This window comes from Spongiactinospora sp. 9N601 (assembly GCF_044326295.1).
Lineage (GTDB): Bacteria > Actinomycetota > Actinomycetes > Streptosporangiales > Streptosporangiaceae > Spongiactinospora > Spongiactinospora gelatinilytica.
The window spans coordinates 1-113,911 of record NZ_JBIRBB010000013.1; the positions used below are offsets into that span (position 1 = coordinate 1).

104 protein-coding genes, 1 tRNA gene and 3 pseudogenes (1 of these 108 cut by a window edge) are annotated in these 113,911 nt (G+C 70.7%); 65 read left to right on the forward strand and 43 right to left on the reverse strand.

What is annotated here, in order from left to right; genetic code table 11:
• Positions 1-355: 355 nt before the first annotated feature.
• From ACH34R_RS28555 to ACH34R_RS28610, 12 genes are all read left to right on the forward strand, one after another.
• On the forward strand, positions 356-1,501 hold the full coding sequence (locus tag ACH34R_RS28555) for a hypothetical protein (RefSeq protein WP_397564622.1): 1,146 nt from the start codon (positions 356-358) through the stop codon (positions 1,499-1,501).
• Positions 1,502-1,567: 66 nt separating this feature from the next.
• Positions 1,568-2,845: a phosphopyruvate hydratase gene (gene eno, locus ACH34R_RS28560; RefSeq protein WP_397564623.1), complete on the forward strand. Its 1,278-nt coding sequence runs from the start codon at positions 1,568-1,570 to the stop codon at positions 2,843-2,845.
• Positions 2,846-2,920: 75 nt separating this feature from the next.
• Positions 2,921-3,307 (forward strand): septum formation initiator family protein, encoded by a 387-nt coding sequence (locus ACH34R_RS28565; protein WP_397564624.1) that lies wholly within the window; start codon positions 2,921-2,923, stop codon positions 3,305-3,307.
• Between the two features lie 34 nt (positions 3,308-3,341).
• Positions 3,342-3,872, forward strand: coding sequence for a DUF501 domain-containing protein (locus ACH34R_RS28570; protein ID WP_397564625.1), 531 nt, complete (start codon positions 3,342-3,344; stop codon positions 3,870-3,872).
• A complete protein-coding gene (locus ACH34R_RS28575) occupies positions 3,869-4,786 on the forward strand; it encodes an exopolyphosphatase (protein WP_397564626.1) in 918 nt (305 codons plus the stop codon). Before ACH34R_RS28570 ends, ACH34R_RS28575 begins: the two co-directional genes overlap by 4 nt.
• Before the next feature lie 168 nt (positions 4,787-4,954).
• Entirely contained in the window at positions 4,955-6,340 is a 1,386-nt protein-coding gene (locus tag ACH34R_RS28580; RefSeq protein ID WP_397564627.1) for a hypothetical protein, read from the forward strand.
• An 87-nt stretch (positions 6,341-6,427) separates the two neighbouring features.
• A complete protein-coding gene (locus ACH34R_RS28585; protein WP_397564628.1) occupies positions 6,428-7,237 on the forward strand; it encodes a uracil-DNA glycosylase in 810 nt (269 codons plus the stop codon).
• 100 nt (positions 7,238-7,337) lie between these two features.
• Complete coding sequence (locus ACH34R_RS28590) at positions 7,338-8,666, forward strand: NAD(P)/FAD-dependent oxidoreductase (protein WP_397564629.1); 1,329 nt, start codon at positions 7,338-7,340, stop codon at positions 8,664-8,666.
• Positions 8,667-9,212: 546 nt separating this feature from the next.
• Positions 9,213-9,285: transfer RNA gene (locus ACH34R_RS28595), tRNA-Leu, on the forward strand.
• Positions 9,286-9,833: 548 nt separating this feature from the next.
• Positions 9,834-10,616, forward strand: coding sequence for a Bax inhibitor-1/YccA family protein (locus tag ACH34R_RS28600; RefSeq protein WP_397564630.1), 783 nt, complete (start codon positions 9,834-9,836; stop codon positions 10,614-10,616).
• 204 nt (positions 10,617-10,820) lie between these two features.
• Positions 10,821-11,045: a DUF4287 domain-containing protein gene (locus ACH34R_RS28605; RefSeq protein ID WP_111168973.1), complete on the forward strand. Its 225-nt coding sequence runs from the start codon at positions 10,821-10,823 to the stop codon at positions 11,043-11,045.
• Positions 11,046-11,130: 85 nt separating this feature from the next.
• The gene (locus tag ACH34R_RS28610) at positions 11,131-11,541 is read left to right on the forward strand and encodes a PPOX class F420-dependent oxidoreductase (protein WP_397564631.1); all 411 of its coding nucleotides are present in this window, start codon (positions 11,131-11,133) and stop codon (positions 11,539-11,541) included.
• Positions 11,542-11,543: 2 nt separating this feature from the next.
• On the opposite strand, the gene ACH34R_RS28615 is transcribed toward ACH34R_RS28610, so the two are convergent.
• From ACH34R_RS28615 to ACH34R_RS28630, 4 genes are all read right to left on the reverse strand, one after another.
• Positions 11,544-13,793 carry a polysaccharide lyase 8 family protein gene (locus ACH34R_RS28615; protein WP_397564632.1) on the reverse strand — a complete coding sequence of 750 codons (2,250 nt, stop codon included), beginning with the start codon at positions 13,791-13,793 and terminating at the stop codon, positions 11,544-11,546.
• Between the two features lie 15 nt (positions 13,794-13,808).
• Complete coding sequence (locus ACH34R_RS28620; RefSeq protein WP_397564633.1) at positions 13,809-15,026, reverse strand: acetyl-CoA C-acetyltransferase; 1,218 nt, start codon at positions 15,024-15,026, stop codon at positions 13,809-13,811.
• A gap of 117 nt (positions 15,027-15,143) precedes the next feature.
• Positions 15,144-16,511 carry a hypothetical protein gene (locus ACH34R_RS28625; RefSeq protein WP_397564634.1) on the reverse strand — a complete coding sequence of 456 codons (1,368 nt, stop codon included), beginning with the start codon at positions 16,509-16,511 and terminating at the stop codon, positions 15,144-15,146.
• 50 nt (positions 16,512-16,561) lie between these two features.
• On the reverse strand, positions 16,562-17,545 hold the full coding sequence (locus tag ACH34R_RS28630; RefSeq protein WP_397564635.1) for an SGNH/GDSL hydrolase family protein: 984 nt from the start codon (positions 17,543-17,545) through the stop codon (positions 16,562-16,564).
• 160 nt (positions 17,546-17,705) lie between these two features.
• Here ACH34R_RS28630 and ACH34R_RS28635 point away from each other — a divergent pair, with 160 nt between their 5' ends.
• Complete coding sequence (locus ACH34R_RS28635) at positions 17,706-19,076, forward strand: cystathionine beta-synthase (RefSeq protein ID WP_397564636.1); 1,371 nt, start codon at positions 17,706-17,708, stop codon at positions 19,074-19,076.
• On the opposite strand, the gene ACH34R_RS28640 is transcribed toward ACH34R_RS28635, so the two are convergent.
• Positions 19,073-20,233: a sensor histidine kinase gene (locus tag ACH34R_RS28640; RefSeq protein WP_397564637.1), complete on the reverse strand. Its 1,161-nt coding sequence runs from the start codon at positions 20,231-20,233 to the stop codon at positions 19,073-19,075. The genes ACH34R_RS28635 and ACH34R_RS28640 overlap by 4 nt on opposite strands.
• A gap of 214 nt (positions 20,234-20,447) precedes the next feature.
• On the opposite strand from ACH34R_RS28640, the gene ACH34R_RS28645 reads away from it, so the two are divergent.
• Together ACH34R_RS28645 and ACH34R_RS28650 are read left to right on the forward strand one after the other, a co-directional pair.
• Positions 20,448-21,080 carry an NYN domain-containing protein gene (locus tag ACH34R_RS28645; protein WP_397564638.1) on the forward strand — a complete coding sequence of 211 codons (633 nt, stop codon included), beginning with the start codon at positions 20,448-20,450 and terminating at the stop codon, positions 21,078-21,080.
• Positions 21,081-21,116: 36 nt separating this feature from the next.
• Entirely contained in the window at positions 21,117-22,253 is a 1,137-nt protein-coding gene (locus tag ACH34R_RS28650) for a cystathionine gamma-synthase (protein ID WP_397564639.1), read from the forward strand.
• A gap of 7 nt (positions 22,254-22,260) precedes the next feature.
• Here ACH34R_RS28650 and ACH34R_RS28655 read toward each other — a convergent pair whose 3' ends face one another.
• Positions 22,261-22,689 carry a hypothetical protein gene (locus ACH34R_RS28655; protein WP_397564640.1) on the reverse strand — a complete coding sequence of 143 codons (429 nt, stop codon included), beginning with the start codon at positions 22,687-22,689 and terminating at the stop codon, positions 22,261-22,263.
• A 46-nt stretch (positions 22,690-22,735) separates the two neighbouring features.
• The gene (locus ACH34R_RS28660) at positions 22,736-22,879 is read right to left on the reverse strand and encodes a hypothetical protein (protein ID WP_397564641.1); all 144 of its coding nucleotides are present in this window, start codon (positions 22,877-22,879) and stop codon (positions 22,736-22,738) included.
• A gap of 258 nt (positions 22,880-23,137) precedes the next feature.
• Here ACH34R_RS28660 and ACH34R_RS28665 point away from each other — a divergent pair, with 258 nt between their 5' ends.
• Positions 23,138-23,575, forward strand: a complete 438-nt coding sequence (locus ACH34R_RS28665; RefSeq protein ID WP_397564642.1) for a DUF6292 family protein — start codon at positions 23,138-23,140, stop codon at positions 23,573-23,575.
• Between the two features lie 4 nt (positions 23,576-23,579).
• Here ACH34R_RS28665 and ACH34R_RS28670 read toward each other — a convergent pair whose 3' ends face one another.
• Positions 23,580-25,526, reverse strand: a complete 1,947-nt coding sequence (locus tag ACH34R_RS28670) for a hypothetical protein (RefSeq protein ID WP_397564643.1) — start codon at positions 25,524-25,526, stop codon at positions 23,580-23,582.
• 43 nt (positions 25,527-25,569) lie between these two features.
• Complete coding sequence (locus tag ACH34R_RS28675) at positions 25,570-26,979, reverse strand: sigma 54-interacting transcriptional regulator (protein ID WP_397564644.1); 1,410 nt, start codon at positions 26,977-26,979, stop codon at positions 25,570-25,572.
• Positions 26,980-27,168: 189 nt separating this feature from the next.
• On the opposite strand from ACH34R_RS28675, the gene ACH34R_RS28680 reads away from it, so the two are divergent.
• A complete protein-coding gene (locus ACH34R_RS28680; protein WP_397564645.1) occupies positions 27,169-28,362 on the forward strand; it encodes an FIST N-terminal domain-containing protein in 1,194 nt (397 codons plus the stop codon).
• A 635-nt stretch (positions 28,363-28,997) separates the two neighbouring features.
• Here ACH34R_RS28680 and ACH34R_RS28685 read toward each other — a convergent pair.
• On the reverse strand, positions 28,998-29,468 hold the full coding sequence (locus ACH34R_RS28685) for an NUDIX domain-containing protein (protein WP_397564646.1): 471 nt from the start codon (positions 29,466-29,468) through the stop codon (positions 28,998-29,000).
• Positions 29,469-29,471: 3 nt separating this feature from the next.
• Complete coding sequence (locus ACH34R_RS28690; RefSeq protein WP_397564647.1) at positions 29,472-29,951, reverse strand: DUF5919 domain-containing protein; 480 nt, start codon at positions 29,949-29,951, stop codon at positions 29,472-29,474.
• 609 nt (positions 29,952-30,560) lie between these two features.
• On the opposite strand from ACH34R_RS28690, the gene ACH34R_RS28695 reads away from it, so the two are divergent.
• Positions 30,561-31,145 carry a hypothetical protein gene (locus ACH34R_RS28695; RefSeq protein WP_397564648.1) on the forward strand — a complete coding sequence of 195 codons (585 nt, stop codon included), beginning with the start codon at positions 30,561-30,563 and terminating at the stop codon, positions 31,143-31,145.
• A gap of 70 nt (positions 31,146-31,215) precedes the next feature.
• Here the strand turns inward: ACH34R_RS28695 and ACH34R_RS28700 are convergent, their stop codons facing one another.
• Both ACH34R_RS28700 and ACH34R_RS28705 read right to left on the reverse strand, forming a co-directional pair.
• The gene (locus ACH34R_RS28700) at positions 31,216-31,797 is read right to left on the reverse strand and encodes a hypothetical protein (protein WP_397564649.1); all 582 of its coding nucleotides are present in this window, start codon (positions 31,795-31,797) and stop codon (positions 31,216-31,218) included.
• Entirely contained in the window at positions 31,794-32,378 is a 585-nt protein-coding gene (locus ACH34R_RS28705) for an RNA polymerase sigma factor (protein WP_397564650.1), read from the reverse strand. The genes ACH34R_RS28700 and ACH34R_RS28705 overlap by 4 nt, the downstream gene beginning before the upstream one ends.
• A 130-nt stretch (positions 32,379-32,508) precedes the next feature.
• On the opposite strand from ACH34R_RS28705, the gene ACH34R_RS28710 reads away from it, so the two are divergent.
• Together ACH34R_RS28710 and ilvA are read left to right on the forward strand one after the other, a co-directional pair.
• Positions 32,509-32,652 (forward strand): hypothetical protein, encoded by a 144-nt coding sequence (locus tag ACH34R_RS28710; protein ID WP_397564651.1) that lies wholly within the window; start codon positions 32,509-32,511, stop codon positions 32,650-32,652.
• Positions 32,653-32,965: 313 nt separating this feature from the next.
• Positions 32,966-34,180 (forward strand): threonine ammonia-lyase, encoded by a 1,215-nt coding sequence (gene ilvA, locus ACH34R_RS28715; protein WP_397564652.1) that lies wholly within the window; start codon positions 32,966-32,968, stop codon positions 34,178-34,180.
• A 23-nt stretch (positions 34,181-34,203) separates the two neighbouring features.
• Here ilvA and ACH34R_RS28720 read toward each other — a convergent pair whose 3' ends face one another.
• Both ACH34R_RS28720 and hppD read right to left on the reverse strand, forming a co-directional pair.
• On the reverse strand, positions 34,204-35,646 hold the full coding sequence (locus ACH34R_RS28720; RefSeq protein ID WP_397564653.1) for a M1 family metallopeptidase: 1,443 nt from the start codon (positions 35,644-35,646) through the stop codon (positions 34,204-34,206).
• A gap of 99 nt (positions 35,647-35,745) precedes the next feature.
• Positions 35,746-36,846: a 4-hydroxyphenylpyruvate dioxygenase gene (hppD, locus tag ACH34R_RS28725; protein ID WP_397564654.1), complete on the reverse strand. Its 1,101-nt coding sequence runs from the start codon at positions 36,844-36,846 to the stop codon at positions 35,746-35,748.
• 104 nt (positions 36,847-36,950) lie between these two features.
• Between hppD and ACH34R_RS28730 the strand changes: the two genes are divergently transcribed.
• Both ACH34R_RS28730 and ACH34R_RS28735 read left to right on the forward strand, forming a co-directional pair.
• Positions 36,951-37,436 carry an Lrp/AsnC family transcriptional regulator gene (locus tag ACH34R_RS28730; protein ID WP_111171591.1) on the forward strand — a complete coding sequence of 162 codons (486 nt, stop codon included), beginning with the start codon at positions 36,951-36,953 and terminating at the stop codon, positions 37,434-37,436.
• A 125-nt stretch (positions 37,437-37,561) separates the two neighbouring features.
• A complete protein-coding gene (locus ACH34R_RS28735) occupies positions 37,562-39,679 on the forward strand; it encodes a transglycosylase domain-containing protein (RefSeq protein ID WP_397564655.1) in 2,118 nt (705 codons plus the stop codon).
• Here the strand turns inward: ACH34R_RS28735 and ACH34R_RS28740 are convergent.
• Complete coding sequence (locus ACH34R_RS28740; protein ID WP_397564656.1) at positions 39,676-40,239, reverse strand: TetR/AcrR family transcriptional regulator; 564 nt, start codon at positions 40,237-40,239, stop codon at positions 39,676-39,678. The two genes, ACH34R_RS28735 and ACH34R_RS28740, sit on opposite strands and share 4 nt — an antisense overlap.
• A gap of 94 nt (positions 40,240-40,333) precedes the next feature.
• Here ACH34R_RS28740 and ACH34R_RS28745 point away from each other — a divergent pair, with 94 nt between their 5' ends.
• Together ACH34R_RS28745 and ACH34R_RS28750 are read left to right on the forward strand one after the other, a co-directional pair.
• The gene (locus ACH34R_RS28745) at positions 40,334-42,274 is read left to right on the forward strand and encodes a fumarylacetoacetate hydrolase family protein (RefSeq protein ID WP_397564657.1); all 1,941 of its coding nucleotides are present in this window, start codon (positions 40,334-40,336) and stop codon (positions 42,272-42,274) included.
• 13 nt (positions 42,275-42,287) lie between these two features.
• Positions 42,288-42,875: a DUF2867 domain-containing protein gene (locus ACH34R_RS28750; RefSeq protein WP_397564658.1), complete on the forward strand. Its 588-nt coding sequence runs from the start codon at positions 42,288-42,290 to the stop codon at positions 42,873-42,875.
• 3 nt (positions 42,876-42,878) lie between these two features.
• On the opposite strand, the pseudogene ACH34R_RS28755 reads toward ACH34R_RS28750, so the two are convergent.
• Positions 42,879-44,857: pseudogene (locus tag ACH34R_RS28755) on the reverse strand (thioredoxin domain-containing protein).
• Positions 44,858-44,979: 122 nt separating this feature from the next.
• Here ACH34R_RS28755 and ACH34R_RS28760 point away from each other — a divergent pair.
• Positions 44,980-46,128, forward strand: a complete 1,149-nt coding sequence (locus ACH34R_RS28760; protein ID WP_397564659.1) for a hypothetical protein — start codon at positions 44,980-44,982, stop codon at positions 46,126-46,128.
• Between the two features lie 7 nt (positions 46,129-46,135).
• Here ACH34R_RS28760 and ACH34R_RS28765 read toward each other — a convergent pair whose 3' ends face one another.
• The 3 genes from ACH34R_RS28765 to mca are packed head-to-tail and all read right to left on the reverse strand — an operon-like array spanning position 46,136 to position 47,690.
• Positions 46,136-46,459 carry a GNAT family N-acetyltransferase gene (locus ACH34R_RS28765; RefSeq protein ID WP_397564660.1) on the reverse strand — a complete coding sequence of 108 codons (324 nt, stop codon included), beginning with the start codon at positions 46,457-46,459 and terminating at the stop codon, positions 46,136-46,138.
• A gap of 52 nt (positions 46,460-46,511) precedes the next feature.
• Positions 46,512-46,715 carry a hypothetical protein gene (locus ACH34R_RS28770; protein WP_397564661.1) on the reverse strand — a complete coding sequence of 68 codons (204 nt, stop codon included), beginning with the start codon at positions 46,713-46,715 and terminating at the stop codon, positions 46,512-46,514.
• A gap of 48 nt (positions 46,716-46,763) precedes the next feature.
• Positions 46,764-47,690 (reverse strand): mycothiol conjugate amidase Mca, encoded by a 927-nt coding sequence (mca, locus tag ACH34R_RS28775; RefSeq protein WP_397564662.1) that lies wholly within the window; start codon positions 47,688-47,690, stop codon positions 46,764-46,766.
• 159 nt (positions 47,691-47,849) lie between these two features.
• Here mca and ACH34R_RS28780 point away from each other — a divergent pair, with 159 nt between their 5' ends.
• The 4 genes from ACH34R_RS28780 (at position 47,850) to ACH34R_RS28795 (ending at position 53,927) form a co-directional block, all read left to right on the forward strand.
• Positions 47,850-48,287 carry a DUF4307 domain-containing protein gene (locus ACH34R_RS28780; RefSeq protein ID WP_397564663.1) on the forward strand — a complete coding sequence of 146 codons (438 nt, stop codon included), beginning with the start codon at positions 47,850-47,852 and terminating at the stop codon, positions 48,285-48,287.
• 112 nt (positions 48,288-48,399) lie between these two features.
• Positions 48,400-48,900 (forward strand): transcription elongation factor GreA, encoded by a 501-nt coding sequence (gene greA, locus ACH34R_RS28785; protein ID WP_233508331.1) that lies wholly within the window; start codon positions 48,400-48,402, stop codon positions 48,898-48,900.
• Between the two features lie 358 nt (positions 48,901-49,258).
• A complete protein-coding gene (locus tag ACH34R_RS28790) occupies positions 49,259-50,539 on the forward strand; it encodes a C40 family peptidase (protein ID WP_397564664.1) in 1,281 nt (426 codons plus the stop codon).
• Between the two features lie 1,678 nt (positions 50,540-52,217).
• Entirely contained in the window at positions 52,218-53,927 is a 1,710-nt protein-coding gene (locus tag ACH34R_RS28795; RefSeq protein ID WP_397564665.1) for an aminotransferase class V-fold PLP-dependent enzyme, read from the forward strand.
• Between the two features lie 358 nt (positions 53,928-54,285).
• Here ACH34R_RS28795 and ACH34R_RS28800 read toward each other — a convergent pair whose 3' ends face one another.
• Positions 54,286-54,699 (reverse strand): hypothetical protein, encoded by a 414-nt coding sequence (locus ACH34R_RS28800; protein ID WP_397564666.1) that lies wholly within the window; start codon positions 54,697-54,699, stop codon positions 54,286-54,288.
• A gap of 272 nt (positions 54,700-54,971) precedes the next feature.
• Here ACH34R_RS28800 and ACH34R_RS28805 point away from each other — a divergent pair, with 272 nt between their 5' ends.
• Positions 54,972-55,601: a cadmium resistance transporter gene (locus ACH34R_RS28805; protein ID WP_397564667.1), complete on the forward strand. Its 630-nt coding sequence runs from the start codon at positions 54,972-54,974 to the stop codon at positions 55,599-55,601.
• A 163-nt stretch (positions 55,602-55,764) separates the two neighbouring features.
• The gene (locus ACH34R_RS28810; RefSeq protein ID WP_397564668.1) at positions 55,765-56,142 is read left to right on the forward strand and encodes a hypothetical protein; all 378 of its coding nucleotides are present in this window, start codon (positions 55,765-55,767) and stop codon (positions 56,140-56,142) included.
• Positions 56,143-56,302: 160 nt separating this feature from the next.
• Here the strand turns inward: ACH34R_RS28810 and ACH34R_RS28815 are convergent, their stop codons facing one another.
• Positions 56,303-57,613: a hypothetical protein gene (locus ACH34R_RS28815; protein ID WP_397564669.1), complete on the reverse strand. Its 1,311-nt coding sequence runs from the start codon at positions 57,611-57,613 to the stop codon at positions 56,303-56,305.
• Positions 57,614-57,673: 60 nt separating this feature from the next.
• Between ACH34R_RS28815 and ACH34R_RS28820 the strand changes: the two genes are divergently transcribed.
• Positions 57,674-58,252, forward strand: coding sequence for a helix-turn-helix domain-containing protein (locus ACH34R_RS28820; protein ID WP_397564670.1), 579 nt, complete (start codon positions 57,674-57,676; stop codon positions 58,250-58,252).
• 267 nt (positions 58,253-58,519) lie between these two features.
• Entirely contained in the window at positions 58,520-59,167 is a 648-nt protein-coding gene (locus ACH34R_RS28825; protein WP_397564671.1) for a DUF6461 domain-containing protein, read from the forward strand.
• 71 nt (positions 59,168-59,238) lie between these two features.
• Here ACH34R_RS28825 and ACH34R_RS28830 read toward each other — a convergent pair whose 3' ends face one another.
• Positions 59,239-59,958, reverse strand: coding sequence for a DUF3238 domain-containing protein (locus ACH34R_RS28830; protein ID WP_397564672.1), 720 nt, complete (start codon positions 59,956-59,958; stop codon positions 59,239-59,241).
• Positions 59,959-60,575: 617 nt separating this feature from the next.
• Between ACH34R_RS28830 and ACH34R_RS28835 the strand changes: the two genes are divergently transcribed.
• Entirely contained in the window at positions 60,576-63,473 is a 2,898-nt protein-coding gene (locus ACH34R_RS28835; protein WP_397564673.1) for a BTAD domain-containing putative transcriptional regulator, read from the forward strand.
• Between the two features lie 324 nt (positions 63,474-63,797).
• Positions 63,798-64,667: a TIGR03619 family F420-dependent LLM class oxidoreductase gene (locus ACH34R_RS28840; protein ID WP_397564674.1), complete on the forward strand. Its 870-nt coding sequence runs from the start codon at positions 63,798-63,800 to the stop codon at positions 64,665-64,667.
• A gap of 36 nt (positions 64,668-64,703) precedes the next feature.
• On the opposite strand, the gene ACH34R_RS28845 is transcribed toward ACH34R_RS28840, so the two are convergent.
• Positions 64,704-65,447: a carbon-nitrogen hydrolase family protein gene (locus tag ACH34R_RS28845; RefSeq protein ID WP_397564675.1), complete on the reverse strand. Its 744-nt coding sequence runs from the start codon at positions 65,445-65,447 to the stop codon at positions 64,704-64,706.
• A gap of 183 nt (positions 65,448-65,630) precedes the next feature.
• Here ACH34R_RS28845 and ACH34R_RS28850 point away from each other — a divergent pair, with 183 nt between their 5' ends.
• The 4 genes from ACH34R_RS28850 (at position 65,631) to ACH34R_RS28865 (ending at position 68,574) form a co-directional block, all read left to right on the forward strand.
• The gene (locus tag ACH34R_RS28850; protein WP_397564676.1) at positions 65,631-65,960 is read left to right on the forward strand and encodes a PadR family transcriptional regulator; all 330 of its coding nucleotides are present in this window, start codon (positions 65,631-65,633) and stop codon (positions 65,958-65,960) included.
• A gap of 67 nt (positions 65,961-66,027) precedes the next feature.
• Positions 66,028-66,228: a hypothetical protein gene (locus ACH34R_RS28855; protein WP_397564677.1), complete on the forward strand. Its 201-nt coding sequence runs from the start codon at positions 66,028-66,030 to the stop codon at positions 66,226-66,228.
• A gap of 248 nt (positions 66,229-66,476) precedes the next feature.
• On the forward strand, positions 66,477-67,706 hold the full coding sequence (locus ACH34R_RS28860) for a serine hydrolase domain-containing protein (RefSeq protein ID WP_397564678.1): 1,230 nt from the start codon (positions 66,477-66,479) through the stop codon (positions 67,704-67,706).
• A 253-nt stretch (positions 67,707-67,959) separates the two neighbouring features.
• The gene (locus tag ACH34R_RS28865) at positions 67,960-68,574 is read left to right on the forward strand and encodes a transglutaminase domain-containing protein (RefSeq protein WP_397564679.1); all 615 of its coding nucleotides are present in this window, start codon (positions 67,960-67,962) and stop codon (positions 68,572-68,574) included.
• Between the two features lie 15 nt (positions 68,575-68,589).
• Here the strand turns inward: ACH34R_RS28865 and ACH34R_RS28870 are convergent, their stop codons facing one another.
• Together ACH34R_RS28870 and ACH34R_RS28875 are read right to left on the reverse strand one after the other, a co-directional pair.
• Positions 68,590-68,805 carry a DUF397 domain-containing protein gene (locus ACH34R_RS28870; RefSeq protein WP_397564680.1) on the reverse strand — a complete coding sequence of 72 codons (216 nt, stop codon included), beginning with the start codon at positions 68,803-68,805 and terminating at the stop codon, positions 68,590-68,592.
• 25 nt (positions 68,806-68,830) lie between these two features.
• Positions 68,831-69,691 carry a helix-turn-helix domain-containing protein gene (locus tag ACH34R_RS28875; RefSeq protein WP_397564681.1) on the reverse strand — a complete coding sequence of 287 codons (861 nt, stop codon included), beginning with the start codon at positions 69,689-69,691 and terminating at the stop codon, positions 68,831-68,833.
• Positions 69,692-69,950: 259 nt separating this feature from the next.
• Between ACH34R_RS28875 and ACH34R_RS28880 the strand changes: the two genes are divergently transcribed.
• The 16 genes from ACH34R_RS28880 (at position 69,951) to ACH34R_RS28955 (ending at position 87,361) form a co-directional block, all read left to right on the forward strand.
• The gene (locus tag ACH34R_RS28880; protein ID WP_397564682.1) at positions 69,951-70,370 is read left to right on the forward strand and encodes an ATP-binding protein; all 420 of its coding nucleotides are present in this window, start codon (positions 69,951-69,953) and stop codon (positions 70,368-70,370) included.
• A 198-nt stretch (positions 70,371-70,568) separates the two neighbouring features.
• The gene (locus tag ACH34R_RS28885) at positions 70,569-70,964 is read left to right on the forward strand and encodes a hypothetical protein (RefSeq protein ID WP_397564683.1); all 396 of its coding nucleotides are present in this window, start codon (positions 70,569-70,571) and stop codon (positions 70,962-70,964) included.
• Between the two features lie 741 nt (positions 70,965-71,705).
• Positions 71,706-72,641 (forward strand): transporter substrate-binding domain-containing protein, encoded by a 936-nt coding sequence (locus ACH34R_RS28890; protein WP_397564684.1) that lies wholly within the window; start codon positions 71,706-71,708, stop codon positions 72,639-72,641.
• A complete protein-coding gene (locus tag ACH34R_RS28895; protein WP_397564685.1) occupies positions 72,638-73,426 on the forward strand; it encodes an amino acid ABC transporter permease in 789 nt (262 codons plus the stop codon). Before ACH34R_RS28890 ends, ACH34R_RS28895 begins: the two co-directional genes overlap by 4 nt.
• Complete coding sequence (locus ACH34R_RS28900) at positions 73,423-74,187, forward strand: amino acid ABC transporter ATP-binding protein (protein WP_397564686.1); 765 nt, start codon at positions 73,423-73,425, stop codon at positions 74,185-74,187. The genes ACH34R_RS28895 and ACH34R_RS28900 overlap by 4 nt, the downstream gene beginning before the upstream one ends.
• Positions 74,188-74,224: 37 nt before the next feature.
• Positions 74,225-75,808 carry a 5-guanidino-2-oxopentanoate decarboxylase gene (locus ACH34R_RS28905; protein WP_397564687.1) on the forward strand — a complete coding sequence of 528 codons (1,584 nt, stop codon included), beginning with the start codon at positions 74,225-74,227 and terminating at the stop codon, positions 75,806-75,808.
• Positions 75,805-77,250 carry an aldehyde dehydrogenase family protein gene (locus ACH34R_RS28910; RefSeq protein ID WP_397564688.1) on the forward strand — a complete coding sequence of 482 codons (1,446 nt, stop codon included), beginning with the start codon at positions 75,805-75,807 and terminating at the stop codon, positions 77,248-77,250. Before ACH34R_RS28905 ends, ACH34R_RS28910 begins: the two co-directional genes overlap by 4 nt.
• Positions 77,251-77,254: 4 nt before the next feature.
• Positions 77,255-78,457 (forward strand): amidohydrolase family protein, encoded by a 1,203-nt coding sequence (locus ACH34R_RS28915; protein WP_397564689.1) that lies wholly within the window; start codon positions 77,255-77,257, stop codon positions 78,455-78,457.
• Positions 78,458-78,461: 4 nt separating this feature from the next.
• Positions 78,462-79,136 (forward strand): GntR family transcriptional regulator, encoded by a 675-nt coding sequence (locus ACH34R_RS28920; protein WP_397564690.1) that lies wholly within the window; start codon positions 78,462-78,464, stop codon positions 79,134-79,136.
• The gene (locus ACH34R_RS28925) at positions 79,133-80,662 is read left to right on the forward strand and encodes an amidohydrolase (protein ID WP_397564691.1); all 1,530 of its coding nucleotides are present in this window, start codon (positions 79,133-79,135) and stop codon (positions 80,660-80,662) included. The genes ACH34R_RS28920 and ACH34R_RS28925 overlap by 4 nt, the downstream gene beginning before the upstream one ends.
• A gap of 9 nt (positions 80,663-80,671) precedes the next feature.
• Entirely contained in the window at positions 80,672-81,052 is a 381-nt protein-coding gene (locus tag ACH34R_RS28930; RefSeq protein WP_397564692.1) for a RidA family protein, read from the forward strand.
• 73 nt (positions 81,053-81,125) lie between these two features.
• Positions 81,126-81,653 (forward strand): hypothetical protein, encoded by a 528-nt coding sequence (locus tag ACH34R_RS28935; protein ID WP_397564693.1) that lies wholly within the window; start codon positions 81,126-81,128, stop codon positions 81,651-81,653.
• Between the two features lie 407 nt (positions 81,654-82,060).
• On the forward strand, positions 82,061-83,854 hold the full coding sequence (locus ACH34R_RS28940; RefSeq protein ID WP_397564694.1) for a phosphoenolpyruvate carboxykinase (GTP): 1,794 nt from the start codon (positions 82,061-82,063) through the stop codon (positions 83,852-83,854).
• A gap of 124 nt (positions 83,855-83,978) precedes the next feature.
• On the forward strand, positions 83,979-84,851 hold the full coding sequence (locus ACH34R_RS28945; RefSeq protein ID WP_397564695.1) for a TIGR04222 domain-containing membrane protein: 873 nt from the start codon (positions 83,979-83,981) through the stop codon (positions 84,849-84,851).
• 158 nt (positions 84,852-85,009) lie between these two features.
• Complete coding sequence (locus ACH34R_RS28950; protein ID WP_111171153.1) at positions 85,010-85,771, forward strand: isoprenyl transferase; 762 nt, start codon at positions 85,010-85,012, stop codon at positions 85,769-85,771.
• A gap of 321 nt (positions 85,772-86,092) precedes the next feature.
• On the forward strand, positions 86,093-87,361 hold the full coding sequence (locus ACH34R_RS28955) for a PhoH family protein (protein WP_199537370.1): 1,269 nt from the start codon (positions 86,093-86,095) through the stop codon (positions 87,359-87,361).
• Between the two features lie 16 nt (positions 87,362-87,377).
• On the opposite strand, the gene ACH34R_RS28960 is transcribed toward ACH34R_RS28955, so the two are convergent.
• Genes ACH34R_RS28960 through ACH34R_RS28970 form a run of 3 tightly spaced genes read right to left on the reverse strand, consistent with a single transcriptional unit; the run spans position 87,378 to position 90,063 of the window.
• Positions 87,378-87,923 (reverse strand): hypothetical protein, encoded by a 546-nt coding sequence (locus ACH34R_RS28960; RefSeq protein WP_397564696.1) that lies wholly within the window; start codon positions 87,921-87,923, stop codon positions 87,378-87,380.
• Between the two features lie 14 nt (positions 87,924-87,937).
• Complete coding sequence (locus ACH34R_RS28965; protein ID WP_397564697.1) at positions 87,938-89,392, reverse strand: sensor histidine kinase; 1,455 nt, start codon at positions 89,390-89,392, stop codon at positions 87,938-87,940.
• The gene (locus ACH34R_RS28970; protein WP_397564698.1) at positions 89,389-90,063 is read right to left on the reverse strand and encodes a response regulator; all 675 of its coding nucleotides are present in this window, start codon (positions 90,061-90,063) and stop codon (positions 89,389-89,391) included. The genes ACH34R_RS28965 and ACH34R_RS28970 overlap by 4 nt, the downstream gene beginning before the upstream one ends.
• A gap of 331 nt (positions 90,064-90,394) precedes the next feature.
• On the opposite strand from ACH34R_RS28970, the gene ACH34R_RS28975 reads away from it, so the two are divergent.
• Entirely contained in the window at positions 90,395-91,183 is a 789-nt protein-coding gene (locus tag ACH34R_RS28975; RefSeq protein ID WP_397564699.1) for a lytic transglycosylase domain-containing protein, read from the forward strand.
• A gap of 119 nt (positions 91,184-91,302) precedes the next feature.
• Positions 91,303-93,267: a glycosyltransferase family 2 protein gene (locus ACH34R_RS28980; protein ID WP_397564700.1), complete on the forward strand. Its 1,965-nt coding sequence runs from the start codon at positions 91,303-91,305 to the stop codon at positions 93,265-93,267.
• A 159-nt stretch (positions 93,268-93,426) separates the two neighbouring features.
• Here ACH34R_RS28980 and ACH34R_RS28985 read toward each other — a convergent pair whose 3' ends face one another.
• Positions 93,427-93,885, reverse strand: coding sequence for a peptidase inhibitor family I36 protein (locus ACH34R_RS28985; protein ID WP_397564701.1), 459 nt, complete (start codon positions 93,883-93,885; stop codon positions 93,427-93,429).
• A 285-nt stretch (positions 93,886-94,170) separates the two neighbouring features.
• Here ACH34R_RS28985 and ACH34R_RS28990 point away from each other — a divergent pair, with 285 nt between their 5' ends.
• The 3 genes and pseudogenes from ACH34R_RS28990 (at position 94,171) to ACH34R_RS29000 (ending at position 94,738) form a co-directional block, all read left to right on the forward strand.
• Positions 94,171-94,452, forward strand: a complete 282-nt coding sequence (locus ACH34R_RS28990) for a hypothetical protein (RefSeq protein ID WP_397564702.1) — start codon at positions 94,171-94,173, stop codon at positions 94,450-94,452.
• A gap of 35 nt (positions 94,453-94,487) precedes the next feature.
• A pseudogene (locus ACH34R_RS28995) lies at positions 94,488-94,553 on the forward strand (hypothetical protein); the annotation flags it as partial.
• Between the two features lie 35 nt (positions 94,554-94,588).
• Positions 94,589-94,738 carry a hypothetical protein gene (locus tag ACH34R_RS29000; protein ID WP_397564898.1) on the forward strand — a complete coding sequence of 50 codons (150 nt, stop codon included), beginning with the start codon at positions 94,589-94,591 and terminating at the stop codon, positions 94,736-94,738.
• A 48-nt stretch (positions 94,739-94,786) separates the two neighbouring features.
• Here the strand turns inward: ACH34R_RS29000 and ACH34R_RS29005 are convergent, their stop codons facing one another.
• From ACH34R_RS29005 to ACH34R_RS29025, 5 genes are all read right to left on the reverse strand, one after another.
• Positions 94,787-96,187, reverse strand: coding sequence for a class II fumarate hydratase (locus tag ACH34R_RS29005; protein WP_397564703.1), 1,401 nt, complete (start codon positions 96,185-96,187; stop codon positions 94,787-94,789).
• 42 nt (positions 96,188-96,229) lie between these two features.
• The gene (locus tag ACH34R_RS29010) at positions 96,230-98,116 is read right to left on the reverse strand and encodes a protein kinase (protein ID WP_397564704.1); all 1,887 of its coding nucleotides are present in this window, start codon (positions 98,114-98,116) and stop codon (positions 96,230-96,232) included.
• A gap of 35 nt (positions 98,117-98,151) precedes the next feature.
• Positions 98,152-99,315: a serine/threonine-protein kinase gene (locus ACH34R_RS29015; RefSeq protein WP_397564705.1), complete on the reverse strand. Its 1,164-nt coding sequence runs from the start codon at positions 99,313-99,315 to the stop codon at positions 98,152-98,154.
• Between the two features lie 328 nt (positions 99,316-99,643).
• A complete protein-coding gene (locus ACH34R_RS29020) occupies positions 99,644-100,753 on the reverse strand; it encodes a winged helix DNA-binding domain-containing protein (RefSeq protein WP_397564706.1) in 1,110 nt (369 codons plus the stop codon).
• A gap of 160 nt (positions 100,754-100,913) precedes the next feature.
• Complete coding sequence (locus ACH34R_RS29025) at positions 100,914-101,798, reverse strand: LysR family transcriptional regulator (protein WP_397564707.1); 885 nt, start codon at positions 101,796-101,798, stop codon at positions 100,914-100,916.
• A gap of 72 nt (positions 101,799-101,870) precedes the next feature.
• Between ACH34R_RS29025 and ACH34R_RS29030 the strand changes: the two genes are divergently transcribed.
• Positions 101,871-102,605, forward strand: a complete 735-nt coding sequence (locus ACH34R_RS29030) for an SDR family oxidoreductase (protein WP_397564708.1) — start codon at positions 101,871-101,873, stop codon at positions 102,603-102,605.
• Between the two features lie 112 nt (positions 102,606-102,717).
• Here the strand turns inward: ACH34R_RS29030 and ACH34R_RS29035 are convergent, their stop codons facing one another.
• Together ACH34R_RS29035 and ACH34R_RS29040 are read right to left on the reverse strand one after the other, a co-directional pair.
• Positions 102,718-104,391: a fumarate hydratase gene (locus ACH34R_RS29035; protein WP_397564709.1), complete on the reverse strand. Its 1,674-nt coding sequence runs from the start codon at positions 104,389-104,391 to the stop codon at positions 102,718-102,720.
• Positions 104,392-104,491: 100 nt separating this feature from the next.
• A complete protein-coding gene (locus tag ACH34R_RS29040) occupies positions 104,492-105,373 on the reverse strand; it encodes a DMT family transporter (RefSeq protein ID WP_397564710.1) in 882 nt (293 codons plus the stop codon).
• A gap of 83 nt (positions 105,374-105,456) precedes the next feature.
• On the opposite strand from ACH34R_RS29040, the gene ACH34R_RS29045 reads away from it, so the two are divergent.
• Positions 105,457-106,842: a PLP-dependent aminotransferase family protein gene (locus ACH34R_RS29045; RefSeq protein ID WP_397564711.1), complete on the forward strand. Its 1,386-nt coding sequence runs from the start codon at positions 105,457-105,459 to the stop codon at positions 106,840-106,842.
• 114 nt (positions 106,843-106,956) lie between these two features.
• Positions 106,957-107,817, forward strand: a complete 861-nt coding sequence (locus ACH34R_RS29050) for a TIM barrel protein (RefSeq protein ID WP_397564712.1) — start codon at positions 106,957-106,959, stop codon at positions 107,815-107,817.
• Between the two features lie 6 nt (positions 107,818-107,823).
• On the opposite strand, the gene ACH34R_RS29055 is transcribed toward ACH34R_RS29050, so the two are convergent.
• The 4 genes from ACH34R_RS29055 to ACH34R_RS29070 all read right to left on the reverse strand — a co-directional run bounded on the left by ACH34R_RS29055 (position 107,824) and on the right by ACH34R_RS29070 (position 111,034).
• Complete coding sequence (locus tag ACH34R_RS29055; protein ID WP_397564713.1) at positions 107,824-108,549, reverse strand: TetR/AcrR family transcriptional regulator; 726 nt, start codon at positions 108,547-108,549, stop codon at positions 107,824-107,826.
• 52 nt (positions 108,550-108,601) lie between these two features.
• Positions 108,602-109,807 carry an FAD-dependent monooxygenase gene (locus ACH34R_RS29060; RefSeq protein WP_397564714.1) on the reverse strand — a complete coding sequence of 402 codons (1,206 nt, stop codon included), beginning with the start codon at positions 109,805-109,807 and terminating at the stop codon, positions 108,602-108,604.
• A gap of 125 nt (positions 109,808-109,932) precedes the next feature.
• Positions 109,933-110,238 (reverse strand): hypothetical protein, encoded by a 306-nt coding sequence (locus ACH34R_RS29065; protein WP_397564715.1) that lies wholly within the window; start codon positions 110,236-110,238, stop codon positions 109,933-109,935.
• Positions 110,239-110,374: 136 nt separating this feature from the next.
• Complete coding sequence (locus ACH34R_RS29070; RefSeq protein WP_397564716.1) at positions 110,375-111,034, reverse strand: TetR family transcriptional regulator; 660 nt, start codon at positions 111,032-111,034, stop codon at positions 110,375-110,377.
• A gap of 71 nt (positions 111,035-111,105) precedes the next feature.
• Between ACH34R_RS29070 and ACH34R_RS29075 the strand changes: the two genes are divergently transcribed.
• Entirely contained in the window at positions 111,106-111,498 is a 393-nt protein-coding gene (locus ACH34R_RS29075) for a nuclear transport factor 2 family protein (RefSeq protein ID WP_397564717.1), read from the forward strand.
• Between the two features lie 9 nt (positions 111,499-111,507).
• The gene (locus ACH34R_RS29080) at positions 111,508-112,377 is read left to right on the forward strand and encodes a TIGR03560 family F420-dependent LLM class oxidoreductase (RefSeq protein ID WP_397564718.1); all 870 of its coding nucleotides are present in this window, start codon (positions 111,508-111,510) and stop codon (positions 112,375-112,377) included.
• Between the two features lie 119 nt (positions 112,378-112,496).
• Here ACH34R_RS29080 and ACH34R_RS29085 read toward each other — a convergent pair.
• Positions 112,497-112,640 (reverse strand): annotated as a pseudogene (locus ACH34R_RS29085) (AAA family ATPase); the annotation flags it as partial.
• A gap of 28 nt (positions 112,641-112,668) precedes the next feature.
• On the reverse strand, positions 112,669-113,911 hold the 3' portion of the coding sequence (locus ACH34R_RS29090) for a helix-turn-helix domain-containing protein (protein ID WP_397564719.1). It continues 131 nt past the right edge of the window; 1,243 of the gene's 1,374 nt are visible here — the last part of the coding sequence; its start codon lies beyond the right edge, outside the window; it ends in the stop codon at positions 112,669-112,671.

The window sequence follows — 113,911 nt, forward strand, 5'->3', positions numbered from 1 at the left end:
GGGCTCCGCCTCCGGCCCCGGCTCCGGCCCAGGATCTGCCTTGGGCCCCGGTTCCGCCCCGGGGGTAGACCCCACCCCCGGCCCGGGGTTCGCCTCCGGCTCTGGCTCCGCCCGGGGCCCCGCCTCCGGTCCGGGGTTCGCCTCCGGCTCTGGCTTCGCCCGGGGCTCCGCCTCCGGTCCGGGGTTCGCCTCCGGCTCTGGCTTCGCCCGGGGCTCCGCCTCCGGTCCGGGGTTCGCCTCCGCCCAAGGCTTCGCCCCGGGCTCCGCCTCCGGCCACGGCCCCCGCTCTGCCTGGGGTCCCGCCCCTACCTCCGCCTCTGCCTCTGGCCCCACCTCCGTACCGGCACTGACGTCCGTGGGGGGTCGGCGTGCCGGTGTGGGCGGGCGGCGGGCGTGGATCGCGGCGGTTGCGGCGGTCGGCGCGCTGGCGGTCGCGGCGGTGGTCGTGGTGCCTCGCCTGTCGGCGGGCGGTACCGACGGCGGTACGCGGGCAGCCGCGACGAACGCGGCGTCCACGCACACCCCCGCCCCCACGCCCACCGGCCCCCTCGCCGCGGGCCCCCGCTTCGGCCGGCCGAGCACGGTCTACACCCGCCACTCCGACGAGGTGACCACACTGGCCACCGCCCGCCTACAGGGCCGCGACGTCACCGTCAGCTCCGACCGCAACGGCCGGATCCAGGTCTGGGACCTCAAGACCAGCGCCCCGATGGGCCGTCAGTTCCTCGTCGGCGCGGAGGTCTTCGGCGAGATCGAGGTGATCGACCTGAACGGCCGCCCCACCGGCGTGCTCGGCGGCTACGACGACGCCGTCCACGTATGGGACCTGGCCACCGGCGAGCCGGTCAGCGTCTTTCGCGGGCACACCAGCGATGTCACCTCGGTCGCCATCACCCACCTGTCCGGCAAGCCGATCGTGGTGTCCGCCGGCCCCGGCGGCACCCGCCTGTCGGACCCGGTCACCGGCCGGCAGATCGGCGGCGTGATGCTCGGCCACAACGGCGGCGTCCTGTCGGTGACCGTCGCCGAACTGCGCGGCCGGCAGGTCATCGTCACCTCCGGCGCCGAGCGGGACGGCCGGATCATGGTCTGGGACGCGGCGACCCAGCGGCGGATCGGCCCCGCCTTCCGCAGGCCCGGCAGCCAGAAACTGGTCGCCAGTGTGGTGGCGGGACGCCCGGTGGTCGCGATGGAGAACGAACAAACGATCACCGTGCTGGACCTGGAGACGGGAAAGCCGCTCTACAAGCCGCTGCGCGGCCACGAGGCCCCGGTGTCAGGGCTCGCGGCGGCCACGCTCGGCGGGCATCCGGTGCTGCTGTCGTCGAGCTGGGACATGTCCGTGCGGGTCTGGGACCTGGCCAAGGGCACCCCGCTGGGCCGTCCGATGCACGAGGCGGAGGAGTGGGTGCTCGACGTCGCCGCGGGCCGGGTGGACGGCAGGCTCGTCGCGGTGGCGGCCATCCAGGACGGCACGGTCCGGACGTGGTGGCTCGAATAGAACCACGCCGAGCGTGTCGATAGGCTGCTCACCGCCAACCCGTACTTCCGAACCAAGGAGCGCTTCGTGGCTGCCATCGAGGCCGTTAACGCTCGCGAGATCCTCGACTCCCGGGGCAACCCCACGGTAGAGGTCGAGGTCCTGCTGGACGACTACAGCACCGGCCGCGCGGCGGTGCCGAGCGGTGCCTCCACCGGCCAGTTCGAGGCCGTGGAGCTACGCGACGGCGACGAGCGCTACGGCGGCAAGGGCGTGGAGAAGGCGGTGCTCGGCGTCACCGACGAGATCGCCCCCGAGATCGCCGAGCTGGACGCCGTGGACCAGCGTCTGGTCGACCAGACGATGATCGACCTGGACGGCACCGACAACAAGTCCAGGCTGGGCGCCAACGCGATCCTGGGCGTCTCGCTCGCCGTGGCCAAGGCCGCCGCCGACAGCGCCGACCTGGAGCTGTACCGCTACCTCGGCGGCCCGAACGCGCACCTGCTGCCGGTCCCGATGATGAACATCCTGAACGGCGGAGCGCACGCCGACACCAACGTGGACATCCAGGAGTTCATGATCGCGCCCATCGGCGCGAGCACGTTCTCCGAGGCCGTGCGCTGGGGCGCGGAGGTCTACCACACGCTGAAGGCCGTACTGAAGGAGAAGGGCTACGCGACCGGGCTGGGCGACGAGGGCGGCTTCGCCCCCAACCTGCCCTCCAACCGCGACGCGCTCGACCTGATCATGGTCGCCATCGAGCGGGCCGGCTACACCCCCGGCGAGGACATCGCGCTGGCCCTGGACGTGGCGGCCACCGAGTTCCACTCCGGCGGCACCTACACCATCGACGGCAAGGGCCTGACCGCCGACGAGCTGATCGCCTTCTACGCCGACCTGGTCGCCTCCTACCCGCTGGTCTCCATCGAAGACCCGCTGGACGAGGAGGACTGGGCGGGCTGGAAGTCCATCACCGACTCGCTGGGCGCGCGGGTCCAGTTGGTCGGCGACGACCTGTTCGTCACCAACCCCGAGCGGCTGGCCAGGGGCATCGCCGAGGGCGCGGCCAACGCGCTGCTGGTCAAGGTCAACCAGATCGGCACCCTCACCGAGACCCTCGACGCGGTCGAGCTGGCCCACCGCAGCGGCTACCGCTGCATGATGAGCCACCGGTCCGGCGAGACCGAGGACGTCACGATCGCCGACCTGGCGGTGGCCACCAACTGCGGCCAGATCAAGACCGGCGCGCCGGCCCGCTCCGACCGGGTGGCCAAATACAACCAGTTGCTGCGCATTGAAGAACATCTGGGAGATTCCGCCCGCTACGCGGGTCGCGCCGCCTTCCCGCGTTTCACTCGCTAGCGTTGGGGGCGGCGGTCCGGTCTGGGCACGGGCCGCCGCACCCCAGGCGGGGGCCGAGCGCAGGGAGGGCAGTGCATGAGCAGGCGGCCGCAACTGACCGGGCGGGCCGCGGTGCTCGCGGTGGTGGTGTGCGCGATCGCGATGAGCCTGGCCTACCCGGTCAGGGAGTTCATCGCGCAGCGCCGCCAGATCGCCGAGTTGCAGCAGCAGCAGGCCAAGGAACTTGACGCGCTGGGCAAGCTGCGCGAGCGCGGCAAGCAACTGCAAGATCCCGACTACACCATGCGGCAGGCCAGGGAGCGGCTGTTCTACTGCGAGCCGGGCCAGAAGTGCTTCGTGGTGATGGACCGCGGCAAGGCGCCCGCCGCCCGCAAGCCGGGGCGCGCCCCCAAGCCCAAGGCACCGTGGTACGAGTCGCTGTGGAAGTCGGTCGAACTGGCCGACCACGGCGTCTCCCGGTGACCTGCCCTCAGCTTTCTGCACTGGAGGACGGCCGATGGCCGATCGAGACGACGACCTCGGCGCGGCGGAAGACGTGGTCGAGCGCCAGCTCGGCCGCAGACCGCGGGGGATGCGCGGGGTGGCGCACCGATGCCCCTGCGGGCTGCCCGACGTGGTGGAGACCGCGCCGCGGCTGGCCGACGGCTCGCCGTTCCCCACGCTGTACTACCTCACCTGCCCGCGTGCGGCCTCGGCGATCGGCACGCTGGAGTCCTCGGGGCTGATGCGCCGGATGCAGCAGCGGCTGGCCGAGGACCCGGACCTGGCCGCCGCCTACACCGCCGCGCACGACGACTACATCGCCCGCCGCGACGCCGCGGCCGAGCGCGACGGCCTCGCGCCGCTGCCGCGCGGCACGCAGAGCGCGGGTGGCATGCCGGACCGGGTGAAGTGCCTGCACGCCCTGGTCGCGCACGAGCTGGCCGTACCGGGGGCCAACCCGCTCGGCCGCGAGGCCCTTGACCTGCTGCCGAAGTGGTGGGCGGACGGTCCGTGCGTACCGCCCGAACCAGAGGAGGCTTCATGACCCGCGTGGCCGCCGTGGACTGCGGCACCAACTCGGTGCGGCTGCTGGTCGCCGACGTCTCCGGCGACTCGCTGACCGAGATCGAGCGCCTGATGGAGATCGTCCGCCTGGGCGAGGGCGTGGACCGCACCGGCCGGCTGGCCCCCGAGGCGCTGGCCCGTACGTTCGCCGCGATGCGCGGCTACGCCAAGCTGATCGCCCGGCACGGGGCCACCGAGGTGCGCGTGGTGGCCACCAGCGCCACCCGCGACGCCGAGAACCGCGACGAGTTCCGGCACGGCGTGCGCGAGATCTTCGGCGTCGATCCCGAGGTGGTCACCGGGGCCGAGGAGGCGGCGCTGTCCTTCGCCGGCGCCACCAAAGACCTGACCGGCCACCCGGGGCCGTTCCTGGTGGTCGACATCGGCGGCGGCTCGACGGAGTTCGTCGTCGGCCCCTCGCCCACGGGCGCGCTGTCGGTGGACATCGGGTGCGTACGCCTGACCGAACGGCACCTGAAGGGCGGCGACCCGCCGTCCGCCGAGGCCGTGCGGGCGGTCACCGCCGACATCGACCGGGCGCTGGACCGGGTCCAGGCCGAGGTGCCGGTCCGCGCGGCGCGCACGCTGGTGGGCCTGGCCGGCTCGGTCACAACGGTCGCCGGAATCGCGCTGGGGCTTCCTTTCTATGACCCCGAGCGGATTCATCATTCATTCATCGCCGGCCGTGACGTGCACGAAGTCACTCTCCGTCTCCTGGAAAGCACCCATCAAGAACGTGCGGAGTTGCCGGTGATGCATCCGGGCCGGGTCGATGTCATCGGCGCGGGCGCGCTCATCTTGGACCGGATCGTCACCCGTTTCGGATTCGCTGATGTGGTGGTCAGCGAGCATGACATTCTCGACGGTATCGCCTGGTCACTGGCCGGAGTGTGACCCTCTGTAGACGGCCGACGCTTTTAGTGGTAGTTGAGCGGTTATCGCGTTTGTGGTTAAGTTGAGAGGCTTTATCGAAGCTTTGCCGTGGGGCCCGGCACAGCTCCGTGTCGGGGCGGCAACCGTTTCGCGAAGCACTCTTTTCTTATCCGAACGGAGCATGCCCTCATGAAGTCCACCGGTTTAGTCCGCCGGCTCGCCGCGCTCGGCGCGGGCGTGGCCATGGCGGCGACCATGGCCACCGGGGTGCTCGCCTCTCCGGCGACCGCCTCTTCCAGCAAGTCATCCGCCAAGCCGAAGGTCTCGGCGACCACTCCCAAGGCATCCCCCAAGCACTACGAGGGGGAGTGTCCGGTCGAGATCACCTTCTCGGCCAAGGTGAAGGTCAAGGCGGTCAAGAAGAAGACCACCGTCGTGTACCGCTGGCTGCACGGCGACGGCTCCAAGAGCAAGATCAAGTCCTACCGCCTCACGGGCAAGGGCACCAAGCACCTCACGCTGAAGGAGCAGGCCACCTTCAAGCGCGACACCAAGGGCTGGCAGCGGCTCCAGGTGCTGTCGCCGCGCAAGGTGACCACGGCCAAGGGCTACTTCAGCGTTGACTGCGAGGGCCGCCCGCCGGTCCACCACGACCCGCAGTACGTGCGGACGTACGTGAACGTCGAGCCGGACCGCTACGTCGGCGAGTGCACGCCGTACACCCGGATCGGCGCGAAGGGCGTCATCACGGTCGGCCGCCCCGCGTGGGTGCGCTACCGCTGGGTCCAGAACGGCCACGTCGTGGACTACGGCAAGACCAAGGTCTACGACAGCAAGCGGGTCTACCACTCCTTCAAGGCCCGTGACACCCACCGCGGTTACGTGGCGCTGGAAGTCCTGTCGCCCGAGTACTCCAAGGCCAAGGACCACTACAGCGTCCGCTGCGTGGACGAGCGGCCCGAGCCGCGCGTCAGCGCGCGGGTCAGCGGCCCGTCCGACTACGCGGGCACCTGCCCCGTGGCCCGTACCTTCAACGGCAGCATCAGCGTCAACACCGGCCGTACCGCCGTCGAGTACCGCTGGGCCGGTCCCGGCTACCGCGGCCCCGTGCAGCGGGCGTACTTCCGGCACGCGGGCAGCGAGTCGGTGAACCACACGGTGCAGGTCGGCGAGAGCGACAAGGTACACCGCTGGATCGAGATCCTCGGCCCCGGTGACGAGCGCTCCAACACCGCCTCCGCGCGGGTGCGCTGCGCCTCCGAGCCTGACGCGAAGGCCTGGATCGTGAGCCTGTCCAACACCGCCGACAAGACCACCTGCAACGATGAGACCGGCCCGTCGGTCAAGCACGTGGCCAAGGTCCGCGTCACCGGCGCGACCACCCTGTCCTACCGCTGGGAGGTCAACGGCTCGGCGTCCACCGAGATCGAGCGTTCGGTGAAGGGTCCCGGTGTCGAGTCCCTGGCCTGGGGCAGCGGCCCCGACAAGGGCGACACCACCAAGGGCACGGTGCGGCTCGTCCTCACCGCCCCGAACGGTGACACCGCGAGCGAGACCTTCAGCCACACCTGCTGACACCTGTCGGCGCGGCTGAACGAACGACCAGGGCGCGGCACCCCCTCGGGGGCGCCGCGCCCTGCGTTTGCTGGCACGATCGTCTGCATGAGTTCCGTTCCGCCGGGCAGCGGCTGGCCAGAAGACCCCGCCACCGCCGCGACGCCGGTCGCCCACGACCCCGACGACGTCGTCGCGCTGGCCGCGGGCGGCGACACCCCCGCCGAGCTGGCCGCGCGGCAGTCGGTGTGCCGGGCGTGCCCGCGGCTGGTCGCCTGGCGGGAGGAGGTCGCCGACGTCAGGCGGCGGGCGTTCGCGGGGGAGACCTACTGGGGGCGTCCGGTGCCCGGCTGGGGCGATGACGAGCCGCGGGTGCTCATCGTGGGGCTGGCCCCCGCGGCGCACGGCGGCAACCGCACGGGCCGGATCTTCACCGGCGACCGCAGCGGCGACTGGCTGTTCGCCTCTCTGCACCGTACGGGCCTGGCGGCCATCCCGACCAGCGTCCGCGCCGGGGACGGCCAGCGCCTGATCGGGGCCAGGGTGATGGCGGCGGTCCGCTGCGCCCCGCCCGCCAACAAGCCGACTCCGCAGGAGCGGGCCACCTGCTTCCCGTGGCTGGCCAGGGAGCTTGAGCTGGTCGCGCCGGGCGCCAGGGTCGTGGTGACGCTCGGCGGGTTCGCGTGGCAGGCGGCGTGGCCGGCGTTGCGCCAGGCGGGGTTCGCGCTGCCGCGCTCGCGTCCGCCGTTCGGCCACGGGACCGAGGTCGAGATCGCCTACCGGGACGCCCCGGTACGCCTGATCGGGTGCTACCACCCCAGCCAGCAGAACACCTTCACCGGCAGGGTCACCGAGCGGATGCTCGACGACGTCTTCGCCCGTGCCGCGGCCCTGGCCGGTCTCGCGACGGGAGAGTGACGAACGTCGCAACCCCCCGGTTGGCATCGGCGAACGAGCCGGGCGTAAGCTTGTGAATGCATTCACAAAGTAGGGCCAGTGCGAGAGGTGGGCACCCAAGGTGAACCACGACCCGAAGCACATCCTGATCATCGGCGGCGGCTACGTCGGCCTCTACACCGCGCTGCGGCTGCAGCGCAGGCTGCGCGGGTCACTGCGGAACGGCAGCGTGCGCATCACGCTGGTCGACCCGCAGTCCTACATGACCTACCAGCCGTTCCTGCCGGAGGCGGCGGCCGGCAACCTCTCCCCGCGCCACGTGGTGGCCCCGCTGCGCCGGGTGCTGCCCAAGGTCCGCATCCTCAACGGCAGGATCACCAAGCTGAACCACGGCGGCCGTACCGCGACGTTCGAGCCCGACGAGGGCGCGGCCCGCGAGATCGGCTACGACATCGTGGTGATGGCGGCGGGCTCGATCTCGCGCACGCTGCCGATCCCCGGCCTGACCGACATCGGCATCGGCTTCAAGACCATCGGCGAGGCCATCGGCCTGCGCAACCGGGTCCTGAGCCAGCTCGACGTGGCCGAGTCCACCGAGGACGAGGAGATCCGCCGCAAGGCGCTGACCTTCGTCGTGGTCGGCGCGGGCTTCGCCGGCGTGGAGGCGCTGGCCGAGCTGGAGGACATGGCCAAGGACTCCACGCGCTACTACCGCAACATCGCCCCTGAGGACCTGCGGTGGGTGCTCGTCGAGGCCACCGACCGGGTGCTGCCCGAGGTCGGCCCGGAGATGGGCCGCTGGACGCTCGGCGAACTGCGCGGCCGGGGCATCGACGTACGGCTCGGTACCCGCCTGGAGTCGTGCGTGAACGGTCATGTGGTGCTCTCCGACGGCGACACCTTCGAGGCCGACACCCTGGTCTGGACGGCCGGCGTCAAGCCCAGCCCGGTCGTCAACGCCACCGACCTGCCGATCGACGAGCGCGGGCGAGTCAAGGCCACCACCAGGCTCACCGTGGCCGGCCACCCGGACGCCTTCACCGCCGGCGACATCGCGGGCGTGCCCGACGTGACCAACCCTGGGCAGTACTGCGCGCCCAACGCCCAGCACGCGGTGCGCCAGGCCAAGGTGCTGGCCGACAACATCGTGCGCAGGCTGCGCGGTGAGGAACTGCTGGAGTACCGGCACAAGTACGTCGGCTCGGTCGCCGGGCTCGGCCTGCACGAAGGCGTGGCCAACGTCTACGGCATCAAACTCCGCGGACTGCCCGCGTGGTTCATGCACCGCACGTATCATTTGTCCCGGGTACCTACCCTGAACAGGAAGGTCCGCGTCGTCGTGGAGTGGACTCTCGCGCTGTTCTTCAAGCGGGAGACCATCTCCCTGGGCGAGATCCATCGCCCGCGCGATGAGTTCCGCGCCGCGGTCGCCGCTGACCGCCGTCGCTGAACGGGATATCATTCCGCACGCCGTGCCCCACGTCCCGAGGGGCGTGGGCGGCGTGTGAGGGGAGAAGATGGTGGGGCTGTCGCCGACGAGCGCGCTCGCGCCCTGCCGTACGGCGAGCCGCCCCTTCTCCCTTCCCTTCGTTGCCTCTGCCATCGCCGCCGGGTGTCGGCATGTTCGGCCTTTGACCGGAATCCGAGGAAAGTTCTGGATGTCCAAGGCCGGACACTCTCGGTACACCATGGGCGGCGTTCGGGTCACCCTTTACGGACCGCCGCAACTGGTCACCATTCATGCCCGTGACCGCGGCCCGTGCCACATTCCGCACCGGGGGCGCCGGCCGTGCGCCCTGATGCGCGCCGATCGGCCCGCTACCTGCGACGCCTTACACCGCAGCGCGGACATCTGCCACTAAACCGCGCCAAGGGGTCTCCACTTGACCCCTGGTGGCTTTAGACTTCGTCCGTAATCGGCGTTACGTCATCTCCTGTGACCCCTGATGCGAAACTGTGCTCCTCTTATGAGTGGTCCATTACGTATGATTGCGGCGCCCCCGTAGCCCAATGGCAGAGGCAAACCCCTTAAAAGGGTTGTAGTGCGGGTTCGAGTCCCGCCGGGGGCACCTCTGCTGAAGCGTCTAAGAATCGACGCTCACGTGCGCATTCGTACTAAGACGCGAGGTTGAGTCACCTTCGCCCACCTCGTTTGGACACCGCCGGGATACCGCCGCTCGTAGCGCAACGTACGCTCCTCGTCGCGGAAATAGATCGGCCCAGGTAAACCGAATGTGTTTCTGTCGGTCGCGGCGTCGCGTTGCGGGTTCTTCATCAATTCGTCTCCGCGCCGACCTCGCCCCGTTGTAATCGGACACGACCCTGGAAGGGGCGGCCAGGGACCGCAGTGACGGCGGTGACGTAAGTGGCAGAACCGGCGTCATGGGTCACACCGCTCGACCGCTTGGAAACTTCCCGCTCGGGCCGGGAACCACCGGCCCCCGCGGAACGTTGACCAGAGCGCCCCGGTCCGACGTGCCGGGGACCGCGTCGCGGCGTCCGACGTCCGCGGGGGGTTCCACCAGGTCCACAAGTGAAGACAAAATCGCTCGATAGGGCTCTGTGATGCGTGATCTACTACCCTGATCGCGTAGCCGGCCGCAGCGTGGAGGAAGCGATGGAGAGCAAGAACCCGATCTTCAGTCGGCAACGGCAGGCGGGGCAGTCATGGGGCGGCCCGACGCCGAGCCCCGAACAACTCCAGGGCATGTACGACGCCCCGGCATACGCTCCGCCGGCGCAGCGCCCGATGACGATCGACGACGTCGTGGTGCGCGGGTTCATGACCCTCGGCACGCTCGTCGTGACCGGTGCCGCGGCATGGGTGCTCAACGTGCCGCTCGGCATCGCGATCGCCTGTGCGCTGGTCGGCGTGGTGCTCGCGCTGATCGCGTCGTTCAAGCAGAGCACCAACCCGGCGCTGATCCTCGGCTACGCCGTCTTCTACGGCGTCTTCGTGGGGGCGCTGAGCCACACCTACGAGATGTTCTTCAACGGCATCGTGCTGCAGGCGGTGCTCGGCACGGCCTTCGCGTTCGGCGCGGTGCTCGCGGTCCACTCGCTCAAGATCATCCGGGTCACGCCCAAGCTGGTCCGGTTCGTCAGCGCCGCCGCCATCGCCGCGCTCGGCCTGATGCTGGTCAACCTGATCGTGGGCTTCTTCAACGACGGTGGCATCGGCATCCGCACCGACAGCCCGCTCGGCTGGGTCTTCAGCATCGCGATGATCCTGCTCGGCTGCTTCTTCCTGCTGCTCGACTTCGACTCGATCGAGCAGGCCATCCGGATGGGCGCGCCGGAGAAGTTCGCCTGGCAGGCGGCGTTCGGGCTCACCCTGAGCCTGGTGTGGATCTACCTGGAGGTGCTCCGCTTCGTCAGCTACTTCTCCTCCAGCGATTGATCGCCGGCCGGGCGCCGAATGGCCGCTCGGGCAGGAGATTCAGGAGGAATGACCCCGCTTCGGCGGGGTCTTCCGTTTTGTGGGGGCCGGAAGGCGGCACGGAAATGATCTACGGTCCTTCAGCGAACAGATGTGACTCCGGTCTTGCCATTTGCGCGCCCATGTTGCAGGGTCGAGCAAAGGAGCTCATCCGTGGAGGTGCCCATGTCGCTGAACCACTCACCGGAGATGCAGAACAAGCTGATCGCCAGGGTCGCTACGATCACCGGGCGCGAACTCCCAGAGTGGTTCCAAGCCATCGACAACGGCCCGGCTTTCCTGCGCTGCGAGGAGCGCGCGAACTGGCTCGCCGACGAGCACGGGCTGTCCCACGGCTATGCCGCCGCGATCGTGCGCGAGCACGAGCGGCACCGCCGTCACCGCATGTAGTCGTCTTTCGATGCCCGCGCCCCGCGTTCGGCGCGGGCGTCGTTTCGAGCGGCCCCCGGCGCCAGGGTTGGGCCATGATGGGGCCATGGATCTCGACAGCGCACGCGCGTTCGTGCGTGACAACAACAGAGCAGTCCTGCTGACCAGGCACGCCGACGGCCGGCCGCAGATGTCGCCCGTCACGGTGGGCGTGGACGACGAAGGACGCCTCGTCATCAGCAGCAGGGAGACCGCGGTCAAGGTGCGCAACCTGCGCCGCGATCCGAAAGCGGTGCTGTGCGTGTTCACCGACAGGTTCTTCGGCGAGTGGATCCAGGTCGAGGGCACCGCGGACTTCCTGACGCTTCCCGAGGCGATGGACGAGCTGGTCGCCTACTACCGGCGGATATCCGGCGAGCACCCCGACTGGGACGACTACCGCGCCGCCATGGTGCGCGACCGCCGGCTGCTCATCCGGATCGAACCCACCAAGGCCGGCCCCGACGTTCACGGCTGAGGTCACAGCCGGACGGTGACCGTGTGCGAGGCCCCTTCCTCGTCGGCCAGCCGGCCGAAACCGAGGGTGAGCCGCGCGCCGGTCCCGGCCCGCTCCAGCAGGTGGTGGCCGCGCAGCACCCGCCGTACCGGCCGGTCCCAGGTCACCGTCAGCCCGTCGAGCGCGCGGCGCGGATCGGCCACCGTCACGGTGGCCGTGCCGTCGCCGCGCTCGCGGACCAGCACGGCGCAGGGCGCGGACGCGGCCAGCGGCCCCGCCGAGCCCTCCCGCCAGAAGTTCACCGCGGTCAGGCCCAGCGCGGGCACCTGGACGCCCTGCCGCCCGGCGGTGTTGGAAAGCACCCGCGCCCAGCCGGGGTCGGCCGCGCGGGCCCGGGTCGCGGCCCGGCTCGCGCCCGGCATCAGCAGGTAGACATAGCCCGCGCCCTCCGGGTCGGTGCCGTGGTCCAGCCACAGCGTCACGTAATCCCTGGTCACCGTCTCGGCGGTGCGGGCGGCGCGCAAGGTGCGCAGGACGGGCCCGCCGGGCAGCACGTAACCGCCGTGCCCGGCCAAGTGCGCCCAGCCGCGCTCGACCGTCAGCGGCGCGGTGGTGCGGCGGTTGTCCACGATGGTCTCCACCGGCACGCCGTCGCTCGCGGTGATGCCCGCGCCCAGGCAGACGATCGCGTCGTCCAGGAACACCCACGTCTTGAACGCCTCAAGCGTGCTCTCCAGCCCGTTGAGGTGCTGGCCGACGGTCGCGTACTCCCCGTCGGTGGCACCGCCGACCCAGCGGCCCGGCGGGCAGGTGTCGCCCCACGAGCCGCCCGCGCCGTCGGGCAGCCGCAGCGTGGACACCGTCGTGCCGGGCAGGCGGTAGGGGTCGGCGGTGGCCCAGAAGGCGTCGGAGTAGTGGTCGCCGTGGCCCTCGGCCCACCAGTAGAGCATCCCCGAGCCGGTGTGCCAGCCGCGCAGGTTCTCGCCGTTGCCGTATTCGTAGTGGCCGACCCGGTGGGAGGCCATGCTGAGCGCCGCGCACCACCCCGGCCGCCGGTGTACGGCACGCGCGCTCATCGTCATCAGCCGGTGCCCGGCCGGCTCGGCGGCGGCCGGGATCGACTCATCGTCCAGGATCGCCGCGAGCCGGGCGTGGAAGGCCAGGTCACTGCGCTCGGCGGCGGGCAGCATGGGCTGCACGGTGTCGCGTACGGCCCAGCCCTTGACCATCGCCTGCCAGCGCGAACGCTCGGCCGCCGGCGCCGACTCGGCGAGCTGCAAGATCGCGGCGGCGATCTCCCGGCCCTTGCGGTGGTCGCCGAACGCCTGCCTGGCGATCGACCGCCCACGCACCAGGTCCATCACGAACCCGTCGTGGACGAAGGGCGCGAAGGACCGCTCCACCGCGTCGAACACCCGCCGGTCGGCGACCTGCCACGGGGAGCCGCGCAGCACCGAGAACAGCGTGGCCAGACCGGTCAGCAGCGTCACGCCGTACGCGCCCTGGTAGGGAATGGTGGTGTGCTGGATGAACGAGCCGTCCCGGTAGAACCCGTCGCCCTGCGACACCAGCGGGAAGACCGGGGCCAGCGCGGCGGCGGCCAGCGCCGCCTTGCCGTGGTCGTCGTCCAGCATCGCGCGCAGCAGCATCACCGTGCACAGATCGACCCGGTTGGCGGCGGTGCTGGTGCCGGTGTAGGAACCGAGCACGCTTTCCGGGACGAACCGATCCACCGCGTCGCGCAACCCGGCCCGCTGCCGCGCGGTCAGGTGCGGGCCGATCAGCAGAGCCGCGTCGAGCAGCGCCCGGGGCACGCCGATCCGCCAGTGCCACCAGTTGCCGACCTCGTCGGCGTCGGCGGAGTAGACCCGGGCGCGGTAGTGGTCGATCCCGGCGGCGACCGCCGCGGCCAGTGCCGCGTCACCGGTCAGGCCGGTGCCCGGCAGCACGTGGGCGCGGGCCATCGCCCGCAGCCGCGTCGGCGTGGCGACGAACGACGGGAACGCCTGGTCGGGCCAGAGCCACCCGTCGGCGGGGGCCATCGTGTCGCGGTACCCCGCCGCCTGCGCGCCGAGCCGGGCCAGCCTGGTCCGGTACGGCTCGGCCGCCGGATCGAACGCCACCCCCGCCGTCACCGCGAGCCAGCGGCGGCGTAGCGCGACGAACGAGGTGTCCGGGGCGTGCGCGGGCGGCGCCGGGAACAGCGCCCCCAGCGCGCCGGCCGCGCCGAGCGCGCCGAACCGGAGCAACAACCGCCTGGGATGGCCGCGCACCCCAGGATCATCCCACTAGGACAGCCGCTCCAGGATCATCGCCATGCCCTGGCCGCCGCCCACGCACATCGTCTCCAGGCCGATCGTCTTGTCGTGGAAGCGCAGGCCGCTGATCAGGGTCGAGGTGATCCGGGCCCCGGTCATGCCGAACGGGTGGCCCACCGCGATGGCCCCGCCGTTGACGTTGAGCCGGTCGAGGTCGATCCCCAGCTCCCGGTAGGACGGGATGACCTGCGCCGCGAACGCCTCGTTGAGCTCCACCAGATCGACGTCGTCGATCGCCATCCCGGCCTTGGCCAGCGCCTTGCGGGAGGCTTCGACCGGGCCCAGGCCCATGATCTCCGGCGACAGCCCGGTCAGGCCGGTGGAGACGATCCTGGCCAGCGGGGTGATGCCCAGTTCGGCCGCCTTGGTGTCGCTCATCACGACCACCGCCGCCGCGCCGTCGTTCAGCGGGCAGCAGTTGCCCGCCGTCACCGTGCCGTCCGGGCGGAAGGACGGCTTGAGCGTGGCCACCTTCTCGTACGTCGTGCCGGGCCGCGGCCCGTCGTCCTTGCTCACGACCTCGCCGGAGGGCAGCGTCGCCGGGGTGATGTCGCTCTCCCAGAACCCGTTCGCCAGCGCCTTCTCGGCGAGGTTCTGGGAGCGGACGCCGAACTCGTCCTGCTCCTCGCGGGTGATGCCCTTGAGCTGGGCGACGTTCTCCGCGGTCTGCCCCATGGCGATGTAGATGTCCGGCACCTGGTCGTCCTCGCGCGGGTCGGACCAGGTCAGCCCGCCCTGCGCGAACTTGGCGGTACGCGCGCTCGCCTCCTCGAAGACCGGGTTGTGGGTGTCCGGCAGCGAGTCGGAGTTGCCCTTGGTGAACCGTGACACGCACTCCACGCCCGCCGAGACGAACACGTCGCCCTCGCCGGCCTTGATGGCGTGGAAGGCCATCCGGGTGGTCTGGAGCGAGGAGGCGCAGTAGCGGGTCAGCGTGGTGCCGGGCACGCCGTCCAGGCCCAGCAGGGTGCTCACCACCCTCGCCATGTTGAACCCCTGCTCGCCGCCGGGCAGCCCGCAGCCGAGCAGCAGGTCGTCGATCTGGGCCGGGTCCAGCTCCGGGACCTTGGCCAGGGCGGCCGTGACCATCTGCGCGGTGAGGTCGTCCGGGCGGATGCCGGTGAGCGATCCCTTGAAGGCGCGGCCGATGGGCGAGCGTGCGGTGGCGACGATGACTGCCTCGGGCATGGGGCTCTCCTGGTGTGGTTCGGCGCTCTGATCCGGAGATTACCTCGCAAGTCCGTGGTCGTCCCGGCCGGGGGGCCGGTGAACAGAACTTTGTACTGCGGGGCTCGGATGGCGCGCTCAGCCGTACATTCCGGGGGCGGACACCGCGCCGTCCTTGATGCCGTGCAGCGCGCCGCGCTCGTCGCGCCACAGCCGCCAGCCGTCCTGGCTGCCGGTGAACCACGGCGGCGGCGCGGCCTGGCCCTCCGCGCGTTTGCCGGTGCCGAGGTCGTACTCGCACAGGGCGGCCACGGAGTAGAACCCCGGCGGCTGGCCCTTGATCGGCAGCGGCTTGGGGTCGGTCACGCAGAACGACCAGGCGCGCTGCTTCTCCTGCTTGGCGGCGCGGCCGGTGGCCAGCTCGTAGGCGGCGCCCTGCGCGCCGTGCTTGAGGAAGCCGATGCGGTCCATTCGCGGCGGGAAGGCCAGCCACCAGCCCGACCCGGGGGCGTCGCCCACGCCGACCTGGCCGAGCACCCGCCCGGTCGCCGGATCGAGCCGGGCGAAACCGCCGTAGCGGCCCTGGTCGTCCACCGGGCGCACGATCGGGGCGAAGCCGGGGTTGCCGCTCGGATAGACGCGTACGACGCTGGGGCGCATCCAGTTGATCGAGCCGTCCTCCAGCCGGACGGAGAAGAGGCCGAAGGCGGAGACCTTCCGCTTGCGCGAGTCAGGGTAGGGGGCGATATATCCGACCAGGTCGTCTTGTGCGGCCCCGAAGGCCCATCCGCCCGACATGTCCACTCCCTCGCCCAGCGCCCGCTCCACCGGCTGCTGCCAGATGACCTTCCTGGACTTCAGGTCGTAGCTCTCCAGCACCGGATGGCGGGCCAGCCGCAGCAGCACCACCCGCGTGGCGTCGGACCACTCCACCTCCGCGATGCCCGGCAGCTTCCACAGGGTCCTGCCGGTCGCCGGGTCGAGCATCACCGTGCGCGCCCCGGCCGTCGCGGTGTGCTCGGTCAGGCACAGGTACGGGCCGCAGCTCTGCGGCCCGAACGACGAGTGGACCGGGCGGCTCCAGCGCGGGCCGCCGGTGCGCGCGTCGCGCGCCACCAGCGTGGCGTGCCACCTGCCCTTCTTGGCGGCCGGGTCCAGCGACGCCACCACCGTCTCGCCCTTGCCGGTGGTGACGGCGGCGGGCGGGGCCACGCCCATGCCGGGCAGCCGGCCCGCCATCGTGGCCGGGGCCGTCCACAGCCGCCGCCCGGTGGCGAGTTCGGCGGTGAAGGTCTCCATGCCGCCGTCGGGCCGCAACGCGGTGGCGGCCAGCACCCCTCCTGCGGTGACGATCCGGCTCACCGCGTTGACCTGGCCGTTGGACCAGGTGGGGGCGGCCTGGGTGGCGGCGTCGCTGCCGGTGCAGCCGGCGAGGGCCAGCACGCCCGCGAGCGCGGCGGCGGGTCCCCTGCGACGGTGGGCGGGGCGGGGGCGGATCACGGGCATTCACTCCTAGAGGCGGGGAGTGACGGCCCTGGGGCGGAGTGTGAGCGAGGTCAGGCATCGTCGGGCAGGGCGGTCGCCCGTCTGCGAAGAAACCTGACCCGCCGTCGCTGTGGCGCGGCCGTACGGCCGGCGACGTCGGTACCGGTGACCTCGGTGCCTGACTCCTCCGCGGCCAGGGCCGCCGCAAGGTAGATCGACTTCGATCTCGCGCCACGCTCGGGCTCGGGCTCGGGCCAGAGCCCCAGCGCGGTGCATACAGACGGTAGCACCGCGTAAGCAGCCTGTTGGTAACCTCTGGCAGATGGGTGATATCGATCGGGTCCGAACATCTCGCGGGGGTTTGTCGCGAATTCCGGTCCCAGCAGGTCCGCGAACGCCACCGTACGCCCGCCCGCCTCGACCACCGCGACCGTCTGCGCGGCGGCCAGCTCCCGGCACCAGCGCCGGGTGATCCAGCGCAGCGGCTGCGCGATCGGCCGGACCGTGCCCAGGTCCGGGCAGGTCCCGACGACCACCTCTGCCCCCGCGCCGGTCAGCCGCCGCACCGCCTTGCTCAGATGTGCCACGGCCTGCGCGGGCCGGGTCTGGGTGGTGACGTCGTTGGCCCCGATGAAGATGACCGCGATGTCGGGGCGCGTCGCGATGGCCTGGTCCACCTGCCCGTCGAGGTGGACGGACTCGGCTCCGGACATACCGGCCACCGTCAGTCGTACCGGGCGCTCGGCCACCGCGGCCAGGCCGTTCGCCAAGATCGCGCCCGGGGTCTCCGCCGGGTCGTCCAGCCCGAGCCCCACCGAGGTCGAGTCGCCCAGCATGACCAGGCCGATCGGCTCCCCTGGACCCTCGCCGTAGATCCCGTCGGCGGGCGGGCCCTCCTCGGCCACCGGCCGCCCTACCAGCCTGCGCGCCAGCAGCCCCTCGGCCACCAGCAGGCCGTAGGTGACCGCCCCCACCGCGGTCAGCCCGCCCCCGCCGAACGCCGCCGCCGTCGCGATCCGCCGCGCCGCCCGCGCGACCCCCGGAGTCCAGATCACGCCGCCCCCTCGTACCGATGACCACATACGTACTGGTCTTTCTCGGTTCTTCCTCGGAGAACGGCAAGGAGACGCGCCTCGATCATCCTTCTTTTCGTGCTGGTCACGGTAGCTTTGGGAAGGAGACAAGCGCTTTCGTGGGCAAAGGTGGTTTCGAGCGGTGCGCGTACATGACTCGCTGATCGAACTGATGGGGGACACCCCCCTCGTCCGGCTGCACAACGTGGCGGCCGGAGTGCCCACGCAGGTGCTGGCCAAGGTGGAGTACTTCAACCCGGGCGGTTCGGTCAAGGACCGCATCGCGCTGCGCATGGTCGAGGCGGCCGAGCGCTCTGGAGCGCTCCGGCCCGGCGGCACGATCGTGGAGCCCACCTCGGGCAACACCGGTGTCGGGCTGGCCATCGTCGCGCAGCGCAAGGGCTACCGCTGCCTGTTCGTGGTGCCCGACAAGGTGGCCCAGGACAAGGTCGCGGTACTGCGCGCCTACGGCGCCGAGGTGGTGGTCTGCCCGACCGCCGTCTCCCCCGACCACCCCGACTCCTACTACTCCGTCTCCGACCGCCTGGCCCGCGAGACGCCGAACGCCTGGAAGCCCGACCAGTACTCCAACCCGGAGAATCCGGCCAGCCACTACCACTCGACCGGGCCGGAGATCTGGGAACAGACCGAGGGCCGGATCACCCACTTCGTGGCCGGCATCGGCACCGGCGGCACGATCAGCGGCGCGGGCAGCTACCTCAAGGACGTCTCCGGCGGCCGGGTCAAGGTCATCGGGGCCGACCCCGAGGGATCGGTCTACTCCGGCGGGTCCGGCCGCCCGTACCTGGTGGAGGGCGTCGGCGAGGACATCTGGCCGGCCACCTACGACACCGGCGTGTGCGACGAGGTGATCGCGGTCGCGGACCGCGACTCCTTCGGCATGACCAGGCGGCTGGCCCGCGAGGAGGCCCTGCTGGTCGGCGGCTCGTGCGGGATGGCCGTGGTCGCGGCGCTGCGGGTGGCCGCCGCCGGAGGCCCGGACGACGTGGTCGTGGTGCTCCTGCCGGACGGCGGGCGCGGCTACCTGTCCAAGATCTTCAATGACGACTGGATGGCCGACTACGGCTTCCTTTCCACCTCGGCCGGCGAAGGCGCGGTCCGCGACGTGCTGAGCCGCAAGTCCGGGCAACTGCCGCAGTTCGTGCACACCCACCCGCACGAGTCGGTGGGCACGGCGATCGAGATCATGCGCGAGTACGGGGTGTCACAGCTTCCGGTGATGAAGGAGGAGCCGCCGGTCATGGCGGCCGAGGTGGTCGGCTCCATCGTGGAGCGCGAGCTGCTGGACGCCCTCTACCACGGCCGGGTACACGCCTCCGACCCGCTCGCCGGGCACATGTCCGCGCCGCTGCCGATGATCGGCGCGGGCGAGCCGGTCTCCATCGCGGTGGCCGCCCTGGAGAAGGCCGACGCGGCCGTGGTCCTCGACGACGGCAAGCCGGTCGGCATGCTCACCCGCCAGGACATCCTGACCTTCCTCACCAATCACTAGGCCGCCGCGGCGGGGAGCTGGGCGATGACCTCCCAGGCCCCGTCGGGCGCGCGGCCGGCGAACAGCCGGCCGCCCAGCGCCTCGACCCGCTCGCCCATGCCCACCAGCCCGAACCCGCCGCCCAGCCGCAGCGTGCGGGCCTCGCCGGGCGGGCTCTCGTTGCGCACCCGCATCCACAGCCAGCCCTGCACCAGGCGCAGGTCGATCTCCACCCAGCCGGCGTGCGGCGCATGCCGCCTGACGTTGGTCAGCGACTCCTGGAGCACCCGGTGGAGGGTCGTCCACGTCTCCTGCGGCAGCACGGCCTCGCTCACCCCGCGCCCCACCTCGAAGACCGCCTTCGTCCGGCCGCCGATGTTGAAGCGTTCCACCAGGACGCGTAGGTCGGCGAGCGCCACGCCCGGCGTCCGGGAGGCGTCGTCCTGTGCCCGCAGCACGCTGACCAGGCGGCGCATCGAGGTCAGTGCGTCGGCCCCGGCGGTGGCGATGGCGTCCAGGGCGGGCACGACCGCCTCCGGCTTCTGCTCGGCGACCGTGCGGGCGGCCTGGGCCTGCACGACGATGCCGGTGATGTGGTGCGCGACCAGGTCGTGCAGTTCCCTGGCGAGTTCGAGGCGCTCGGCCCGCCGTACGGCGTGCGTGGCCTGCTCCCGGCGGTCGCGCTGGAACCGCAGATAGGCCCCGGTGCCCGCGGCGAACGACCAGGCCATCAGGCTGAGCAGGCCGATGGCCAGCGCCGCGACCTCCTCCGACCGGGTGCCCGACGCGACCACCAGCACGATCATGGACCCGAGCGCCAGCAGCACGGCCCGGCCGATCGGCTCCACCCAGCGCAACGCCCCGACCGTCAGGAACAGGATCGCCCACCCCTCGGCCATGCCGATGTACTGCTCCGAGCCCACCGGCCCGAGGGCGCCGATCAGGATCGACGACAGCAGCGACAGCCCCAGCAGCGCCGCCAGCGACTGCATCCGCCACCGGGCCCGCGTCAGCACCGCGACGAACCCGGCCACCCCGCACACGAACGGCAACAGCGCGACCGGGCGTTGGGCGAGCGCCATCCCGAGATCGCCGATGAGCAGCAGGCACATCCAGCCGATCAACGCGATCCGGCCGAGCCTCCTGCCCCAGTAGACGAGCCGATTGGTGTCACCCACGGCATCGAGCCTAAGGGGGCCCGCCACCGGCCCGTATCAGCCGTTCGGCCGAATGGCGTGTGCGTAAAGTAGCCACTCGATCGCGCATTGTGAGTTACGATCGGGATGCGGTTCGAACAAAGGCTCGAAAAAAGAGACGGCCCTCAAAAGAGGGCCGTCGGGCCAAGGACGTCAATCCCTGACCGGGATGACTTCAGAATAGGTCAGGTCCCCCATGAAGCACAACCAGAATCCCAAGTCAGAGGCGGTTGCCGCCTACATTGACGGGTTCAATCTCTATCACGGCATTCGTCCATATGGCCGTCGCCATCTGTGGCTCGACCTGGAGGCGATGACGCGCCGGCTGCTCCGGCCGCACCAGCGGCTCGCCTCTGTTCGCTACTTCACCGCGCCGATCAGAAACGACCCGGCCGCACAGACTCGGCAGAACGCCTACCTGGGCGCGTTGCAGGCGCACACTTCCGTGGAGATCGTGCTCGGCCGGTTCCAGGAGCGGCATCGGCAGTGCCGTGCCTGTGGTGCGACCTGGCGCACCTATGAGGAGAAGGAATCCGATGTCGCCATCGCCCTGGCGATGATCGAAGACGCGGTGCAGGGAGGCTATGACAAGATTCTGCTCGTGTCCGGGGACAGCGATTTCTGCGCGGCCATCCGTGCGGTCCGCCGGGTGAATCCGGCGGTGGGAGTGATCGTCGTCTTTCCTCCGGGCAGACGTTCGGACGTGCTGGGGCGCGCCGCGCACGGGCGGTTCTTCCTGGGCATCGACACCATCAGAAAGTCCCAGCTACCACCATTGGTTCCCGGACCTGCCGGGCTGACCTATACGCGGCCGAAGAGCTGGAGTTGACCGTTGTGCGGCGGGGCGGGAGGGTACGGTGGCCGCATGGGCAATGGATTCGAGACGCTGGCCATCCACGCTGGTCAAGAGCCTGACCCGGCCACGGGTGCGGTCGTGCCGCCGATTTACGCCACCTCCACCTACAAGCAGGACGGCGTCGGCGGCCTGCGTTCGGGATATGAGTACAGCAGGTCGGCCAACCCCACGCGGGCCGCGCTGGAGGAGTGCATCGCGGCGCTGGAGGGCGGCGTGCGCGGGCTGGCGTTCGCGTCCGGGCTGGCCGCGGAGGACACGCTGCTGCGCGCGGTGTGCCGGCCGGGCGATCACGTACTGATCCCGCACGACGCCTACGGCGGCACGTTCCGGCTGTTCGCCAAGGTGCTCGACGGGTGGGGGCTGGCGTTCGACCCGGTGCCGCTTTCCGACGTGGCGGCCGTGCGGGCGGCGGTCACCCCGAAGACCAAGGTCATCTGGGTGGAGACCCCGACCAACCCGCTGCTGAGCGTCGCCGACATCGCCGCGCTGGCCGAGGTGGCGCACGAGGCCGGGGCGCTGCTGGTGGTGGACAACACGTTCGCCTCGCCCTACCTTCAGCAGCCGCTCGCGCTCGGGGCCGACGTGGTGGTCCACTCGACCACGAAGTACGTCGGCGGGCACTCCGACGTGGTGGGCGGCGCGCTGGTGGTCGCCGACCGGGAGCTGGGCGAGAAGCTGACCTACCACCAGAACGCGATGGGCGCGGTGGCCGGGCCGTTCGACGCCTGGCTGACGCTGCGCGGCATCAAGACGCTGGCCGTGCGCATGGAACGGCACTGCGACAACGCCGAGCGGGTGGTCGAGCTGCTGACCGCGCACCCCAAGGTGACCCGCGTGCTCTACCCGGGCCTGCCCGGACACCCCGGCCACGAGATCGCCGCCAAGCAGATGCGGCGGTTCGGCGGCATGGTGTCCTTCCAGGTCGCGGGGGGTGAGGAGGAGGCCGTGCGGATCTGCGGCCGGACCCGCCTGTTCACCCTCGGTGAGTCGCTGGGTGGCGTCGAGTCGCTGATCGAGCACCCGGGCCGGATGACGCACGCCTCGGTCGCCGGGTCGCCGCTGGAGGTGCCGGGCGACCTGGTCCGGCTGTCCGTGGGCATCGAGTCGATCGACGACCTGCTGGCCGACCTCACCCGGGCTTTCTAACAGCGTTTCAGAACCACACCATCAGCACCAGGATCACCAGGAACAGCAGGGCGACGATGCCGGCCAGGGCGGCGACCCTGCCGGACTGCACCTTGGCGTCGTCGGCCGGGCTCTCGCTCGACAGCACCTGGATCGCGGTGCTCTGGTCACGGTCGATGATGACCAGCAGCACCGCGGCCACGATGAAGAGCGTCATGGAGATCGAGAGGTACGGCTTGCCGAGCGTGCCACCGCCCATCGTCACGCCCAGGATCAGCCCGAACAGGAAGACCCCCAGCGCCAGCACGCCGAAGACGCGGGTGCTGCGGTGGAGATAGCGCAGGACGTTGACGTCCTTTGCGCGGATGTAACGCGGTGTGGCGCTCGTCACCGCGACCACCGGACCGATCGCGAAGATCGCGAAGGCGATGTGCAACCAAAGCAGCAGCGTACCCATAGGCCAGAAGACTAGCCTCCCGGTGATCGCACCGGGAGGTTCGTCCTCACCCCGCCGGCGGCGCGTCGCGGCCTTCCGCGGTGACGACCTCGTCTCCCGCCTCCGGGCGGCAGCGGGAGAGGGCGCCGAGACAGAACTCATAGGCCACGCACGCGACGACCATCAACACGATCAGTACGACGGCGATCATTCCGCTCACCCCTTTCCGACTCGCCGGGCCCCCTGCCGGGGACGTCGCCCGCACCGATGTCACGACTCGCGGCCGGACAATTCGCCGCGTTCCAGAGCCGGGCGTGACTCCAGAAGAGGTCGTGTCTCGGATGCGTCGATTACCGCCCCCCGCTCACCCCTTGCTGAGTAGGATTCCCTACGGGCTCGGCCCCTGGCGGACGCGGGCGGGCCACACTTGGGTCACCTTTCCGATGGTTACTTAGGTCACTTTTCCCCGATGGTTCCGCCATGGCACAAGGAGGTGCCGCTCGTGGCGGTCAGGCATGTGGAGCCGTACACCGACGAGTGGCGGCGGCAGCCCGGCTTCTATCTCAGGCGCGTCGTCGAGGCGCTCGGCGACGCGGTGGACGACTGGTGGGAGGCGGACCCGAGCGGCGGCGGGCCGCGCGCGGCGACGCTCCGGCTCACCGACGGCACGCGGTTGCAGTGGGACGAAGAGAGCGGCTGGCGGCATCTGCGCCCCGGCGAGCCGGTCGCCCGCTACCTGTGCGGGGGCGTGCTGCCCCGGCCCGAGCGGGTCCCGGGCGCGCTGGCCGACGCGCGGGCGGGCGGCGGCGGGAGTACGGCGTGGCGGCCCTGCTACCGCTCCCACCACCATCAGCGCGACGGCTTCGACCTCGCGCTCGCCGACTACGCCACCCTGCAGAACGCCTGAGCGGCTAGCGCCGGGCGCGCCTGCTGCGCAGGAAGTCGCTGACGACGTACTCCCCGAGCCGGTCGGCGCTCGCCGAGAACACCCGCCCGCCGTTGCGCCGGGCGACCTCGTCCACGAACTCCTTCAGGCGTTCGTCGGCGGCCAGCATGAACACGTTGAGCGTGGCCCTGCGCCGGGTCATCTTGTCCACCTCGGCCAGGGTCAGCTCCAGCGTCTCGGCCGACGGCGGCCACTCGAACGCGTAGCGCCCGTTGCGCCGGAGGTGCGCGGTCGGCTCGCCGTCGGTGACCACCAGCACCACCGGCTCGAAGTCGGGGTGCCGGTCCAGGTGGCGGCCCGCGATCAGCAGCGCGTGGTGCAGGTTGGTGCCCTGGACCATGTCCCATTCCAGCCCGGCCAGCTCGTCGGGCTGGAGCACCCTGGCGTAGTTGGAGAACCCGACGATCTGCACCGCGTCCTGGGGGAACTTGGACGCGACCAGCGCCTGTAGGGCCAGCGCGGTCTGTTTGGCCGCCGCCCAGGTGCCGCGCAGCGCCATCGAGTAGGACAGGTCCACCAGCAGGCAGACGGCCGCCGCGCTGCGGCGTTCGGTCTCGGTGACCTCGAAGTCGTCGACGGTCAGCCGCACCGGGGAGCCCCCGCCCCGCCGTACGCCGTTGACCACGGTGCGGACCACGTCGAGCGGCTGCTCGTCGCCGAAATGCCAGGCGCGCGATGAGCCGGTCGGCTCGCCCGCCGCGCCCGCGTCGCGCTGGTCGTGGTCGCCGCGGCGGCCCGCGTCGAGCGAGGAGAAGACCCGGCGCAGCGCCGTCTCGCCCAGCCGGCGCACCGCCTTGGGGGTGAGTTCCAGCTTGCCGCGCTGGCGGCGCAGGTAGCCCTGCTGCTCCAGCTCGCGTTCGATCCGGCGCAGGGCCGCGAGGTCGTCCACCGCGGAACGGCCGAGCGCTCGCCGGATCGCCGCCTCGTCGATGTCGTCGAGCCGGGCCCCGGGGTAGTCCTGGCGGAGCGCGGCTTCGAGCCGGCTCAGGTCGGCCAGCTCGGTCAGCGCGCTGACCGCGTCGCCCATGCCCATCGGGTCCTCCCCGGAGAACCGCTCCGGGGTGTTCCACGGCAGGTCGGGACGGCGGGCGTAGAGGGCGTCGCCGAGCCTGCGCATCTCTTCGGCGAGCCCGGCCGACTCCAGCGTCTGGCTGATCAGCGCGGCCAGCTCCTCGCGCTGCTGCGGGGTCATCGAGGCCAGCATCCGCTGCGCCGCGGCGGCCCGGCGGGCCAGCGTGTCGACCAGTTCCTCCAGGTTGCGGGGGCGCTCGGGGAACATGTCCCCGAACTCCTCCATGAACCGGTCGTAATCAGCCTGGGTGTGCTCGCCGCGGGCGTCGCGGTCCAGCATGTCGTTCAGTGCCGACATCATCCGCCGGACGCGTTCCATGGCCTGCGGGTCGGGGTCGGCCAGCGCGTCCCGCATGCCCGCGAAGCGGCTGTCCAGCACCTCGCGGCGGAGCAGGTCGCGCAGCTCGTCGTACGTCTGCCGGGCCGCCGCCGAACGCCACTGGTAGTCGCGCAGCGCCTGGATGGCGCTCGCGGTGTCGTCGGGCAGCGCGTCCAGCTCGGCCTCGCGCATCCGGGCCTCGTCGGCCGGGTCGGGGAACAGCTCCGCCCGCTCCTGGCCGATCGCCTTGTCCAGCAGCGCCCTGGCGCGTTCCAGGGTGCCGTCCAGCCGGCCGCTCTCGCGGAGTTCGTTTCTGCGCCGCCGTACCTCGCGCAGCAGGTCGTCGAGCCCGCGCCGGTCGGGCGCGCCCGGCAGCCCGCGCTTCAGCAGGTCGCGCAGCGCGTGCAGGGGCGTGGAACCGGACAGGATCGCGTCGCCCATCTCGTCGAGCGCGGCCCGCACGTCATACGGCGGCGCCAGTGGGTCCGGCCCGTCGTTGTACTGCCCATACCGGTAGTTCATCCCATGCCCCCTGAAGGTCGGCTGATCCCTCTGCAGGACGGCGTCAGGTGCGGTAGATCGCGTTGCCCTCGGTGACGTCCTTGGACAGGCGGCGCATCAGGAAGAGCCCTTCGAGCGCGAACTCCAGCGCAGCCGCGGCGTGTCCCGGGGACTCCTCGCCCTCGCCCATGCCCAGCTTGGACATGATCTTGGCCAGGCCCTCCACCGGCCCGATCCGGCGCAGCAGCTCGCCCGCCTGGATCAGCTCGCCGGACTCCACCTGCGCGCCGTCGTCGAACTTCGCCAGCAGCGCGCTGAGGTCCATGCCGCCCAGAGTGCCGCGGAAGGTCTCCGCGGTGGCCCTGCGCAGCAGGTGGGTCAGCACGTCGGTCTCCCGGCCCTCCTCGCTGACCTCGAACTCGACCTTCCCGCGCAGCGTGTGGACGACCGAGGGCAGGTCGCACACGCGGGTGACCGCGTGCTCCTCGCCGGTCAGCGCCGCCCGTCGTACGGCGGAGGCGGCGGCGGACTCGGCCGCGGCGATGGAGAACCGGGCCGACACCCCCGAACGCGAATCGACCGCGGTGGACTCGCGGACCAGCCGGGTGAACCGGGCGATCACCTCGACCAGGTGGTCGGGCAGCTCGGCGTCCAGCTCGGACCAGCCGAGCGTGGCCTCCTGGCGGATCAGCCGCAGCTCGGTGTCGAGGTCGAGCGGATAGTGGGTGCGGACCTCCGCGCCGAAGCGGTCCTTCAGCGGGGTGATGATGCGCCCGCGGTTGGTGTAGTCCTCGGGGTTGGCGCTCGCGATGAGCAGGATGTCGAGCGGCAGCCGCAGGTTGTACCCGCGGACCTGGATGTCGCGCTCCTCCAGCACGTTGAGCAGCGAGACCTGGATGCGCTCGGCCAGGTCGGGCAGCTCGTTGACGGAGAACACGCCGCGGTTGCTGCGCGGCACCAGCCCGTAGTGGACCGTCTCCGGGTCGCCGAGGGTGCGGCCCTCGGCGATCTTGATCGGGTCGACGTCGCCGATGAGGTCGCCGACCGAGGTGTCGGGGGTGGCGAGCTTCTCGCCGTAGCGCTCGTCCCGGTGCTTCCAGGCGATGGGCAGATCCTCACCCGCCTCCGCGGCCAGCCTGCGGCAGCGCACGCACGACGGCGCGTAGGGATGGTCGTTGATCTCGCACCCGGCGACGATCGGGGTCCACTCGTCGAGCAGGCCGGTCACGGTACGGATCAGGCGGGTCTTGCCCTGGCCGCGCTCGCCCAGCAGGACCAGGTCGTGCCCGGCCAGCAGGGCGCGCTCCAGATGCGGCAGCACCGTGTCGTCGAAGCCGACGATGCCGGGGAACCGATCCTCGCCGGCCCGCAGCCGGGCCAGGAGGTTCGCACGGATCTCCGCCTTCACCGTGCGGTGAATATGGCCGCTCTGGCGCAGCTCACGCAGAGTGTGGAGCTCTGGGTTTTGATGCACGGGTTCGAGACTACGTCCCTGGAGGGGGGTGCGGCAGCCCGATCGGCCTACTTGGTGCGGCCACACCCCCGCTGAGCGGGGGTTTGAGCATCGATATGGGGATTGGCACGCGTGCTTGTCGATTCAGTGGGGAGAATCGGGCCAAGGGGACAGTTCCTGTCATTGCCGGTAGTTGAGGAGGCGAGTCCGGTGGCACTGCTGACGAGCCGCTTCGCCGACGGCCTCGCTGTCGGGCCCGACCTGGAGGAGGCCGCGGAGGCGGCGATTGGCCAGGCTCTGTCCGGCCTGAGCGCGCCGGCCGAGCTCGTCTGCTTCTTCATCTGCGGCGAGGAGCCGGAGGACGTCGCCAGGGCCGGGCACCGCGCCATGCGGATGGCCCCCGGCGCGCACGTCATCGGGTGCAGCGCCACCGGCGTGATCGGCGACGCCAGGGGCGTGGAGCTGAACCCCGCGGTGAGCGCCTGGGCCGCGACCCTCGACGGGGCGCGGGTCACGCCGTTCGCGCTGGAGACGCTGCGGACGGACGACAAGTTCGTGGTGGTCGGCCTGCCCGAACGCGTCCACGACGACCGGGTGGCGGTCATCCTGGCCGACCCGTACAGCTTCCCGACGGACGCGTTCGTCGAACGCTCCGGCGAAGTACTCGGCGACCTGCCGCTGATCGGCGGGCTGGCCAACGGGATGCGGGGGCGGGGGTCGGTACGGCTGTTCGCCGACGGCGAGGTGTACGACGAGGGGGCCATCGGGATCATCCTCGGCGGGCCGATCGCGGTGAGCACCGTCGTCAGCCAGGGCTGCCGGCCCATCGGCCCGACCATGGTCGTCACCCGCGCGGAGGACAACCTGCTGCTCGAACTGGCCGGGCAGCCCGCGCTGGGGCGGCTGGAGGACATCGTCAGCGGGCTGGAGGAGGACGAACGCGAACTCGTCGCCTCCGGGCTGCAGATCGGCGTGGCCATGGACGAGTACGCCGAACGGCACGAGCGGGGGGACTTCCTGATCCGGGGCGTGCTGGGCATCGACCCGGAACGCGAGGCGGTGGCCATCGGCGACGTGCTCGACATCGGCCGGACCGTGCGCTTCCAGGTCCGCGACGCGCGTACGGCGGACGAGGACCTGTACGAACTGCTGGACGCGCACCGGCAGGAGCACGGGAGCGTGGACGGGGCGCTGCTGTTCTCGTGCAACGGGCGGGGGTCGTCGATGTTCGGCAGCGCCGACCATGATCCCATCGCGGTCCGCGACACGCTGGGGCCGATCGGCGTGGCGGGCTTCTTCGCGGCGGGCGAGGTGGGGCCGGTGAGCGGCCAGAACCACGTCCACGGCTTCACGGCCTCCCTCCTGGTCTTCTCCACCCCCGGCGACCCCGCCTACGACCTCTGACCCCCTGCCCTTCGCCCGCCGGGCTTGCCTTACAAGGCCCCCGCCGCCCAATGGCCTTCGCTTCGCTCAGCCATATTTCCTAGGTCGGGCTTCGCCCGACGCCGCGCTCTCGCGCGATGGACCTCGCTGACGCTCCGCCTGCTTCTTCCAGGGCCGGGCTTCGCCCGTCGTACGGCGGGGCCCGGTAGACGCCGCCCCGCCGTGCTCGGTTGCGCCCTGTCCCCGGCGTTTCGCATGTGCCCTGGTCGCCCGCCGTACCGAGCACCGCCTGAAAAGGGCCCTTCCCAGGCCACCGCGCCGTCTTGTGCTGTCTCGCCGTTACCCACCCGCCGCCCCCACCGCCCCTCCGGGGCGATGCCCCCCGCCTCCGGCGACCCCACCGCGCTCCGCGCGCCCAATGGCCTTCGCTTCGCTCAGCCGTGTTCCCTCGGCCGGGCTTCGCCCGACCTCCGCGCTCCCGCGCAACGGCCCTCGCATTCGCTCGGACGCTTTCCCCATGCCGGGCTCCGCCCGGCGTACGGCAAGGCCCGGTAAACGCCGCCCCGCCGTGCTCGCTCCAGCTCTTGCGCCCGGCATTTCGCGCGTGTCGTGGTACCGCGCCGTCCCAGCACCCGCTACTACACGGCCCGTCACGATCAGCCGATGTACGGCTGGTCCCTGCTTTCCACGAAGTGCCTGAGCCTCAACCGCTGCGTCGGGTGCATCGGCAACGCGTCAAGCTCCGCGCCCGATACCCACCGAAGCTCCGTGGACTCGCCGCTGATTGTCATTTCCCCGCCCACGATCCTGCCGGTGAGGCAGACATTGAACTGCCGCCGTACTTCACCGTCGCTGTAGGCGATGATGTGTCGGGCATCGGTGTAGAGGCCGACCATGCCCGAGATCTCCACGTCATAGCCGGTCTCCTCCTTCACCTCCCTCCGACCGGCCTCGGGTACAGACTCTGTGAGGTCCATGCCGCCCCCGGGCAGGGCCCACAGGCCATTGTCTGTCCGCCGTTGCAGCAACACGCGCCCCTGCTCGTCCGTGATGGCCACAGAGACGCCCACGACAAGACTGTTCGGCTGAGGCGCGTCCGGATCGCCGTAGTACTCGGTGCGTGTCACAGGTCAGGTGCTCCTCACGGGCCGGGACTGCTCCCACACGGTCTCGAAGCTTTCAGCGTAGACATCGAAGAGGCCGCCATCGCCGACGCGGCGAAGATGGTAGAGGGGAGCGCCGTAAGCGTTCATTCCGAACACGTGGGCGTTCACGATCATCTGATCGTCGCCAATGAACAACGAGTTGTACAGCGTGGTTTCGTGGAGGTGTATCTCGGCGCCGGAGGAATCCGCTAAAGGCAGATAGTGCATGAGTGCCACGCGACAACGGGTTTCGATGCCGTGACCGTACTTCTCCTCGCGGCCTCTGGCGGCTATCACCGGTGATTTCGGGTCGCCGAGAAGGATTCGAACCCGGCAACCTTCCCCTCGTTTGCTTGCGAGTAGCTCGTTGAAATCGGGCCATGTTTCGTGGAGGAACACGGCAGCATAGGCAAGAATGCCGATGCGCTCCTGCGCCCGCTCGAACAGCGTACGCCACAGTTCCAAGGGTGCAGCGGCCCGCGTGGGAAAGGCCGAGACCAGTCCCTGTTTCCGTATTGCCGCTTTCGTCCGTGCTCGATCGCGGGCCACAGGTAGACCAGGTCTTCACGCAGTACGATCGCCGCTCTGCGCGCGATCGACGGATGGGGTGTCCGGCCGGTGCTCACCCAACGTTCGGCCGTCTTCGGGTCGACGCCGACAGCCTCTGCCAACTGATGAGCACTAAGGCCCGCGGCGGCTAACGCGGAACGTAACCGCTCGTTCGCTGCCATGGGACGTTTATACCGTCCAGAGACGTCCTCTGGGGCGTCCCAAGTGAAGTTTTGTCGTCCCTTTCCACCGATGAGGCTGGGACGTATGCCGGATGAGGAACACGTCCCTGACCTTCCATGGGTCGCGAATTCCACCACAAGGGGTTCGGAGCCCGCGCTATACGACAAAAGCCATAAGTCGGGAGAGGGCATGGAAGATGACACTCCAGGCTGCCGGATCCCTTTTGCTGACGGTCAAGAACGCGGCTCGCACGCTACGGCTGGCAGAGGTCTCCAAGTGGCCTCCCAAGCACGCTCAGCCGGGCACACCAGGGACGCGGCCACACCGCTGCGTGTTCCGTATGTGATCGCCTGGTCCGGCGAAGCCGTCGAGCACCGCCTGTTGTTCGCCGAGCGGCACCTCTCCAGGGACATCCGGCTCGCCTACCCCGATCCAAGGCCGGACGATTGGGCGTGCGGGATACTCCGCGCCCGCTCTCGCCAGGACCGTCGAGGTCAACCGCTGTGGCGGATGCTGAATGTCAGACGTCAATGGCTGGCCATGCTGGGCGGCCTGTGCCAGGTCTGTGGGATGACCGGCAGAGATCCACTGACAGGACGCGTGTGGTGGGTGATCACCGAGACCGCGTTCCGCGCGATGAGTCGAGACAGCGGTCTCACCAACGCCCCACCGACCTGCCTGGCCTGCATTCCCGAGTCGCTGGCCCACTGTCCCCGGCTTCGAAAATCCTCGGCGGTCTACACCGTCACCAGAGCCGAACCGGTAGGAGTCCTGGCGGACACCTTCACCCCTGGTCCGGAAGGCACCGCCATTCACACCGGTCACAATGTCTACGTCGGATTCGACGAATTCGCTATGCATACGAGCTGTCTCGCCCTCCAACTGGTCGTCCGGCTGGAGGGCATGCGCCGAGAACCGATCTCTTGAGGCGCCGACTCGCCGCGTCACGCGAAGTACGTGACGGGCCCTCGATGCCACGATAGTGGTGATCAGTGGTTCAGTGGTTCAGTGGGGCGCCTGGGGTGTCGATGAGGGTGCAGGCTGCCACGGGGCCCTCGGCGACTCTGGCCCAGATACCGGCGACCCGTACGCCGTCCTCCTCATCGGAGACGCTGAACTCCAGCACGCCCGTCTGCCCCTGCCTGATCACCTTCGGGTCGATGACGAACGAGGTCTCGTGCCCCTGGGGCGGCGGGAACACCGACAGTGCCGCCTCCTCCTTGCTCAGGAAGTGAGCCGCGCGGGGTTCCGGGCCGCACTTCTTGCCCCTTGGGACGTAGTCGACCACCACGTTCGCGCCCAGGGCCCGCAGGTCGGCCTGGAGCCGGTCGGGGTCCTTGGCCTCGTTGATGGTGATGTCGATCAGGCCGCCGGGCAGTTCGGTCACCGCGTGGGCGGGGGTACCGATCATCAGCGGCACGGCCACGGCCACGGCGGCCACAAAGGCCCCCAGCGGGGCGAGCAGCTTGAAGCGGGGCCGCACAGTGGCGCGCGGCGTCTTGGCGATCTCGGTCATCACGAACTCCTTGAGCAGTCGGTGATGGCCCGCGGGAAGATCGCGGTCGGCCGGCATGTTCATCGCATCTCCTCCTTGGCAGGGCCTCGGTCACCTACTACCTGTCGGGACGCGGGTGGCGGTTCCCCGGGAAAGCCGGCGAGCTTCTTGCGGGCCCTGGACAGCCGGGACCTGACCGTGCCCACCGGAATGCCCAGCGCCTCCGCCGCCTCCGCGTAGCCGAGCCCGGACCAGACGCACAGCGCGAAGACGTCCTGCTCCTGCTTGCGCAGCCGGCCGTACGCCTGCCTGACGGCCGCCAGCCGTTCGGCGTCGTCGATGCGCCCGATCACCTCCTCGGCGAAGTCGGGTACGCGTTCACCCCTGGGGAGGCGGGCCAGCGCGTCGTCGTGCCGCCGGGCCGCCCTCCGGGTGTTGCGCGCGACGTTGGTCGCGATGCCGAGCAGCCAGGGGCGCAGCGATCCCCCCTCGGGGTCGATCCTGGTTCTCAGCCGCCAGCCCTCCAGGAACGTCAGCGCCGTGACGTCCTCGGCCTCGCTCCAGTCGGCGGTCAGGCGGTAGGCGTGGTTGTAGACGGCCTTGGCGTACTCGTCGAAGAGTCGCGCGAAGGCCGCCTGATCCCCATCACGGATCCGGGCACGCATCGACATGTCCACACTTCGGTACTGTCCGCTCCGACCGCAAGGTTCCCGACCCGCCGGTGGGGAGGCGGGATTCGCCCGCGACCCAGGTGTAGAAGCGGTCCCGGGGCAGGGGCGCCTGCCGGCCGAGCCGATGACCGGCCACCTCCAGGCCGGCATGGCGCGCACTCGCCGCCACCAGGCCGAGGAGCCGCCCGGCGGCATCGAGGCGACCATGCGCGTCCCGGTGTGGGCGGCCATCGAGAACCACCTCGACGACCCCGGCTCCTGCGTGTGATGATCGAGCACGCCCCGCGCACCCCGGAGCCGGTCCAGAGGGTCCAGGAGTACCACAACGAGGACGTCGCCTACGCGCGGGCCCTTCCTGCGCGGGCACCTGGAGGTCCGGGTCGGCGACGTCGATCTCGCCGCCCGGATCATCGTCACCACGATCGAGCTGGTCGTCCACCTGATCACCGCGGCGCACGGCTCGGCCGAGCAGCCCATCGACCCGGCCCGCTTCGAGGACGAACCGGTCGCGATGTTCACCCGCTACCTGACGGCCGCCCCGCCCGCCGTGGCCCCCGTCAGCGACATGGGACACTGACGGTATGACCGACCCGCAGGTGACGTATGACGACGTTGTCGCCGCCAGGGAGTTGCTGGCCGATGTCGTGGTGGAGACACCGGTGTTGCACTCGCGCATCCTGTCCGAGGCGGTCGGGGGCCCGGTCCACCTGAAGTGTGAGAACCTCCAGCGGGCCGGGTCGTTCAAGGTGCGCGGGGCGTATGTGCGGATCGCGCGGCTGACCGACGAGGAGAAGGCCAGGGGAGTGGTCGCGGCCAGCGCCGGCAACCACGCCCAGGGGGTGGCGCTCGGGGCCGGGCTGGTCGGGGCCAAGTCCACCGTCTACATGCCCGAGGGCGCGCCGCTGCCCAAGGTGGCCGCCACCCGCGCCTACGGGGCCGACGTCGTGTTCGCCGGGCAGACCGTCGATGTGGCGCTGGAGGCGGCCAGGGAGCACGCGGAGCAGACCGGCGCGGTGTTCATCCACCCTTTCGACCACCCCGACGTGGTGGCCGGGCAGGGCACCATCGGGCTGGAGATCATCGAGCAACTGCCCGAGGTCGGCACGATCGTGGTGCCGGTCGGCGGCGGGGGGCTGGCCGCCGGGATGGCGCTGGCGGTCAAGTCGCTGCGGCCCGGGGTGCGGATCGTGGGGGTGCAGGCCGAGCGGGCCGCCGCGTTCCCGGCCTCGCTGGCCGCCGGGCGGCCGGTGATGGTCGAGCCCTCGCCCACGGTGGCCGACGGGATCGCCGTCGGCCGGCCCGGTGACCTGCCCTTCGAGCTGATCCATTACCTGGTGGACAGCGTGGTGACGGTCACCGAGGAGGAGCTGTCCCAGGCGCTGGTGCTGATGCTGGAACGCGGCAAGCTGGTCGTCGAGCCCGCCGGCGTGGCCGGGGTGGCGGCGCTGCTGGCCCGGCCGCACGCCTTCGAGCCGCCCGTGGTCGCCCTGCTGTCCGGCGGCAACATCGACCCGCTGCTGCTGGCCAAGGTACTCCGGCACGGCCTGGCCGCCGCCGGCCGGTACCTGGCCTTCCGGATCCGCCTGGCCGACCGTCCGGGCGCGCTGGCCACCCTGCTGGGCAGGCTGGCCGAGCTCGGCGCCAACGTGCTCGACGTGGTACACGAGCGGGTCGGCGTGCGTCTGCACCTGGACGAGGTCGAGGTGCTGCTGCAACTGGAGACCAAGGGCCCGGGCCACTGCGAGGAGGTACTGGGCGCGCTGCGCCGGGACGGCTACAAGCTGATCTTCGGCTGAGTCACCAACGAGTCACCAATGCGTCACCAACTGGCAGGCCGCTGCGGGGTGAACAGCCACGCCTGGAACAGCCCGTCGAGCTGCTTGCCCGACCGCTCCTCCGCCATCGCGATGAACTCGTCGGTGGTCACCGCGCCGTACTTGTACCGTGCGGTGTAGGCGCGCAGCAGGTCGAAGAACGTCTTGTCGCCGATCCGCTGCCGCAGCGCGTGCAGCGTCATCCCGCCGCGCGTGTAGACCGAGTTGTTGAACAGGTCGTCCGGCCTGGCCTTGCCCGGAGGGTACTCCCACATCGGGCTCTCCAGGCTGCCGTAGTGGCGCTGGAAGATCTGCTCGGCGGTCTCCTCGCCCTTGTGCTCCGACCACAGCCACTCGGCGTAGGTGGCGAACCCCTCGTTCAGCCACAGCTCCTGCCAGCGCTTGATGCTCAGGCTGTTGCCGAACCACTGGTGGGCCAGCTCGTGCGCGATGATCCCCTCGTCGGGGTCGAACCCCCCGTACATCGGCTTGGTCTGGTTCTCCAGCGCGTAACCGGCCGCGTAGTCGTCCACGACGCCGCCCGTCGAACCGAACGGATAGGGCCCGAACACCGTGCTCCAGTAGTCGGTGATCTTCCCGGAGAGCGTGTAGAGGTCGTTCAGGGCGGAGGCGTACTTGGGGTCGGCGGCGGCCAGGTTGGGCAGGCCCGCCGCGGTACGGCCCTCGCGTAGCTGGAACTTGCCCAGCGTCATCGTGGCCAGGTAGGTGACCATCGGGTGCCGCTCCCGCCACACGAACGTGGTCTTGCCGCCGGACTCCCGCGGCCGGCCCGCCATCTCGCCGTTGGCCAGCGCGGTCACGCCCTTGGGCACGGTGATCTCGAAGTCGAAGGTGGCCTTGTCGGCCGGGTGGTCGTTGGCCGGGAACCACGTCTTCGCGCCGTTGGGCTGGCAGGTCACGAACGCGCCGTCGGCGGTCGGGATGAACCCGTAGACGCCCAGGTTGTCGGCGTCGCGGATCGGCTCGGGCCGCCCGCCGTACGCCACCCGGACCGCGAACGGCCGGCCCGCCGCCAGCGTCTGCGCGGGGGTGACGGTCAGCTCGTGGCCCTCCCTGCTGAAGGCCGCGGGCGCGCCGTCCACCTTGATCGTGCGCACGTCGAGCCCGGTCAGGTCGAGGTTGAACCGCGAGAGGTCCTGGAGGGCCGTGGCGTCGATGGACGCCACGGCGTCCAGCCGCTTGGCGGCGGGCTCGTAGCCGAGCTTCAGCCGGTAGTGCCGGACGTCGTAGCCGCCGTTGCCGTCCTTGGGGAAGTCGGGGTCGCCGATGCCGGCCGCCCCCGCCGTGCCCGGGGCGGTCGACGCCGGCTTGGAACTCGGCCCCGCCCCGCCGTCCCCGCTTTCGCCGCTGGAGGCCGTGCAGGCGGTGGAGGCGATCAGGCTGATAATCGTCGTGGACGCCAGAGCGAGCCGGCCGATGTCGCGCATGGACCTCTTTTCCCGGGTGCCGATGGCCCGGGGAGGAGCCCCGGGCCGTTGAGTGGCAGCCTACGGGAGGTGCGCCGATGGCTCGCAGTGACGCGCCCGTCACAGATTGCCGCGCAGCTCCTGCTCGCGCTCGATGGCCTCGAACAGGGCCTTGAAGTTGCCCTTGCCGAACCCGCTCGACCCGTGCCGCTCGATCAGCTCGAAGAAGACCGTGGGACGGTCCTGGACCGGCTTGGTGAAGATCTGGAGCAGGTAGCCGTCCTCGTCGCGGTCGACCAGGATGCGGCGCTCGCGCAGTTCCTCGACGGGCACGCGGACCTCGCCGATGCGGGCGCGCAGCTCGGGGTCCTCGTAGTAGGAGTCGGGGGTGTCCAGGAACTCGACGCCGGCGGCCCGCATGTGGTCCACCGCCGCCAGGATGTCGCCGGTGGTCAGCGCGATGTGCTGGACCCCGGGCCCGCCGTAGAACTCCAGGTACTCGTCGATCTGCGACTTGCGCTTGGAGACCGCGGGCTCGTTCAGCGGGAACTTGACCTTCCTGGTGCCGTCCGCGACGACCTTGGACATCAGCGCCGAGTAGTCGGTGGCGATGTCGTCGCCGATGAACTCCGCCATGTTGGTGAAGCCCATGACGCGGTGGTAGAACTCGACCCATTCGTCCATCCGGCCGAGTTCGACGTTGCCGACGCAGTGGTCGACCGCCTCGAAGTACGGCTCGGCGCGCGGGGCGACGATGGGCTCGGCGGCGACGTAGCCCGGCAGGTACGGGCCGCTGTACTCGGCGCGGCCGACCAGGGTGTGGCGGGTGTCGCCGTAGGTCGCGATGGCCGCGAGGGTCACCTTCCCATGCTCGTCGGAGATCGTGTACGGCTCCACCAGGCCGGTCGCGCCCTTGGAGACCGCGTGCCGGTAGGCGGCCTCGACGTCGGGCACGTCCAGGGCGAGGTCGATCACTCCGTCGCCGTGCTCGGCGACGTGCTTGGCCAGGTCGGTGCCCGCGCGTACCGGAGCGCGCAGCTCGAAGCGGGCGGTGCCCGAGGTCAGCACGTAGGCGGTCTCGTCCCTGCTGCCGTTCTCAGGTCCCCGGTACGCCTCTAGGCGCATCCCGAAAGCGGTCGAGTAGTAGTGGGCGGCCTGCTTCGCGTTGCCGACGGCGAAGACGACGGAGTCCATGCCGTTCACGGGAAAGTTGTCGCTCATAGCAGCCACTGTCGATTTCACTGGCCTGGTTGCGCAACACTTACTTGAATCAGTGGACAATGTGCTCAATATACGGCACATGACGGCAAGGAACGCTGTGCACCATGACGATCGACGCACTCGACGCGAGGATCATCGCCCTGTTCGCCGCCGAGCCGAAACTGGGCGTGCTGGAGTGCTCCCGGCGGCTCGGAGTGGCCCGGGGGACGGTCCAGGCCCGGCTGGACCGGATGGCCGCCCGCGGGGTCATCACCGGCTTCGGCCCGGAGGTCAGCCCGGCGGCGCTCGGCTATGTGGTGACCGCCTTCGTGACGCTCCAGATCCGGCAGATCGGCGGGCGCGCCTCGGTGGCCGACCGGCTGGCGGCGATCCCCGAAGTGCTCGAAGCGCACACCATCACCGGCAGCGGCGACATGCTGTGCCGGGTGGTGGCGCGCGGCAACGCCGACCTGCAACGCGTCATCGACCTCATCGTGGAGGTGGGCGGCGTGGTCCGGACCTCCTCGGTGATCGCGCTTGACACCCCGATTCCGCACCGGGTGATGCCGTTGGTGACCGATGCCCCCCGGCATGGCGCCACGGGGACGTAAAGTCATGGGGTAAGGCACGGGCATTGTTATAGATCATTTACCCTCGGACGCTTGCGATGGTGGTCGGGGGGCCGCCGCGCAGGGGGATTCGGGGGTCGCGCATGCGGGAGGCTGGGGAGAAAGGGATGCGGAAACGGCGTGTTCTGCGGTCCGCGCTCATCGCGCTGGGCGCGGGCATCGGGGCGGCGGTCGTGCTGTTCGCCGTGGCCTGGGCGTTGACGCCGATCCCTGAGGCGGCCCAGAAGCAGGCCGTGGCGCAGGGCTCGGTGATCTACTACAGAGACGGCAAGACCGTCCTGGCCAAGCAGGGCGTCAACCGCAAGACCGTCAAGCTGGAACGGGTGCCCAAGCACGTGCGCGACGCGGTGATCGCCGCCGAGAACCGCTCCTTCTACCAGGACACCGGCGTCTCGCTGCGCGGCACCGCGCGGGCGATCTGGTCCACCGTCACCGGCAAGCAGGTGCAGGGCGGGTCCACGATCACCCAGCAGATGGTCCGCAACTACTACAGCGGCCTGGACCAGGAGCGCTCGATCGGGCGCAAGTTCAAAGAGATCATGGTCGCGCTCAAGGTGGACCAGTCGAAGTCCAAGGACTGGGTGCTCCAGCAGTACCTCAACACGATCTACTTCGGCCGGGGCGCGTGGGGCGTCCAGGCCGCCGCCCAGGCGTACTTCGGCAAGGACGTCGACAAGCTGTCCATCGCCCAGGGCGCCTACCTGGCCGCGGTCATCCAGCAGCCCACCCGGTTCGCCGCCCCCAAGGGCGAGGCGCTGACCGAGGTGACCGGCCGCTGGCGGTGGGTGCTGGGCGCGATGGCGCAGATGCGCGCGATCACCCCCGAGCAGGCCGCCGCGCAGCGCTTCCCGAAGCTCGCCGCGACCAGGAGCACGCTGACCCCCAAGGGCCAGGACAACTACATGCTCGTCCAGGTGCGCGCCGAGCTGGCCCGGCGCGGCTACGACGACGAGGACATCAACCAGGCCGGGCTGAAGGTCACCACGACGTTCGACAAGGGCCTGATGGCCGCCGCGGAGAAGGCCGTCACCTCCACGCTGCCCGACTCGCTGCCCAAGAAGATCCGCACCGGCCTGGCCGCAGTCGATCCGGCGACCGGCGAGGTCCTGGCCTTCTACGGCGGCCGGTACAAGACCTCCCAGCAGTACGACAACGCCTTTTCGGCCAAGGTCCAGGCCGGGTCCACGTTCAAGCCGTACGCGCTGGCCGCCGCCCTGGAGAACGGCTACGGGCTGGAGACCCGGGTCAACGGCAACTCGCCCATGACGGTCGCCTCCCGCCCGGTGGAGAATTCCGGCGGCACCTCCTACGGCATGGTCAACCTGGTCACCGCGACCCGAAACTCGATCAACACCGCGTTCGTCGACCTGGGCGAGAAGGTCGGCCTGGACAAGATCGCCGAGGTGGCCAAGGCGTCCGGGCTGCCCGCCGCGCAGATCGACCCGCACAGGTCCGCGGCCACGTTCCCGATCGGCGTGGCCTCGCTCAGCGCCGTGCAGCAGGCGTCCGGTTTCGGCACCTTCGCCGCGAACGGCATGCACCAGGAGGCCCACGTCATCCGCTCGGTGACCGACGCCGACGGCAAGACCACCGAGGTCGTGCCCACCGCGCGGCGCGCGTTCTCCGAGCAGGCCGCCGCCGACGCCACCTACGCGATGACCCAAGTCGTCGAGGGCGGCACCGGCAGCGCGGCACGGCTTTGGGACCGCCCGGTCGCCGGCAAGACCGGCACCGCCGACAAGTCGATCGCCGCCTGGTTCGCGGGGTTCACCCCGCAGCTCTCCACCACGGTCAACATGTTCCGCGACGACAACAAGCCGCTGGTCGTCCCCGGGTACGGCGAGCTTTACGGCGGCGCGCTGCCGGCCCGGGTCTGGCGGGCGTTCATGTCGGAGGCGATGGAGGGCCAGCCGGTCAAGGAGTTCCCCGAGCCGTCCAACCGCGGTTACGTCGAGGACTACGACGACGAGGACGAGCCGTACTGGGACGAGGGCGAGTCCGACGACGACTACCCCCGGCGGCCGGAGCCGACCGACCCCCTGCCGACCGAGCCGGGCACCCCCGAGCCGACCGTGGACCCGACGGAGCAGCCCACCGAGCCGCCCACCAGCGAGGAACCGCCCGGCCCCGAGGAGACCCGCCGCCCAGAGCCGCCCTCACCCGACGAGATCCCCACCGACGGCCCGGCCCCGCCCGACCGCGGCGACCGCGGCGACCGCTTCTAGCCGTCCGCGGGCAGCAGGGCGCGGATGGTGGTGTGGACGGCGTCGAGGTCCACCGCCTCGGGAGCGACCCGCCACTGCGCGTGCAGGCCGATGACGGCCCCCACCAGCAGGGCCGTGAACCCCTCGGGGGTGGCGCCCGGCGGGAGCGCCACCGCCGGTATGCGCGCCCGCACCGCCTGCCTGAGCGCCGCGTGCAGCCGCGCGTAGTGCGCACGGATCGGTGAGTCGGCTTCCACCGCCTCGGCGAGCAGCGTGATGAACAGGCGCGTGCGGGGCCGCCGGATGAAGTCGGCGACCTGGTCGAGCAGATCGCCCGGACGCCCGGCCGCGGCGGGGGCGAACGTGGCCAGCACGGTGTCGAGCTGATCGTCGAGCACCGCTTCCAGCAGGCCCAGTTTGTTGCCGAAGTGCCAGGGGATCGACCCGCGGCTGATGCCTGCCTTGTCGGCGATGTCGATGAAGCTCGTCTGCCGGTATCCCTTCTCGGCGAACAGCTCGGCGGCGGCCGTCACCAGCAGCCGGCGGCTCTCCTCGCTCCTTTGGTCCCTTCGCGTGGCCATGCGACCCATCAAACCAGGTATGCCAATCAGCAGAGCATGTGCTATCCGATATAACCTGTGTTGATCAGCATAGTGCCGAAGCAAGGGGGTTCTCATGCGCTGGGCGACCTATGCCACGGACGCCGGAGACCGCGCCGGAGTGGTCAAGGACGACCGAATCCATCCCGCCGATCCGGGCGCGGGCCTGGCCGAGCTGATCGGCCGGGGCGCGGAGGCGCTGCGGGCGGCGGGCGAGGCGGCGCTGGCGTCGGACGCGCAGGCGGTTCCGCTGGCCGGGGCGGTACTGCGCGCGCCGATCCCACGCCCGCCCTCGGTCCGCGACTGCCTGTGTTTCCTGGACCACATGCGCAACGTCCAGCAGGCCACCGGCCGGCCGCGCACGCTCGACGACGCCTGGTACCGGATCCCCGCCTTCTACTTCGCCTCCCCCTCGACGCTCACCGGCCCGTACGACGAGGTGACGATCTCGCCCGGCAGCGCCTGGTTCGACTTCGAGCTGGAGATCGCCGCGGTCATCGGACCGGGTGGCCGGGACCTCACGCCGGAGGAGGCCGAAGAGCGCATCATCGGCTATACGATCTTCAACGACTGGTCGGCGCGGGACCTGCAACTGCGCGAGATGCCGCTGGCGATCGGCCAGGCCAAGGGCAAGGACGGCGCGAGCACCCTCGGCCCCTTCCTGGTGACCCCCGACGAGCTGGAGCCCTTCCGCCGCGACGGAAGGCTCGCGCTGCGCGCCGAGGCCACCGTCAACGGCACGATCATCGGCTCGGGCCGCACCGACGCCATGGACTGGAGCTTCGGCGAGGTCATCTCCTACGCCTCGCGCGGCGTGGACCTGATGCCCGGCGACGTGTTCGGGTCGGGCACCGTGCCCGGCTGCTGCCTGATCGAGCACGTGTCCCTCACCGACATGGCGGCCTTCCCCGGCTGGCTGCGGGACGGCGACGTCGTCGAGCTGACCGTGGAGGGGCTGGGACACACCCGGCAGACCGTACGCGGGTCCGCCGCGCCGTACCCGCTGGCCCCGCGCCACGACCCGGACAAGCGCCCGCCGCGCCCGCGCGTCAACCGGGCCCCGGCCAAGCTCCCCTACACGCGCGGCCTGCACGAGGTCGGCGCGGGCGTGTGGGCCTGGCTGCTGCCCGACGGCGGCTTCGGCTGGAGCAACGCCGGGCTGGTCGCGGGCCAGGGCGCCGCCCTGCTGGTCGACACCCTGTTCGACCTGCCACTGACCGCCGAGATGCTCGACGCCATGGGCGAGATCACCGCCCGGCACCCGCTCACGCACGCCGTCCTCACCCACGCCGACGGCGACCACACCCACGGCACCCAGTTGCTGGACGAGCACGTCCGGATCATCGCCGCCGAGGCCACCCGCGCGGAGATGCGGCACGGCATGCCACCGGAGATGCTGACAGCCGCCCAGGTCATGGACCTCGGCCCGGCGACCCGCTACGTCCGCGAGCGCTTCGCCCCCTTCGACTTCGGCGGCATCCGGCCGCGGCTGCCCGACCTGACCTACGACAGGGAGCTGACCCTGGACGTCGGCGGTCGCGAGGTGCGCGTACTGAACCTCGGCCCCGCCCACACCGCCGCCGACTCCGTCGTACACGTGCCCGACGCGGACGTGCTGTTCGCGGGCGACCTGCTGTTCGCCGGCTGCACCCCGATCGTGTGGAGCGGCCCCATCGCCGGCTGGATCGCCGCCTGCGACGCGATGATCGCCACCGGCGCGGGCACGATCGTCCCCGGCCACGGCCCGGTGACCGACCCCGACGGGATCCGCGCCGTACGCGGCTACCTCACCCACGTGACCGAGCAGGCCGACGCCGCCCACGCCCGCGGCCTGTCCTTCCCCGAGGCGATCGAGGCGGTGAACCTGGGGGAGTACGCCACCTGGCTGGACGCCGAGCGGATCGTGGTCAACCTGCACCGCCGCTACCGCGAACTCGACCCCGCCACCACCCCCGAACCGGACCGGATGACGCTGATGGCCATGATGGCCGCGGCGGCCGAGAAGGGGCTCTCATGAAGAAGGGGCTCTCATGAAACTGCCGAAGACCGCGCACACCGCCCTCCCGTGGCGCATCCACGAGATCACCCGCGACTTCACGGTGGAGGACGTGTGGTCGTTCCGCACGCCCGGAGCCGGACCTGACGACTTCCCGGCGATGCTCGCGGCGATGCGGGCCGGCGGGGCGCTCGCGAAGCAGCCCCCGCTGTCGCGGGCGCTGTTCGCCGTCCGGTGGAAACTCGGCGCCCTCCTCGGCTGGGACGACCCGGCAGAGGGCGTCGGCACGCGGGTCGGCTCGTTACGCGACCGCCTGCCCGCCGACATCCGCGACGCGCCCCGCGGCCCGGACAACGCGAACATGCCGCTCAAAGCGGTCTACGAACTCCACACCGAGGCCACCCGCGAACTGGCGAACAAGACCGTGCACACCGTGATGCACCTCGGCTGGGCCCGGGGCGCGAACGGTGACCACGAACTTCGGATGGCCGTCCTCGTCAAGCCCAACGGGTGGTTCGGCCGCCTCTACATGGCCGCCATCGCGCCCTTCAGGTATCTCGTCGTCTACCCGGCCCTGACCCGGAAATGGGAAGCGGCCTGGCGCGACCGCTCCCTTCGGTGAAGGTCAGGCGTGCAGCTCGGATTTGAGGGCGGCGACGGTGGTGACCGGCATGCGGCAGGTGAACCGGCGGCAGACGTAGGCGGCGGCCTGGCCGTTGACCAGGCCCCGGCCCGCGAGCAGCGGCACCTCGGCCCGCCCGTCGCCCGGGCCACGGGCGACCACCAGGCCCGGCACGTCGGCCAGCAGCGCCGCGCGGTGCAGCGCGGCGGCCGACGGGTCGTCACCGGCGCCCACGATCGCCACCTCCACCGGCCCGGCCAGCGCGGCCCGCGCCACGGCCAGCCCCCAGCCCGCGAACCGCGCGTGCTCCCGGGCCAGCACCGACACCGTGCCCAGGGCGGCCTCGGCGGCCTCCCGGTGGCGCGTTTCGCCGGTGAGCGCGGCGTAGGACAGCAGTGCCCCCGCCGCGGCGAACTGGCCGGACGGCGCGGCGTTGTCGGTCGGGTCCTGCGGGCGCTGGAAGAGGCGTTCGGCGTCGTCGGCGGTGTCGAAGAACCCGCCCTCGCCGTCGGCGAACCGGTCGAGCACCGCGTCCAGCAGCTCGCCCGCCCGCCGGAACCAGCGCGTCTCGCCGGTGACCGAGTACAGCGCGAGCAGCCCTTCGGCCACGTCGGCGTAGTCTTCGAGCACCCCGGCGTGGTCGGACGGCCGCCCGTCGCGCGAGGTGCGCACCAGCCGTCCGCCGTCGGCGTGCACGTCGTTGAGCAGGGCCGCCGCCCGCCGCGCGGCCTCGATCAGGTCGGGCCGCTCGAACGCGGCCCCGGTCTCGGCGAGGGCGGCCACCGCCAGGCCGTTCCAGGCGGCGACCACCTTGTCGTCGCGGCCCGGCCGGACCCGCCCGGCGCGCGCGGCCAGCAGGCGCTCGCGTACGCCCGCCAGGCGCTCGGCGTCGCCCGGCTCATCGAGCAGTTGGAGCACCGACGCGCCGTGCTCGAACGTGCCGGCCTCGGTGACCTCGAACACCGACGCCGCCCAGGCGCCGTCGTCGTCGCCGAGGACCTTCCGCAACTCGGCCGGGGTCCAGACGTAGAACTTGCCCTCCACGCCCTCACTGTCGGCGTCGAGCGCGGAGGCGAAGCCGCCCTCCGGCGTGCGCATCTCGCGCAACAGCCACTCGGCGGTCTCCAGCGCCACCCGGCGGGCCAGCGGCGACCCGCCGGCGCGCCACCAGTGCGTGTAGACGCGCAGCAGCAGCGCGTTGTCGTAAAGCATCTTCTCGAAGTGCGGGACCACCCACGCCGCATCGACGCTGTAGCGGGCGAAGCCACCGCCGAGCTGGTCATAGATGCCGCCCCTGGCCATCGCGTCGAGCGTGGCCGAGGCCATCTCCACCGCGTCGGCCGACCCCTCGCGCAGCAGGAACTCCAGCACCATCGACGGCGGGAACTTCGGCGCCCCGCCGAACCCGCCGTTCGCCGCGTCGAAGGACCTGGCCAGCCCCCGCACGGCGGCGGTCAGCGTCTCCGCGGTCGGCACCGGCCCACCCGGCAGCGCGGCCCGCCGGTTCAGGACCTCCACGACCTGGGCCCCCTGCCCGACCACCGCGTCACGGTCGCCCTTCCAGGCGTTGGCCACCCCGGTCAGCAGCCGCTGGAACTGCGCCCTGGGGAAGTACGTGCCGGTGTAGAAGGGATGCCCGTCGGGGGTGGCGAACACCGTCATCGGCCACCCGCCCTGCCCGGTCATCGCCTGCGTGGCCGCCATGTAAACGGCGTCCACGTCGGGACGCTCCTCCCGGTCGACCTTCACGTTGACGAAATGCTCGTTCATCAGCGCGGCGGTCGCGTCGTCCTCGAAGGACTCATGAGCCATCACGTGACACCAGATAACCAGTGGCATGATGAATATCCCACTGAGATCAACAGTGGCACATCACGCCTACTCGCTTCCCGCATCGCCTCCTCTCCCCAAGGCCACCAATCCACAGGGTTGGCGGCATGCTGGAGGAGGTAGGGAGAGGTCTCACTACCGAGCCTGTTCACAAGACCACACTCTCACACGAGCGCCGCGGGTTTCCCAGGGCCACGGGACACCGGACGCCGGGGCCGGGCTCAACGACCGTGGGGGCTGTCGTGGGGGCCGGGCAGGCGTAGGCTCAGGTTGTGTGGATCTCGAATTCGTCTGCACGCACGCGGGACGGCCGGCTTCGGCGCTGACCCGCAGGGATGTGGCGCGTGCGCTGCTCGCCGTACCTTCTGGGGTGGCGCTCGTCGCGCTGCCCGAACTCCGCCGCGCCCTGATAGGCGCGAGCAACCCGCTGTCCGCGACGTTCTGGGACTCGGCCAAGGCCACGCTCGGCGCGATCGAGTCGGGGGCGGCGACCGTGGGCGACGTCCAGCACTGGCTGGAGGCGACCGGCACCGAACCGATACTGCTGACCCGCTCGTTCTACGTCTGGCCCGAAGAGGACGAGCGCGGCGAGACCACCGGCGAGATGTACGACCTGCTCGTCGCCCACCTGGAGGAACGGGTGGTGGCCGGCGAGATCGACCCCGACGCGCTGGCCGCCGAGGACCCGGCCGCCCGCCTCGCCTACGAGGACCTCCAGGAGCGCTGGCTGGTCGCGCCGCTGCCCGGTGACGGCCGGGTGCCCCTGGAGGCGCTCACCGACGAGCAGGAGAAGGAACTGGAGGAGGCCTGGGACGAGGAGGAGGCCTACGCGCTCAGCGAACTCCGCCGGGTCGTGGGCGAGCTGCCCGAGCCGCCGCTGCCCGAGCGGGAGCTGCACACCGCCGCCGCGCGGCTGCGCGAGATGCTGACCGACGCCGGCTACCCCGGGAGCGTGCTGCGGGCCTGCGCCGGGTTCGAGGGCGCGGCGCTGCCGGACGACGACACCGACCTGTGGCTCGCCGTCGCCGCGGGCGTGTCCGGGCCGATCTCCGACCTGCCGGAGGAGGACGACACCCTGGAGGAGTTCGTCGATCTCGACGGCGACGTGTCGCACGAGGACTCGGTGCTGGCCGCGCTGTGCGCGATCCACCACGCCGACTGGCTGGCCGCGGTGACCGCGCTGGCCAGGCGGGGGCCCGGGGTGCTGGCCTCGGCCGAGCGGATCGCCCGGCTGATCGCCGAGTCCGACGACGTGGAGGCGGACGTCGACCCCGACGACGTCGAGGCGACCGAGATGCTGTTCATGTCGGTGACCCCGCTGTGGGCCGAGCTGGGCATCATCGACCGCGACCAGGTGCTGACACCGCTCGGCTGGTGGGGCCTGCCCAAGGCGCTCGAACGCGCCTGGAACTCCGGCGAGTGACCCTGGGTCAGTCGCCCGGCGGCCTGCCCACGGCCTCGCGGTAGTCGTCCGCCACGAGGTCCAGGTATTCGGGGTGGCGCCGGATGTACTCGGCGATGAACGGGCACACCGGGACCACCGACAGACCGGCGTCGCGGCCCGCGTCAAGGGCCGCGGCGGCGAGCCTGCCGCCCAGGCCGCGCCCGCCGTACGCGTCGTCGACCTCGGTGTGCGGCAGCACGAGCCGGTCGGCGCGCAGCCGGTAGTCGGCGAAGCCGGCCTGCTCGCCGTCCACGAAGACCTCGAAGCGGGAGGCCTCCTGGTTGTCGACGACGCGGATCTCCTCGGCCATCAGCGGCCTCCGCCGAGGTGTGGCATCGGCGGACTCCCCGGGGCCCCGGGCATCAGTGGGCTCCGTTGGGCTTGGGCTCACCGTTGGCCGGGCGCCGCTCGGGCTCGTCCTCGTACGGCACCTCGATCTTGGAGATCTGCTTGTTCATCGACTTGATGAGCAGGAAAAGGGCGACACCCAGCGCGGCGACGACAAGGAACCCGAGCAGGCCCGGGCTGACGTCGCCGCGGGGCGCGATGGCGAGTAGCGTGGTCACCCCACCAAGTCTGCCACCTGCCCCCGACAGTGCCGCCGTGGCGTCCGGCTAGTTGACGACCGACGCCTGGGGGCGTTCATCGCACCCGGCGGGAGAGCCGGACTTGGCAGGCGCGGCCCCCTCGATGCCGGCGAACAGGTCGTCCTCCGGCGGCTCGGTGTCGACCAGGGACCTCGCCAGGTGGAAGTCCTCGGTCGGCCAGATCTCCATCTGCAGCTCGCGCGGGCACACGAACCAGAAGCCGTCCGGATCGACCTGCGTGGCGTGCGCCATCAGCGCCAGGTCGCGCGTCTCGAAGTAGCTCGCGCACGGCACGCGGGTGGTCACCGGCCACTTCTGCGGGCGGTCCTCCCAGCGGGAGATCCAGTCCGCGTACGGCGAGCCCATGTCGCGCTCGGTCATCGCCTCGTGCAGCGCCTCGAACCGCTCCTTGCTGAAACCCATGTGGTAGTAGAGCTTGAGCGGCTGCCAGGGGTCGCCCGTGCCCGGGTAGCGGTCCGGGTCGCCGGCCGCCTCGAACGCCTCGACCGACACGCGGTTGGTCATGATGTGGTCGGGGTGCGGGTAGCCGCCGTCGTCGTCGTACGTGAGGATCACGTGCGGCCGGAACTCCCGCACCGCGGCCACCAGCGGCGCCGCCGCCACCTCCAGCGGCTGGACGGCGAAGCAGCCCTCGGGCAGTGGTTCGTTCTCGTCCTCGGGCAGGCCCGAGTCGACGAACCCCAAGAAACGCTGCGAGACGCCCAGGATCTCGCGCGCTCGTTCCATCTCCTGGCGCCGGACTTCGGCCATGTTGGCGAGGATCTCCGGCCGGTCCATCTTCGGGTTGAGGATGGAACCGCGCTCCCCACCGGTTAGGGTGCAGACCAGCACGTCCACGCCTTCCGCGACGTAACGTGCCATGGTCGCGGCGCCCTTGCTCGACTCATCGTCAGGGTGGGCGTGAACGGCCATAAGCCTCAGCGGTGCACTCACGGGCTCTGCTGTCTCCTTGCGATCGGACCTGCAGACCACAGGCGAACGGGACCGCCTCGGTCGTGCGGCGGTCCTTTCCCCCGGGCAGACGCGGAGGCGGGACCCCCGCGAGGGACAATTGTCTCGGATAACGCCGAGCAAGTGCAGGGAGATTCCACGATGGTCGCCAGCGAGGCCGGGCAGGGCGCGCAGACCGGGCCGGTGCTCGGGACTCCGGACGACTTTCCGGAACGTCCGGACGGCCCGGCGCGTCGCGGGCGTTTCGTCGTTCACCTGGTCATCGCGGTGCTGGTGACGATCGTCGCGGGCGGCTGGGGTTATGTCATGTGGGCGGCCAAGGGGGACACCGAGGTGATCGACCAGGTGATCACCTTCGACGCGAGCGGCAGCGAGTCGGTGACGGTAACCTATGAGATATATAAGCCTTCCGATCGGGCGGCACTTTGCCGACTCCGCGCCACCGATGTGAAGCACGTCGAAGTAGGCACTCGCGAGGTCACGATCCCCGCTGGTGAGGGGTATGTCCGGCGATCCGACCGGCTGGAGACCAGCGCGCAGGCCACTTCGGTTCACGTCCAGTACTGCTATCTCGTATAGTGAGACATTTGGGGAAGCGTTGGCGGCGCTGGCTTGTTAGCCTGTCGAAATTCAGATGTGTCCGTGGCATCACCCAGAGCAGTGCCCCCGTACGAGTGAGCAAGGAGAACCCGTGGCCGACTCCCACGACCAGAGCGTCACCTGGCTGACCCAGGAGGCGTACGACCGCCTGAAGGCGGAATTGGAGTACCTCTCTGGCCCGGGGCGTACCGACATCGCCAAAAAGATCGAGGCCGCCCGGGAAGAAGGCGACCTGCGCGAGAACGGCGGCTATCACGCGGCCAAGGAGGAACAGGGCAAGATGGAGGGCAGGATCCTCCAGCTCCGCCAGCTCCTGGACAACGCACGTGTCGGGGAGGCGCCGCGCACCGAAGGCGTGGTCGGGCCCGGCATGACGGTCACCGTGCGGTTCGGTGGCGATGACGAAGAGGTCACCTTCCTGCTGGCCTCCCGCGAAGAGAGCGGGGCGCCGATCGACGTCTACTCGCCCAAGTCGCCGCTGGGCTCGGCGATCAACGGCAAGAAGATCGGCGAGAAGGCGACGTTCACCCTGCCCAACGGGCGTCAGAACACGGTCGAGATCCTTGAGGCCGTGCCGTACGTCGGCAACTGACGCGTCCACGCGCCGCGTGGGCCGGCAGGAACGGTCCCAGGACCGGTTCTGTGGCGATCGCGGCGCCCGGGTATCGATCGGGCATGACCGGGTATTGACCTGGCGCTGACCCCTGCACTGCTCTACCGACACATCGCGAGCGAGATCCGCCGCGTGGGCCCATGGGCACCGTGGCGGATTTTCCACGTCAGACCGGCATTTCACCGATAAGTTTCGCTAAGGCGTGCGTACCGCGCCGTACGTGCGGCATCCTCATAATGGCGGAAGCCGATGCGGGCCTCCGGGGTCTGTGGGGCTCGGGGCCTGTTGTGGTTCGGGCGGCCCTTTTGGGCGGCCTTCGGACGGAAGGGGTGGTGTGGTGCTCGGCGAGCGGGAGCATGCTCCCTTCGGCCGTCCCGGATCGCCCCACTGGCTACGGCGGCACGCCGTGCCGATCATCGTGATCGCCCTCGTCGGCGTGATCACCGCCGACGTGGCGGTCCTCGGCGAACTGTCCCGGCGGCGGTCCGCGCTGGAGGCGGCCGGGACCGAGCCGTACACTCCCGGGCTGGGACCGGGCGCGCGTCCGGTGAGCAACGACAACGACTACGTCGTCAAGCCCGCCCCGCTCCAGAGCGCCGGAGCGTCACCGCAGGCCGCGCCGCGCCCGCAGGTCCAACCGCTCAAGTCCACCCACGCCCCCCACCTGTTCGCGGTGACCCGCAAGCCGCTCACCAAGGCGACGCTCAAGAAGGTCGCCAAGGTCGCCGGCATCCGCGCGATGGAACTCGCCGACGCCGCCGAAGTGATGATCGACGGCAAGCGCGTCCAGACCCTCGGCGTCGAACCGTCCACCTTCCGCGCCTACACGCCGCGCCCCACCGCCAAGTCCGACGCCCTGTGGGGCAACATCGCGGGCGGCGACGTCGCGGTCTCCTTCGTGCTCGGCCACGACGGCGGGCTCCGGCTCGGCACTTCGGTCAACGCGGCGAACCGTACGCTGCGCATCGGCGCCTACGCCACCATGGGCATGGGCTCCATCGACGCCGTCGTCTCCAGGACCACCGCCCGCGCCCTCGGCATCCCGGAGAACAACGCACTGGTCATCAGCGCCCCCAAACAGGACAGCGTGCGGCTGCGCAAGGCCGTGCTGCGGGCACTGCCCAAGGGGTCGCAGGTCGCGGCCATCAACCCGGTGCTCAAGCGGCCCAACGGGACCGTCCAGCCCCAGGGACGCACGACCTGGCCGGTGGGGGCGCTCATGTCGGTGCCCCAGATCGAGACGGCCCTGCGGGCGGCGGCCTCCAAGCTGGGACGTCCGTACGTCTGGGGGGCGGAGGGGCCGGAGACCTTCGACTGCTCGGGGCTCGTGCAGTGGGCGTACGGGCAGGCGGGGGTCCGGATGCCCCGGGTCACCCACCAGCAGTGGGTGACGGGGCCGCAGGTACCGCTGGCCCAGGCCCAGCCGGGCGACCTGCTCTTCTGGCGGCACGACCCGACGAACCCGGGGTACATCTCGCACGTGGCGATCTACTGGGGGAAGGGGAAGATGCTGCACGCGCCGCGCACGGGCGACGTGGTCAAGATCGCCCCCATCTCCACCCGCAACCTGGCGGGCGTGGTCCGCATCAGCCCCCAGGTAGCCGCCCGCGCCCGCTGACCACCCCCGTGCCGCCCTGCCCCGTACACGGCCATTCCCCACCCCACCCCCAACCCCCTCCGGGCAGATACACGCTTCGCGCAGTGAGGCCCGCCTTCGGCGGGTGTACGCGCTTCGCGCTCTGGTCCCGCCTTCGGCGGGTGTACGCGCTTCGCGCTCTGGTCCCGCCTTCGGCGGGGATGTGCGCTCCGCGCCCCGTGGTCCTCGCTGACGCTCGGCCTGTTCCCCTCATGTCGGGCTCCGCCCGACGCTGGCGCCACCAGCCCGGCCACTTACACCCGACAATCAGCGACGACGCCCCCACCAGGTGCCCCTGTTTTCTGCCCGCCGTACACCACTAGAGTGGATCACCGACAAACCCCGACATACACAACGCCGCAGGTCGCGCATGTCTTGCCAGTTCGCAAAGGGTGCTCCCCACCCGCGTGGGGATGAACCGACGGTGCCCCGCACCTGAAAACAGAATCCGGGGTGCTCCCCACCCGCGTGGGGATGAACCGCACCTCGTTCGGCTGTACTTCCAGGGCCGGGCGTGCTCCCCACCCGCGTGGGGGTGAACCGACGACATCGCCGCTGGTGAGCGTCGCGGTCAGATGTTCCCCACCCGTGTGGTGATGGGCTGGTCTGCACGTCCTTAACCAGGTCGATGCTGATGTGTTGCCCACCTGCATGCGGGTGAACCGATCAGGCCCATCGGGTTCAGTGCGTCGATCCGTGTTCTTCACACTCGTGAGGATGGAACCTCCGTCACGCTGTCCTCCAGGCGGCAGGCGGCAGGCGGAGGCGAGGCGGGTCGCCGGGTGCTCCCAGACGTGTAGAGATGAGCCGATCGTGTAGGAGCGGGGTGTACCGCTCCCTTGGGCGCTTTAGATATGCGTGGGGATGAACCGTGTAGCGCAGGCACCCCGCAACCATGTCCATGTGCTCCTACATGGTGTGGCAAGGTGCTCTGGAGCGGCGCTGATGTGGTCGTGGTGCTGCCCAAGTCCCATTGAGCCAGCAGTAGGGCGTACCGCCCCCCTCGTGCTCCACAGGCGCGTAGAGAGGAGAGGCGGGTGGCCACCGTCATCGGCGGCGCTCAATATGCCACGAAGTCCGGCGGGCCGTATCGCGTGCCGTCGCGCACGAAGGCCGCCATGAAGGTGCTCTGGCCGTGATCACCTTGCTACAGGCCCCCGAGTACGACCGGCGGTCAACAGCGCGCTTGTGGGGAACCGGCTCTGAGTGGTACCTGACCGCCCGGAACCCTTTGGGCCTCCTGGACTGAGGGTGCGACGAGGTTCAGCGTCCATGCCTCGGGCCAGGCCGGGAGCCGAAACGGACAGGCGGTGGTGAGGGGGCCGAAGTGTCTGCATCGACATAGGCTCGCTACTGATGGTCGGCCCGATTTGTGAAGGATTGAACGCTGTGGCGACGCTGCCACCTCTTCATCCACTCCCCCTCCCGCGCTGACGACCGCAAGCCGTGGGCCCGTGATCCGCAAATCCACTCGGTCGCCGGCCCGACCCTGCACTATGACCCAATCCCACGTTTCATCCCATACCAAAGGCCGCCAAGCGGCCATGTTCTGGCAAGGATCGGGGTAGTAAACAAACAGGAAGGGCCGTCCAAACAACCCGTCATCAAAGGTTCCCAGGGGGACGTGATGGGGTCATCACCTCGCGCATCCGATCCGACGGTGTCCGTGCCGGTCCCGCAGGAGCATTCGCTCATGCAGCGGGTCCGTGAGGCGATCATCGGAAACGGCGAGGTGATCTGGGGCGCCTACGGCGCGCGGCGTATCACCTACGCCGACTATTCGGCCAGCGGCCGGGCGGTCTCCTTCATCGAGGATTTCATCCGTGACGAAGTGCTGCCCTGGTACGCGAACACGCACACAGAGTCCTCAGGGACCGGCCTGCGGACCACGCGTCTGCGCGAGGACGCGCGCCAGGTGGTGAGGGACGCCGTCGGCGGTGACGACGAGACCGTGGTCATCTTCACCGGGTCGGGGGCCACGGGGGCCATCGACAAGCTGATCGGCATCTTGGGGCTGCGCCTGCCGGCCGGGCTCGACGACGCCTACCGGCTCACCGAGGCGATCCCGCCCGCCGAGCGGCCCGTGGTGTTCATCGGCCCGTTCGAGCACCACTCCAACGAACTCCCCTGGCGGGAGACGATCGCCGACGTCGTCACCATCCCTGAGGACCGCGACGGGCGCATCTCGGTGGCGGCGCTGGGGGAGGCGTTGCGCGCGTACGCCGGACGTCCGCTGCGGATCGGCTCGTTCTCGGCCGCCTCCAACGTCACCGGCATCGTCACCGACACCGACGCCGTCTCTGCCCTGCTGCACTCCCACGGCGCCCTCGCCATGTGGGACTTCGCCGCCGCCGCGCCGCACGCCGACGTCGAGATGTACGGCGGGGGCGGCGATCCGCGCGCCTACAAGGACGCGGTGTTCATCTCGCCGCACAAGTTCGTCGGCGGCCCGGGTACGCCGGGCGTGCTGGTCGTGCGCAGGGAACTGCTGCACAACCGGGTGCCCGCCGTGCCCGGCGGCGGCACCGTCGACTACGTCAACCCGCACGAGCACCACTACGTCACCGATTCGGCGCGGCGCGAGGAGGGCGGCACTCCGGCGATCGTGGAGTCGATCCGCGCCGGTCTGGTGTTCGGGCTCAAGCAGGCCGTGGGGCCGGGCCTGATACGCGAACAGGAGCAGGACTACCTGCGCCGGGCCATCGCCTCGTGGCGCGCCGAGCCCGACATCGAGATCCTGGGCAACCTCGATGTCGAGCGGCTGTCCATCGTCTCGTTCCTGGTGCGCCGGCCCGGCGGCCGGTACTTGCACCACAACTTCGTGGTGACCCTGCTGAACGACCTCTTCGGGATCCAGGCCCGGGGCGGCTGCTCGTGCGCGGGGCCGTACGGGCACCGGCTGCTCGGGATCGACCTGGACCGCTCGCACCGGTTCGAGCGGGAGATCACGGCCGGGTGCGAGGGGATCAAGCCCGGCTGGGTACGAATCGGGTTCAACTACACCCTTTCCGAGGCGGAGTTCCGGTACATCGTGCGGGCGGTGCACCTGATCGCCGCGTATGGGCGGGCGCTGCTTCCCGAGTATCGGTTCGACGCGCGCAGCGCGCTGTGGTGGCACAAGTCCGGGGCGGCCGAGCCGCCGCCGGGGTTACCCGAGCTGCGGTACGGCGCGGACGGTTCGCTGTGCCATCCGCGCCGCCACGCGCGGGTGCCGGAGAGCGCGCTGGCCGGCTACCTCGACGAGGCCGAAACGCTGTTCGGCGCGGCCGGCGCGGGTTTCCGTGCCGAGCACTGGGCCGAAGCGCACGTCTCGGCGGATTTCGATGCACTGCGCTGGTTCGAGCTGCCCGCCGAATGCCTCACCGCCTGACAGTGCGCCCACCGCCCTCGTTCGCTTGTCCGGTACGGCAAGCCCAGGCGACGGCGGTCGGTCATGCCGGGCCGGTTCGCGCCGATGGTGGGCACGAACCGGCCCGGGACATGACACGGCCGCCGGCCGGGTGGCGGTTCGGGTCGTACGGCAAGCCCACGGCGAACGCCCGCTATCGCGAACCACGCCCTGGTGGCCAGAGTTTCGCGGGTGGTCGTGGCCGCTCAGCCGTTCCAGCACGGGCCATCAGAGCCGGACGGCCGGCGATCCGTCGGGCCGGGCTGTGGCCGGATCAAAGGGCGTTCCCCAGAGCGGGGGCGGCGGCGTGCCTCGCGGGTGGACGGGTGTGGACCTAGAGTCAGGATCGCCCTTCCTTCCAACCACTACACTTGCCGTCCTCGAGGCAGGCCCGGATCTCCACGATCCGACCCTCTTTGATGGGAATTCGCTTCTTGTTGCAGGGCGGCTTGGACCCGTTGTTGTCTTTTCGCTTCTTGATGATGTCCAAGCTGCGAATCCGGTACGTGCCTGTCACGCCCTTGCCGTCGGCCCTGACGTCACACACGATGAACAGCTCAGGGTCGCGGAATTTGAAGCTGGCGTAGCCGGCCAGCCTGCCATGCTTGTCGAACACGGGGGCATAGGCGTCCTGACCTGCTGAAGATGCTGCCGCCCTCGCGTTGAACGAGGTACCGGCACCTGCCGATCCGGTGGTGAGGCCGGCCAAGACGAGGGCGGTGAAGACCGCCGTGGCCACCGTCAATGGTCGCATTTCTCACTCCTTTCGGTTTGGTCGCGGGACTTGCGGCGTTGACCGCCGACAATAGGAGAAAGTCTCGCCTCTCCTTGCACAAAAGCAGCACACGCAAGAGAAAGCCCACCCGGGTAGCCGCTGTTCCAGGTCGGGCAGCCCTGGAAGGCCGTCGCGGTCGCTGATGAGCGGACGGACCTTGAAGGCGTCGCCCGGCATGAGTACGTTCGGGGGATTTGAGCCGGTCGGGAGGAGGGTGGCGGGGAGCAGCAGGGCGAGGGAGTATCACCCACGTGAACTTGGGCGTCATTGGACAGGCCACCGGCCTCTTCGCTGTGACCAATATCGACGACATCCTCATCCTGGCCCTGTTCTTCGCCCAGAGCGCCGGTCGGCGAGGGGCCGCCGTGCGTATCGTGGCGGGTCAGTACGTCGGGTTCGTCGGAATCGTGGTGGTGGCCGTGGCGGCGGCGTTCGGTGCCACGTTCCTGCCCGCCCAGGCCGTCCCGTACCTGGGCCTGCTGCCGCTCGCGCTGGGCGTGAAGGCGGCCTGGCAGGCATGGCAGGCATGGCAGGCATGGCGGTCCTCGCGAGAGCGCCGCGACGACACGGGCGAAGCGCCCGCCATCCGGCGTCCGGACGGGCCCAGGGCCTTTGAGGTGGCCGCGGTCACCTTCGCCAACGGCGGTGACAATATCGGGGTCTACGTCCCGGTCTTCGCCACCGCCGGGGTCGGCGCAACGACCCTCTACGTCACCGTGTTCCTGGCCCTGGTCGGCATCTGGTGCCTGGCCGGGCGCTACTTCGCCACCCGGCCGTTCGTCGCCACGACCCTCAGCCGCTGCGGGCACATTCTGCTGCCGTTGGTCCTGGTCGGCGTCGGCGTGCTCATCCTCGTCGAAGGCGGCGTCATCGGCCTCTGAGGAGAATCGGCATCGCTTCGGCCGGCGGGCTGCGATACGTGGTGCCGGGCGTGCTTGCGACCGCAATGCTATGGTCCGGCCATGACTCAAGAGCGATCAACGGGACCGACCGGCTTCCAGTAGTGCGCCAGGAGATACCTGGCGGTGCTACCCAGGGAGCCTCATGTCCCGCACTGCCCATCACATCGATCGCCCGACTCTCGGCCAGGGGACCCCATGGCGATCGGTGACGATAGTTGATCTCCGTTACAGTGCCGCATGCCTGCAACAGGCACGGCAGACCGGTCACCGGCCACGCCCGATGTCCCTCCGCCACAAGGTCGACGTCTACTCCTGGGCCAGGTCCGATCCGCGCGATCAGTCGGTGTCGGAGTGGGCCGACATTGAGGAGCGCCGGGCACGCCAACGCCTGCGCCTCAGGCTCGAAGCCATCCGTCAGAGAGTCAACGCCACAACCGATGGTTCTCGCGCGGTCGAAGCCATCGATGATCTCGAAGTCCACCCCGCACGGCACCGTCGCAACGCCATCTGGCTCTACTGAGGCCAGATCCGGATGCTATCGGCCCCGACGGCCATCCCACCGGCCTGGGCGAGGTGTTCATGCACTACGGCCACATCTGGAAGGTCGGCACCGGCCGTCGGCGGAGATCTCGACCGGTGCCGCGCAGCCATGCGAGAACGCTTCCAACAGGCGATCCGCCTTAGTGTGGCCGCTCCCGGCCCGCGTCCTGGCCGACACGTTGGCCGGCCGTTCGGTCCCACTTCAGCAGCCACTCGGCGACATCGGCGACCACCTGCGGGTCGACGTGCTGTGCTCGTGCGTAGTCGGCGGGCGTGGACGGGCCGGTGCCGGGGAAGAACAGGTGATCGTCAGCGTCGTAGACGCGGATCGTGACATCTGGCCGGTGGCCCAGTCCCGCCTTCCAGCGTGTGAGGTCGTCCTGGACGGTCACCTGGTAGTCTCGGCCGCCCTGGAGGATGAGCATCGGCCGGTCCAGCGATGCCGCCGTGGCCACCGGATCGTATCCGCGCAGGTCCAGCCAGTAGGAGCCCGGCCACAGGCCGAAGGGCAGATCCGCTGCCGGGGTGGCGGGGGACAGGTCCGGGCTGTCGGCCAGCGCGGCCTGCCGCGTCACGGTCTCCAGTAGTTCCGCCATCTGGGGGTCGCCGCTCATCGACGCCAGATGGCCCGCCACCCGCACGGCGGCCCGGTGTATCGGCTCGGTGTCACCCGCCATGATCACCAACCCGGCCACCGACGGCTCCGCCGCCGCGACCCGCGGTGCGACCTTGCCTCCCATGCTGTGCCCGGCCACGAAGACCCGCGTGGCGTCCACGCCTGGCAGGCTCTGGAGGAGGCGGGCCGCCGCGACCGCGTGCGGTACGTACTCCTCGGCCATGGTGAACTCCTTGAGTTCGGCCACCTGGGCGGCGTGCGCGTAGGTCACCTTGTCGAACCGCACCACCGCCACGCCCCGGCCGGCCAGGCCCCACGCCAGGTCCTTGAGCGGCTTGTTCGGCCCGCTGGTGGCGTCGCGGTCGAACGGCCCTCCACCGCTGAGCAGCACCACGCCAGGCCACGGGCCGCGCCCTCGCGGCAGGCTCAGCGTCCCGGGCACGGCCGGCGACCCGGAGCCGAGCGTGATCTCCTGTTCCTCGAAGGCGTCCGGGTGGGCGTAGGGCGGCGCCTCCCAGGCCCCGGCCGTGAATTGCAGGCCGCTCAGCAGCCCGGCGTCGTCCAGCGACATCACCACCGTGAACCCGCCACGCTCGCCGGTCACCGCCACGCTCACCCGGCCCGCCCATGGGCCGCCGGGCTCGATCACCGGTTCGCCGACAGCCGAGATCGGTCCTGTCCTGGCCAGCTCGGCGTCCCACGCCTGCTGTAGCGCCGTCGCCGAGACCAGCGCCCGCAACGGCGGCGCGAAACGGTCCGCCACGTCACTGAAGCGTTGTTCGTCCAGCATGCGGGCCACTGCCTGCCCGATCGCGACCGGATCGGTCACCGTCATGGCTCACCCCTACCTTTCTCATTCTTTGCGAAAGGTAGCACACCATGAGATCGTAGTGGCGTGGACGCTTTGGAACTGCTCGGACATCCGGTACGGCTGCGCATCGTCCACGCGATGCGCGGGGGGCACACCATGACCACCGCCCAGGTATGCGAGCGCATCTCCGACGTCTCCAAGGCCACCGTCTACCGGCACATCGACCTTCTCGCCGCCGGAGGAATCCTGGAGGTGGCCGACGAACAACGGGTCAGGGGAGCCGTGGAACGCCACTACCGGCTTCGCCATGACCGAGCCACGATCGGCCCCGACGTCATCGACTCACTGACCCTCGACGACCACAGGCGCGGCTTCGCGGTCGCCATGGCCGCCCTCATCGCCGAGTTCAACGCCTACCTTGAGCGCGACCACGCCGACCCGGCGGCCGACCTCGTCGGCTACCGCCAGCACGCCATCTGGCTCAGCCGGGACGAACTGCTGGAGATGATCGGCCGAATGCGGGAGGCGATCGCACCCAAGCTGGCGAACCCGCCGACACCGGAGCGCAGCCAGTACATGCTCAGTCCGGTCCTGTTCCCACTGGAGGAGGCCGCCCGCCCTCTCCACGACGAGGTGAGTCGGCACCAGGGGGAGGTGCGCTGACGTCAGCCGGCCGTGTTCGTCCGCGCCACCGCGAATCCCGGGGACGGCCGTAGCTCCGGTCCTGGCGGACGGCCACCTCAGAGCAACTTGGTGAATCGGACAACTCTCGGGAGTTCTTCGAGAATCTGAGCGGAGGCGTCCAGGACGTGATCGCCAAGGAGGACAAGGTGGCCGTGCCGGCGGGTCAGGGCCGCGCCGCAAGCCGGTGGGCCGCCGGGGGCCGGACACTTACTTCTATCCTCCTGTCCGGGAGGGGCGTCTCACGGGATGTCCATCATTGGAGAGGCGGCCATGCGGTCACGGACCTACCTGCACGACCTTCTGGTCTCGACGATCTTCACCGAGGGACTCGACGCCGAGATGGACCTGTGGGCGCTGGGGTTCAGCGCCATCTGGATCAAGGGCGCGGACCTCGGCGCGCTTGCCACGGAATGGCACATGGACCCCGCGACCCGGACCCCGTGCCACCTGAGCGAAATCCTTGATCGCAACATCGACGACGGATCGAACTGGGTGGCCGAGGTCAACGGCTGGATCGGCATCGTGCCCGGACACGCCGACGGGGAGCGGGTGCGCAGGGCCAGCGAAGGCGGCCGGGAGGCCCTGGGGGTCCGGATGGACATCAACGGTCATGCGTACTTCGAGTACGCCCGCGACGGGCGCATGCTCGTCTCCTTCGAGCCGACCTTCCCGGAGCGGCGGTATGGCGACGATCCGCACGCGCTCGATCACCTGATGGCCGGGCTGCGGTTCCAGCTCAGCGAGGAGGGCGGCCGAGACGACTGGGTGGAGGAGGATGAGAGCGTCAGTTCGGCGTTGGCGCTGATCGGGCGGTATACGGAGACCGACATCGCCACCGACTGGATTCAGGCGCGGCACTACTCCTTCAGGCCCGCAACTGACCTTTCGTCCTGAATCCCGGCGCGGGTGCCCATGGGTGACGGGCCCATGGGCACCCGCAGCCGACCGGGCGGTCGCGCTCCTGGTCAGGGACGCCACCTACCGGAAGCCTTCAGCTTCTCCTTCCGGCAGGGGAATGCGGCAAGACAATGGAAGCCTTTGTTCCACTTCAGGATCACGAATAGTGCGGGATTGGTGAAGTAGTCATGCCGTAAGTATGCTTCGTGGTGTGGGGCCTTGCGTCGTGCGCCGGAAACAGAGAATCTGCCGTCCCGGTAGAGGGTCACCTTGAGGTTGTACTTGATGCCGCCGACATTGCAGTAGGGGTTCTGGGCCCAGTGCTTGATCTCGAATGACGCCTTGGTGGTGCTCACCTTCAGGTCCACGAACTTCATGTTCTTCGTGGAAGCCGTCTCGGACCCCAGGTACTTCCCACGCTTGTTGTAGATCCTCGTCGGCATTACCTGGCGTAGCAGTTCATATTCTCGCCTGGTCCAGTCGACCCTTATCTGCATGCGTGTCCGGAAGCTCGCCGTCTTGCTGCTGAAATTTCGGTTGTCACCGCCGAACTTCCGGCCGCCCATCGTGCAGGGGAAACCGGGGGCGAACTTGTCCCTGATAAAGGTTCGGTAGGTGAACCATGTCCTTTTGGCCAGCCGTGCCGAGCCGGCGGCGGGTCTCGTGGTGGAGAGGAAGGCCGTGGTGGGTGCCGCGGGCTTGGTGGTGGCCGGTGCCTGGCCCGGGGTGAGAGTGATCGCCAGGGTGAGGCCGGTGGCGACCGCCAGCGTTCTGCCAGTGCGTTTCAAGAGAGTGACTCTTCTTGGGTGAGGGGGATCCGGTTCAGGACCTTGCGGATGCCCATCGGCTGCAGGGCAGGCGTTGGACGCATACGCGGATCTTCACTGGCACTCCCTCCCTTATCCTGGGGCTCCTCTTGGCGCAGCGCACCCCGCGTCCCTTGTTGTCGACCCGTATGGGCAAGAAGATGTGGCCGGGCGACCTGATGTGGCCCGTCACGCTTCTGTGGTCGTTCAAAGGGTCGCAGACGATCACCCGATTTCCCCTGTGACGGAACCACATAGAGCCGACCACTTTGCCTCGGTAGCGCACCTCGACGTAGGCGTCCCGCCCTCGGGCCGTCGCTGCCCGGCTCGTCGCCGTGGGGTCCGCCGTCACGCCGGGTGAGGTGCCGGCCTTCGCCGTTCCGGCCGGGAGGCCGGCCATGACGACGGCGGCAAGGGTCGCCGCGGCCATCGTCGTAGCACGCATACTCGACTCCTTTCGATTCGCGTGTTCGGGGCTTGCGCGGCTTTGAGCACCGCTGACTCGAAGTCTCGTCCCTTCTTGCACACAATGCGGCACACGCACCAGTGATCGCCTGTACATTTGCGTCAGGCATCGCCCTCGTATCTCGGGATATGACATGAGCGTCGAATTTCGGATACTCGGCCCGATCGAAGTATGCGTTAACGGGCGTCCCATACGATTGGGGGGCCCTCGGCCCCGCGCCATTCTGGTGACCCTCCTTTTGCACGCCAACCGGCTCGTCCGCACTCACCGGGTGATCGATCAGGTATGGCCGGAAGCGCCTGATTCGGCCGCCTCGAATTTGCGTACCTACCTGAGCAGATTGCGTCGCGCCCTGTGCGTTCCCGGCGAGCCGGAATCCCGCCTCCGCACAGGCGCGGGCGGGTACCTGATCGAGGTACGGCCGGGCGAGCTGGACGCGGACGCCTTCATCGAGCAGGCCGAGGCCGGCGAGCGGGCCTCCACGATGAACGCCGCATGCGGGCACTTCGAGCGGGCGCTGCGCGGGTGGCGGGGCCGGCCGTTGGAGGACGTGCCGCTGGGGCCGGAACTCGCGGCCGAGGCGGCGCGGCTCGCCGAACGACGGGACGGGGTGCGGGAGCGCTACTTCGGGCTGCGGATCGAGATGGGGCAGCACGCTGAAGTACTGCCGGAGCTGAGGGCGTTCGTGGCGGGCGACCCGCTGCGTGAAGGCGCGGTGGGACTGCTCATGTCCGCGCTGGACGGGGCCGGGTGCCGGGCCGCGGCGCTGGAACTGTTCCACGCGACCAGGCGGCGGCTGATCGACGAACTGGGCGTGGAGCCCGGGGCCGACCTGCGGCGGCTGTTCCAGCGACTGCTGACGGGCGGGGCCGCGCCGGGCGGCGCCGTGTTCAGTGCGGCAGGGGAAAGGCCGGTTGGCGCGGTGCTCACCGGGTTGGGCGATGGCGCGGTGACGGGCCGGGTGGACGGGGCGGCCGGGCCTCGGTACCTGTTCGTCGGACGTGAGCGGGAGCTGCGGTCGATCACTCAGGGCGGCCGGTTCGTCGCGGTCGACGGGATGCCCGGGGTCGGCAAGACGGCGCTGGCCGTGGAGGCCGCGCGGCGGCTCCGCGCGCACGCCCGGATCGACCTGACCCTGTCGGTGGACCTCCACGGCTACGACCGGCATCGCCCGCCCGTCGACCCGGCGGTCGTACTGGACGAATGGCTGCGCCGCTTCGGCGCGCACGGGGATCGGTTGCAGCGGCTCGACGTCAGGGCGCTTCGGGCGGAGTTCTTGGACCGGCTGGCCGGTCGCCGGGTGCTCGTCCTGCTCGACAACGCCGCCGACGAGCGCCAGGTACTGCCCCTGATCGTCGACGGCCCCGGCTCACTCACGCTGGTGACCAGCCGGCGCCGGCTGACCGGACTGCCCGGTGCCGATCATGTGCGGCTGGAGGTGCTGGGCGGGGATGAGTCGGTACGGCTGCTGCGCGCGGCTGCGGGCGCGGACCGGATCGACGCCGAACCGGACACCGCCGCCGACATCGCCGAAACGGTCGGCCACCTGCCCCTCGCGCTGGGCCTGGTCGCCGGGCAGATCGCGGGTGGCCGCGGCTGGACACTGCACGACCATCTGGAACGGCTGCGCGCACACCGTGACCTCCTGCGTGTCGAGGCCCCTGTCGAGGCGGCCTTCGCGCTGTCGTATGAACGGCTGACGCCGGGATGCCGGCGGACGTTCCGGCTGCTGGCCCTGCACCCGGGGCGGCGGATCGACGACCTCGCCGCGGCGGCCCTGGCCGGCGTCTCGACGTCAGAGGCCGCCCGTGACCTGCGTGTCCTGCTCGGCGCCAACCTGCTGCGCCGGCCCGGACCCGACCACTGCGAGTTCCACGACCTGACCCGCCGCTTCGCGCTGCGGCAGGCCATCGACCGCGAGCCCGGCCACGCCCGCCAGGCCGCGCTGGGCCGGCTGCACGCCCACTACGCGCGGTCGGCGGCGCTCGCTATGGACCAGTACGCCCCCTATGAGAAGCATCGCCGCCCGGCCGTGTGCGGCGGGGGCGGGGCCGTTCAGTCGTTCGCCGATCGGCGGGCCGCGTCGGACTGGCTGGACACAGAACGCGCCAACCTTGTGGCCACCGCAGTCCAGGGGACGCCCGCCCAGGCGGCGCTGCTGTCCACACTGCTGTCCCGGTATCTCGATTCAGGCGGCCACTATCGCGACGCCAAGGCCGTGCACGCGCGGGCGGCGCAGGTCACGTGCGCGGGGGAGCGGGGGCGGGCGCTGGCCAGGCTCGCGGCCGTGCACTGGCGCACCGGCGACTACGGCGACGCCATCGACGTTCTGCACCGGGCGCTGACGGCGTTCCGGGCGGCGGGGGATCGGTTCGGGGAGGGGTACGCGCTGGGCAACCTCGGGATGGCGCAGCAGCACCTCGGGTGGCACGGCGAGGCGGACGGCAACCTGGTCCGATCCCTGGCGATCGCGCGGGAGCTGGCCGACCGGCCGGTGTGCGAAAAGGCCGACATCTGGTACGAACGGCAGGGGCGGCACTCCCGCGTACTCGGCCCCGATCACCGGACCCTGAACCTGGCCCGGCAGGTGGCCGCGATGGCGCGGCGCTTCGGCGACCGGCTCAGCGAGGCCAACGCGCTGGGGGACCTCGGGATCATGTTCCGGTTGCTGGGGGACCTGCCGCAGGCCCACGACCACCTGCACCAGGCGCTGACCATCACCCGCGAACTCGGCAACCAGCCCGGCGAGGCCGACCTGCTGAACGAGCTGGGCGAGACGGTGCGCGCGATGGGCGACCCCACGCGGGCGCTCGGTCACCATCAGGTCGCCGTGCTGCTGGCCGGCGAACTGTGTGACGACTATCGGCGGGCGTGCGCGCTGGACGGTGTCGCCCTTTGCCACCAGGCGCGGGGGGAGGGGGAGGAGGCGCGGGCGGCTTGGCGCAGGGCGCTGCGCCTGCACGAAGTCCTCGGCACGCCGGAGGCATCGACCATCCGCGAGCGGCTGCATGCTGAAAGCCGTTCGCCCTGATCAGGGAGTTCATGGTGCGGCGGGCCGGTCGCGCTGTGGGCGTGCTGCGGGGGTCCGTTGTGCTGTGGGGCCTGTACGGCAGGCATCGGTTCCACCGCCGCGCCGTGCTCGGTTGCGGTTTGGTTTCCACCGTTTCGCGTGGGTCATGGCCCTGCGCAGTTCCAGTGCCATCCACCGGAGCGCCTGACGTCACCCCACGATCCCCCGCGACCTGTGCCGCAGCGAACCCGCTTGCCTTGACGCCGATGTCAAGGTTCTACCTTGGGCGCAGCTCCAAGCACACCAGCGTTCGACCACCGCCCCCATCACGAGAGAAGAAACCGGATGAAGTTCGGCATCACCTACAGCACGCCCTACTACGGCGTCGATCCAGAGAAGATGACGAACTTCGCCAGGCTCGCGGAGGAGTGCGGCTTCGAGTCGTTCTACGTGCCCGAGCACGTCGTCCTGCACCCCGGTGCCACCGTCGGAGCGTTCGAGCTACCCCCCACCCTCCCCTACGCCGACCCCCTCGACTGCCTGACCTTCGTCGCCGCCAACACCAACCGAATCCTGCTCGGCACGGCGGTACTCCTCCTGCCCTACCACCACCCCGTGACGCTCGCCAAACGGCTGGCCACCATCGACGTCCTGTCCCGGGGCAGGATGCGGTTGCTGACCGTGGGCCTGGGCAGCCTGCCGCGCGAGGCACAAGCCATGGGAGTCGACTTCGCCGCGCGGGGGCGCAGGGCCGAGGAGGCGATCCGCGTACTCCGAGCGCTCTGGGCGGGTGGCGACGAGGGAGCGGACCACGACGGTGAGTTCTTCTCCTTCGAGGCGGTGTGCAGCTTCCCGAAACCCCTCAGCGTCACCACGCTGCCGGTCCACATCGGCGGATCGAGCCGGGCGGCGGCGCGGCGGGCGGGGCGGCTTGGCGACGGCTTCTTTCCCGGGGGTGCGCTGGCCGCGGAGGAGCGGGCCGCGCAGTGGGAGCTGGCCCGGGCGAGTGCGGCCGAGGCGGGACGTGATCCGGACGCGCTTGAGTACACCCGGTTCGGGTCGCTGGACATGCCTGTCGAGCGTGTCGAGGAACTGGCCGAGCAGGGGGTCACCCGCGTCGTCGTGAGCGCCGCCGCCACCGAACCGGACGACCAGCGCCGGGAACTGTCGGCGTTCGCCGAGCGGTTCGGACTGATTCCCGATGGTTCGTACTGATCCCTGGCGGTTCGTACTGATCTCGGCCTCGGTCCATCAGGTCAGGACCAGCTTGGTCACCACAAAGGCACCGGGAGCAGGACCGGCCTGGGTGACGAGGCGTCCGTCCGGTGACCAGACGCCCGAGCCGCCCGAGGTCACGGGGTACGCCGTGGTCGCCCCGGCGTAGCTGGCCACGGCCACCCACACCCCGAACTCCGCCGCGATCTGGGGCATACGCGCATCACGTTCCACCGCGCCCGCCGGGCTGAACAGCGCGCCGACGAGGTAGCCGTCGATGCCCAGGGCCGCGGTGTCGGCCGCGTGCTGGGGGATGCCCGAGTCGCGGCAGATCGCCAGGCCCAGTCGCCGGCCGCGGACCTCGATCGCGGCCGGGGACCGTCCGGGGGTGAAACGACGGCTCTCGGCTTCGCCCGGCCACATCTTCCGGTAGGCGACCCGCGCCGCCGTACCGTCAACGGCGATCATCGCGATGTACTCGCGGCCGTCCTCCTCGATCGGCGCGCCGGCCAGTGCCAGGGCGCCGGTGGCGGCGCATGCCTCGACGATGGGTCCGAGGGCGTCGTCATCGTTCGGGCTGATCGGTGGCGCGTCCAGTTCGTAGCCGGTCAGCGAGAGTTCGGGGAAAAGGACGATGTCGGTGCGGGCGGCCCGGATCATCTCGGCGTGAGCCGCGGCGTTGGCCGGGACGTCGGCGGGCGCGCAGGCGGGCTGCGCGACGGCAATGGTGATCACATCGCCCTGCTCGGAAAGAATGTCGCCCTCTTCGGAAAGAATCACGCCATCCTCCTCGGGAATCCGTCAGGACCACCACGATACGGGCAGGGCCGCCGCGCGGCACGGTCCGATCGCTCACTCACGGTCTCGTCCGTCAGCCCCGCTATTCAGTGTTGCTATGTACCGATGATCGGTGTACTGTCTACTACGTAGTCAGTGTCACTGAGTAGCTGGAGAGAGTGGCCCATGGGCAAACAGGCGACCGAGATGCTCAAGGGCACTCTGGAGGGCATCGTCCTGGCGATCCTGTCCGAACGGCCCGCCTATGGCTATGAGATCACGGCGTGGCTGCGAGATCAGGGTTTCTCTGATATCGCCGAGGGCACGATCTACGCGCTGCTGGTCAGGATCGAACAACGTGGCCTCGTCGATGTGGAGAAGGTCCCGTCCGACAAGGGCCCGCCGCGCAAGGTGTACTCCCTCAATGCGCAGGGACAGGAATACCTCCAAGAATTTTGGAGGACCTGGAGCTTCCTCGCAGAACGGCTCGAACGGCTCCGCATAGGAGGCAGGTGACCATGTCCGACGCTGACGAAAAGGGCAGCCTCGCAAAGGTGGTCGGCCCCAAGCGGCGCCGGCAGGAGTGCAAGGCGCTCGTGAGGCGACCTCGACCGACGGCGACCGCGATGCGGCGAGGTTCGACGACCTCGCCGACCTGTTCGAGCAGGCCGTGGCGGGCGGGACGCCGATCCGCCGGATCGCCGGAGAGAATCCGGTGAAGTTCGCCGAGGTGTTCGTCAAGAACTACACGGAGGGCGGCTACGTCCCCTCCCGCGCGCGTTAGCGGCCGGCCGACGCCATTAACCGCGCCACCGGCCAGGACGACAATACGGCCTGAGATCATCCCGGCACATAGTGCCGCCTGAAGCCGAGCAGCGCTTTCCCTGACTGCCCGGCGGTTCCTCTCTGCCGCTTTTCAGTGGCGACATCAAGACGGCGACAGCCGCCCCCCCGTGCATGGCCGATGAAAGCCCATGAGCATAACGCCGGGCGGGTTCCGCCCGACCGAACACCATTCTGAGGAGATTCATCATGGGAAAAGGCGACAACGGCTTCTCCGAAACAGGGCTGCGCAGACTGCGCGAGGTACTGGCCCGGCATGTCGAGTCCGGCAAGATTCCAGGGCTCGTCGCCCTGGTCAGCCGGGGCGGCGAGGCGCACGTCGAAGCGATCGGGACGATGCGCCATGACGGTGGCGCGCTGATGCGCCGGGACACGATCTTCCGGATGGCCTCGACGTCCAAGCCGGTCGCGGTGGCGGCGGCGATGGTCCTGGTGGACGAGTGCCGGCTGCGGCTGGACGAGCCGGTCGAGCCATGGCTGCCCGAACTCGCCGACCGCCGGGTGCTGAAGCGGGCCGACGGTCCGTTGGAGGACACGGTGCCGGCGCGGCGTCCGATCACCGTGAGGGACCTGCTCACCTCCACGTTCGGGCTCGGCGTGGACGTGACGATGGCGGGCACCCCGATCGGGGCCGCGATCTTCGAGCGGCAGGTCTACACGCAGGGCTCGCTGCCGACGCCCGAGCCGGACGAGTGGATGCGCCGCCTCGGCACGCTGCCGCTGATGTATCAACCTGGAGAGCGGTGGCAGTACCACATCAGCAACGACCTGCTTGGCGTGCTCGTCGCCAGGGTCACCGGCCGGCCGTTCGAGGAGTTCCTGCGCGAACGCATCTTCGAGCCGCTGGGGATGCGGGACACCGGTTTCCACGTGCCCGCCGCCAAGATCGACCGGCTGCCGCCCAGCTACGCGCCCGACCCGCAGACCGGCGAAATGAACATCTGGGACGAGGCCGTGGGCGGACGCTACAGTACGCCCCCGGCCTTCCAGTCGGGCGGCGGTGGGCTGGTCTCGACCGTCGATGACTATCACGCGTACTTCCGGATGCTGCTCAACGGAGGGAGGCACGGACGCCGGCGGATCCTGTCCCGGCCCTCGGTCGAGCTGATGACCACCAACCGCCTCCCGGCCGAGCAACTGGCCACCCGGGAATCCTGGGCCCGCGACTTCGTTCATATGTCATATGGCACGGGGCAGCACGGCGGCTGGGGCTTCGGGATGGCGGTGCGGACCTACCGTGGCGACTTCGCGCCGATCGGTCAGTTCGGCTGGGACGGTGGCACGGGGACCTCCACCTATGCCGACCCGGAAAACGGGCTCATCGGCATTCTGCTCACCCAGGTCGGGATGTCCACCCCGGATTCGGCGCGGGCCATGCACGACTTCTGGACCACGCTCTACCAGGTGATCGACGACTGACCTGGCGTTCGGCCCAGGGCTTTTCCGGTACGGCAGGTGGCCCACTGCCCGCCGCCCCAAACCGGCCACCGCCATTTCGCGATGCACAATGGAGGCCGGAGTCGAAAAGCCCATTGAATGGAGTGGTCTCGTGACCTCGCGATTACTCGGTCCCTGGTGTCGGCGGCGCGCAGGATCGGCGCTCCTGAGGCCGGTCCAAGGCGGTACTGCTCCCACACCGATCCTCAACCGGCACCATCCGCGCGTCCGTGAATTGGCGGCCTGCGCGGAGAAGACCGCCCGGCTCTCCGCACAGGCGAATGCGCACCCCTCCCAGCGCGACCTGCTGAAAACCGCGCACCGGCTGATCGGCGAGCGAATCCGCCCGGTGTACGCGGTGAACGACGAGCAACCCGTCTCGGTGACGCTCGCCCGTGGACGAGGCTCGTGCAGCCAGCGCATGGCCGTACTGGAGGCCGTGGCACGCGCACACGGCATTGCGACCCGAGTGCGCGGGCGAGTGATCGACGGGACGTTCTGGTATCCGCGTTTCCCACGGCTACGGGCCGTGGTCCCGGCCGATGTCATCCTGGCCTGGCCGGAGTTTCTGATCGACGGGGCCTGGGTGCCGATCTCCGACCTTTACGACGGCCTCTGCATGAGCACCGGCTTCGCCAACAGCGGCGCTGAAACCCTTTTCGAGGCCATCACCCGGACGGCGGTGGACTGGGACGGCGCTTCCGCGTCAAGCTGCGACCTGTCCGCCAATGTCCGCGCCGACCTGGGGTACTTCGACTCCCGAGACGAACTGTTCCGCGCACACGGCCAGACCCTGTGCCCACCCGCCCGCTGGCTGGCCGACCCCGTACTCGGCCGCCACTCTGCCTGAGAAGAAGGGGAAAGGTCAGCGATCAGCGACCAGCCTTGTGAATGCTCGCCACTCGTCGGGAGTAAAGATCAGGGCTGGTCCGTCGGGGTCTTTACTGTCGCGAACAGCGACGATGCCACGAAGGTCGGTGGCGACCTCCACGCAGGCTCCGCCGTTTCCACTACTCCGGGTGCTTTTGCGCCACGTGGCGCGGGACAGGGGCAGGTCCGTAAGCGGGGTTGTCGGGTCCATCGTCCACGCTCCATTCTCAGCGTGGCTAGCGGTCCAGTTCGCGAGCCACTTGCTCGATCAGGTCACGGGTCGCCTCGGTGGGTAGAGCCTCCACTCGCAGCCGTTCAAATATCAGCGTATACCGCTCGACTTCTGTGGGCCTCTCCAGGTAAATCGAACCGGTCGGGTACTCGATATAGACGACGTCGGAGTCCTCCGGCTCGAACGTGAGGATATGGAATCCGCTGACCATCGCGGGATGTGCGCCGATGCTGAAGGGGAGCACTTGCAGGGTGAGGTTGCGCAGGTGGGCCAGTTCCATGAGGCGGGCCAGTTGGGCACGCATCACCTTCGCTCCGCCCACGACGCGTCGAATGGCCGCCTCGTTCACGATCATGGATAGCTGTGGCGAGCCTTCGCCGGTCAGGAGCTCTTGGCGGGCCATCCGCACGGCGACTTGCTGCTCGATTTCCGCATCGGACGCACGGAGCTGAGCGGCCTGGTGAACGGCTCGCGCGTACTGTGCCGTCTGGAGCAGGCCAGGTACGAACTCGGCCTCATAGATCTGTAGTCCGGACGCCTCCGATTCGAGTCCGACATAGACCTCGAACCAGTCAGGGACAGCCTCCCCGAAAGCTTGCCACCAACCCCGTTGGCGAGCCTCCCGGGCAAGGGCGAGGAGGGGTTCTCGAAGTTCGGCGGCGACTTGCAGTACCTCCAGAAGAGCGCGTACATCGCTGAGGCGGAGCGACTGCTTGCCTGTCTCGACCCGGCTGAGCTTCGTAGCGTGCCAGTCGATCTCTGCTGCCACCTGATCGATCGTCAGCCCTCGCGCTTCGCGCAGTCGTCGGAACTCGGCTGCCAGTCGTCGCCTACGGACGGTCGGGCTGTGGCGGCTCAAGGTCATGCTGCCTCTCCTCCTGTGGGCATATCCGGGTAAATCGTTCATCGCCGAGTGCAGTTGCGCAGGTGCAGTTGCGCTGCTGCAGGCGTACATGCAAACTGGGGCCAGTGTTGCAGTCCGTAATGGCCTGCGTACTCAGCGGTGAACAACGCTTTGTAACGGTTCGGTCTCGGGCAATGGCGGTGGTTTACATGGGTGACCTCATGGACTCGTGTCCAACCCCTACTAGGGGCCGCTCCGTGTTGGGCGTAAGGCGGCGGGCATGATCGGCCCGGTGTTCCTGGGAAGACTGACGCTCCCGGCCGCCGTGCCCTCAGTGCAAGTCGCCCGAGGATTCGCGCGCGGTGTGCTGGAGGCCGGGGGGTATGGGGCCGCCGATGCTGTGTACTCGGCCACCCTGGTGGTCAGCGAGCTGGTGACCAACGCCGTTGTCCATGGGACTCGTGGGCTTGCGTATGGGCAGGTGACGGTGCGTATGACCGGCACCGATCAGCAGGTGCATGTGGAGGTCATCGACCAGGGCGCAGGGGTGCCGGGGCCGGTGGCGGGGGCCTTGGTCAGTGAGGCGGAGAGCGGGCGGGGGCTGGCACTGGTCGGGGTGCTGGCGGTCAAGTGGGGGGTGGCCGAGCGTCGCCGGGGGCGGGCGGTGTGGGCCGATCTTGAGCTGGCGCGGTCGGCGTGAACCGGGGGCCGCGGGGTGGGTCGTCCGGCCCGGTGGTGCCACGCTTTCGCGCCGGAACCGTTGCTGGCCAGCGGGGAACGCTGGGCGTACTGCTGCTGACGGCGCGGGATCACTGGGGGGTTCGCGGTGATGGTCAGGCGTGGCTGGTTCGACGACATATAGGAGGGAGGGCCGGTGGGCTGTGGTGAGGGGCTTCAGGTGGAACGGTCTGGGCTGGCGGGTGGGTGGCTGCGGTTCTGGGAGGGCGGGGACCGGACCGCCGGCGGGGTGCTGATCTCGCGGGTGGCGTTCGCCGAGTTCGTGATGGCGGTGCGGGCCGGGGCGATCGACCCGGTGGAGCGGTGGGGGCTGCTGGTGCTGTCGGTTGGGGACGCCGACCCGGAACGGCCGGGGGGGGGTGTTGACGACGGTGGAGTCCTGGCGGGCGTTCATCACCCGGGTGCATGCCGGGGCGTTCGACCGGTATGTGCGCATGTGAGGGCTCCGGCGAGGCTCCCGATCGCGCTCGCCGGTGAGCTTCTGAGCAGGTGGGAGGTGGTGGTTGATGGGCGCTGGCCGTTCGGGATCCTTCCTCTCCTGGGCGGCGTGATCTGAGTGATCGTCGCGGCCTCCCCGGTGCACCCCACGCCCGGGGAGGCGGCTCCGGTCGGCGGCCTGAGGTAGGTGCTGTACGGCATGCCCACCCAACCCGAGTGTCCGTATCCCGTGGCGGCCTGTGCCCGGTGTTTCGCGGGTGTCGTGGCCGCTCGCCGTTTCGGCACCGGCTTTCAAGCCACCCGTTGGTCGGTTTGGTGTCGATCAGGATCGCCTTGTTGGACTCGTCGGCAACGGTCGAGGTCCATGGGATCGCCGCGCCTATCGGCCCTGTGCTGGTGGGCGGTGGAGGCCAGATGCGCGGCCGAGGCGGTTCGGTGTTGGCGGCCTGGCTGAGGAGGCGACCGTCGTAGGAGTGTCTGAATGGATCGGCGTGGGACCTCGTCTTAGGGTTTGGCGATCGTCCGGCTGGGGGCGCGAGCGTCGGGCGGAGCCCGACCCTAGGAAACACGGCTGAGCGAAGCGAAGGCCATTGGGCCCCTATGGGCCGCGCCGCGGTGGTGGCGGTGGGGAGGACTGTACGTCGGAGCGTCCGTACTGCGCGGAATCAAGGCCGGCGGTTGTCCGTACTACGCGGCAGGGGACTCCAGAGCGGACATCGGTACCGGTTTTGACCAGGGCGAAGTCGGCCCCGGGGCCTCAGGGGCCGGGCCGGTAACTTTTTCGGATCCAATATTGATTCTCCAACTTGAAGCACCCTAACCTCACACTCCAACAGCAACAACCCTCATTGGAGCCAGGATGCGCAGCCGTCACCTGAGCATCGCGGCGATCTCCGCGACCGCCCTGTTCGCCATCTCCGCCTGCGGCGGGGCAGCCCAGGACACCTCTTCCACCACCGCCGACACCGCTCAGCGCGGCAGCAAGTCCGCCGGCAAGGTGGCGGCTCCCGCCAAGTTCACCGAAAAGGGCACGATCACCTACTGCTCGACCTTCACCAACCCGCCCCGCTCCTACACCGACAACGGCAAGCAGGTCGGGGCCGAGATCGAGCTGGGGGCCGCGCTGGCCGCGACGCTCGGGCTCAAGCACAAGTGGGTGCAGATCCGGGTGGACGGGCTGATCGCGGCGCTGCTCGGCGGCCAGTGCGACATGATCGTCAGTCAGCTCAAGATCGTGCCGGAGCGGGACAAGACCGCCTGGCAGTTGCCGTACTCGATCGCCGCCACCCAGCTCGTCGTGGCCAAGGGCAACCCCAAGCAGGTCAGTGACTTCGAGTCGCTGGCCGGCAAGAAGGTCGCCGCGCCCGACGGGACCGTCGCGCACGACCTGCTGGAGCAGATGAACAAGCGGTTCACCGCGAGCGGCAAGGCGCACATCCAGATCGTTCCGCTGGCCAGTACCACGGACCTGTTCCAGCAGGTCGCCGCCGGGGTGATCGACGCCGCGGCGACCACGTACTCGGCGAGTTCCTACTACATCGGCAAGGCCCCCGAACGCCTGGAGACCGCGGGGCCGCCGTGCCTGTCGGACGTCAAGGCGGGCGGCCGGATGGGATTCATGATCAACAAGCCCGACAAGGACCTCTACGACGCCATGGAGAAGGCCATGGACGCCGTCCGTGAGACCGGGGAGTACCAGGAGATCTTCCACAAGTACGCCCTGGACAAGGAGACCCTGGACGCCGCCGAGACGGCCAAGCCGGTGGCGTGCGTGCCGGAGGGGTCCGGCGCGTGAGCTTCGACTGGTCCTTCCTGTGGACCCACATGTTCGACCTGAGCCCGCACTACGGCGTGGGCCTGCAACGCACGCTGTTCATGGCGGTGATCTCGATGATCTTCGGGGTCATACTGGGCATGCTGGTGGCGCTGGCCAGGCTCTCCAAGATCCGGGTGATCAGCGGGCTGGCCGCCCTCTACGTGTGGCTGCTGCGCGGCGTGCCGGAACTGGTCATCCTCATTCTCCTCTACACCGGCCTGGCCGCCGCCGGCATCTTCCGCTTCAATGACATCACCGTCTTCGGCATGGTGCTGCCCGCCGCGATGCAGGCCGCCATCTTCGGCTTCTCCATCCGCGAGGGCGCCTACATGGGCGAGATCTTCCGCGGCGGCATCATGGCCGTGGACCGCGGCCAGGTCGAGGCGGCCAAGGCGCTCGGCATGAAGCGCATCGCCACGCTGCGGCGGATCATCCTGCCGCAGGCCATGCGGGTCGTCGTGCCGCCGATGGGCAACCAGTTCACCATCATGCTCAAGGCCACCTCGCTGGCCAGCGTGCTCGGCGTGCCCGAACTCCTGCTCACCACGCAGACCTTCGCCGCCGAGACCTTCCGGGTGTTCGAGCTGTTCATCGGCCTGGCCGTCAACTACCTGATCCTCACCACGGTCTGGACGTTCATCCAGTCCCTCATCGAGGCCCGGCTGGCGCGGCACGAGGCCGACACCACGACCGAGGGGCCGCTGGCCCGCGCCCGCCGCCACCTGTTCGGCGCCGCCGGCCCGGCCGGAAGGAGGGCCGCGTGAACAAGAGCGACGTGGTCATCGAGGTGCGCGGCGTCCACAAGTGGTACGGCGAGCTGCACGTCCTGCACGGGCTCGACCTGGACGTACACCGGGGCGAGGTGGTCTGCCTGATCGGTACGTCCGGTTCGGGGAAGAGCACGCTGCTGCGCACGATCAACCACCTGGAGACGATCCAGGAGGGCCGGATCACCGTCAACGGCCGCACGGTCGGCTACCGCGAGGAGAGCGGCAAGCCGGTCGCCGCCCGCGAGGACGTGATCGCCGAGGCCCGCGCGGGCATCGGCATGGTGTTCCAGAACTTCAACCTCTTCTGGCACATGACCCTGCTCCAGAACGTGATCGAGGCCCCGATCCAGGTACTCGGGCTGAACGCGGCCGAGGCCCGCGACCGGGGCAGGGAACTGCTCAAGCGCGTCGGCCTGGCCGACAAGGCCGACGTCTACCCGCGCAAACTGTCCGGCGGGCAGCAGCAGCGCGGGGCCATCGCCCGCGCGCTGGCCATGCGGCCGGACGTGATGCTCTTCGACGAACCGACCAGCGCCCTGGACCCGGAGACCACCGGCGAGGTGCTGACCGTCATGGAGGAACTCGCCGCCGACGGGATGACCATGATCGTCGCCTCGCACGAGATGGGCTTCGTGCGACGGGCCGCGCACCGCGTCGTGATGATGGAGCACGGCGTGATCGTCGAGGACCTGCCCGCCGCGCGGGTGGACGAGAGCACCGGCCGCGTCCGCGACTTCATCCAGAAGTTCCACTGAAACACCGAAGCCGTCCAAGAATGGGGGAAGATCGCTGATGCGCTGCGGCGAGGCGATCGTGGCCACCCTGCGCCACTATGGTGCCGACACCGTGTTCGGCATCCCCGGCGTCCACACGCTGGAGTATTTCCGCGGGCTGGCCCGCCAGGACATGCGGGTGGTGCTGCCCCGGCACGAGCAGGGCGCGGCGTTCATGGCCGACGGGCACGCCCGCGCCACCGGCAGGCCCGCCGTCTGTTGCGTGATCACCGGGCCCGGCGTGACGAACGCCGCCACCGGGATCGGCCAGGCGTATGCCGACTCGGTGCCGATGCTGGTGCTGGCCAGCGTCACCCGGCTGGACACGCTCGGCCGCGGGCGCGGGCACCTGCACGAGAGCAAGGACCAGCGGGGCATCGTCGAGCCGATCACCGGGCTCGCCCTGAGCGCGCGGTCGGTGGCCGAGCTGCCGGAACTGCTGGCCCGCGCCTGGGGCGCGCTGACCTCCGGCCGCCCCCGCCCGGTGTACGTGGAGGTGCCGATCGACCTGCTGGCCGAGGAGGTCGGCGACGGCTGGACGCCCCTGCCGCCGGTCACCGAAGCCGGCCCGCACGAAGACGTCACAGAGGCCGCCGCACTGCTGGCCGGAGCCGGACGCCCCGCCATCATCGTGGGCGGCGGCGCCCGAAAAGCCGCCGCCGAGCTGCGCGAACTGTCCAAGAGGCTGGCCGCCCCCGTGCTCACCACGGTCGCCGGGCGCGGGACAGTCCCCGACGACGGCCCGCTCAGCACCGGACGCGTACTCCAGCGCGCCGCCGTACGGGAGTGGCTGGCCGAGCGGGACGTCGTACTCGCCGTCGGCACCGAACTGTCCTCCACCGACATCAACGTGGACACCCTCCCGCTCAAGGGCAGGCTGATCCGGATCGACGTGGACCCGGCGCACCTGCCCGGCGACTACCCGGACGCGCTCTGCCTGCGCGGCGACGCCAGGCAGCTCACCGAAAAGCTGCTCGCCCTGCTCCCCGACCGGCACCCGGACAGCACCACGACAGAGCGCGAGGTCAAAGAGCTCAGGGCCATGGCCGAGGCCGCGGCCCCGCCGTACCGGCCCTGGCACCGCACCGTCCTGGAAGCGATCTTCGCGGGCCTGCCCCCCGATGTCCGTGTCTTCTCCGACATGACCCAGCTCGCCTACACCGCGACCCAGGTCGTCGCGATGCGGGAGCCGGGACGCTGGAACCACCCCTCGGGTTTCGGCACGCTCGGCTACGCCGTACCCGCCGCGATCGGCGCGCTGGTCGCGGACCCGGACCGGCCCGTGGTGGCGCTGGCTGGCGACGGCGGCATCCTCTACACCGGCCAGGAGATCATCACCGCGGCCGAGCTGGGCCTGCCGCTGATCGTGCTGCTCTGGAACAACCAGGCGCTCGGTCAGATCCGCGACGACATGATCGCCCGCGGCATCGAGCCGATCGCCGTCACCCCGCGTACGCCGGACTTCGCCGCCCTGGCCACGGCCATGGGCGCGGCCGTCGAACGCCCGGCCACCGTCGCCGACATCACCCCGGCCGTGCGCCGGGCCGTCGAACGCGGCGGGCCCGTCCTGGTCCAGCTCGACGAGGAGGTACTTCGCGCATGACCACCACCATCGCCCACCACATCGGCGGAAACTGGGTCGAGGGCGAGGGCGCGCCGCTGCTCGACGTCAACCCGGCCTTCCCCGGCACGGTCCTCGCCGAGGGCAGGCACGCCACCCCGGCGCAGGTGGACCGGGCGGTCGAGGCGGCGGCCCTGGCCGCGCCGGGCTGGGCCGCGACGCCGTTCCGGTCCCGCGCCGCCGTACTGGTCAGGGCCGCCGCGCACATCCGCGCGCACGCCGACCAGTGGGGCAGGGAGCTGTCGGAGGAGGAGGGCAAGACCCTCGCCGAGGGCACCGGCGAGGTGCGGCGGGCCGCCGACATCCTCGACTACGCCGCCTCCGAGGCCGACCGGTCCACCGGCGAGCTGTTCGACTCCCCGCGCGCGGGGGAGCGGGTGCTCGTCGTCCGCAAGCCGATCGGCGTCGCCGGGGTGATCACTCCGTTCAACTTCCCGATCGCCATCCCGGCCTGGAAGATCGCGCCCGCCCTGAGCTACGGCAACGCGGTGGTGTGGAAGCCGGCCGAGGTCGTCCCGCTGCTGGCGATCCGATTCGCCGAGGCGCTGGAGGCGGCGGGGCTGCCGCCGGGCGTACTGAACCTGGTCCACGGCGGCGTGGAGGTCGGCTCCCGGCTGGTCGAGCACCCCGGCGTGAACGCGGTGAGCTTCACCGGCTCCACCACGGTCGGCCGGGCGCTGATCGCCCGCTGCGGCGCGCTCGGCAAGCCGGTGCAGACCGAGATGGGCGGCAAGAACGCCGCCGTCGTGCTGGCCGACGCCGACCTCGCCGCGGCGGCGGCGCAGATCGTGCCGGGCGTGTTCGGCGCGACCGGCCAGCGCTGCACCTCCAACACCCGCCTGATCGCCGACCGCGCGGTGGCCGGTGACCTGCTGGAGGAGGTCGTACGGCTGGCGGGGGCCATCACGGTCGGCGACCCGCTGGACCCGGCGACCACGATGGGCCCGCTGGTCACCGCCACCGCCAGGGACAACGTCGAACGCGCGGTGGCCGATGCCGTCGCGGCCGGGGCGAGGCCGCTGACCGGCGGCGAGCCCTACCGGGACGGCATGCTCGCCGAGGGCTTCTTCGCCGGGCCGAGCGTGCTGGCCGCGCCGGGGCCGGAGCTGCCGCTGTGGCGGACGGAGGTGTTCGGGCCGGTCCTGGCCGCGCTCACCGCCGACGGCCCGCAGGAGGCGCTGGCCATGGCCAACGCCTCCGACTACGGCCTGTCCGGGGCGATCTTCACCAAGGACGTGTCCACCGTGCTGGACGCCATCGACCGGTTCGACGTCGGCGTGCTGCACGTCAACACCAACTCGGCGGGGGCCGACCTGCACGTGCCGTTCGGCGGCGAGAAGGGCAGCGGGTTCGGTCCCAAGGAGCAGGGCCGCGCGCCCCGCGACTTCTACACCAGGACCACGACGGTCTACCTGAAGGGATGAGGGCATGACGCGGATCGTGGTCAGCGGCGGCACTGTGTTCGACGGCACGGGGGCCGCACCGGCCAGGGCCGACATCGCGATCGAGGGAGACCGGATCGCCGAGGTGGGCGTCGGCCTGGACGGCGACGAGGTCATCGACGCGACCGGGATGACCGTGCTGCCCGGGTTGTTCGACTGCCATGTGCACGTGTGCTCCTCGGGGCTGGACCTGGTGACCCGGCTGGAGCGGCCGTTCTCCTACCAGTTCTACGCCGCCGCGCGGAACATGGCCGCGATGCTCGACCTCGGCATCACCTCCGCGCGCGACGCCAACGGGGCCGACCTCGGCATGAAGCGCGCCCAGGAGGAGGGGCTGCTGGACGGCCCGCGGCTGAGCATCGCGGTCACGCTGATCAGCCAGACCGGCGGGCACGGGGACGGCTGGCGGCCCTCCGGCTGCACGATGAAGTACACGATCGCGCACCCGGGCCGCCCGGACGGCATCGCCGACGGCCCGGACGCGATCCGGCACAAGGTCCGCGAGATCATCCGGGCCGGGGCCGACGTGATCAAGGTGTGCACGACGGGGGGCGTGCTGTCCTCCCGCGACCATCCGCACGACACGCAGTTCCAGCCGGACGAACTCGCCGTGCTGGACGCGGCGGCACGGGCCGCGCACAAGCCGTGGATGGCGCACGCCCAGTCGCCGGAGGGCATCAAGAACGCGGTCAGGGCCGGGGCCAGGTCCATCGAGCACGGCATCTACCTGGACGATGAGTGCCTGGAACTGATGGTGGAGCACGGCACCTGGCTGGTGCCCACGCTGGTCGCCACCAAGACCATCCTCGACATGGCCGACTCGGGCGTGCGGCTGAGCCCGGCGGCGGTGGCCAAGGCGCGGGAGGCGTTCGAGGCGCACCAGGTGTCGTTCGCGCGTGCGGTCCAGGCCGGGGTGAAGATCGCGATGGGCACCGACACCGGGGTCGGGCCTTTCGGGTCGAATCTGGATGAACTACCGCTGATGCTGGCCGGTGGGATGACGCCCGCGCAGGTGCTGCACGCGACCACGGGGTCGGCGGCGGACCTGCTGGGGTTCGGCGACCTGGGGCGGCTCACGCCGGGCAGGCTGGCGGATCTGGTACTGGTCGAGGGCGACGGCCTGGAGGTGACCGGGCTGGCCGGGCGGGTCCGGCTGGTGATGATGAACGGCGAGATCAGGCGGGGCTGAGCCGATGGAGATCGAGGCGGCCACGCCGCCGCAGACCACGCAGCAGTACGTGCTGGCGCGGTTGCGCAGGGCGATCCTGACCGGCGCGCTGCCGCCCGGCTCGCCGATCAGGCAGGACGCGCTCGCCGAGCGGTTCGGCGTCAGCCGGGTGCCGCTGCGCGAGGCCCTGAAGATCCTTGAGGGCAACGGGCAGGTCATCTACCGGCCGCGGCGCGGCTACGTCGTGGCCGAGCTGTCGTTCGATGACCTGCTGGAGGTCTACCGCCTGCGCGAACTGCTGGAGTCGGAGGCCGCCCGGCAGGCCGTCGGCCGGATGGGCGAGGACGACGTACGACGCCTCGCCGAGGCGCACGAGGACGTCGTCGCCGCCGGTAAGCAGGGCGACGTGACCGCGATGGCCACCGCGAACAGGCGCTTCCACTTCACCCTGATCGACGCCTGCGGCATGCCCCGGCTGCGGCGCTTCCTCGGCATCCTGTGGGACGCCACGGACGTCTACCGCACCCTCTACTACAGCGAGGCGACCAACCGGGACCGCGTGGAGCGCGAGCACGACGGCATCGTGCGGGCGGTCCGCGCCCGCGACGCCGACCTGCTGGTCCGCCTGCTGGACGAACACCGGGCGGGCACCGTCGCGACCTTCCGCGGCTTCCTCGGCGAGCAGAAGCAGGAGACATGACGACGCTCACCATTGCCGGCGCCCTGCTGCCCGGGCACGGACCGGCCACCACGACCGTGCTGGTGAAGGACGGGCGGATCGCCGCCATCGGGGAGCCGCCCACCGGGACGGTGCTGGACGCCGGGGGCGGCAGCGTGCTGCCCGGGTTCATCGACGCCCACGCCCACCTGCTCAGCCTGGGCGAGTCGATGGCCGTGCTGGATCTGCGCGACGCCGCCGGCTTCGCCGAGGTCGTCCGCCGGGTCGCGGCCCGTGCCGCCTCCGCCGCCCCCGGGGAGTGGATCATCGGGCGCGGCTGGACCCCGGCCGGCGACCCGCCGCACCACCACCCGCTGTCGCAGGCCGCCCCGGACAACCCGGTCCTGCTCAACCGTTTCGACCACCACGGCGCGGTGGTCAACGCCGCCGCGCTGAGGCTGGCCGGGGTGGACGCCGGCACCGCCGACCCGCCCGGCGGGCGGGTGCTGCGGCACGAGGGGGAGCCCACCGGCGTGCTCCTGGAGACGGCCGCCGACCTGGTGCGGGCGGTGATCCCGGCGCGGGACGCGGCCGGCCGGCGGCGGCTGCTGCGCCAGGCCGCCGCGCACTGCCTGCGCCTGGGGCTGACCGGGCTGCACGACGCCATCGACGACGTGACCTGGATCGATGACTACCGGGCGCTGCTCGCCGAGGGCGTGCCGATGCCGCGGATCTTCGGCATGGTCCGCGCCCCGGCGGAGGGCGACCTGGCGGAGTTCGCGGGGGACGTGCTGACCGGTACCGGCGATCCGCGCTTCGCGTTGCAGCGGCTGCGGCTCGTCTCCGACGGCGGGCTGGCCGCGCGCGGCGCGCTGTTCGCCGAGCCGTACTGTGACGACCCCGGGCACAGCGGGGCCGCCCTGGTGACGCAGGAGCGCATCCGGGAGGCGGCGCGAGCCGTACTGGCCCACGGGCACGGCCTGACCGTGCACGCCATCGGCGACCTGGCCAACCACCGGCTGCTGAACACCCTCGAACCCCTCGTGGCCGACCGGCCCGGCCACCGGTTCGTGGTCGAGCACGCCACCGTGGTGACCCCCGGCGACCAGCGGCGGATGGCCGCGCTCGGCCTGATCGCCTCGGTCCAGCCCGCCCACCTGCACGCCGCCACCGGCTACCTGCTGGACCGGCTCGGCGCCGACCGCGCCCGGCACGCGTACGCCTTCCGCTCGATGCTGCGCGCGGGCGTGCGGCTGGCGCACGGCACGGACTTCCCGGTCGCGCCGCCCGACCCGATGCTCACCCTGCACGCGGGGGAGACCCGGCAGAGCCGGTCCGGCGGGGAGCCGCTGTTCCCCGCCGAACGGCTGACCCGGGCCGAACTCCTGCACGGCGCCACGGCCGAGGGCGCCTACATGGCCCGCCGCGAACACGACCTCGGCGCGCTCACCCCCGGCCACCGCGCCGACCTCGTCGTCCTGGACCGCGACCTGTTCGCCGCCGATCCCGCGGAACTCCCGCAGATCCGCGTCCGGCACACCCTGATCGACGGAATCCCCGCCCAATAAGGAGAAAAGATGACCTCGACCGCCGTCCTCGTCCCCGGTTCGCCCGCCCCTTCCGGCCCGTTCTCGCAGGCCCTGGTGCGCGGCAACATCGTGGCGCTGTCCGGCCAGGTCGGCATGGACCCACAGACCCGCAAGTACGTCTCCGACGACGTGGCCGGCCAGACCCGCCAGGCGCTGGCCAACCTGCGCGCGGTACTGGAAGGCGCGGGCGCGTCGATCGCGGACGTGATCTCGGTGCGCGTGTTCGTCACCAAGGAGGAGCACATCAAGCTGGTCAACGAGCCCTACAAGGAGGTCTTCGCCGAGCCGTATCCGGCGCGGACCGCCGTCGTGGTGGGCCTGCCCGGCCGGATGCTCGTCGAGATCGACGCCATCGCCGTCAAGGTCTGACCACCCGGCGGCGGTTGTTCGCCGTCAGCGTTGCGGGGTGTCGCTTTCCTATAAGCGGTGTAATCTCCATTACATGGAAAGCGACGAAGCAATCAGTCAACTGCGTGGATGGTTCACCGGCCGGTTGCCCGGCGACTGGTTCACCGGTGCGCCGGAGATCGTGCTCGATCGCGAGGAGATCACCGTCATCGGCCCGCTCGCCCCGCCGGTCACCCCCGATGGCGCTCCGGAGGCCGAGCGGGCCGCCGCCGCCGAAGGGCTGGCGCGGCGGTTCCGGGAGGAGACCCGGGAGCGGCGGATGGAGATCGCCCGCGAGGTCGAGCACCGGTTCCGCAAGAAGGTGTCGTGGGGGGTCTCCGTCGGCGGCGAGACAGTGATGTTCACCACACTGTCGGTGCCGGTGATGACCCGCCTGCGCCAGTCCGAGCGTCAGGTTCTGGACACCCTGGTGGCCGCCGGAGTGGCCAGGAGCAGGAGCGACGCGCTCGCCTGGTGCGTGCGCCTGGTCGGCCGGCACACCGATTCGTGGCTGGCCGAGCTGAGGGACGCGCTGCAGCACGTGGACCGGGTCCGCGCGGCCGGGCCCGACATCGATTCCTGACCCCCTGACGAGGTGTGGCGGGCGCGCTTCACCCCCCGTTCACCGTGCTTGCGAAGGGCCGGTGCGCAGGCGAATCGGTAAGGCGTCTGGACTAAACCTCTTACCGGATTGGTTTAGACCTACGGCAGTGGTTTATACCAATGTCCCAACGGCTTTTCTTTAACTCGCGAACAACTGGGTAGGCTCCCCGGATCACGGTGAGAACGCCGCCGGTTCGGCGTTCTGACCTCCTGCGATGCAGGGGACGTGGCAGGAATTCGACCCAGGCAGGTTTATCGATCGGCAAGGCGTTACGAAACCCGCCGGTGGTTCCGGGCCAGACCAGCGACTGGTCTAAGCCAATTGGATCGACCGCGGAATTGTCGTTGATGATGTCTTGGCCACGCGAGTGTAGAGGAGCCGTCGCTGTGACCCTTTCCGTTGAGGCACCCGCCCCGACGACCCACGCCGAACTGGTCGCGTGGGTCCGCGAGATCGCCGCACTGACCGAGCCGGACCGCGTCGAGTGGTGCGACGGGTCGGAGGCCGAGTGGACCCGTCTGACCAACCTGCTGGTCGAGCAGGGCACCTTCACCAGGCTGGCCAAGCGGCAGAACAGCTTCTACGCCGCCTCCGACCCGACCGACGTGGCGCGGGTGGAGAACCGCACGTACATCTGCTCCGAGCGTGAGGAGGACGCCGGGCCGACGAACAACTGGATCGCCCCCGACGAGATGCGCCGCACCTTCGGCGAGCTGTTCCGGGGGTGCATGCGCGGCCGGACGATGTACGTGGTGCCGTTCTGCATGGGCCCGCTGGGCGGGAACATCTCCCAGCTCGGCGTGGAGATCACCGACTCGCCGTACGTCGCGGTGTCCATGCGCGTCATGACGCGCATGGGCGAACCGGCGCTGCGGCTGATCGAGGAGCGCGGCGACTTCGTCAAGTGCGTCCACTCGGTGGGCGCGCCGCTCGCGCCCGGCCAGGCCGACGTGCCGTGGCCGTGCAACCAGACCAAGTACATCAGCCACTTCCCCGAGACGCGCGAGATCTGGTCCTACGGCTCCGGCTACGGCGGCAACGCGCTGCTCGGCAAGAAGTGCTACGCGCTGCGGATCGCCAGCGCGATGGCCCGCGACGAGGGCTGGCTGGCCGAGCACATGCTCATCTTGAAACTGACCCCGCCGCGCGGCGAGGCCCGGTACATCGCGGCGGCCTTCCCGAGCGCCTGCGGCAAGACCAACCTCGCCATGCTCGCCCCGACCATCCCCGGCTGGAAGGTCGAGACGATCGGCGACGACATCGCCTGGATGCGCTTCGGCCCGGACGGCCGGCTGTACGCGATCAACCCCGAGGCCGGGTTCTTCGGCGTCGCGCCGGGCACCGGCGAGACCACCAACGCCAACGCGATCAAGACCCTGTGGGGCAACAGCATCTTCACCAACGTCGCCCTGACCGACGACGGCGACGTGTGGTGGGAGGGCCTGACGGACGAGCCGCCGGCCCACCTCACCGACTGGAAGGGGCGTCCGTGGACGCCGGCGAGCGACGAGCCCGCCGCCCACCCCAACGCCCGGTTCACCACCCCGGCCGCGCAGTGCCCGACCATCGCCCCCGAGTGGCAGGACCCGGCGGGCGTGCCGATCTCGGCGATCCTGTTCGGCGGCCGGCGGGCCACCGCGGTGCCGCTGGTCACCGAGGCGCTGAGCTGGCAGCATGGCGTGTTCCTGGGCGCGAACGTCGCCTCGGAGAAGACCGCGGCGGCCGAGGGCAAGGTCGGTGAGCTGCGCCGCGACCCGTTCGCGATGCTGCCGTTCTGCGGCTACAACATGGGCGACTACTTCGCCCACTGGCTGGAGGTCGGCCGCCGCCAGGGCGCGGACCTGCCGCGGATCTACTACGTCAACTGGTTCCGCAAGGGCGCGGACGGCTCGTTCCTGTGGCCGGGGTTCGGCGAGAACAGCCGGGTGCTCAAGTGGATCGTGGAGCGGCTCAACGGCGAGGCCGAGGCCGTGAGCACGCCGATCGGGCTGGTACCCGACCGGCTCGACACCGACGGGCTGGACATCTCCCCGCAGGCCCTGGAGACGCTGCTGTCGGTGGACGCGGAGGCGTGGAAGGAGGAGGCCGCGCTGATCCCGCCGCACTTCGAGACCTTCGGCGACCATCTGCCCAAGGAGCTGTGGGACGAGTACCACGCGCTGGTGAAGCGCCTGGGCTGAATCCACGACGTCGTTTTTGTCCGGCGGGCGAACTTTCCCGTCTGCCGCGGCGTCTCACTGAGCTGGGACTGGTTCGGGTCTTTTCCCGGCCCAGCGAAACTCAGCGAAACTCAGGGAGACGTCGGTGAATTCGGTGACCGCGCTGCTCGCCCTCGCCGTGGTGGTGCTGACCTTCGTCGCCACCAAGTCCACCGCGGCGAAGATCCGGCGGCTGCGGCCCCCCGCCGACGTCCGTCAGGCCCGGGGCGATCTGAACCACTACCAGATCGCCTTCCTGGCGGGCGGGCCGCGCAGGGTCGTGGTCACCGCATTGGCGACGCTGGCAGCGACCCGGGCGATCGAGATCGCCCGGGGCGGCCGGGTCGGCCTGGTGCGCGGCGCGGCGTCCTACGATCCGGTCGAGCTGGCCGTGCTCGACGCGGTCGCCGCGCGCCCCGGCCGGATCAAGGTGGCCGCGATCCGTGGCGAGGTGGCGCGCGGACCTGTGCTGGAGGGCCTGCGCCGCGACCTGGCCGGCCGCGGCATGCTCATCCCCGAGCAGGTGTACGCGCCGGCCGGCCGTTCGCTGGGCAGGCTGCGCAGGATCTCGCAGGCGGCCCTGGTGACGGCCGTGATCGTCGTGGGGCTGGGTGGCGCGTCGGTGCAGTCCATCGTGATGGCGGTCGTCGTGGCGGGCTTCGCGATGTACGCCCACGCCGTTGCCTCGGAGGCGAACGGCGATCGGCGCAACGCGGTGAGCGCCGCGGGCGACGCCGAACTCGCGGCGGCGCGGGACGTCTACCGCGAGGGCGGCCCGCCGGTCGCGCCCGGAGTCGTCCACGAGGTGGGGATGCCGGTCGCCCTCTACGGGCCGGGCGAGCTTCGTGACGAGAGGCTGCGGCGTGAGCTGACCCGAGACGGGCGGGGCAAGTCCTCCGGGGACGGGGACGAGGTCGGTGGCTGGAGCGACGGGGGCGGTGACGGCGGCAGCGGCGGTGACGGCGGGGGCGGCGAATGAACCCTCCGAACCCCTGCCGGAGATGGCGGATCCCCGTCACGTGACCGATTGTGGGGACAGGCGACCCCCGGAGGCGGTGATAATTGCCTGTGTCGTGTCGCCTGTGATCCGGGCGTGGCTCCGCGCGGTGAGGGCGGTGGCCGGAGGGGAGGATTCCCGTGGGCGTGCGTGATCTGCTCTACCGCCTGTACGAACGCAGGCTGGGCACCAGGCTCGCGCCTGACATGATCCCCCGGCACGTGGGCGTCATCATCGACGGCAATCGCCGCTGGGCGCGCTCGATGGGTCTGGACGACGTCAGCCGCGGCCACCGCAAGGGCGCCGACAAGATCTCCGAACTCGTCACCTGGTGCCGGGACGCCGGTGTCGAGTTCGTCACGATCTGGATGCTTTCCAGTGACAACCTGGCCCGCCCCAAGAACGAGCTGGAGCCGCTACTCAAGATCATCGAGGACGTGGTGCAGGAGCTGGTCGCGACCGGGTGGCACATCAAACCCGTGGGCGCTTTGGACCTTCTGCCGGATCACACCGCACATGTCCTGAAAAATGCAAAAGAAGTCACCTCCGACCGCCCCGGGCTGATTGTGAACGTGGCGGTTGGGTATGGAGGAAGACGTGAGATCGCTGATGCGGTGCGCTCTCTCCTCCAGGAGCACGCCAGCACGGGGGCGAGTATCGAGGATCTCGTTGAGGTTCTCGATGTCGAGCACATCGCGGAGCATCTCTACACGCGCGGACTGCCCGACCCGGATCTGGTCATCCGGACCTCGGGGGAGCAGCGCCTCTCCGGCTTCCTGCTCTGGCAGAGCGCCCACTCGGAGTTCTACTTCTGCGAGGCCTACTGGCCGGATTTCCGTAGGGTCGACTTCTTGCGGGCGCTCCGCTCCTACGCCGCGCGGCACCGGCGGTACGGCTCCTGATCCGGCGTACGTGCCGGAAACGGCATGTGAACTGCCCCTTTCAGTCGGGTTCGGCATATTGGGGACCAGCAGTTCAGGACGTACCGTAGAAGGTGGGCGGCAGCGTCCGCCCCACTTCGGAGAGGGCCCGCTTTTGCGCACAACACCTGCTGAGGGGGCCGGAATCCGGCTTCGCCGGCGGCGTGGCGCGGGGCCGGGCCCGGTACGAATCCCACCTCATCTGGTCAGGGCGTCGACCCCAAGAAGGCGCCCGGGGGAGATCGCGTGGCAGTGTCCTCGACCCATCTACCCAACGGCAGCCGCCCCGCGCGGCGCACCTACGTGCTGGACACCTCGGTACTGCTCGCCGACCCGGCGGCGATGACCCGCTTCGCCGAGCACGAGGTAGTCCTGCCGATCGTCGTCATCACCGAGCTTGAAGGCAAGCGCCACCATCCAGAACTGGGCTACTTCGCCCGCAAGGCGCTGCGCTACCTCGACGACCTTCGGATCACGCACGGCAGGCTGGACGCGCCCATGCCGATCGGCGAGGGCACCGTGCGGGTGGAGCTCAACCACAGCGACCCGTCGATCCTGCCGGCCGGCTTCCGGCTCGGCGACAACGACACCCGCATCCTCACCGTCGCGCGCTCGCTCGCGGCCGAGGGGTGCGACGTGGTGCTCGTTTCGAAGGACCTGCCGATGCGGATCAAGGCCGCGTCGATCGGTCTGGTCGCCGAGGAGTACCGCGCCGAGCTGGTCGCCGAGTCCGGGTGGACGGGCATGACCGAACTACAGGTGACCGGCGATGACATCGCCGCCCTGTTCGAGCACGGCACGCTGGAGCTGCCCGAGGCGGCCGAACTGCCCTGCCACACGGGCCTGCGGCTGCTCGCCGCGCAGGGCTCGGCGCTGGGCAGGGTCGCGCCGGACAAGTCGGTGAAACTGGTCCGCGGCGACCGCGAGGTGTTCGGGCTGCACGGCCGTTCCGCCGAGCAGCGGATCGCGCTCGACCTGCTGATGGACCCCGAGGTCGGCATCGTGTCGATGGGCGGCAGGGCGGGCACCGGCAAGTCCGCGCTGGCGCTGTGCGCGGGCCTTGAGGCGGTCCTGGAGCGCCGCCAGCACCGCAAGGTGGTCGTCTTCCGGCCGCTGTACGCGGTGGGCGGGCAGGAGCTCGGCTACCTGCCCGGCACGGAGAACGAGAAGATGGGGCCCTGGGCGCAGGCCGTCTTCGACACGCTCGGCGCGGTGACCACGCCCGAGGTGATCGAGGAGGTCATCGAGCGCGGCATGCTGGAGGTCCTGCCGCTGACCCACATCCGCGGCCGGTCGCTGCACGACGCGTTCGTGATCGTGGACGAGGCCCAGTCGCTGGAGCGCGGGGTGCTGCTGACCGTGCTGTCGCGGATCGGCGCCAACTCCCGCGTGGTGCTCACCCACGACGTCGCCCAGCGCGACAACCTGCGGGTGGGCCGGCACGACGGCGTGGTCGCGGTCGTGGAGAAGCTCAAGGGCCACCCGCTGTTCGCGCACGTCACGCTGACCAGGTCGGAGCGTTCGCCGATCGCGGCACTGGTCACCGAGATGCTGGAGGACCTCACCGCCTGACGGGCTCCAAGGGGCGTCACGGGGGGAGTTGCGTGTCCGGCGAGGCCAGATCCCGGAACTCGCTGCACACGTGCTCTCCCCGGGTGTGGGGGGTGCCGTCGGCCTCCATCTGGGTGACCTGCACGACCCAGATCTCCCGGCTGCGCAGCCCGGCGGTGGTGCAGGTGAGCTGGGCCAGCGCGGTACGGCTCAGCGTCTCCTCGCCGCCGACGAAGATGTGCAGCCGAAACCCGCGCGGCACGTCGGGGTCGTTCCTGGCGACCTGGCCGTACCGGCTGAGCTGGCTGTCCCGCAGGGTGAAGCCGCGCAGGTCCGAATCCATGCCGGGCGGCGGCAGGTCGCTCGCCTTGAACAGCGCGGCCACGATGTCCTCGATGGTGTTGGAGGCCGCCGACACCCGGGCGGGCGCGAGGCGCTGCCCGCGCAGCAGGTAGACGGTGATGAAGGTCGGCTCGTAGCTGACCACCGGCGCGTGCCCGTGGTCGTCGACGCCGCCCGCCTCGATGCCGCACCCCATCGGTACGGCCAGCAGCAGCGCCGCCATCCACCTGATGCCTTTCATGCCTTTCCTGCGTTTCATGCGTTCGGCAGCCAGACCGTGAACAGCGTGCCAGGGTCCTGCCGCCGGACCGAGATCGTGCCGCCGTGCAGTTGTGCGTTGGCCCGCGCGATGGACAGCCCGAGCCCGCTGCCCTCGCTGCGCGCCCGGCCCGCCTCGGCCTTGAAGAACCGGTCGAACACGTGCGGCAGGTCCTCGGCCGAGATTCCCTTGCCGTGGTCGCGCACCTTGACCTCCAGCCCGTTGGGCGTGCCGCGGGCGCTGAGCAGTACCGGGGGCGCGCCGTGCCGCAGCGCGTTGCCCACCAGGTTCGCCACGACGACGTCGAACCGCCGCGGGTCCAGGGTGAACGCCAGGCCCTCCGAGACGTTCACCCGCACCTGGTCCGCCCAGCCGCGCACCTCCAGGCAGTCGGCCAGCGCGTCGGCGATGTTGACCTGTTCGACGCGGAGGGTGGCGGTGCCCGCGTCCAGGCGGCTGGCCTCGATCAGGTGCTCGACGAGCACGCGCAGCCGTTCGATCTCGCCGAGGACCAGCCGTACCGCCTTGGCCGGTTCTGAGGGGAGCCGTTCGGCCTCCTCATGGAGCATGTCGGTGACCGCGGTCATGGCCGCGAGCGGGGTGCGCAGCTCGTGGGAGACGTCGGCGACGAAGCGCCGCGAGATGGCCTCCAGCGAGCGCAGCTCGGTCACGGTCTTCTCCAGCGCCGAGGCCGACTCGTTGAACGTCGCGGTGAGCCGGGCCAGCTCGTCGCGGCCGTGTACCGGCAGGCGGGTGTCCAAGCGGCCCTCGCCGAGCGCGCGGGCGGCCAGGCCGAGCCGGCGGACCGGCAGCAGTACCCGCCGGGCCGACAGCAGCGCGCCGGTGAGCCCGACGATGAGCGTGATCGCGCCCGCCTTCGCCAGGCCCTCGCGCAGGTCGGCCAGGATGCGCTGCTCGTCGGAGAGGGAGACGAAGACGTACACCGTCATCCCGGTCGGCAGGATGGCGCCGTTCCTGGCCAGGCGCTGCACCTGCGTGCCGATGACCAGCCACGTCCGCCCGTCGATCACGGCCCGCTGCGACACGATCCGGTGCTTGGCCCGCACCTCCAGCTCGTAGGGCACGTCCTCGACGGTCATGTGCTCGGCCGAGTAGATCGCCTCCTGGTAGGTGAGGATCACCTCGCGGCCGGGGGCGCGCAGCGACCTGTGCACGGCGCTCAGATCCTCGCCGGTGGGCGGCAGCTCGCCCGGCCACAGCGCCCCGATCGGCACCGAGATCTGCTCCAGGGTGTTGGTCACGTCGGACACCGCGGCCCGTTCGGTGCGGCTCACCAGCGCGGTTTTGACCAGCGTGTACCCGATCCCGGCGACCAGCGCGGAGGCGCTCATCGCGACCAGGGCGAAGGTGATCACCAACCGGCCGCGCAGCCCGGTCGGCCGCCGCCAGGCCCGCCTGAGCGCCTCCAGCGCGTGCCGGAGGTTCCTCACGGAGGGCTGAAGCGGTAGCCGAACCCGCGGACGGTGTGGATGAACACCGGTTCGGCGGGCACCGGCTCGATCTTGGCCCGCACCCGCTGGACGCAGGCGTCCACCAGGCGCGAGTCGGCGATGTGGGAGTGGTCCCACACGACGCGGAGCAGGTGGCGGCGGTTGAGGACCTGGCCGGGGTGGCGGACGAGTTCGAGTAGCAGCCGCAGTTCCGTGGGCGTCAGGTGGATCTCCCGCCCGCCGCGGGTCACCTTCAGCGCGCCGCGGTCGATCACCAGGTCGCCGAACGCGATCCGGTCGGAGGAGGCCGACTCGGCGCGGCGCAGCACCGCGCGGATGCGCGCGTCGAGCACCCGCGGCTCGACCGGTTTGACGACGTAGTCGTCGGCGCCGGCCTCCAGGCCCACCACCACGTCCAGATCGTCGCCCCGGGCGGTGAGTAATATCACCGGAAGCTGGTCGAACCTGCGGATGCGGCGGCAGACCTCCACGCCGTCGATGCCGGGCAGCATCACGTCGAGAATGGCGATCTCGGGCCGCCGGGCGCGTATGTGGTTCAGGGCTTCCTCGCCGGTGGTGAACGCGGTCACCGAGTGCCCCTGCCGCGACAGGGCCAGTTCCAGTGCCGTGCGCACCGAGGGATCGTCTTCGACGAGGAGGATGCCAGCCACGCGGTCATTATGGTTCGCCGGTCAGTGTCGCCGTCGTGTGTCACGGAACTGTGACATATCGCCCATGCAATGGGGATAGAGGACCGCAAGTCTGGTGGGGGGTCCGTCCTTCGGGCTCGGGGGTTCCGAAGGGGGGACCTTACGTATGGGGTACCGTCACCCTTTGGTGGCGGCGCGGTAAGGAAAATGTGGCGAACATCACATTCGCCGGGAAAGTCCATGTCACCGTGTGGCTAGATCATCCATACGGTGAACGGTCGCTTGCCCGGGCGGCCCAATTCCGCCGTTCCGGTTGCGGAGCACCCCCTGGTTCACGGCATGCTCATAGGTCGTGAGTTCAGGTCCGGAGTTGAGAGAGCGCGCCGCGTCACAAGGGACCCGGGGCCGCCGCAGGAGCACCCAGCGCTCCGCCCGCGGAGCCTCCGCGCGCGCCGGCTCCCCCGCCTCCCCACCGCCGCCGAAGCGCCCACGCGGCGCGTCGTGGCTCTCCCCCAAACGCATCATCATTTTCGTCGTCACCCTGGTGGTGATCGCCGGAGGCGGCGGCTTCGTCGCCTACACCGCCTACCAGAACTCCAAGCGCCCGGTGGCCGCGCCGCCGCCGCTGGAGGAGTGGGCCAAGCTGTTCGGCGGCGACCCGTTCGCCCCCGACCCCCAGGCCGACGTCCAGAAGGCCGCCGCGGCCCAGGCGCTGCGCCGGCGCGCCCTGGAAGACCGCAGGAAGGGCCGCGACCCGCTGGACGCCGTCGAGATCCCCGAGGAGGCCCCCGGCGGCGACGGCTTCCTGCCGAAGGACTTCCCGCAGGGCTCCAACCCCGACCCCGGCAGCAACAAGGCCATCGGCAAGCAGATGAACGCCGCGGCCGGGTTCGGCGCCGAGTGGGGCTGTCTGGAGAAGCTCTGGCACAAGGAGAGCGGCTGGAACGAGCGGGCGATGAACCGCTACAGCGGCGCGTACGGCATCCCGCAGTCGCTGCCCGGCTCCAAGATGGCCAGCGCGGGCGGCGACTGGCAGACCAACCCGGCCACCCAGATCAAGTGGGGGCTCGGGTACATCAAGGGCCGGTACGGCTCGCCCTGCGGCGCCTGGGGCCACTCCCAGCGGGTGGGCTGGTACTGAGGTGCCGGTACGCGCGGGCGTAATTCACGCCCCAAGGGCGGGTATGCACACGCCGTGCTTCCAGCCCGGGTCGGCAAGCCGCAGTGCGCAGGGCCCCGCCCGCGCGCAGGCTTGCTCGCATGGGTGTGAAGGTCAGCGTGGTGATGCCGGTCCGCGATCCCGGGCAAGACGCGGACGCGGGCATCCGCTCGGTGCTTGAGCAGACGTTCCCACCAGACGGCTACGAGGTGATCCTCGTCGATGCCGGGTCGGCCCCCGGCGTGGCGTCCCGGCTCGACGCCATGGCCGTGGGCCGGCCCCACGTACAGGTACTGCACCTGCCCAGGGCGGGCTGGCCGATGCGGGCGCGCAACGCGGGCCTGGCCGCCGCCCAGGGCGAGTACGTCTACCTGATCGACCAGGGCGACCGGATGCCGCCCGGGGTGGTGCGGCTGATGTACGAGCGGGCGATGGCCGCCGAGGCCGACGTACTGGCCGGGCGGGTCGTCAAGGACGGCGGCCTGCCGCCCGCGGTCGCCCAGGTGGACCGCGACCGCGCCGACATCCTGCGCGACCGGCTGCTCACCCAGCTCACCCCGCACAAGCTCTACCGGCGGGCCTTCCTGGAGGAGCACGGGCTGCGCTTCGACGAGCGCGGCGGGCCGCTGGCCGAGGAGACGTTCGTGCTGCGGGCGTACCTGGCGGCCAAGGTCGTCACGGTGGTGGCCGAGTCGGTGTGCTGCCGCGTCACCCCCCGGCCGCGCCGCGAGCAGCCGCCCGCCGACGCCGCCGCCGAACTCGACGCGCTGCTCGACATCGTGGACGACCACACGCCGCCGGGCAGGCAGCGCGACCGCATGTACGCCCACTGGTTCCGCACGGTGGTGCTGCGGCCCTTCTCCACCGGCAGGTTCCTGTCCTCCTCCAAGGACCGGGCCGAGATGTACGGCGCGATGCGCGAGCTGGCCGTACGCCGGTTCCCGTCCCGCCTGGACCCGCTGCTGCCGGTCCACCTGCGCGCGGTGGCCGTGCTGCTGCGGGCCGGGCGGCTGGACCAGCTCGCCATCCTGGCCGGCATCACCCGGGGCGTCGGCATGCGCGTGGAGCTGCGCGAGGCCCGCTGGGAGAACGGCGTGCTCAACCTGTCCCTCGCGGGCGAGCTGACCCAGTCCGACGGGTCGCCGCTGTGGTTCCAGGTGGCCGAGGAGCGGCTGTACTGGATCCCGCCCGCCGACATCGACCCGCTGCTGCTGCCCCCGGCGCTCACCGAGGTCGGCGACGCGGTCGCGCGGGCGCGGCTGCACGTCTTCGTGCGGCACGAGGAGACGGGGGAGATGTTCGCGGTGCCCACCACGAGCGAGATCCACGTCAAGGGCGACGGCGACGAGGTGCGGCTGGTACTGGCCGGGGAGGCCCGCCTGGACGTCTCCACGGTCGCCGTGGGGCATCCGCTGGACGGCGGCATGTGGGAGATCCACGCCAGGATGCAGGGCGGCTCCTACCATGCCAGGGCCCGCGTCACGGGGGGCCGCCCGGGCGGGGCCACCGGCCGTCCGTATGGCACGGACGCGGGGCACGCCTGCGCGGGCGCGGTGGCCGACCATCCCAAGCGCCTCATCGTCCCGTTCTGGTCGGAGAAGGGCACCCTCCAGGTGTGCGTGGACCCCCGCTCCTACGCGGAGTCCATCGCCCTGGTGTCACCGGGGTCCTCGGTCGTGCGGCGTGCCGGGCACCTGTTCGTGGTGGTGCCGGTGCCGTACGTGCCGCCGAGCGGCGGCCCGCCGGTGGAACTGATCCTGCGCAACGGCTCCCGCGAGGTCACCGCCCCCGGCCTGGTCGAGCCGGGCGAACCGGGCAGGTTGGCCGGCCAGCTCGCCGCCAGGGTCCCGATCAGCCGCCTGCCGTCCGCCGGCGCCCTCGGCCCGGGCGCCTGGGTCCCTGCTCTCCGCACCGACGACCGCGAGATCCCCCTGCGCTTCACCCTCGACATCACCCGCACCGGCCGCCCCAACCTCCGCCCCCCGGGCACCCCTCCACCCACCCCCTTCCACCGCCGCCTCCTCACCACCCTCAACAACCCCCGCCGCCTCCTCCGCCGCTTCTGAGCGGGGGGCGACCGACACGAGAGCGGCCACCGCCTGCCCTTCGGCGCCTTTACGCCTCAAGAATCAGAACGGTGGCCGCGTCTCCATCACCCAAGGGTCTTCTACGGCACGCTATGACACCAGGCCGAGAACGCCCGGCCGGTACCGGCGGCCATCAACTCAGCAATACGAGGTCCATGAGCTGATCATGTCATTGATATGAATTCGGGAGAGCCTTTCCTCCCATCCACCCGAGCCGACGGCAATTCCTCTCCCGTCTAGGTTGTGTTCAGTATAGAAGCAGATCGTCCTGCTTGTGCGATTCCAGAGGGAAGACGTCTTGTCGTTGAAGTTGTTGCCGACGTACAACATCTCGCGGTCGCCCTCCCCCCACCCCTTCATCGCCCCGGTGCCGTAGTCGTGCTCCCACAGGCATACCATGCCCGCCTTGCAGAACTCCCACTCCATGACCTTGGCCTGGGCCGGTGCCGCGGTGACCAGGGTGGCCATGGCGCAGGCCGCCGCCACCGCGCCGGCGAGCAGGGTCTTTCGCTTTTTCATCTTTTGCCATTCGCTCGTGCCCGTGCCACATGTCGGTGAGCCCATGGCTCGTGACCGCGGGAAGTGCGCCTCGTTCATGCGTACCTGCCGGCATCGTCTCGATCCGCTGGACGCGCTCTCGTCGCACGGGCGTCTTCGGGGTACCGAAAGAATCCGCCCGACGGATATCCAGTGGCCAGCCCGTTTTCTGTCCATTTCATAGCCACATGCGTTTTCTGGCCCTCAGCCTGGCGCTCCACATCGCCCTGGAAAGCGTGACACCACCCGAGCGCCTCGCGTTCGTGCCCCACGACTCCTTCGGGATGCCGCTCAGCGAGATCGCCCAATGCCCTCGATCAGTACAACCAGCGGCGCCATGAGCATGTGCTCTCGTTCGCGGTACCGCTGACGAGTACACTCGCAGGTAGGAGCGCCGGGCACGCGCATGAGGAGTTTCACCACCTGGTGGATCGGCTGTCGGCCGTCCAGGCGCGCCGCCTGCTGCGCCTGGTGCGGACGGATCCGGAGCTGGCGGAGGCGGTGAAGGAGCCCGACCGGCCGGTACGGCGTCGCCTCTCGATCGCCGGCATCGGCGCTTCCGGCCAGGGCGATCTGTCGGAACGGGTGGAAGACCTGCTGGCGGAACGGTTCAATTACTCCGTGTGACCGCTGTTCTGCTGGATACGGGACCTCTCGTCGCCGTGGTCGACAGAGACGACGAACACCACGCCACCTGCGTCCGGCTGTTGGAGGGCCTGGATGGTCCGCTGCTCCTGCCCTCAACGGTCTTGATCGAGGCCGGGTGGACCATCAACCGGAACATGGGCTCGTCGGTTCACGCACGGAAAGGCTGGCGGTCTCCCACATCGTCACGCTCGACTACCGGAATTTCTCGCTGGTGCGCCCGCGCCACGTACCCGCCTTCACGCTGCTGCCCGGCATTTCCCGGTAAGGACCCGAAGCGGGCCCGGGGTGAGGCGGGCCCGCTTTCGTGTGGCCGTCAGTTGCCCGGGGGGCGGGTCATGGAGAGGACGTCGAGGATGGCGTCGAGTTGTTCTTCGGTGAGGGTGCCCTTGGCGACGTGGCCGCGGTCGAGGACGGCCTGGCGGATGGTCTTGCGTTCGGACAGGGCCTCTTTGGCGATCTTGGCGGCCTCTTCGTAGCCGACGTGCCGGTTCAGCGGGGTGACGATCGACGGTGACGACTCCGCGTACTCCCGGCAGCGCTCGGCGTTGGCGGTGATCCCCGAGACGCAGCGGTCGGCGAACAGCCGGGAGACGTTGGCCAGCAGGCGGATCGACTCCAGGATGTTGCGGGCGATCACCGGCATCATCACGTTCAGCTCGAAGCTGCCCGCCGCGCCCGCGAAGGCGATGGCCCCGTCGTTACCGATGACCTGGGCGGACACCATGCACACGGCCTCGGGCACGACCGGGTTGACCTTGCCCGGCATGATCGAGGACCCAGGCTGGAGGTCGGGCAGGTTGATCTCGCCCAGCCCCGCGCGCGGCCCCGAGCCCATCCAGCGCAGGTCGTTGGCGATCTTGTTGAGCGCCACCGCCGTGACCCTGAGCTGCCCCGACAGTTCCACGATCGCGTCCCGCGCGCCCTGGGCCTCGAAGTGGTCGCGGGCCTCGGTGAACGGCAGGCCGGTCGCCTCGCGCAGCCCCGCGATGACCTTCCTGGCGAACCCCGGCGGCGTGTTGATCCCGGTGCCCACCGCCGTACCGCCGAGCGGCAGCTCGGTCACCCTGGTCAGCGCCGAGTTGATCCGCGCCACGGCGTTGTCGATCTGCGTCGCGTACCCGGCGAACTCCTGGCCCAGGGTGACCGGCGTCGCGTCCATCAGGTGGGTCCGCCCCGACTTGACCACCTGGGAGAACTCGATCGACTTGGCCCGCAGCGCGGTCGCGAGGTGTTCGAGGGACGGGATCAGGTGGAAGACCGTCTCGGTCGTCGCCGCGACGTGGATCGAGGTCGGGAACACGTCGTTGGACGACTGCGAGGCGTTGACGTGGTCGTTCGGGTGGACCTTGCGGTCGTCGCCCGCCCGGGACTCCGCCAGGGTGGCGATCACCTCGTTGGCGTTCATGTTCGAGGAGGTGCCCGAACCGGTCTGGAAGACGTCGATCGGGAACTCCGCGTCCCACTCGTTCTCCGCCACGTCCGTGGCCGCCTGCGCGATGGCCTCGGCCAGGTCCTTCTCGATCACGCCAAGCTCGCCGTTCACCTCGGCGGCCACGGCCTTGATCAGGCCCAGGGCCGCGATATGGGCGGGTTCGAGCCCTCGGCCGGAGACCGGGAAGTTCTCCACCGCCCGCTGGGTCTGGGCCCGCCACTTGGCGTCCGCGGGAACGCGTACCTCACCCATCGAGTCATGCTCGATCCGAAACTCGCTCATGTGCTTAGTCTGCGCTGCCGCCCCGAGCGAGAATTCACCGGCTCAGGTCAACGCCCACACCAGGAAGATCACGACCACCGCGAGCAGCAGGAGACCGGTACAGACCAGAATGAACTTCCGTGCCCGGCTCTTGGAGTCGCCGACCTCGGGGGGCGGCGGACCGGCGATCGCGAACAGGTCGGTGCCCAGCCCGCCCCCGCTCAGCGTGCCCTCGTCGCCGCCCGGACCCCGGCCGGGCCTGCCGGTGCCGGGGGTGCCGGCCACGGGGATGCCGGGGTAGGACGACGCGGGCGGCCCGGAGACGGCGTTCGGCGGGCCCTGGGGGGTCGCCTGGGGGCCCGGCGGGTACAGCGGGCCGCCCGGGACCCCGGGGCCGCCCTGCGGCGCGTAGGGGGGCATGGCGGCGTGGTCGCCGGTGCGCGGCATGGCCGCGTACGGGCCGGTGCCGGGGCCGGGGGCCTGCGGCGGCCGGCCGCCGGGGGCGCTGAACGGGCCGGTGCCGTGAGCAGGGGCCTGGGGTGGCATGGGGGCCTGCGGGTGCTGCGCGGCCGGGCCGTACCCGTTCTGCGGGGAATGCGGCGGCTGCGGATGCGCCTTGGTCTCCTGGCCCTGCGGGACGGCGGGCTGCGGCGGCTGCGGCCGGGGCGGCACCGGCGGGCCCGGGGTCTTCGCCGGGGGCAGCCTGACGCCGGACGGCCTCGCCACCGCGATGGTCCGCTCCGGGTCGAAGGGCCGCTCCTCCCGCTTGGGGCGGGTCTGCTCGGGGTCGTACGGCGGAGCGTCCCGCTTGGGGCGCGTCTCCTCCGGGTCGTACGGCGGGGCGGCGTCCTGCTGGGGCGGGGTCTGCTGCGCGGCGGCGGGGCGGGCCGCCGGTCGTTCGCCCGCGCCCTGGTCCGGCCGCGCGGCGCCCGGCGCGGCCGGGTACCCCGGCGGCGGGGCCGGAGCCGAGAACGGCTCAGAAAGCGCCGCGGGCAGCCGAGGGTTCCCCGGCCTGGAAGGGGCCCCGGTCCCAGGAGCGGGCGCGTGGCCCGGAGTGCTCGGCGGACGATGCGCGGGTGAGGGGCCCGGATCGGCCCCCGAAGGCCCGGGAACCGGTTCGTCCGAGGGGGTGTCCGCCACCGCCCGTAGCATCGTCGCCGCCTTTCCGGCCGTAAGCCGTACCTTGTGGTCCTTCTCCAGCAACGCGTCCAGCACCGGGCGCAGCGGCCCCGCCTGGGTCGGCGGGTCGGCGCTCTCGGTCATCAGCGCCGCCAGCGTCGCCGCCACCGACGAACGCTCGTACGCCGGCCGTCCCTCGACCGCGAAGTACAGTGTCGCCCCCAGCGACCACAGGTCCGACTCCGGGCCCGTGTACTCGCCGCGCGCCCGCTCCGGCGCCGTGTACCCCGGCGACCCGATCACCATGCCGGTCCTGGTCAGTTTGGCGTCGCCGGTCGCCTTGGCGATGCCGAAGTCGGTGAGCACCACCCGCCCGGTCTCGGTGACCAGTACGTTGCCCGGCTTGACGTCGCGGTGCAGGATGCCCTGGGCGTGCGCGGCGCGCAGCGCGCCGAGCAGGTCCGAGCCGATCTCGGCGACGAGTCGCGGCGGCAGCGGCCCCTCCTCGTCGATCACCTGCTCCAGCGAACGGGCCTCCACCAGCTCCATGATGATCCACGGCCGTCCCTCCGCCTCGATGGCGTCGTAGACGACGGCGACGGACGGGTGGTTGATCCGCGCCGCGGAGCGGCCCTCGCGGACCATGCGTTCGCGTAGCTCGGCCTGCTGCGGGTCGCTCAGCCCCGGCTCCTGGCGGATCTCCTTGACCGCCACGTCGCGACCGAGGGAGTGGTCGCGGGCTCGCCAAACGGTACCCATGGTGCCACGGCCGATGGGCGAGATCAGCTCGTAACGATCGGCGAGCAGGCGGCTCTGACGATGGGGCGGCATGTGTAGACGATAGCCATTTCTGGTTACGAACCGCTTTAGCCTCGCTTGCGAAGTTCGCGCGGCCAGAAGCGGCGAGGCAGGACCATTCTGATGATCGTGGACATACGCAGGACCAACGGCCTGGGCGGCGGTGGCTCGGCGGGTTTGCGATGCACTCCCTCCGTGGCCCGGCGGTGCCCGCCGCGCGGTGGTTGCGGCGGGGGCGGCGCGGCGGTCGCGCCGTTGGGACGATGCGGCGCGGCCGGCGCGTCGCGCGGCGGCGCGGGCCGCGACTCGGCCCGGTGTACGCCGCGGTGGCCGGGCCTGCGCGGGGCCGGCGGGGCCGGGATCGCGGCGCGTATCGGCCTGCGGGCGGCCTGGGTCAGCGGCTCTTCGGCCGCTCCGCCCGCCGCGACCCTGGCCAGCATCAGCGACGCCCTGGCCGCGTCGAGCCGGGTGTCGGGGTCGATCCGGAGCAGTCCGCGCAGCACCGGGGCGAGCGGCCCGGCCTTTTCCATCGGGATCGGCGCGCCGCTGGTGAGCGCGGCCAGGGCAGCCGCCGCGGTACGCCGTCCGTGCAGGCCCTTGCCCTCGACCGCGGTGTAGAGGGTCGCGCCGAGCGACCACAGGTCGGCCGCGGGGCTGGCCTTGTCGCCGAGCACCCGCTCGGGCGCGATGTAACCGGCCGAACCGAGCACGATGCCGGCCTGCGTGATCGACGCGTCGCCCTCCAGCGCGGCCAGCCCGAAGTCGGTCAGCACCGCCCGATCGTGGGTGACCAGCACGTTGCTCGGCTTGACGTCGCGGTGCAGGATGCCCTTGGCGTGTACGGCGCGCAGCGCGCCCAGCACCTGCCGGCCGATCTCGGCCACCTTGCGCGGCGGCAGCGGCCCCTCCTCGCGGATGAACTGCTCCAGCGACCTGGCCTGCAACAGCTCCATCACGATCCAGGGCCGGTCGTCCTCGGTCACCACGTCGAACACGGTGATCACCGAGGGGTGCGCGACCATCGCCGTGGCCCGCCCCTCCCGCTCGGTCCTGGCGCAGAGTTCGGAGCGCAGATCCTCGTCGAGAACGAGCGGCAGACGGACCTCCTTGACAGCCACTTGACGGTCCAGAAGCTCATCGCGTGCTCGCCAAACGGTGCCCATGCCGCCGCGGCCGACAGGTTCGCTCAGCCGATAGCGCGCGGCAAGAAGGTATCCCGAGGGCGCACGCATGGGTGGCAGCTTACCGATTTGCGTAATGCGACCTGTAGAGACAGGGCCGCTTTTTTGTCGAGATCTTCGGTCAGAGCAAGCCGGCGGGGGTGCGTCCCCTGCCCGACCATGGTCTCAAACATCGCTCGCAGCTGGTAGGGGAGGCCACTATTGCAACTTGATTGCATTTGCGTCATCCTGGCAAGTGTCAGTTCGGTCCGAGGGGGTCTCGTGGCATACGGCCTGGTCGCAGCCGCCGCCGACGCGGTGGAGGTGATCGGTCAGGCGTTCGCCGTAGCGTTCGCCCGGCCGTGCGCCACGAGGCTTCCGTCCGAATCGGACGCCCCCGTCACTCCCCGGTGACGGATCGGGGGGCGGCGAAGCGGATGTCGTGGGCGTCGTCGGGGGCCAGGAAGCCGAGCAGCCGGGTTCCCTCCTTGGTCAGGTCGTCGGCGTCAGGGTCGCGCAGCGGGGAGTACGGGCGCAGGGTGAGCACCGAGGTCCGCCCCTGCCTGGTGACCCGCCAGTCACCGGCCGTGAAGCCGTCGATGAGGAACGACGAGACGGCCCAGCCGTACGGATCGTAGTTCTGGGCGTAGTAGGCGTCGGTGACGACCCGCGTGCGGTCCGCGTGTGAGCGCAGCAGGTTGTCGTAGTCGTACAGGAAACGCGCGGGGGCGGGGACGTCCGGGCCGGGGCGCGGGGCGTCGGGCAGGTCGAACAGGCGGCTGCCGTCCTCGGCGCGGAACTCGGCCAGCCCGAGGCCGGTCATCACCTCCGTCAGCCGGGTCAGGCCGGACCACTGCTGCACGTCCCGGACCGACGCCGGGCCGAACGCCGCCAGGTAGCGCAGCACCATCGCCTGCGGCGTCATCGCGGGCACGTCGGCAGGGCCGAGCCAGCTCTCGGCCGTGGTGTGCGCGACCGGGCCGCTGCGCCCCCACAGGCCGCGCGGCGGCACCTGGACCAGGGTGAGCCAGGCCCGCGCGCCCTGTCCGAGCGCGTGGGCGTCGTGGTCCGGCCACTCTTTCGCGAGCAGCCTGCCCAGTTCGGCGAAGGTCAGCGGGCGCTCGGCCAGGTGAGCGCGGGCGGCGGCGGCCAGCCGTACCGGATCGACCCCGGTCAGCCGCTTGCCGAACGTCGTCATCGTGGACCGCTCGATCATCGGCTGCACCAGTGGCCGCAGCGCCAGGCAGTCGCGCGCCGAGACCAGGTGGATCGTGCCGCGCATCAGCGCCGCCCGGACCAGCTCCCGCGCGGCCAGCGGCCCGGCGGCCATCTCGCCGCGGAACCCGCGCAGCCGCGACCACAGCCCCACGTACCAAGTGTGCGGCGTCTGCGCCTGCAACCCGGCCAGGTGCTCCACGGCGTCGATCACCGGCATCTCGGCCCTGTCCAGCAGCAACTGCCGCGCGAGGGTCGCCCGGTTGATCGCCCGCCTGCTCAGCACGTTCTCCATGCGCCCACGGTAGAGGTGGTGGCGGACACCTACTGTCACCCGGGTGAACAGAGATCGGGCAGTGAATGGAGGGGCGAATGGGCGACGCCGGGGTGCACGGTGGTGCGGTGAGACCTCGGTCAGGGGATCGATCAGCCGCCCCTCGGGCCGCGCGGCGGCCTCATCGACGGTGCTTTTCGCACTCCGCCGCGTTCTCCACCGCGTCCACCACCGCGTTCTCGGCCACGTTTTCGGCCACCCGGACGAAACAGGCCAGCGCGGGCGAACGGCTCTGCTCCGGCCATGCCAGTGCCAGTGTGGTCGGAGGCGCGTCCACGACGGGGACGCAGGTCAGCTCATCGCCGAGGTGGCGGCTGACGGACGCGGGCACCACGGCGACCATGCGACCCAGGGTCACGAGCTGCACGAGCTGGCCCAGGTCCTGGATGGGCGGGCCGGTGGCGCCGGACAGGTGGGGCCAGGTGGGTTGCGGCTCGCCGTCGAGGTCGGCCAGCCGTACCGTGGGACGGCCGGCCAGGCGATGACCGCGAGGCAGCACCACGACCTGTGGCTCCACCAGCAGGTCCACATGGGCGAGGCCGTCGAGGCGCTCGCGCGGCAGATGGACGAGCGCCGCGTCGGCGCGTCCGTCGCGCAGCATCGCGGCGCGCTCGCCGAAGCCGAAGAGCACGTCCACCTCGTACGCGCCGGGCTCGGCCGCGTAGGCGCGCAGAACGGCGGGCAGCAGGCCGCCGTCGCCGCCGGGCTTCATGGCCAGCACCAGCCGGGGCTCGGACCGCCCGGCGCGGCGAGTGCGCAGCGCCGCGGCCGAGAGCGCCTCCAGCACGGTGCCCGCCTCACGCAGCAGCACGTCGCCCGCGGCGGTGAGCGTGGTGCCCCGGCTGTCGCGCTCCAGCAGGCGTACGCCCAGGCGGCGCTCCAGCCGCTGGATCGCGCGTGACAGCGGCGGCTGAGCCATGCCCAGCCGCTCGGCCGCGCGGCTGAAGCTGAGTTCGCGCGCGACCGCGACGAAGTAGGCGAGCTCGCGTGTTTCCAGCTCCTCCATACCTGGAGGGTATGGCCGATCGCCCCGAATGGTCTTGGCCGTGGGCGAACCGGACATGATGGGCTGGCCGTCATGAGCACGATCGCCCTGGTGACCGGGGCCAACAAGGGGATAGGCCGGGAGATCGCCGCGCAGCTCGCGGCCTTGGGCATGAGCGTACTGCTGGGGGCCAGAGACCCTGAGCGCGGCGAGAAGACCGCCACCGACCTGCGGGGAAGCGGGCTGGACGTGCACCCGATGCCCCTGGACGTCACCGAGCCCGCCTCGGTGGAGCGGGCGGCGGCGCAGGTGGAGGAGAGGTTCGGGCGGCTGGATGTGCTGGTCAACAATGCCGGGATCTCCGGCGAACCCGCCCTCGCCCCCAGCGCCACCGGCGTGGAGCAGGTGCGGGCGGTGCTGGAGACCAACGTCGTGGGCGTGCTGCGGGTGAGCAATGCGATGCTCCCGCTGCTGCGCCGCTCCCGCGCCGCCCGGATCGTCAACATCTCCAGTGGCACCGCCTCCATGGCCGATATGGGCGATCCCGCCCACTACCTCTTCCATTTGCCGCCGAGAGCCGCCTATCCGGTCTCGAAGGCCGCGCTCAACGCCCTCACCGTGCAGTACGCCAAGGAACTGCGTGAGGAGGGCATTCTGGTCAACGCCGCCGCCCCTGGCGCCTGCGACACCGACTTCACCAGGGAACTCGGGATGACGCTGACCCGCACGGCCGCCCAGGGCGCCGCGATAGCCGTACGGCTGGCCACGCTCGGCCCTGATGGCCCCACGGGCGGCTTCTTCTCCGACGACGGCCCGATGCGCTGGTGACCACGCTCGGATCCGCCCTGGCGCCAGGGGTCTCCTTGGCGTCGGGGAAGCGGGAAGTCCAGTCGTCCTCAGAGGTCTTCCCGGGCCGGGTGCGTCGGCCTCTGAGGTCGCGCTAAGAGCGGGGGCGGGTGGGGATGCCCACGAAGGTGGCTCCGCCGTCTTTTTGGCGTCGGTCGAAGAAGTCATTGCCCTTGTCGTCGACCACGATGAAGGCCGGGAAGTCTTCCACCTCGATCTTCCAGACCGCCTCCATGCCCAGCTCCTCGTACTCCAGCACCTCGACCTTCTTGATGCAGTCCTGGGCCAGCCGGGCGGCCGGGCCGCCGATGGAGCCGAGGTAGAAGCCGCCGTTGCGCCGGCACGCCTCGGTGACCTGGGTCGAGCGGTTGCCCTTGGCCAGCATGACCAGTGAGCCGCCGGCCGCCTGGAAGCGCTCGACGTAGGAGTCCATCCGGCCGGCGGTGGTGGGGCCGAAGGAACCGGAAGCGTAGCCGGTGGGGGTCTTGGCCGGGCCCGCGTAGTAGACCGCGTGGCTCTTCAGGTAGTCGGGCATCGGCTCGCCCGCGTCGAGCCGCTCGGCGATCTTGGCGTGCGCGATGTCGCGGGCCACCACCAGCGGGCCGTTGAGGGACAGGCGGGTCTTCACCGGGTGCTGCGACAGCTCCGCCAAGACCTCCCACATCGGGCGGTTGAGGTCGATCCGCACCACGTCGCCGCCGAGCTGCTCGTCGGTGGTGTCGGGGAGGAACCGCGCCGGGTCGGTCTCCAGCTTCTCCAGGAACACGCCCTCAGGGGTGATCTTGGCGAGCGCCTGCCGGTCGGCGCTGCACGACACCGCAATGGCGACCGGGCAGGACGCGCCGTGCCTGGGCAGCCGGATCACCCGCACGTCGTGGCAGAAGTATTTCCCGCCGAACTGCGCGCCGATGCCCAGCCCCTGGGTCAGCTCGAAGACCTTCTTCTCCAGCTCCAGGTCACGGAAGCCGTGCCCGCTGGTGGACCCCTCGGTGGGCAGCGCGTCCAGGTAGCGGGCCGAGGCGTACTTGGCGGTCTTCAGCGCGAACTCGGCGCTCGTGCCGCCCACCACCACCGCCAGGTGGTAGGGCGGGCAGGCGGCGGTGCCCAGCGAGCTGATCTTCTCCTCCAGGAACTCCAGCATGCGCCGCTCGTTGAGCACCGCCTTGGTCTCCTGGTAGAGGAACGACTTGTTGGCGCTGCCGCCGCCCTTGGCCATGAACAGCAGCTTGTACTCGTCGGGGTGGCCGCCGGGGTCTTCGGCGTACAGCTCGATCTGGGCCGGGAGGTTGCTGCCGGTGTTCTTCTCCTCCCACATGGTCAGCGGCGCCATCTGCGAATAGCGCAGGTTGAGCGTCGTGTAGGCGTCGTAGACCCCGCGCGAGACGTGCTCGGCGTCGCGGCCGTCGGTCAGCACGTGCCGGCCGCGCTTGCCCATCACGATCGCGGTGCCGGTGTCCTGGCACATGGGCAGCACGCCGCCCGCCGAGATGGAGGCGTTCTTCAGCAGGTCGAGCGCGACGTAGCGGTCGTTGCCGCTGGACTCGGGATCATCGACGATCTTGCGGAGCTGGGCCAGGTGGGAGGACCGCAGGTAGTGCGAGATGTCGTGGATCGCCGCCTCGGTGAGCCGGCGCAGCGCCTCCGGCTCGACCTCCAGGAAGGACCGCCCGGCGGCCTCCACCCGCCGCACCCCTTCAGTGGTGATCAGCCGGTATTCGGTCTCGTCGGGGCCCAGCGGCAGCAGGTCGGTGTAGTCGAACTCGGGCATCGTCGCGTCGTCCTCCTCAGTGGTCCCTTTGCGAGTCGAGATTAAGGCCGCCAAGGCGCTCGCGTGTCACGGGATCGGCCACCTGTGGATAACTCGCGGTTCACCCGACCGGCTGCCTGTGGACAACCGCCGGCTCCTCGGCCGGCGCCGGGCGGGGACGCCTGCCGTACAGGCCGATGACGATGCCCGTGATGACCAGACCCGCCCCGGCAAGGTCGGCGGGAGTGGGCGTGGCCAGGCCCAGTACCGCGCCGGTGGCGATCGCGCCGACCGGGATCATGCCCGCGAACAGCCCCGCCCGCGCCGGGCCGAGCCTCGGCAGCACCGTGTACCAGAGGAAGAACGCCAGCACGGTGACCACGATCGACAGGTACGCGAAGCCGAGCCCTTCGGCGACCGTCGGGGTCCGCAGCATCGCCGCCCCGTCGGAGACCAGCCCGAGCGTCAGGAACAGCGGCACCGCCAGCGCCGTCGTGTACGCCGAGACCCGCACCGCCCCCAGCTTGGGCAGCAGCGGCAGGGCCAGCAGCGAGAAGGACACCTCGCAGGCCAGCGCCACCAGCGACCAGAGCAGCCCCGGCAGGTTGCCGGTGCCCAGCCCGGTGGCGACGGTCGCCCCCGCCACCACCACGGACGCCCCCACCAGGACGTGCGGTGCCGGACGGCGCCCGCCCACCAGCGCCAGTACCAGCGGGACCGTGCCCAGCACCGTACCGGCCAGAGCGGGCCCCGCGTGCTTGGTGGACTCGATCACCGCCACGTTGAACAGCACCAGCCCGGTCAGCGTCAGGAGCACCAGCAGCACGGTCTCACGCGGGGTGAGCCGTACGAACCGCTGCCCGAGCAGCCGGGCGATGGCCAGCAGCACCAGTGTGCCGATGGCGTAGCGGACCGCCTGCCCGCCGTACACCGGAAATCCGTTGATCAGGTCGGACACCCCGGCAAGCGTCCCGACCATGAACATCGCGGCGGACGCCATCATGACGTTCCGCCCGTTAGCACCCCCCATGGAACCCATAGGGGGAGATACTAGAAACCGATTGGCCCGCTTGGATGGTCCAATCAGTGAGCAGAATCGAGGACCATTTGGCGGATCTCCACCTCTCCGTGGACCGTACGGCGGGCGGCGTGACCGCGCAGATCGCCGGTGAGCTGCGCGCCGCCGTACGGCAGGGCCGGCTGGCCCCCGGCGCGCGGCTGCCCGCCAGCCGCGACCTGGCCAGAGACCTCGGCGTCTCCAGGGGAGTCGTGGTCGAGGCGTACGAACGGCTGGTCGCCGAGGGCTTCCTGATCTCCCGCGTGGGGGCGGGCACCCGCGTCGCGCCCGCCGCCGCGGCCCGCGGCCCCGCCCATGACACCATGCCGCCGCACGCCTACCACGGCGAGCGCGCGACCACCCCCGACCTGACGGAATTCCCGCGCGAACGCTGGCTGGCCGCGCTGCGCCACGCCCTGTCCACGATGACCAGCGACGCGTTCGACTACTCAGACCCCGGCGGGGTGCCGTGCCTGCGCCGCGAACTGGCCGCCTACCTGGGGCGGGTCCGCGCCGCCGACATCGTGCCCACGGACCTGATCGTGGTCGGCGGGGTGGCCCAGGGCCTGGCCATCACGATCCGGCTGCTGGCCGGTGAGTCGCCCGGTTCCCGCGTACGGCTGGCCGTCGAGGACCCGACCGCCGTCCGCCAGGTCTCCCTGCTGACCTCGTCGGGCGCCGACCTGGTCCACGTCCCGGTGGACGACGAGGGCATCGACGTCGAGGCCCTGGCCCGTACGCGGGCGCGCGCCGTACTGGTGACCCCCGCCCACCAGTACCCCACCGGAGTGGTGCTGTCGCCCGGACGCCGGGCCGACCTGATGGCCTGGGCCGCCGAGACCGGCGCGCTGGTCCTGGAGGACGACTACGACGCGGAGTTCCGCTTCGACCGCGACCCTGTGGGCTGCCTCCAGGGCCTGGACCCGGGCCGGGTCGCGCTGTGCGGCTCGGTGAGCAAGCCGCTGGCCCCCGGCCTGCGGCTGGGCTGGGTGGTCGCCCCGCGCGGCTTCAGCGAGCGGATCAGGCAGGCCCGCGCCGACCTGGACCTCGGCTCGCCGGTGATCGAGCAGTACGCCCTGGCGCACCTGCTGGCGAGCGGCGAGTACGACCGTCACCTGCGGCGGATGCGCCGGGAGTACCGCAGGCGCAGAGACGCGTTCGTGGCGGCGGTCGCCGCCCACCTGCCGGAGTTCCGGGTGCGCGGGGTGGCGGCGGGCCTGCACGTGTACGTGGAGCTGCCGGAGGGGACGCGCGAGGAGCGCGTCGCCGAGGCGGCCCGCGACGCGGGGATCATCGCCGAGCCGGCCGCCCCGATGCGCGCGCGGCCCGACGTCGGGGCCGTCGTGGTCGGCTTCGCCCGCCTCCCGCCGCACCGCGCCGACCCCGCCGTGCGCGCCCTGGCCGCGGCGCTCTGACCTCCGCCTCGAACGGGTTTCCACGCGCTGGAAACGGGGAGAGGAACAGATCGGGCACGATCGAGGACGCGTCGGGCGTGCCGGGTGTACGGGCCGCGTCACGGAGGTGATCCGATGAAGACCGCGGGGGCTCCCATCGCGTGGGGCGTCAGCGCGATGCCCGGCTGGGGGTACCAGCTCGACCGCGCCCGGGTGCTCGCCGAGATGCGCGATCTCGGGTTCACCGCCACCGAGCTGGGCCCGCCCGCCTTCCTGCCGCCCTCGCCGGCGCGCCGCGCCGCGCTGCTCGCCGAGTACGGCCTGCGCGGCATCGGCGGGTTCACCCCGCTCGTGCTGCACGACCCCGCGTTCGACCCGGTGCCCGAAGTACGGGCCACGCTGCGCGGATACCGCGACGGCGGCGTCGAGATCGCCATCTTCGCCGCCGTCGTCAAAGGCACCGACTACGACCTGCGCCCCCTGCTCGACTCGACCGGCTGGAAGACCCTCCTGTCGAACCTCGGCAAGATCGTCACCGAGGGCGGGCGGTTCGGACGCAGGGTGGCGATCCACCCGCACGCGGGAACCGCGATCGCGAACGCCGACGAGGTCACCCGCGTCCTCGACGAATCCGACATACCGCTCTGCCTGGACACCGGCCACCTGCTGCTCGGCGGCACCGACCCGGCGGCGCTCGTCCACGTGGCCCCCGGGCGGATCGCCCACGTCCACCTCAAGGGCGTGGACGCCGGGCTCGCCGCGCAGTTCAGGGCCGGAAACCTGACCTACACCGAAGCCGTCCACGCCGGCCTCTTCCGGCCGCTCGGCCAGGGCGAACTGGACACCGCCGCCGTCGTGGCCGCCCTTTCCGGCTCCGGATACGACGGCTGGTACGTCGTGGCCCCCGACACCGCCCTCAGCCGCGAGCCCCCGCCCGGCGAAGGCCCGATGACCGCCGTCCGCGACTCCCTGGACCACCTGGCCGGCCTCACCTGAAGCGGGTCATGCGTCACTGCCGGGGGTCTGGCTGCGGTCGATGAGTTCCAGTACCGCCTCCCGGATCTCGCGCATCACCGCGACGGTCTCGGCGGCTGCCGCGGCGATGGCCGGTGCCGCCGGGGCGTCGGGCGGGTCGAGCAGTTGGGCCAGGGTGTCGGCGAGGATCACGTCAGGGTCGGTCGGCCCGGGCGGGGCGCCGGCCGGGTCGGCGATGGCGGTGAGGAACCCGGTGGTCACGGCGTGCACCATGTAGGTCAGGTCGTGCAGCGGGCGGTCGCGGCGGATCAGGTGGTGCCGGTGCAGGATCGGCATGCCCGCCTCGCACATGGCGTTGGGCGTGGTGCGGGCGAGCAGTTCGCCGTAACCGTCCTGCTGCGTGAACAGCCGCAGCAGGTCGGCTTCGCTGCGGTACAGGCGGCGGGCCAGCGGGAGTTTCAGGCCCGTGCGGATCAGCAGCGGCCCGAAGCGGCGCGGCAGCACGGTGGCCGGGTCGGCGATGACGCAGGCGATGGCCTCGTCCAGGAAGGTCAGCAGGTCGCGTGCGAACAACCCGAGGATGAGGTCTTCCTTGGTGGGCCAGTACAGGTAGACGGTGCCCTTGCCGACCCCGGCCTGCCGGGCGATCTCGGTGACGGTGACCTTGCGCACGCCGTGGTCGAGCACCAGTTCGCGGGTGCTGTCCAAAATGCGGGCGGCTTTCCGCGATTGGTACTCGATCAGACGGCTCACCTGGGCTGTTCCTCTGCTTTCGCGGTCGAGTACTTTCGCGGTCGAGCCGGAGTCACACGGCGGCTACGTCGAACTCCTTGTTGCTCATGTCGATTATCTTGCCCATGGCCGGCCCGGTGACCCGGTTGCGCATGAGGCGGATCATCAGCGTGCGGCGGAACTGCTCCCCGCGGTCGTGCGGCGTGAACAGCGTGCGCATGGCGAGCACGCCGCTCTGCTCCTTGTGGATGAACGGACGCATCCGGGCCTCCCAGGCCCGTAGCGCGCCCGGAATGTCCGTGGAGTGCCGTCGCAGCAGGGTGCCCAGCAGCTCGCCTCCGGCGATGGCGCTGGAGGCGCCCATGCCCGAGTACAGGGTCAGGCACCAGGCGGAATCGCCGACCAGGACGACCCTCCCGCGGTGCCAGCGCGGCATCCTGACCTGGTTCACCGAGTCGAACAGGTGCTCGGGGGCATTGTCGAACGCCGTGAACAGGTTCTCCAGCAGGCGGCCCGGTGGCTGCGGGCCGAACGCGGCGCGGATGGACTCGATCGCCGGCCGGTCGAACTCGGCGTCGATGTCGTTGGTGCGATAGGAGAACAGCAGGCCGGGGCCGTGATCGCGGAACGCGAACGCCCACACCGAACGTCCCGGCTCGGCCAGGACCACGCCGTCGTTCAGGCCGAAGCCCTCGACCGGGCCGTCCGCCACGGTCGCGCCGATCATGTAGTTCAGCGGGTGCAGGTACTTCTGCGGCCCGAAGACCAGCTCCCGCACGGTCGAGCGCATCCCGTCGGCGCCCACCACCAGGTCGAACCGCTCGGTGACGGTGTCACCGGAGGCGGTGTTGCGCAGGGTGACCTCCGCCCCGGAGTCGTCCTGCGTGATCTGGGTGGGCACGGTGGCGTAGCGGATCTCCACATCGTCCGGCAACTCGGAGAACAGCGCCTGCTCGATGTCGCCGCGCATCAGCACCCGGGGCCTGCCGGGCAGGCCGGCCGGGCTCAGGCCGGGAGTGCGCCGCCCGGCCCGGTCCACCTCGTAGGAGGCGAGCGCGGGGCTGCTGCGGTTGCCGATCGCCTCCAGCACGTCCAGCCGCCGGGCCGAGGTGATCCCGGTACCGAACAGCATGACGAAGTACCCGCTTGAGCGGCGTTCCAGGGCCCGTTCGATCAGTACCGGCTCCCAGCCCACCCGCCGTAGCCGCAGCGCGGTGGCGAGGCCCGCGATCCCGAGCCCGACGACCAGCGCACGTCCGCGCCCGCTTGTGTCCGCCATGACGCTCCCCTTCATCGACGCGTGTTTTGACAAACTGACCATATCGGTCACTTTGGTCAGTCGCTGACGCGGGGGGCGGTGGGGCGTGCCGGGGGTGCCGCGCGCGCCCCCCCCGGCACGCTCGGTCACGGGTTGTCGTAGCCGATCCAGTTGATGTGCCAGCCGTACTGCTGCGCGTGGGCCGGCGTCAGCCCCGCCCCGTCGCGCCACTGCACGTAGACCCGGAAGCCGGTGGCCGTGGGGGAGTAGATCGCGCTGGGCCCCACCAGGCCCCACTGGGTGCCGGTGCCGCCCACCGAGCTGACGTAGATGGGGGTGCCGGTGAACCGGCCGGAGGTGGTGTTCACATCGATGTAGATGCCGTTGGCGCCATAGGGCTGCCAGCCCTGGCCCGGAGCGGTGCTGCCTGCGGCGATGCGTGCGGTCGGCATAGCGGTCCTCTCGGTTCGGAAACGACGTCGCTCACGAAGAGTGTCTGCACCATCGCCCTATGTGTCGATAGGTTAGATCCTGCCCCATGGGCCACAAAAGCCAGGCGAGCCGGTAAGGCCGCTCCCGTATCGAGGGTCACTGTGGCGCGGCGGCCGGCTTGATGGCGTAGTCGCGCAGGCCGTTTTCCAGCAGGGCGAAGGCGTGGGTGCCCGCCCGGTGGACGTCCGTGGCGAACATCCGTGGGTCATCCGGGGAGGCCGCCCGGCGGCGGACCTCGGCGATGAGCGTGCGGTGCACGCCGATCAGGGCGTTGGCCGCCACGCGCGGGCCGATGTCGTCGTCGTCCGCGCCGGCCTCTTCGGCCAGCAGTCCGGCCAGCGCCTCGGTGTACCCGGCGATCACCTGCTGCTCGCGGGCCTGAAGGGTGGGACTGTCGGCGACCACCCGGCTCACCGTGCGCAGCCGGTCGAGCGCCTGGGGGTCGCCCGACTCGATCTGGCCGAGCAGCCCGCCGATGCCGCCGAGCAGGAAGCGGCGGCAGGCGACGAGCGCGGATTCGCCGGGCTCCCGCTCGCGCACCGCCGCGATCAGGCGCTCGCCGAAGTCCTCCAGGCCCGAGAAGAACAAGCCCTCCTTGGTGGGGAAGTACTTGAACACGGTGGCCTCGGAGACCATCGCCGCGCGGGCGATCTCGGCCACCGTCACCTGGTCGAAGCCCCGGTCGGCGAACATCCGCCAGGCCGTGTCGGCCAGCAGTCGCCGCGTCTGCTCCTTCTTGAACTCGCGAAGTCCCATGCCAATAGAGTAGCAAAGAAGGTAGAGTTACTCTATATTCAGAGTGACCCTACGAATTTGAGGAGCGTGTGATGACCGCAGCCACCGACGTACTCGACCTCGTCCACCGCTGGGCCGCCGCCGAAGAGGCGAACGACCCCGTCGCGCTCGGCGCCCTGCTCGCCGACGACTTCGTCGGCGTGGGGCCGCTGGGCTTCGTCCTGGGCCGCGACCAGTGGCTCGGCCGCTTCGGGCACGGGCTGGTCAACCGGTCCTTCGTGATCGAAGACCCGAAGGTGCACGATTACGGCGTCGCCGCCTACGTCGTCGGCGTGGACGTCCAGGAGACCACCGCCAAGGGACGAGACGTCTCCGACCGGTTCCGGGTCTCGATCGCCGCCGTCCGCCTGGAGGACCGCTGGCTCGTCGCGGGCGTACACCTCGGCCCGCTCAAGCCCCCCTCCGGCCGCACCTCGGGCTGGTGAGGAGCCGCCATGCGGGTCAGCATCAACGTGACCAACTACTCGTGGCCGGGCGGGCCGGAGCGCATCCGTCAGGAGCTGATCCGGCTCGCCGGGGCCGCCGACGAGAGCGGGATCGACACCCTGTGGGTCTCCGACCACCTGATCCAGGCCGACCCCACCGCCGGCCCCGGTGAGACCGACATGCTGGAGGCGTACACCGTCCTCGGTTTCGCCGCCGCCCGCACCGAGCGGGTGAACCTCGGCACCATGGTCACCGGCGTGACGTTCCGCCCGGCCACCCTGCTGGTCAAGGCGGTGACCACGCTCGACGTCCTGTCCGGCGGGCGGGCCTGGCTGGGCGTCGGTACCGGCTACCACCAGCCCGAGGCCGACGCCATGGGTCTGCCCCTGCCACCCCTGGCCGAGCGCTACGAACGCCTGGACGAGACCCTGCGCATCGCCCTGCGCATGTGGTCCGGCGACGAATCCCCCTTCGAGGGCACCCACTACCGCCTGACCGGCCCCTCCACCAGCCCCCGCCCGCTCGCGCCCTCCGGCCGCCCCAAGATCCTCATCGGCGGCACCGGCGAACGCAAGACCCTGCGCCTGGTCGCCCGGTACGCCGACGCCTGCAACCTCTTCGACGTCCCGGACGGCGGTCGCACCATCCGCCACAAACTGGACGTCCTCGCCCGCCACTGCGACGAACTCGGCCGCCCTTACCACGAAATCGAAAAAACCCTCTCCACCCGCCTTGCCCCGGACGAGTCCCCCGCCGCCTTCACCCACCGCTGCACCGAGGCGGCGGCCCTCGGCATCGACCACATCACCCTCATCACCCCCGGCCCCTGGACCCCGGCCCACCTCACCACCATCGCCTCAGCCCTGAAGACCCTCTGACTTGAGCGCCGGCAGTACGTCCGCCCCCCGAGACCGCCTCCGCCCCAGGGAGAAGGCGCTTTTCCCTGGGGCAGCGAATGAAAATCTGTGATCTCGCGGATGAAGTAGGTCCCGAACAGGCCAAGGGCGATGACTTTGAGCAATGTCGTCTTGCCGGAGCCGTTTCGGCCGGCCAGTACGGTCCAGCCCGCGAATGAACCGTCGGGGCGCTTGAGGTCGAGCCGTACTTCCCTCGGACCGCTGAAACCACGGATGCCGGAGATCGCCCGCCTCCCTGGATCCCGACGGGAGTCAGGATGCCAGCTCTTCGTGCAGGTAGGCGTGGAATTCGCGGACGTGGATGGTGGTGGCGTGGGGGTGAAGGGTGGTGGCGAAGTGGGTGAGGCGGTCGCGGAGGCGGGTGGAGGAGAGGGCTTTGGTGGCGGGTACGACGGTGCGGGCCGAGTCGATGGCGTGGTCGAGTTCGCCCATGCCGAGGTAGGCTTCGGCGGCGCTGATCCGGGTGAGCTGAGCGGAGCGGGAGCGGGCCTGGTCGTAGGCGGGGAGGATGCCTTCGAGGAGTTCGGCGGCCCTGCGGTGCCGGCCGATCAGCGACCAGCAACGCGCGGCCTCGGCCGTGGGCTCCGTGGGGGTGTACCAGGCCGCCCACTGGGGCTCCCGGTCGGAAGGGCCCCGGTCGTACACGCGCTCGGCCTCGGTGAGGAGGTGTTCGACGCGCTTGGTGTCATGGGCGTCGGGGGCGCCGCTCAGGTTCGCCCGCAGGGCCGTGGCCCAGGCTTCCCTGTTGAGCAGCCAGGCCACCACGCGCGGAGGCGCGTCGGCCCGCCGGGCGGTGTCCAGGGCGGCGCGGGCGAGCAGGATCGCCGGGGACGCCTGGGACAGGTAGAGGGCCTGGTAGCTCATGGCGCTCAGCACCCAGGCCCCGGTCAGCGCGTCGCCCGCGATCTTGGCGAACTTGAGCGCCAGGCCATAGTGGCGCTGGGCCTGTCCCTGGTGGCCGAGGTCGAAGGCGGTCCAGCCCGCCAGCCGGGTCATTCCGGCGGCGACCGTCATGAGTCGCGCGCCGACCCGTTCGTCGTATCGGCCGCGTAGCAGCGGGGCCACGGTGGTGTGCAGGTAGTCGGTGATCGCCGGTCGTACCAGGCCCGCGCCGAACCGATGGTCCATCTGCGCGAACGCCTGGCGGGCCTCCTCGACCCGCCGGATGTCGGACAGGCCGACCTTCGGAGCGGTCGTGTGCTCATGCATGGCCACGGCGGGCGTGCCGTAGGTCCATCCCGACAGCCATCCGTCCAGCGCGGCGGGCGCGAAGGGCAGCGCGGCAAGCATCCGCCGCCGCTCGGGATCCACCTCGCACCTCCACATCCGCTCGGCCACTTCGACGGTATCCGCCACCGATAGGCGGGCGAAGTCCGGGATTGGCCATATCTCCGTTTCGACCGCTTCGGCCGGGCATGCGTCGCCGCCGTCGAGCCAGTGCTCGATCTCGGCCGCTGGTACGTCGAAGACCTGGGCCATCCGGGCTCGGTAGACC

Bases quoted from the DNA above. Each gene is read 5' to 3' on its own strand.
- ACH34R_RS28700 (WP_397564649.1), bottom strand. From the start codon at position 31,797: ATGAACATGCCGGCCGACCGCGATCTTCCCGCGGGCCATCACCGACTG.
- ACH34R_RS28645 (WP_397564638.1), top strand. From the start codon at position 20,448: ATGAAGCACAACCAGAATCCCAAGTCAGAGGCGGTTGCCGCCTACATT.
- ACH34R_RS28720 (WP_397564653.1), bottom strand. From the start codon at position 35,646: ATGCGCGACATCGGCCGGCTCGCTCTGGCGTCCACGACGATTATCAGC.
- ACH34R_RS28575 (WP_397564626.1), top strand. From the start codon at position 3,869: ATGACCCGCGTGGCCGCCGTGGACTGCGGCACCAACTCGGTGCGGCTG.
- ACH34R_RS28740 (WP_397564656.1), bottom strand. From the start codon at position 40,239: ATGGCCACGCGAAGGGACCAAAGGAGCGAGGAGAGCCGCCGGCTGCTG.
- ACH34R_RS28600 (WP_397564630.1), top strand. From the start codon at position 9,834: ATGGAGAGCAAGAACCCGATCTTCAGTCGGCAACGGCAGGCGGGGCAG.
- ACH34R_RS29015 (WP_397564705.1), bottom strand. From the start codon at position 99,315: ATGCGTGCGCCCTCGGGATACCTTCTTGCCGCGCGCTATCGGCTGAGC.
- ACH34R_RS28875 (WP_397564681.1), bottom strand. From the start codon at position 69,691: ATGACCTTGAGCCGCCACAGCCCGACCGTCCGTAGGCGACGACTGGCA.
- ACH34R_RS28915 (WP_397564689.1), top strand. From the start codon at position 77,255: ATGACGCGGATCGTGGTCAGCGGCGGCACTGTGTTCGACGGCACGGGG.
- ACH34R_RS28730 (WP_111171591.1), top strand. From the start codon at position 36,951: ATGACGATCGACGCACTCGACGCGAGGATCATCGCCCTGTTCGCCGCC.
- ACH34R_RS28815 (WP_397564669.1), bottom strand. From the start codon at position 57,613: ATGACGGTGACCGATCCGGTCGCGATCGGGCAGGCAGTGGCCCGCATG.
- ACH34R_RS28910 (WP_397564688.1), top strand. From the start codon at position 75,805: ATGACCACCACCATCGCCCACCACATCGGCGGAAACTGGGTCGAGGGC.
- ACH34R_RS29025 (WP_397564707.1), bottom strand. From the start codon at position 101,798: ATGGAGGAGCTGGAAACACGCGAGCTCGCCTACTTCGTCGCGGTCGCG.
- ACH34R_RS29060 (WP_397564714.1), bottom strand. From the start codon at position 109,807: ATGGCGGACACAAGCGGGCGCGGACGTGCGCTGGTCGTCGGGCTCGGG.
- ACH34R_RS28660 (WP_397564641.1), bottom strand. From the start codon at position 22,879: ATGATCGCCGTCGTACTGATCGTGTTGATGGTCGTCGCGTGCGTGGCC.
- ACH34R_RS28580 (WP_397564627.1), top strand. From the start codon at position 4,955: ATGAAGTCCACCGGTTTAGTCCGCCGGCTCGCCGCGCTCGGCGCGGGC.
- ACH34R_RS28765 (WP_397564660.1), bottom strand. From the start codon at position 46,459: ATGGCCGAGGAGATCCGCGTCGTCGACAACCAGGAGGCCTCCCGCTTC.
- ACH34R_RS28825 (WP_397564671.1), top strand. From the start codon at position 58,520: ATGTCCATCATTGGAGAGGCGGCCATGCGGTCACGGACCTACCTGCAC.
- ACH34R_RS28735 (WP_397564655.1), top strand. From the start codon at position 37,562: ATGCGGAAACGGCGTGTTCTGCGGTCCGCGCTCATCGCGCTGGGCGCG.
- ACH34R_RS29005 (WP_397564703.1), bottom strand. From the start codon at position 96,187: ATGAGCGAGTTTCGGATCGAGCATGACTCGATGGGTGAGGTACGCGTT.
- ACH34R_RS29080 (WP_397564718.1), top strand. From the start codon at position 111,508: ATGCGGGTCAGCATCAACGTGACCAACTACTCGTGGCCGGGCGGGCCG.
- ACH34R_RS28610 (WP_397564631.1), top strand. From the start codon at position 11,131: ATGGATCTCGACAGCGCACGCGCGTTCGTGCGTGACAACAACAGAGCA.
- ACH34R_RS29010 (WP_397564704.1), bottom strand. From the start codon at position 98,116: ATGCCGCCCCATCGTCAGAGCCGCCTGCTCGCCGATCGTTACGAGCTG.
- ACH34R_RS28925 (WP_397564691.1), top strand. From the start codon at position 79,133: ATGACGACGCTCACCATTGCCGGCGCCCTGCTGCCCGGGCACGGACCG.
- ACH34R_RS29020 (WP_397564706.1), bottom strand. From the start codon at position 100,753: ATGGAGAACGTGCTGAGCAGGCGGGCGATCAACCGGGCGACCCTCGCG.
- ACH34R_RS28860 (WP_397564678.1), top strand. From the start codon at position 66,477: ATGGGAAAAGGCGACAACGGCTTCTCCGAAACAGGGCTGCGCAGACTG.
- hppD (WP_397564654.1), bottom strand. From the start codon at position 36,846: ATGAGCGACAACTTTCCCGTGAACGGCATGGACTCCGTCGTCTTCGCC.
- ACH34R_RS28980 (WP_397564700.1), top strand. From the start codon at position 91,303: ATGGGTGTGAAGGTCAGCGTGGTGATGCCGGTCCGCGATCCCGGGCAA.
- ACH34R_RS28750 (WP_397564658.1), top strand. From the start codon at position 42,288: ATGAAACTGCCGAAGACCGCGCACACCGCCCTCCCGTGGCGCATCCAC.
- ACH34R_RS28710 (WP_397564651.1), top strand. From the start codon at position 32,509: ATGACCGGCCACCTCCAGGCCGGCATGGCGCGCACTCGCCGCCACCAG.
- ACH34R_RS28905 (WP_397564687.1), top strand. From the start codon at position 74,225: ATGCGCTGCGGCGAGGCGATCGTGGCCACCCTGCGCCACTATGGTGCC.
- ACH34R_RS28780 (WP_397564663.1), top strand. From the start codon at position 47,850: ATGGTCGCCAGCGAGGCCGGGCAGGGCGCGCAGACCGGGCCGGTGCTC.
- ACH34R_RS28850 (WP_397564676.1), top strand. From the start codon at position 65,631: ATGGGCAAACAGGCGACCGAGATGCTCAAGGGCACTCTGGAGGGCATC.
- ACH34R_RS28835 (WP_397564673.1), top strand. From the start codon at position 60,576: ATGAGCGTCGAATTTCGGATACTCGGCCCGATCGAAGTATGCGTTAAC.
- ACH34R_RS28705 (WP_397564650.1), bottom strand. From the start codon at position 32,378: ATGCGTGCCCGGATCCGTGATGGGGATCAGGCGGCCTTCGCGCGACTC.
- ACH34R_RS28625 (WP_397564634.1), bottom strand. From the start codon at position 16,511: ATGCCCGTGATCCGCCCCCGCCCCGCCCACCGTCGCAGGGGACCCGCC.
- ACH34R_RS29050 (WP_397564712.1), top strand. From the start codon at position 106,957: ATGAAGACCGCGGGGGCTCCCATCGCGTGGGGCGTCAGCGCGATGCCC.
- ACH34R_RS28930 (WP_397564692.1), top strand. From the start codon at position 80,672: ATGACCTCGACCGCCGTCCTCGTCCCCGGTTCGCCCGCCCCTTCCGGC.
- ACH34R_RS28985 (WP_397564701.1), bottom strand. From the start codon at position 93,885: ATGAACGAGGCGCACTTCCCGCGGTCACGAGCCATGGGCTCACCGACA.
- ACH34R_RS29035 (WP_397564709.1), bottom strand. From the start codon at position 104,391: ATGCCCGAGTTCGACTACACCGACCTGCTGCCGCTGGGCCCCGACGAG.
- ACH34R_RS29065 (WP_397564715.1), bottom strand. From the start codon at position 110,238: ATGCCGACCGCACGCATCGCCGCAGGCAGCACCGCTCCGGGCCAGGGC.
- ACH34R_RS29040 (WP_397564710.1), bottom strand. From the start codon at position 105,373: ATGATGGCGTCCGCCGCGATGTTCATGGTCGGGACGCTTGCCGGGGTG.
- ACH34R_RS28890 (WP_397564684.1), top strand. From the start codon at position 71,706: ATGCGCAGCCGTCACCTGAGCATCGCGGCGATCTCCGCGACCGCCCTG.
- ACH34R_RS29030 (WP_397564708.1), top strand. From the start codon at position 101,871: ATGAGCACGATCGCCCTGGTGACCGGGGCCAACAAGGGGATAGGCCGG.
- ACH34R_RS28655 (WP_397564640.1), bottom strand. From the start codon at position 22,689: ATGGGTACGCTGCTGCTTTGGTTGCACATCGCCTTCGCGATCTTCGCG.
- ACH34R_RS29075 (WP_397564717.1), top strand. From the start codon at position 111,106: ATGACCGCAGCCACCGACGTACTCGACCTCGTCCACCGCTGGGCCGCC.
- ACH34R_RS29070 (WP_397564716.1), bottom strand. From the start codon at position 111,034: ATGGGACTTCGCGAGTTCAAGAAGGAGCAGACGCGGCGACTGCTGGCC.
- ACH34R_RS28570 (WP_397564625.1), top strand. From the start codon at position 3,342: ATGGCCGATCGAGACGACGACCTCGGCGCGGCGGAAGACGTGGTCGAG.
- ilvA (WP_397564652.1), top strand. From the start codon at position 32,966: ATGACCGACCCGCAGGTGACGTATGACGACGTTGTCGCCGCCAGGGAG.
- ACH34R_RS28605 (WP_111168973.1), top strand. From the start codon at position 10,821: ATGTCGCTGAACCACTCACCGGAGATGCAGAACAAGCTGATCGCCAGG.
- ACH34R_RS28810 (WP_397564668.1), top strand. From the start codon at position 55,765: ATGTCCCGCACTGCCCATCACATCGATCGCCCGACTCTCGGCCAGGGG.
- ACH34R_RS28935 (WP_397564693.1), top strand. From the start codon at position 81,126: ATGGAAAGCGACGAAGCAATCAGTCAACTGCGTGGATGGTTCACCGGC.
- ACH34R_RS28650 (WP_397564639.1), top strand. From the start codon at position 21,117: ATGGGCAATGGATTCGAGACGCTGGCCATCCACGCTGGTCAAGAGCCT.
- ACH34R_RS28960 (WP_397564696.1), bottom strand. From the start codon at position 87,923: ATGAAAGGCATCAGGTGGATGGCGGCGCTGCTGCTGGCCGTACCGATG.
- ACH34R_RS28745 (WP_397564657.1), top strand. From the start codon at position 40,334: ATGCGCTGGGCGACCTATGCCACGGACGCCGGAGACCGCGCCGGAGTG.
- ACH34R_RS28585 (WP_397564628.1), top strand. From the start codon at position 6,428: ATGAGTTCCGTTCCGCCGGGCAGCGGCTGGCCAGAAGACCCCGCCACC.
- ACH34R_RS28565 (WP_397564624.1), top strand. From the start codon at position 2,921: ATGAGCAGGCGGCCGCAACTGACCGGGCGGGCCGCGGTGCTCGCGGTG.
- ACH34R_RS28670 (WP_397564643.1), bottom strand. From the start codon at position 25,526: ATGAACTACCGGTATGGGCAGTACAACGACGGGCCGGACCCACTGGCG.
- ACH34R_RS28870 (WP_397564680.1), bottom strand. From the start codon at position 68,805: ATGGACCCGACAACCCCGCTTACGGACCTGCCCCTGTCCCGCGCCACG.
- ACH34R_RS28620 (WP_397564633.1), bottom strand. From the start codon at position 15,026: ATGCCCGAGGCAGTCATCGTCGCCACCGCACGCTCGCCCATCGGCCGC.
- ACH34R_RS28665 (WP_397564642.1), top strand. From the start codon at position 23,138: ATGGTTCCGCCATGGCACAAGGAGGTGCCGCTCGTGGCGGTCAGGCAT.
- ACH34R_RS28920 (WP_397564690.1), top strand. From the start codon at position 78,462: ATGGAGATCGAGGCGGCCACGCCGCCGCAGACCACGCAGCAGTACGTG.
- ACH34R_RS28800 (WP_397564666.1), bottom strand. From the start codon at position 54,699: ATGCGACCATTGACGGTGGCCACGGCGGTCTTCACCGCCCTCGTCTTG.
- ACH34R_RS28840 (WP_397564674.1), top strand. From the start codon at position 63,798: ATGAAGTTCGGCATCACCTACAGCACGCCCTACTACGGCGTCGATCCA.
- ACH34R_RS28880 (WP_397564682.1), top strand. From the start codon at position 69,951: ATGATCGGCCCGGTGTTCCTGGGAAGACTGACGCTCCCGGCCGCCGTG.